Annotated in this window: 91 protein-coding genes, 3 tRNA genes, 2 pseudogenes and 1 riboswitch (1 of these 97 running past the window's edge); of the genes and pseudogenes, 19 read left to right on the top strand and 77 right to left on the bottom strand. The window is 30.9% G+C overall.

The features are described from left to right. A protein-coding gene (locus J2Z44_RS03685) for a ribonuclease J (RefSeq protein ID WP_021283425.1) crosses the window boundary here: on the bottom strand, positions 1–226 show its 5' end (the start). 1,439 nt of this gene lie to the left of the window's left edge; only the first 226 of its 1,665 coding nucleotides appear in the window; the start codon lies at positions 224–226; its stop codon lies off the left edge, out of view. Between the two features lie 298 nt (positions 227–524). Here J2Z44_RS03685 and J2Z44_RS03680 point away from each other — a divergent pair. Beyond that, positions 525–598: transfer RNA gene (locus J2Z44_RS03680), tRNA-Gly, on the top strand. Between the two features lie 148 nt (positions 599–746). Here the strand turns inward: J2Z44_RS03680 and J2Z44_RS03675 are convergent. From J2Z44_RS03675 to J2Z44_RS03645, 7 genes are all read right to left on the bottom strand, one after another. Further along, positions 747–2,549 (bottom strand): ABC transporter ATP-binding protein, encoded by a 1,803-nt coding sequence (locus J2Z44_RS03675; RefSeq protein ID WP_021283424.1) that lies wholly within the window; start codon positions 2,547–2,549, stop codon positions 747–749. Next, a complete protein-coding gene (locus J2Z44_RS03670) occupies positions 2,509–4,242 on the bottom strand; it encodes an ABC transporter ATP-binding protein (RefSeq protein WP_021283423.1) in 1,734 nt (577 codons plus the stop codon). Before J2Z44_RS03670 ends, J2Z44_RS03675 begins: the two co-directional genes overlap by 41 nt. Before the next feature lie 370 nt (positions 4,243–4,612). After that, positions 4,613–5,206 (bottom strand): hypothetical protein, encoded by a 594-nt coding sequence (locus J2Z44_RS03665; protein WP_021283422.1) that lies wholly within the window; start codon positions 5,204–5,206, stop codon positions 4,613–4,615. Positions 5,207–5,519: 313 nt separating this feature from the next. Further along, the gene (locus tag J2Z44_RS03660) at positions 5,520–6,053 is read right to left on the bottom strand and encodes a DUF5317 domain-containing protein (protein WP_021283421.1); all 534 of its coding nucleotides are present in this window, start codon (positions 6,051–6,053) and stop codon (positions 5,520–5,522) included. 60 nt (positions 6,054–6,113) lie between these two features. Continuing rightward, positions 6,114–6,539, bottom strand: coding sequence for an HD-GYP domain-containing protein (locus J2Z44_RS03655; RefSeq protein WP_278245294.1), 426 nt, complete (start codon positions 6,537–6,539; stop codon positions 6,114–6,116). Between the two features lie 17 nt (positions 6,540–6,556). Continuing rightward, complete coding sequence (locus J2Z44_RS03650; protein WP_209649350.1) at positions 6,557–7,381, bottom strand: hypothetical protein; 825 nt, start codon at positions 7,379–7,381, stop codon at positions 6,557–6,559. Positions 7,382–7,624: 243 nt separating this feature from the next. Continuing rightward, positions 7,625–8,242, bottom strand: coding sequence for a hypothetical protein (locus J2Z44_RS03645; RefSeq protein ID WP_021283416.1), 618 nt, complete (start codon positions 8,240–8,242; stop codon positions 7,625–7,627). A 331-nt stretch (positions 8,243–8,573) separates the two neighbouring features. Here J2Z44_RS03645 and pdaA point away from each other — a divergent pair, with 331 nt between their 5' ends. Then, positions 8,574–9,608 carry a delta-lactam-biosynthetic de-N-acetylase gene (gene pdaA, locus J2Z44_RS03640; RefSeq protein WP_021283415.1) on the top strand — a complete coding sequence of 345 codons (1,035 nt, stop codon included), beginning with the start codon at positions 8,574–8,576 and terminating at the stop codon, positions 9,606–9,608. A gap of 233 nt (positions 9,609–9,841) precedes the next feature. On the opposite strand, the gene hydA is transcribed toward pdaA, so the two are convergent. From hydA to J2Z44_RS03585, 11 genes are all read right to left on the bottom strand, one after another. Next, positions 9,842–11,200, bottom strand: a complete 1,359-nt coding sequence (gene hydA / locus J2Z44_RS03635) for a dihydropyrimidinase (protein ID WP_242833414.1) — start codon at positions 11,198–11,200, stop codon at positions 9,842–9,844. 899 nt (positions 11,201–12,099) lie between these two features. After that, positions 12,100–12,175 (bottom strand) — tRNA-His (locus tag J2Z44_RS03630). Between the two features lie 4 nt (positions 12,176–12,179). Then, positions 12,180–12,255 (bottom strand) — tRNA-Pro (locus J2Z44_RS03625). 167 nt (positions 12,256–12,422) lie between these two features. Further along, the gene (gene htpG, locus J2Z44_RS03620; protein ID WP_021283413.1) at positions 12,423–14,279 is read right to left on the bottom strand and encodes a molecular chaperone HtpG; all 1,857 of its coding nucleotides are present in this window, start codon (positions 14,277–14,279) and stop codon (positions 12,423–12,425) included. 101 nt (positions 14,280–14,380) lie between these two features. Continuing rightward, positions 14,381–14,770, bottom strand: coding sequence for a hypothetical protein (locus tag J2Z44_RS03615; protein ID WP_021283412.1), 390 nt, complete (start codon positions 14,768–14,770; stop codon positions 14,381–14,383). A 210-nt stretch (positions 14,771–14,980) separates the two neighbouring features. Continuing rightward, positions 14,981–15,694, bottom strand: a complete 714-nt coding sequence (locus J2Z44_RS03610; protein WP_021283411.1) for an MBL fold metallo-hydrolase — start codon at positions 15,692–15,694, stop codon at positions 14,981–14,983. Positions 15,695–15,981: 287 nt separating this feature from the next. Next, complete coding sequence (locus tag J2Z44_RS03605) at positions 15,982–16,131, bottom strand: hypothetical protein (RefSeq protein WP_021283410.1); 150 nt, start codon at positions 16,129–16,131, stop codon at positions 15,982–15,984. Positions 16,132–16,252: 121 nt separating this feature from the next. Next, positions 16,253–17,347 (bottom strand): FAD:protein FMN transferase, encoded by a 1,095-nt coding sequence (locus J2Z44_RS03600; protein WP_021283409.1) that lies wholly within the window; start codon positions 17,345–17,347, stop codon positions 16,253–16,255. Positions 17,348–17,735: 388 nt separating this feature from the next. Then, on the bottom strand, positions 17,736–18,806 hold the full coding sequence (locus J2Z44_RS03595) for a hypothetical protein (protein WP_021283408.1): 1,071 nt from the start codon (positions 18,804–18,806) through the stop codon (positions 17,736–17,738). Between the two features lie 479 nt (positions 18,807–19,285). Continuing rightward, a complete protein-coding gene (locus tag J2Z44_RS03590; protein WP_209649349.1) occupies positions 19,286–20,074 on the bottom strand; it encodes an EFR1 family ferrodoxin in 789 nt (262 codons plus the stop codon). A 30-nt stretch (positions 20,075–20,104) separates the two neighbouring features. Further along, positions 20,105–20,578 carry an ASCH domain-containing protein gene (locus J2Z44_RS03585; RefSeq protein WP_021283406.1) on the bottom strand — a complete coding sequence of 158 codons (474 nt, stop codon included), beginning with the start codon at positions 20,576–20,578 and terminating at the stop codon, positions 20,105–20,107. Between the two features lie 149 nt (positions 20,579–20,727). On the opposite strand from J2Z44_RS03585, the gene J2Z44_RS03580 reads away from it, so the two are divergent. After that, positions 20,728–20,940 carry a hypothetical protein gene (locus tag J2Z44_RS03580; RefSeq protein WP_021283405.1) on the top strand — a complete coding sequence of 71 codons (213 nt, stop codon included), beginning with the start codon at positions 20,728–20,730 and terminating at the stop codon, positions 20,938–20,940. A 267-nt stretch (positions 20,941–21,207) separates the two neighbouring features. Here J2Z44_RS03580 and J2Z44_RS03575 read toward each other — a convergent pair whose 3' ends face one another. Continuing rightward, complete coding sequence (locus J2Z44_RS03575; protein ID WP_031271429.1) at positions 21,208–22,071, bottom strand: undecaprenyl-diphosphate phosphatase; 864 nt, start codon at positions 22,069–22,071, stop codon at positions 21,208–21,210. 360 nt (positions 22,072–22,431) lie between these two features. On the opposite strand from J2Z44_RS03575, the gene J2Z44_RS03570 reads away from it, so the two are divergent. Next, a complete protein-coding gene (locus J2Z44_RS03570) occupies positions 22,432–23,184 on the top strand; it encodes an exodeoxyribonuclease III (protein ID WP_021283403.1) in 753 nt (250 codons plus the stop codon). A gap of 160 nt (positions 23,185–23,344) precedes the next feature. Here the strand turns inward: J2Z44_RS03570 and J2Z44_RS03565 are convergent, their stop codons facing one another. From J2Z44_RS03565 to J2Z44_RS03540, 6 genes are all read right to left on the bottom strand, one after another. After that, a complete protein-coding gene (locus tag J2Z44_RS03565) occupies positions 23,345–23,755 on the bottom strand; it encodes a hypothetical protein (RefSeq protein WP_021283402.1) in 411 nt (136 codons plus the stop codon). A 333-nt stretch (positions 23,756–24,088) separates the two neighbouring features. After that, complete coding sequence (rpsR, locus tag J2Z44_RS03560) at positions 24,089–24,334, bottom strand: 30S ribosomal protein S18 (protein WP_017416956.1); 246 nt, start codon at positions 24,332–24,334, stop codon at positions 24,089–24,091. A gap of 23 nt (positions 24,335–24,357) precedes the next feature. Beyond that, a complete protein-coding gene (locus J2Z44_RS03555) occupies positions 24,358–24,798 on the bottom strand; it encodes a single-stranded DNA-binding protein (protein WP_021283401.1) in 441 nt (146 codons plus the stop codon). A gap of 15 nt (positions 24,799–24,813) precedes the next feature. Further along, positions 24,814–25,101 (bottom strand): 30S ribosomal protein S6, encoded by a 288-nt coding sequence (gene rpsF, locus J2Z44_RS03550; protein WP_017416954.1) that lies wholly within the window; start codon positions 25,099–25,101, stop codon positions 24,814–24,816. A gap of 362 nt (positions 25,102–25,463) precedes the next feature. Continuing rightward, positions 25,464–27,749, bottom strand: coding sequence for an ATP-dependent Clp protease ATP-binding subunit ClpA (gene clpA / locus J2Z44_RS03545; RefSeq protein WP_021283400.1), 2,286 nt, complete (start codon positions 27,747–27,749; stop codon positions 25,464–25,466). Positions 27,750–27,752: 3 nt separating this feature from the next. Then, positions 27,753–28,052 (bottom strand): ATP-dependent Clp protease adaptor ClpS, encoded by a 300-nt coding sequence (locus J2Z44_RS03540; RefSeq protein WP_209649348.1) that lies wholly within the window; start codon positions 28,050–28,052, stop codon positions 27,753–27,755. Positions 28,053–28,313: 261 nt separating this feature from the next. On the opposite strand from J2Z44_RS03540, the gene J2Z44_RS03535 reads away from it, so the two are divergent. After that, the gene (locus tag J2Z44_RS03535) at positions 28,314–28,463 is read left to right on the top strand and encodes a hypothetical protein (protein ID WP_021283398.1); all 150 of its coding nucleotides are present in this window, start codon (positions 28,314–28,316) and stop codon (positions 28,461–28,463) included. Between the two features lie 109 nt (positions 28,464–28,572). Here the strand turns inward: J2Z44_RS03535 and J2Z44_RS03530 are convergent, their stop codons facing one another. Then, positions 28,573–30,195 carry a hypothetical protein gene (locus tag J2Z44_RS03530; RefSeq protein ID WP_209649347.1) on the bottom strand — a complete coding sequence of 541 codons (1,623 nt, stop codon included), beginning with the start codon at positions 30,193–30,195 and terminating at the stop codon, positions 28,573–28,575. A 274-nt stretch (positions 30,196–30,469) separates the two neighbouring features. Here J2Z44_RS03530 and J2Z44_RS03525 point away from each other — a divergent pair, with 274 nt between their 5' ends. Then, positions 30,470–32,113 carry a hypothetical protein gene (locus tag J2Z44_RS03525; protein WP_021283395.1) on the top strand — a complete coding sequence of 548 codons (1,644 nt, stop codon included), beginning with the start codon at positions 30,470–30,472 and terminating at the stop codon, positions 32,111–32,113. A 41-nt stretch (positions 32,114–32,154) separates the two neighbouring features. On the opposite strand, the gene J2Z44_RS03520 is transcribed toward J2Z44_RS03525, so the two are convergent. Then, entirely contained in the window at positions 32,155–33,300 is a 1,146-nt protein-coding gene (locus J2Z44_RS03520) for a double-cubane-cluster-containing anaerobic reductase (protein WP_209649346.1), read from the bottom strand. A 149-nt stretch (positions 33,301–33,449) separates the two neighbouring features. Beyond that, positions 33,450–34,208, bottom strand: a complete 759-nt coding sequence (locus J2Z44_RS03515) for an acyl-CoA dehydratase activase (RefSeq protein ID WP_209649345.1) — start codon at positions 34,206–34,208, stop codon at positions 33,450–33,452. Positions 34,209–34,676: 468 nt separating this feature from the next. Next, a riboswitch (cobalamin riboswitch) is annotated at positions 34,677–34,846 on the top strand. Between the two features lie 114 nt (positions 34,847–34,960). On the opposite strand from J2Z44_RS03515, the gene hemA reads away from it, so the two are divergent. Together hemA and hemL are read left to right on the top strand one after the other, a co-directional pair. Beyond that, the gene (gene hemA / locus J2Z44_RS03510; protein WP_021283390.1) at positions 34,961–36,196 is read left to right on the top strand and encodes a glutamyl-tRNA reductase; all 1,236 of its coding nucleotides are present in this window, start codon (positions 34,961–34,963) and stop codon (positions 36,194–36,196) included. 36 nt (positions 36,197–36,232) lie between these two features. After that, positions 36,233–37,516, top strand: a complete 1,284-nt coding sequence (gene hemL, locus J2Z44_RS03505; RefSeq protein WP_021283389.1) for a glutamate-1-semialdehyde 2,1-aminomutase — start codon at positions 36,233–36,235, stop codon at positions 37,514–37,516. Positions 37,517–37,637: 121 nt separating this feature from the next. On the opposite strand, the gene J2Z44_RS03500 is transcribed toward hemL, so the two are convergent. From J2Z44_RS03500 to J2Z44_RS03485, 4 genes are all read right to left on the bottom strand, one after another. Next, positions 37,638–38,072, bottom strand: coding sequence for a GNAT family N-acetyltransferase (locus J2Z44_RS03500; RefSeq protein WP_021283388.1), 435 nt, complete (start codon positions 38,070–38,072; stop codon positions 37,638–37,640). A 46-nt stretch (positions 38,073–38,118) separates the two neighbouring features. Then, a complete protein-coding gene (abc-f, locus tag J2Z44_RS03495) occupies positions 38,119–40,035 on the bottom strand; it encodes a ribosomal protection-like ABC-F family protein (RefSeq protein WP_209649344.1) in 1,917 nt (638 codons plus the stop codon). 589 nt (positions 40,036–40,624) lie between these two features. Then, entirely contained in the window at positions 40,625–42,553 is a 1,929-nt protein-coding gene (locus tag J2Z44_RS03490) for a HAMP domain-containing sensor histidine kinase (protein ID WP_209649343.1), read from the bottom strand. A 69-nt stretch (positions 42,554–42,622) separates the two neighbouring features. Next, a complete protein-coding gene (locus J2Z44_RS03485; protein ID WP_021283384.1) occupies positions 42,623–44,674 on the bottom strand; it encodes a YgiQ family radical SAM protein in 2,052 nt (683 codons plus the stop codon). Between the two features lie 436 nt (positions 44,675–45,110). Here J2Z44_RS03485 and J2Z44_RS03480 point away from each other — a divergent pair. Both J2Z44_RS03480 and J2Z44_RS03475 read left to right on the top strand, forming a co-directional pair. Beyond that, a pseudogene (locus J2Z44_RS03480) lies at positions 45,111–45,656 on the top strand (DsbA family oxidoreductase); the annotation flags it as partial. Further along, positions 45,656–46,489, top strand: a complete 834-nt coding sequence (locus tag J2Z44_RS03475; protein WP_021283382.1) for a PHP domain-containing protein — start codon at positions 45,656–45,658, stop codon at positions 46,487–46,489. The pseudogene J2Z44_RS03480 and the gene J2Z44_RS03475, both read left to right, overlap by 1 nt. Positions 46,490–46,717: 228 nt before the next feature. Here the strand turns inward: J2Z44_RS03475 and J2Z44_RS03470 are convergent, their stop codons facing one another. Both J2Z44_RS03470 and J2Z44_RS03465 read right to left on the bottom strand, forming a co-directional pair. After that, positions 46,718–48,643, bottom strand: a complete 1,926-nt coding sequence (locus J2Z44_RS03470) for a S8 family peptidase (RefSeq protein ID WP_021283381.1) — start codon at positions 48,641–48,643, stop codon at positions 46,718–46,720. 416 nt (positions 48,644–49,059) lie between these two features. After that, positions 49,060–52,083 (bottom strand): helicase C-terminal domain-containing protein, encoded by a 3,024-nt coding sequence (locus tag J2Z44_RS03465; RefSeq protein WP_021283380.1) that lies wholly within the window; start codon positions 52,081–52,083, stop codon positions 49,060–49,062. Between the two features lie 489 nt (positions 52,084–52,572). Between J2Z44_RS03465 and J2Z44_RS03460 the strand changes: the two genes are divergently transcribed. Together J2Z44_RS03460 and J2Z44_RS03455 are read left to right on the top strand one after the other, a co-directional pair. After that, positions 52,573–52,818 (top strand): hypothetical protein, encoded by a 246-nt coding sequence (locus tag J2Z44_RS03460; RefSeq protein ID WP_021283379.1) that lies wholly within the window; start codon positions 52,573–52,575, stop codon positions 52,816–52,818. A gap of 129 nt (positions 52,819–52,947) precedes the next feature. Then, positions 52,948–54,282 (top strand): CoA-disulfide reductase, encoded by a 1,335-nt coding sequence (locus J2Z44_RS03455; protein WP_209649342.1) that lies wholly within the window; start codon positions 52,948–52,950, stop codon positions 54,280–54,282. Between the two features lie 271 nt (positions 54,283–54,553). Here J2Z44_RS03455 and J2Z44_RS03450 read toward each other — a convergent pair whose 3' ends face one another. Continuing rightward, entirely contained in the window at positions 54,554–57,808 is a 3,255-nt protein-coding gene (locus J2Z44_RS03450) for a DEAD/DEAH box helicase (RefSeq protein ID WP_021285077.1), read from the bottom strand. Positions 57,809–58,236: 428 nt separating this feature from the next. Between J2Z44_RS03450 and J2Z44_RS03445 the strand changes: the two genes are divergently transcribed. Next, on the top strand, positions 58,237–58,815 hold the full coding sequence (locus J2Z44_RS03445) for a hypothetical protein (RefSeq protein WP_021285076.1): 579 nt from the start codon (positions 58,237–58,239) through the stop codon (positions 58,813–58,815). Positions 58,816–58,900: 85 nt separating this feature from the next. On the opposite strand, the gene J2Z44_RS03440 is transcribed toward J2Z44_RS03445, so the two are convergent. The 11 genes from J2Z44_RS03440 to J2Z44_RS03390 all read right to left on the bottom strand — a co-directional run bounded on the left by J2Z44_RS03440 (position 58,901) and on the right by J2Z44_RS03390 (position 73,113). Next, entirely contained in the window at positions 58,901–59,626 is a 726-nt protein-coding gene (locus tag J2Z44_RS03440) for a class I SAM-dependent methyltransferase (protein ID WP_021285075.1), read from the bottom strand. A gap of 69 nt (positions 59,627–59,695) precedes the next feature. Then, positions 59,696–60,433 carry a tRNA pseudouridine(38-40) synthase TruA gene (gene truA, locus J2Z44_RS03435; RefSeq protein WP_021285074.1) on the bottom strand — a complete coding sequence of 246 codons (738 nt, stop codon included), beginning with the start codon at positions 60,431–60,433 and terminating at the stop codon, positions 59,696–59,698. A gap of 171 nt (positions 60,434–60,604) precedes the next feature. Further along, positions 60,605–60,850 (bottom strand): (2Fe-2S) ferredoxin domain-containing protein, encoded by a 246-nt coding sequence (locus tag J2Z44_RS03430; RefSeq protein ID WP_021285073.1) that lies wholly within the window; start codon positions 60,848–60,850, stop codon positions 60,605–60,607. Between the two features lie 5 nt (positions 60,851–60,855). Next, on the bottom strand, positions 60,856–62,544 hold the full coding sequence (locus J2Z44_RS03425) for a [FeFe] hydrogenase, group A (protein WP_021285072.1): 1,689 nt from the start codon (positions 62,542–62,544) through the stop codon (positions 60,856–60,858). Positions 62,545–62,548: 4 nt separating this feature from the next. Further along, complete coding sequence (gene nuoF / locus J2Z44_RS03420) at positions 62,549–64,423, bottom strand: NADH-quinone oxidoreductase subunit NuoF (protein ID WP_021285071.1); 1,875 nt, start codon at positions 64,421–64,423, stop codon at positions 62,549–62,551. Between the two features lies 1 nt (position 64,424). Beyond that, positions 64,425–64,901 (bottom strand): complex I 24 kDa subunit family protein, encoded by a 477-nt coding sequence (locus J2Z44_RS03415; RefSeq protein ID WP_021285070.1) that lies wholly within the window; start codon positions 64,899–64,901, stop codon positions 64,425–64,427. Positions 64,902–65,702: 801 nt separating this feature from the next. Next, complete coding sequence (locus J2Z44_RS03410) at positions 65,703–69,164, bottom strand: ATP-binding protein (protein ID WP_209649341.1); 3,462 nt, start codon at positions 69,162–69,164, stop codon at positions 65,703–65,705. 548 nt (positions 69,165–69,712) lie between these two features. Continuing rightward, complete coding sequence (locus J2Z44_RS03405) at positions 69,713–70,918, bottom strand: FprA family A-type flavoprotein (protein ID WP_021284320.1); 1,206 nt, start codon at positions 70,916–70,918, stop codon at positions 69,713–69,715. A gap of 54 nt (positions 70,919–70,972) precedes the next feature. Further along, a complete protein-coding gene (gene uvsE / locus J2Z44_RS03400; RefSeq protein WP_021284321.1) occupies positions 70,973–71,935 on the bottom strand; it encodes a UV DNA damage repair endonuclease UvsE in 963 nt (320 codons plus the stop codon). Between the two features lie 255 nt (positions 71,936–72,190). Beyond that, a complete protein-coding gene (locus tag J2Z44_RS03395) occupies positions 72,191–72,463 on the bottom strand; it encodes a hypothetical protein (RefSeq protein ID WP_021284322.1) in 273 nt (90 codons plus the stop codon). Between the two features lie 86 nt (positions 72,464–72,549). Continuing rightward, on the bottom strand, positions 72,550–73,113 hold the full coding sequence (locus J2Z44_RS03390) for a flavodoxin family protein (protein ID WP_021284323.1): 564 nt from the start codon (positions 73,111–73,113) through the stop codon (positions 72,550–72,552). A gap of 430 nt (positions 73,114–73,543) precedes the next feature. On the opposite strand from J2Z44_RS03390, the gene J2Z44_RS03385 reads away from it, so the two are divergent. Then, positions 73,544–74,806: an MFS transporter gene (locus J2Z44_RS03385; RefSeq protein WP_209649340.1), complete on the top strand. Its 1,263-nt coding sequence runs from the start codon at positions 73,544–73,546 to the stop codon at positions 74,804–74,806. A 94-nt stretch (positions 74,807–74,900) separates the two neighbouring features. On the opposite strand, the gene J2Z44_RS03380 is transcribed toward J2Z44_RS03385, so the two are convergent. After that, the gene (locus J2Z44_RS03380) at positions 74,901–76,352 is read right to left on the bottom strand and encodes an amino acid permease (RefSeq protein WP_021284325.1); all 1,452 of its coding nucleotides are present in this window, start codon (positions 76,350–76,352) and stop codon (positions 74,901–74,903) included. Positions 76,353–76,956: 604 nt separating this feature from the next. On the opposite strand from J2Z44_RS03380, the gene nadA reads away from it, so the two are divergent. The 3 genes from nadA to nadC are packed head-to-tail and all read left to right on the top strand — an operon-like array spanning position 76,957 to position 79,986. Next, positions 76,957–77,862 carry a quinolinate synthase NadA gene (gene nadA, locus J2Z44_RS03375; protein ID WP_209649339.1) on the top strand — a complete coding sequence of 302 codons (906 nt, stop codon included), beginning with the start codon at positions 76,957–76,959 and terminating at the stop codon, positions 77,860–77,862. A 5-nt stretch (positions 77,863–77,867) separates the two neighbouring features. Beyond that, positions 77,868–79,214 (top strand): L-aspartate oxidase, encoded by a 1,347-nt coding sequence (locus J2Z44_RS03370; RefSeq protein ID WP_021284327.1) that lies wholly within the window; start codon positions 77,868–77,870, stop codon positions 79,212–79,214. After that, positions 79,150–79,986: a carboxylating nicotinate-nucleotide diphosphorylase gene (gene nadC / locus J2Z44_RS03365; RefSeq protein ID WP_031271710.1), complete on the top strand. Its 837-nt coding sequence runs from the start codon at positions 79,150–79,152 to the stop codon at positions 79,984–79,986. The genes J2Z44_RS03370 and nadC overlap by 65 nt, the downstream gene beginning before the upstream one ends. Positions 79,987–80,054: 68 nt before the next feature. On the opposite strand, the gene J2Z44_RS03360 is transcribed toward nadC, so the two are convergent. The 15 genes and pseudogenes from J2Z44_RS03360 to J2Z44_RS03290 all read right to left on the bottom strand — a co-directional run bounded on the left by J2Z44_RS03360 (position 80,055) and on the right by J2Z44_RS03290 (position 96,771). After that, on the bottom strand, positions 80,055–80,408 hold the full coding sequence (locus J2Z44_RS03360) for a DUF2512 family protein (protein WP_021284329.1): 354 nt from the start codon (positions 80,406–80,408) through the stop codon (positions 80,055–80,057). Between the two features lie 113 nt (positions 80,409–80,521). Beyond that, a complete protein-coding gene (locus J2Z44_RS03355; protein WP_021284330.1) occupies positions 80,522–81,931 on the bottom strand; it encodes an amidase family protein in 1,410 nt (469 codons plus the stop codon). Positions 81,932–82,393: 462 nt separating this feature from the next. Further along, positions 82,394–84,145: a methyl-accepting chemotaxis protein gene (locus J2Z44_RS03350; protein ID WP_021284331.1), complete on the bottom strand. Its 1,752-nt coding sequence runs from the start codon at positions 84,143–84,145 to the stop codon at positions 82,394–82,396. 293 nt (positions 84,146–84,438) lie between these two features. Then, positions 84,439–85,044, bottom strand: a complete 606-nt coding sequence (locus tag J2Z44_RS03345; RefSeq protein ID WP_021284332.1) for a DUF3793 family protein — start codon at positions 85,042–85,044, stop codon at positions 84,439–84,441. 141 nt (positions 85,045–85,185) lie between these two features. Beyond that, entirely contained in the window at positions 85,186–85,611 is a 426-nt protein-coding gene (locus J2Z44_RS03340; protein WP_209649338.1) for a flavodoxin, read from the bottom strand. 249 nt (positions 85,612–85,860) lie between these two features. Continuing rightward, positions 85,861–88,146 (bottom strand): RNA polymerase recycling motor HelD, encoded by a 2,286-nt coding sequence (helD, locus tag J2Z44_RS03335; protein ID WP_209649337.1) that lies wholly within the window; start codon positions 88,144–88,146, stop codon positions 85,861–85,863. Positions 88,147–88,683: 537 nt separating this feature from the next. Beyond that, positions 88,684–88,788: pseudogene (locus J2Z44_RS21755) on the bottom strand (DUF4438 family protein); the annotation flags it as partial. 211 nt (positions 88,789–88,999) lie between these two features. Continuing rightward, on the bottom strand, positions 89,000–89,206 hold the full coding sequence (locus J2Z44_RS03325) for a heavy-metal-associated domain-containing protein (RefSeq protein WP_021285600.1): 207 nt from the start codon (positions 89,204–89,206) through the stop codon (positions 89,000–89,002). Between the two features lie 282 nt (positions 89,207–89,488). Further along, positions 89,489–90,235, bottom strand: coding sequence for a nitroreductase family protein (locus J2Z44_RS03320; RefSeq protein WP_209649336.1), 747 nt, complete (start codon positions 90,233–90,235; stop codon positions 89,489–89,491). 244 nt (positions 90,236–90,479) lie between these two features. Next, entirely contained in the window at positions 90,480–91,055 is a 576-nt protein-coding gene (gene pduL, locus J2Z44_RS03315) for a phosphate propanoyltransferase (RefSeq protein ID WP_021285598.1), read from the bottom strand. A gap of 532 nt (positions 91,056–91,587) precedes the next feature. Continuing rightward, a complete protein-coding gene (locus tag J2Z44_RS03310) occupies positions 91,588–92,664 on the bottom strand; it encodes a zinc-binding dehydrogenase (RefSeq protein ID WP_021285597.1) in 1,077 nt (358 codons plus the stop codon). A 594-nt stretch (positions 92,665–93,258) separates the two neighbouring features. Beyond that, positions 93,259–94,452 (bottom strand): knotted carbamoyltransferase YgeW, encoded by a 1,194-nt coding sequence (gene ygeW / locus J2Z44_RS03305; protein ID WP_021285596.1) that lies wholly within the window; start codon positions 94,450–94,452, stop codon positions 93,259–93,261. A gap of 436 nt (positions 94,453–94,888) precedes the next feature. Next, the gene (locus tag J2Z44_RS03300; RefSeq protein WP_152513309.1) at positions 94,889–95,647 is read right to left on the bottom strand and encodes an ABC transporter permease; all 759 of its coding nucleotides are present in this window, start codon (positions 95,645–95,647) and stop codon (positions 94,889–94,891) included. After that, a complete protein-coding gene (locus tag J2Z44_RS03295; protein WP_031272056.1) occupies positions 95,631–96,557 on the bottom strand; it encodes an ABC transporter ATP-binding protein in 927 nt (308 codons plus the stop codon). The genes J2Z44_RS03300 and J2Z44_RS03295 overlap by 17 nt, the downstream gene beginning before the upstream one ends. 1 nt (position 96,558) lies before the next feature. Next, complete coding sequence (locus J2Z44_RS03290) at positions 96,559–96,771, bottom strand: PLD nuclease N-terminal domain-containing protein (protein ID WP_021285593.1); 213 nt, start codon at positions 96,769–96,771, stop codon at positions 96,559–96,561. 322 nt (positions 96,772–97,093) lie between these two features. Here J2Z44_RS03290 and J2Z44_RS03285 point away from each other — a divergent pair, with 322 nt between their 5' ends. Then, on the top strand, positions 97,094–98,272 hold the full coding sequence (locus J2Z44_RS03285; protein ID WP_021285592.1) for a DUF4397 domain-containing protein: 1,179 nt from the start codon (positions 97,094–97,096) through the stop codon (positions 98,270–98,272). A gap of 282 nt (positions 98,273–98,554) precedes the next feature. Here J2Z44_RS03285 and J2Z44_RS03280 read toward each other — a convergent pair whose 3' ends face one another. The 5 genes from J2Z44_RS03280 to J2Z44_RS03260 form a co-directional block, all read right to left on the bottom strand. After that, on the bottom strand, positions 98,555–98,722 hold the full coding sequence (locus J2Z44_RS03280) for a hypothetical protein (RefSeq protein ID WP_021285591.1): 168 nt from the start codon (positions 98,720–98,722) through the stop codon (positions 98,555–98,557). 325 nt (positions 98,723–99,047) lie between these two features. Continuing rightward, a complete protein-coding gene (locus tag J2Z44_RS03275; RefSeq protein WP_021285590.1) occupies positions 99,048–99,611 on the bottom strand; it encodes a hypothetical protein in 564 nt (187 codons plus the stop codon). Positions 99,612–99,744: 133 nt separating this feature from the next. After that, complete coding sequence (locus tag J2Z44_RS03270) at positions 99,745–100,179, bottom strand: N-acetyltransferase (RefSeq protein WP_021285589.1); 435 nt, start codon at positions 100,177–100,179, stop codon at positions 99,745–99,747. Between the two features lie 41 nt (positions 100,180–100,220). Next, positions 100,221–102,131 carry an endonuclease MutS2 gene (locus J2Z44_RS03265; protein ID WP_021285588.1) on the bottom strand — a complete coding sequence of 637 codons (1,911 nt, stop codon included), beginning with the start codon at positions 102,129–102,131 and terminating at the stop codon, positions 100,221–100,223. A 545-nt stretch (positions 102,132–102,676) separates the two neighbouring features. After that, positions 102,677–103,633: an SHOCT domain-containing protein gene (locus J2Z44_RS03260; protein ID WP_021285587.1), complete on the bottom strand. Its 957-nt coding sequence runs from the start codon at positions 103,631–103,633 to the stop codon at positions 102,677–102,679. A gap of 455 nt (positions 103,634–104,088) precedes the next feature. Between J2Z44_RS03260 and J2Z44_RS03255 the strand changes: the two genes are divergently transcribed. Beyond that, complete coding sequence (locus J2Z44_RS03255; protein ID WP_209649335.1) at positions 104,089–105,162, top strand: GIY-YIG nuclease family protein; 1,074 nt, start codon at positions 104,089–104,091, stop codon at positions 105,160–105,162. A 65-nt stretch (positions 105,163–105,227) separates the two neighbouring features. Here J2Z44_RS03255 and J2Z44_RS03250 read toward each other — a convergent pair whose 3' ends face one another. The 9 genes from J2Z44_RS03250 to J2Z44_RS03210 form a co-directional block, all read right to left on the bottom strand. Next, positions 105,228–105,659, bottom strand: coding sequence for a DMT family transporter (locus J2Z44_RS03250; protein WP_021285584.1), 432 nt, complete (start codon positions 105,657–105,659; stop codon positions 105,228–105,230). 345 nt (positions 105,660–106,004) lie between these two features. Then, the gene (gltX, locus tag J2Z44_RS03245) at positions 106,005–107,663 is read right to left on the bottom strand and encodes a glutamate--tRNA ligase (RefSeq protein ID WP_209649334.1); all 1,659 of its coding nucleotides are present in this window, start codon (positions 107,661–107,663) and stop codon (positions 106,005–106,007) included. A 478-nt stretch (positions 107,664–108,141) separates the two neighbouring features. Beyond that, positions 108,142–108,483, bottom strand: a complete 342-nt coding sequence (locus tag J2Z44_RS03240) for a hydrogenase maturation nickel metallochaperone HypA/HybF (RefSeq protein ID WP_021285581.1) — start codon at positions 108,481–108,483, stop codon at positions 108,142–108,144. Positions 108,484–108,510: 27 nt separating this feature from the next. Continuing rightward, on the bottom strand, positions 108,511–111,201 hold the full coding sequence (locus J2Z44_RS03235) for an FAD-dependent oxidoreductase (protein WP_021285580.1): 2,691 nt from the start codon (positions 111,199–111,201) through the stop codon (positions 108,511–108,513). A gap of 39 nt (positions 111,202–111,240) precedes the next feature. After that, positions 111,241–111,912: a hydrogenase nickel incorporation protein HypB gene (hypB, locus tag J2Z44_RS03230; protein WP_021285579.1), complete on the bottom strand. Its 672-nt coding sequence runs from the start codon at positions 111,910–111,912 to the stop codon at positions 111,241–111,243. A gap of 264 nt (positions 111,913–112,176) precedes the next feature. Further along, complete coding sequence (locus J2Z44_RS03225; protein ID WP_021285578.1) at positions 112,177–113,196, bottom strand: DUF5692 family protein; 1,020 nt, start codon at positions 113,194–113,196, stop codon at positions 112,177–112,179. Between the two features lie 119 nt (positions 113,197–113,315). Then, complete coding sequence (locus J2Z44_RS03220) at positions 113,316–113,891, bottom strand: TetR/AcrR family transcriptional regulator (protein WP_021285577.1); 576 nt, start codon at positions 113,889–113,891, stop codon at positions 113,316–113,318. A gap of 393 nt (positions 113,892–114,284) precedes the next feature. After that, the gene (locus J2Z44_RS03215) at positions 114,285–114,755 is read right to left on the bottom strand and encodes a GNAT family N-acetyltransferase (RefSeq protein ID WP_021285576.1); all 471 of its coding nucleotides are present in this window, start codon (positions 114,753–114,755) and stop codon (positions 114,285–114,287) included. A 58-nt stretch (positions 114,756–114,813) separates the two neighbouring features. After that, positions 114,814–115,239, bottom strand: coding sequence for a GNAT family N-acetyltransferase (locus tag J2Z44_RS03210; RefSeq protein WP_021285575.1), 426 nt, complete (start codon positions 115,237–115,239; stop codon positions 114,814–114,816). Between the last annotated feature and the right edge of the window lie 104 nt (positions 115,240–115,343).

Here is a 115,343-nt window from a genome sequence, read left to right as displayed (position 1 = left end):
CTTCATGACCATGAGTTATAAAAATTGCTTTAACCTTATCCTTATTATTTAATAGATAAGTAATATCAGGAATAACTAGGTCTACACCATACATTTCTTCTTCTGGAAAGGATATACCACAATCTATAACTATTATCTCATCCTTATACTCAAAAGCTGTTATATTCTTTCCTATCTCCCCAAGACCTCCTAGAGGAATAATTTTTATACTATTACTATTTTCCACTTAACTTCACCTCTTTAGTAGTATATTAATATTTTATTGATATTATAATTTATACCGATTAAAAACATAGACTTACTATTTAATATAATCTAGTATTTACTTCACTTATTTTATGTTATATTTTGCATTTTAATTCTACTATCGCAAGGTTCCTGCAGAATTTTTATAAATAAACTTCTATTTTATTTATAAATATATATTTTTCTCTATATAAACTAAAATCACTTTACATTTTATGGTTATGTGTTATAATTAAATTATTAGGACAACTTGCATTTTTTCTTAATTAAATACTCATGCAGGTGTAGTATAATGGTAGTACATTAGCTTCCCAAGCTAAGGGCGAGGGTTCGATTCCCTTCACCTGCTCCAAGTTTTAAAAAATTAAAAGCCTTCAATGTTGAAGGCTTTTAATTTTTACCATTTTAAATTTTAATGAAGCTTATATATGAATGTAAAACTTTAATAGAAATACGCCTAATTTCCCTCACTTATTTTAAACATTAGCCAAAGGAAACCCTTATATGACTTCCTTAAAATTATTTCCCTCAATCATTTTTTTATAATATCCCTTACCTTTTATAAGTTCATTATGATTTCCCATCTCCACAATTTCTCCTCCACTTAAAACTATAATTTTGTCTGCATTCCTAATAGTTGAAAGCCTATGAGCTATGATTAGGGTAGTTCTATGTCTAGAAACCTTTTCAATAACCTGTTGAATTAACTTTTCAGTATGGGTATCAATATTAGCCGTAGCTTCATCTAATATAAATATGGAGGGATCATGAGCTATAGCTCTAGCAAATGACAGTAATTGTTTTTCTCCAGCGGAGAAAGTGCTCCCCCTTTCCATTACAGGAGAATTAACCCCCTGTGGCAAGGTATTTACAAATTCAGAAGCACAAGTTATTCTTAAAGCTTCATCTATTTCATCAATACTTATATCATCATTTAAGGAAATGTTTTTTTGTATATCCCCTGAGAATAAAAATACATCTTGAAGTACTACGGAAATATTTCTTCTTAAATCCTTCTTTTTAATCTCATTAATATTTACACCATCGATTAATATTTCACCCTTTTGAATGGGATAAAAACCACTGATAAGGCTTATTATGGTAGTTTTTCCCGCTCCAGTTTCTCCTACAAAAGCAGCAGTTTCCCCACTTTTAATAGTAAAGCTCACATCTTTTAATATCCAGTCGCTATCATTATAAGAGAACCATACATTTTTGAATTCAATATCTCCCCTTATATTTTTCATCGAAATTCCTAAATCTAAATCCTCTAAGGAATCTTCTTCATCTAATAATTCAAAAATTCTATCTGCTGAAACTAAAGCTGATTGAATAGTAGTATAGTTGTCTGCTAAATCTGAAATTGGATTGAAAAACTGTTTTATATATGTTGTAAAGGCAAATAATACTCCAATCTCAAGGGTCTGATTATATATTTTACCCATGGCATACCAGATTAAGATTGCCACAGAAACACTCTGAAACACATCAGAAGCTGGTCTTAAAATACTATTTAACCTTACTTGGAACAAAGTACTTTTAAAATACTCTCCATTAAGATTTAAAAATTCTTCTTTCTTTTCTTTTTCCCCTCTAAATATTTGTATAATTTTCATTCCAGAAATATTTTCAGCCATAAAGCCATTTATTCTACCAATTAAACTTTTCATTTTAGAAAAATTATTTTTTATTTTATTTTTAAGCAAAAACACAAAGAAAAACATAATTGGTACTAAGGACACTGAAATCAATGCAAGTTTTGCATCCAGCATTACCATAGCATAGATAATACCAATTAGTAAAAATACATCCTTAAACAAATTGATAATAACATCTGTATACATTTCACTTAATGCAGCTACATCGTTGGTGGCTCTTGTGATAAGTCTACCTGAAGAGGTCTTATCAAGATAGGATAAAGGTAATAACTGAATTGTATTAAATACTCTTGTCCTTAAATCCTTCATAATATCTTGCGCTGCCCTATTTATAAAGTTAACTTGAGAGAAAGAAAATAATCCTCCTAAAGCTACAATTAGAAAGTACAATACTCCCATAGAGGTAATAGAATAAAACATAGTTTCAGGGGTTTTATTTATTAAGAAATCATCAATTACTATTTTTAATATATAAGGTTTTATTAGTTCTGCTGCATTTACAAGAACTACGCAAACCGCAGCTAAAAGTATTTTTTTCATGTGTGGAAGGGTTAATGATAACAGTCTCTTCAAGCTATGGATTTTATGAATTTTATTCTTAGATTTATGCTTTAGAGTCTTTATATTGTTCCATATATGTATCATAATATATCCCCCCCATTTTTATAAGTTCATTATGATTTCCCTGCTCATATATTTTACCATCTTTTAAAACTACTATAAAATCCGCATCTTTTATTGCAGATACTCTGTGAGCAATTATTAAGGTAGTTTTGTTTTTTCTAAACTTTTTAAGATTTTTTAGTATTCGAGACTCAGTTACAGTATCCACTGCAGAAAGAGAGTCATCAAAAATTAATATTGATGGCTTTTTAATTATTGCTCTAGCAATTGAAATTCTTTGCTTCTGCCCACCAGAGAGATTAACTCCACGCTCCCCTAATATGGTATCAAAGCCTTTAGGAAAGTTCATAATACTCTCATATATAGAGCTAATCTTTGCCGCTTCTTCTACTTCACTATCCTTATAGGTATCCTTAAAAAACTTTATATTTTCTTTAATTGAAGCAGAAAATAAGAAATTATCTTGTGGTACATACCCAATGGCTTCTCTTAAGGCTTTTAATGAGTAATCATTTATATCTATACCGTCGAAAAATATCTTTCCATCTTCCACATTGTAAAGCTTTAGCAATAGACTCACTAAGGTAGTTTTCCCTGAACCAGTCTTCCCTAAAATTCCAACAGTGCTTCCCTTAGGTATTTTAAGAGATATTTCTTCTATTGCCTTTTCCTGTGAATCTGGGTAAGAGAAGGTTAACTCCTTAAACTCAATATTTCCTTTAGGAGAGTCTTCTATAGCTTTAATCCCATCTTTTATTTCTGGATCTACATCGAAGACTTCATTAAGTCTTTTTAGGGAAGCTACTCCTCTTTGGAAAATAGTGATAACACGTCCAATAGAATTTATAGGCTTCATAATCATGGTTAAATAACCATTAAAAGCAATAAAGTCCCCAAGAGAAATCCCCCCTGAGAGTACCATATTTCCTCCAATAATTAAGTTCATAGCAAAGCTTATACTAAAAGCTATTTCAATAAAAGGAGAAAGCACTGCTGATACTTTAACCATTTTAAGGTTTGAGTCCATCATTTCTTCATTTAAATTCTCAAAGTTTTTACTTTCCTCTTCTTCTTGAACATAAGCTTTAATTACTCTAATTCCATTTATATTTTCCTGAACTCTATCTGAAATTGCAGCAAAGTTCTCTTGTACAATCTTAAATCTTTTTTGAACTAAAGTCCCTATTTTCATCATGAAAATAACTATAAAAGGAATAGGTAATAAGGTGATGAGAGTCAGTTTCCAATTTATTGTTATACACATTAAGTAAATTGATATACCACAGATAACAACGCCATTTATGGTCATAGCAGTAGCTGGTCCAAAAGTCATTCGCACTGCTGAGATATCATTAATAGCATAGGCAATTAAATCTCCTGTTTTCCTTTTACTATAAAATTCTGGAGATAACCTTTGAAGATGATCGTATAACTTCTCACGAAGATGACATTCAAGATTTCTTGCATTAGCTACAATAAAATTTCTCCAAGCATAAGTTGTAATAAAAGCTCCTATAGCTATTAATAGCATGTACATTATATTTAATTTTACATCCCTAAAGTTAAATCCACTTACCTTTAACACATCAATAGTATCTCCAAGCACTGTTGGAAATAAGGATTGAATATAAGCAGTTAAGAACATAAATCCTATACCAACAATGTAGGAAATTTTGTGATTTTTAAGAAAATCAATAATAATCTTTTTCCCCATGCTGTCCCCCCTACATTAATAATAGTTTTTATTATAAAGTGAAAATTACGAAAATAATCTTCACAATATTATATAAACCATAACATTCCTTATATAAAAACACACTCTAATATTAGTATAATAAATAATAACATAAAATATCAATGTTGATTACGAGATTTATACAAAATATTTCTAAATTCACTATTATCTTCTCACAAAAAATAATATTATCAAAATAAAAGAACCTATTACAATATACTCAACGTTGTAATAGGTTTTTTGCAGAACTTCCTGATGAAATTTTTATTCTCATCTTAAAAGCCTTAAAGGAACCGTAGAAAAATCAATGTACAAGCTAAATCTCAACTTCGGTTCCCATAATATATTTTTATTTTTTCACTTCAGTAACTCCAGTAACCATGCCATTATTCTCTAACTTAAAAGTGGATTTTAGTTCTTCACTAGCAAAATAAACATTTCCTTGCACTTTGGCATCTACTACTGAGAATCCTTTGCTTTCAACATAAACGTCACCTATAAAAGTTCCACCTTGAATTCTAGCATTTTCACTTCTAACAATCAACTTTGGCGCTGTTAATGAATAAGATGCTGTTTTATTTCTATTTTGGTCTTGATCATATAGTGCTATTTTGCGGCCTGCAGGTACTTGTTTTGTAGGATCTTGAGTATCCTTTTTAGTGAATTCCCCTTCTAGTACTATATCCTTCGTTGCCACATAGTCTCTTTTAATAATAATAATCCAACTTCCATCTTTACTAGCTGCTCTATGCAAAGAGTCTTCATCACTTACTACAGAAGGTGTTGCTACTACGTCTGGCTGGGCATTTTGCTGCTGAGAGTTTTGCTGTTGCTGGGTATTTTTTTCTTGTTGGGTCAATTTTTCCTCTCCAGGTTTGTTACCACAGCCTACTAACAATGTACTAACAAGAATTAATGATAAAACTACTGGCTTTAATCTCACACAAATACCTCCTTATACAACTAATTATTTTTATAATGGATGTTGCATATAGATTTACTCAACCTGTTTGCTACACTTTCCAAAGCTTTATGTAAAATCGCTATACAACTTATATATGCTATTTTCTGCAAAACTCCATCATAAAATACATCATAGTTTAAAATATTTTATTTGTTTTATAAAAGGTTTTTATTGTGCCTCTAAGTCTTTCCTGAAATCTTAAAATAATACTTTTTTATTTTTGTTAATAACTATAAAAAAATCCTTTTAAATATTAGAACAAATTCCATTATTTAAAAGGATTCAAATTATACTATTTTAAAACGGATTTTCTCATGCTTGTAACTATAAAAAGTATTAACCCAATGGCCGAAATTATATCACCAAGACTTACAACAAATCTGCCAATAAAATCTATTGGAATAGTGTCACCTAAAAAACTTAAATTTGTATTAGCATTGATAAGGGTATAAAGTCCTTCTGTATGGACATTGGTTGAGAACCCTATAGCTTTCAATGCGCTTGTACTAACAGGCATTGTTCCCCCGTTGGAGAATATGGCTAAAGCATTTAACATGAAACCTATTCCCATTATGACAATATACCTATTTTTTCTATTTAAAAATATAAAAGTGAAAATTAGTAGATACATTAATATATCTAAGAATAAGGTATTAATTCCAGCTGTAAAAATATTCTTTCGAATTAATAAGATAATTACAAACTCTATAGCAAAGCCAAAACCAATTAAGTATATTCCCTTTAACTCCATACTTTCTAGATTTGAAAGCCTTCCTTTTAATATATAGCCAATTATAACACCAAAAATTATTGCTAAAACAAACATTATACTTCCTACCCCTTTTACTATTCTCTATAAATTTAAAGAAAAAATATAAGTAGAGTTTTAGGCTCTACTTCTCAATATATTTAAGTAAACCTCAGCAACCTCAGGGTGAAACTGAGTTCCTGAATTATTTTCTAATTCACTGATAACTTCTTCTTTTGATAAACCTTTTCTATAGGGTCTATCCGTTTCCATAGCATCCACTGCATCTGCTAACTGAACTATATAGGTATCTAAACCTATCTCTTCTTCCTTCTTACCTTCTGGATAGCCCTTACCATCATATCGCTCATGGTGGTGTTTCACAACCGGGCCAACATATTGAAGATTTTTAACTTCCTTTAATATATTATATCCTATTTCTGGATGTTCCTTAATTTTATCAAATTCTTCATTAGTAAGTTTTCCTGGCTTATTTAAAATATTATCACTGACTCCAATTTTACCTACATCATGAAGCATAGCCGCAACAGTAAGTTTTTCAATCTTCCATTGATTATATTTTAACTTTTTGCTATCTCCATGGAAATTTCCGCCACTCTGCGAGAGTGCCCTTGTGTGTATTCATCTCTTGCTTCAATTGCATTCATTAAAGCTTCAACGGTTTGTATATACTGAGTTTTAGTGTTGATGTACATGGAAAAAACATATCTAGCAAGAACAATTGGGAAGAATGTTAGCGCAACTCCTATGTATTTATAATGACTAAAAACAATAACTAAAATAACACCAAAGGGTATCATAGTTATATAATTAACTCCACATAGCTTTATGTTCTCAAAATAACAATATAATATTGTTTTTTGAGTATGAAATGACATTAAAATTGAAATTATAAAAGTATTAAGTAAAAAGTAGACAAAACTAAATATAATTATCTGTGGTACATTTGTTGATATGTTATCTACACCATAATGACCTTGAAAAAAAACATAAAAATAATCTGCAATAAAAATTGGTAATACTAAAATACAGCAGTTAAATAAAGTGCCATATAATGGCGAATTAAATAAATGATTATACGAACCATCCTCTAACTTTAGTACTCTAGCTAAAAATCCGATTATAAACACTACAGTAGTTTCAAATGCTCCGAATAAAATATAAGTTGCAATAGTAATTGCAAAAGTTGTACTGAATGACATTTCATTATAATGTACAGTAAAAGTTTCTGTAAGCGCAGTTAATACAACAAAAAATATAACATTTCTATAACTTGAAATGTTAAAGCTTATATTGCCTATAAGTACTGAATAGATAAATGTTACTAAAGTAATTATATATACTGAAATGAAAAAAACTTTATACTTAACTGGTAACCCCTTCACTCAACTGTCCCCCTAATTTATATAAAACCGATTGCTTTTATATGTTACTTTCTAAATATCCAACTAACTTGAGAACCACCAGCTATTGCAAGTGCAAGTAATGTCATTAATGCTGGCACTATCTTTTTAATTAACTTTTTCATTTATAAATTCCCCCCTTCGTTTTATTAACAGGGCTTCGCTAAAACCTGCCATATTTAACTCCGCTAAGGGAAAAAAATGTAATTGGTGTTAATTAGTAAATTAATTTGTTCTTCCTTGTATCCTTCTATTTACTGCATCAAGGGTAGCCTTTGCGATGGCTTCATTTATATCATTTTTTATAATTGCTGATCCTACCATAGCTTCTTCACTATCATTTACAACCATATTAACAATCACAGATACAAAGGTTATATCTCGGCTTGTAGTAATAATTACATCTTGAACATCAAATATAAGAGGTTGTCCAATTATTTCCTCCACCGCTGTAACTGTAGCCTGTGCTACAACCTTTCGCCTATTTAGATTTGTTTTAATAGCAGTTTTACTAGCAATATAATCCTCTCCATCATAGCTTAATGTAACCTTGCACTCAATGCTATTGTCATTGGTCTCCATTATAAGGCCTTCATATTTGATTCTTTTTAGTCCTTTGTAATCTTCACTATCAATTTGAGCAATACTGATAACCTTTCTATCTATTCTATAATCAAACACTGCTAGTAAAGCAGTTTCTATATCTCTAACAATTTGTTTTGGTGACCTAGCTGTACTTGCTAGAATATGTAACTCTTGTAAATTCTCCTCATCATGTACTATCTTTACATGGTTAACACCACTAATTTTATTTATAATTTCACAAAAAGATGAAAAACCCATATTTATACTCCTCATAACCTTCTATTTCAGTTAAATTATACCTTAAATTCCACCTTTCAACAAGACTTTAGTTAGAATTGTGAGTAAATTTGTAATATTTATTTTATTTATGTAATATAGGTAAATTTATTTGAACTAATAAATTTGTTATTTTTAGTTATACTAACCTATGTAAACTTTATTATATTCTTATTCGTATATTTATTATATAAGTATAAACAAACCACTTTTTCACTTTCTATTATAGTAGCCTCTGCAGTCCCTAGAACTATTGCTTCAAATATGTCTATATATAGCTTTGTAATACATTAATTATAGGAGGAGGATTGTCATGAAAAAAAAATCTCTTAGATTTTTATGCTTAATTTCTGTAATAACTACATTCATATCTTTAACTGCATGCAATACAGCTAAAAATAGTGATATACTAAAGGAACCCTCTTCAAATGAAAGCGGTGAGCTAGTTTCTGCTCCAACTTATAATCCAGTTTACTCTGAAAGTAAAAATAATGAAGAGAAAAAAGAGCCTGTTGAAAAGATTAAGAAAGATACATCATCTACTACTGATAAACCAGTTGAAAAAACTCCTATTAAAACAGAATCAAGCAACGAAGGTGGTACAACTATTTCAAATGAAAATAACTCCACTGAAAAGTTAGATTATAGGAATTTAAATAATACTAAAATAAGCTGGTGGTTTAAACCAAATAAGCTTCATGTTACTCCTGAGGTAAATACTAAACTTGACTTTGACTTAAATAAATATGATGCTTGTTATGTAGGAGATACAGATAGAAAAGTTCTTTATATGACTTTTGATGAAGGTTACGAAAACGGCTATACCGGTAAGATATTGGATACTTTAAAGGAAAATGATGTTAAAGCCATTTTCTTTGTGACTTTACCCTACCTTAAAGGTAATCATGATTTAATTAAAAGAATGGTTGATGAAGGTCATATTGTTGCTAACCATACCAATCATCACCCTTCTATGCCTACAGTTACTGGCACTGAAGAAAAATTTAATAAAGAATTAAAGGATGTAGAAGATGAGTATTCTAAAATTGTTGGAAAAGAAATGCCTAAATTTTTTAGACCACCGATGGGTGAATATTCTGAGAAGAGCCTTGCCATGACTAAAAACCTTGGCTATAAAACTGTATTTTGGAGCTTTGCATATCATGATTGGGATATAAATAAGCAACCTGATCCTGTGAAAGCTAAGAAAACCATTTTAGATGGTCTTCATAATGGTTCAATAATGCTAATTCATGCTGTATCAAAAACTAATACAGAAATCTTAGGCGATGTAATTAAGGAAGCCAAAGCTCAAGGTTACGAATTTGAGTTATTAAAAGATAACTAATCAACCAGTAGCGTACCATTAAATAAAACTTTAAAGAGAAATTATCTATTTACCAATAAACCCCTTATATAAAGCTTACCTTGTTTGACTACAAAATTCCTAATGGAACTAAGTTAGATCCCTATAGGAGCTTATGTCTAGCTTGTTTTCCTTAAAGTCCTTAAGCAAGAAAATAGTAAAACCTAATCTTTGCTTAAGGACTTTTTAGTTTCTCGCCATAAAAGATTTATATTTTATATTAATTCTATTTTATTTCTTTTTATAAATTTACCATAACCCTTTTGCCCTATAAACTCATTATTTCTTGCAATAATTTCTCCCCTAGCCATAATAATTTCAGGATAACCTACAAGTTTAATACCTTCATAAGGGGTATAATCTACATTCTCATGGAGCATATCCTTAGTTATAGTAACTTTTTTATAGGGATCAAAAATAACCAAATCCCCATCACTACCTACTGCAATAGTTCCTTTTTTAGGATATAATCCAAATAGCTTTGCTGGATTGGTACTAGTTATTTCAACGAACTTATTCAAAGAAATTCTTTTCTTACTAACTCCCTCTGAAAATATTATTCCTATTCTAGTCTCTACCCCTGGAGCACCATTTGGACACTTTGTAAAATCGTCTTTTCCTAGTTGTTTTTCTTTATTAAAATTAAAAGGGCAATGATCTGTGGCAATTACCTGTATGTCACCGTCTTTTATACCCTTCCATAGTGCTTCCTTATTATTCTTTTCTCTAAGTGGAGGACTCATTATAAATTTCAGCCCGCCATTATTAGGTAATTTATATTGCTCTTCATCTAAAACTAAGTACTGAGGACAAGTTTCAGCAAATATGTTATCCTGACCTCTTTCTTTTGCACTTTTTATATATTGAAGCCCCAAAGCTGTTGAAAGATGAACTATATAAAGAGGAGCGTTTTCTGCCACAGCAGCTACATTTATCATTCTATTCACTGCCTCACCTTCAGCTTCTTCCGGTCTACTTTTGCTATGATAAATAGGCGCTACCAATCCTTTAGCTAAATAGTCCTCTCTTAAGTAATTAATTATTTCATGATTTTCACAGTGAACTGTAGTAATTCCACCTAGCTCCTTTAATTTTTTTAACACCGCTAGTGCTTCATCATTCTCTACTTTGTAGCCATAAGTAAGGTAAAATTTAAAACTTGGTATGCCATAATTGATTATTTCCTCAAGCTCATTTAGAATATCTTTGTTAACATGTTGAATAACTCCATGAAAACTATAATCAATTACGGCCTTCCCCTGTGCAAGATTATGGTAAACTTCTATTTGGTGCTTAAGACTACACCCCTTAGGTCCGAAGGCCATATGATCAACAATGGTTGTTGTCCCCCCACAAGCAGCAGCTACAGTGCCAGTGTAAAAATCATCTACCGCTCTGGTTATTCCTACATCTAAATCAAAATGGGTATGAACATCAATACCACCTGGAATAACATATTTTCCTTTAGCATTTATTATATTAACTTCATTTTTATTTATATCTACTCCTATTTCTTTTATAATTCCTTCTTCTATAAATAAATCCCCTTTAAAAGTATCACTTGCAGTGACAATAGTTCCTCACTTAATTATATAACTTTTCATTTTTACACCTACCTTTCCTAAAATATATGCAATAAACATTAAATATATTTAAATTCAACTTTGTACAAAATAAAATTTCTATCTACAAAGCAAAGTAACCCCCTTAAGTTATAACTCTATCTATAACTTAAGAGGGTTACTCTGTATAAGACATCTTCAAAATAAATAATCCAGTATGCTAGTCTATGTTGACCTATTATTTATTCTCTGAAGCCTAATTAATTATTTTATCCTTATAACCTTTGCTTATTTTTCAATAGCATCAGCTAAACATTCATCTATAATATCTTCTGTAATTATATCAATTACTATAATGCTTTGTTTTTTCATTTTCATACCTCCTATTTATCCCTTATAAAATTGTCACTACAAAACAGTATGCTTTTACCGCCAGCTTAAGCATATCGGAAGAACAAAATTATTAATTAGGTAGGGATTAGAAGGATATATTCATGTTGAAATGAATTTTTATTATAAATTATCTATTTTTATAATTCTAATATCTAATATAACTTTGGCTTTATAGTTTATATATTGTAACTATTCTATAAGATTTTTTTCTTTTCATAACTTACTAAGTATACCTCATTAATACTAAAATAACAAGCTAATATTTTTGGAGTTATTGGTATTTAATATGTTTTTTACAATAAAATACCTTTTCATAATTCTCTCATCATAAGATTTACTTTAATATTATAGAAATAACTTTTAAAAACAAATTAAACCTTGCGAAAATATTTAACGGTTTCCTTACAATATAATCTTATCTATAAAATAAAAAAACAGTAAGAAAACTTCTCTTACTACCTTATAAACTCTATAAATTATATTGCAATATGCAAATCATAAATATCTAAGTTTAAATATGGGGTGAACGATGGGATTCGAACCCACGACAACCAGAGCCACAATCTGGTGCTCTACCAACTGAACTACGTCCACCACATGGTCGGGGTGACAGGGATTGAACCTGCGACCTCATGGTCCCAAACCACGCGCGCTCCCATCTGCGCTACACCCCGATGAGAATTTTGTTCCTTCTCTCTGGAACAATTATTATTTTACAGTGTTTTATTGCTAAGGTCAACAGATTTAATAAATGTTCTACTAGAAAAAATATTTAAAATATTTAATCTTATAAAAAACCTAGGGCTTCTATAAACCCTAGGTTTTATACAGTTGTTCTTTTTTATTCAATAACTTTCAATAGAATTTCATTACTTCTTTTTATAAATTCAGACATGGCCTCTGCATCTAGCTGTTTATGACTTATCATTGCTAGGTCATAAACATGACGGCAAATTAAGTCTACCAATTCCTTTTTATCTTCACTTTTATTTAATTCTACAACCTTATTAATTAAGCTATTACTCTTGTTAATAACTAAGGTTTCTTCCTGTGGGAACATAGCACCCATATCCATACCACCAAACATTGCACTCATTTCTGCCATTCTTCTTGACTGTTCAGAAAGCAATACTATAGCTGGAACTTCCTTAGTTTTAAGACTTTCAACATCATACTTTAACTTATCTTTATTAATAGAAGTCTTAAAGATTTCTTCTATTTCTTTAGTTAACTCTTCATTTACTTCTTCAACATCAGCTTTTAATGTATCCCTTAAGTCTGCATCTATTCTATTAAACTGCACACCACTTTCGTGAGCCTCAAGAAAGCTAATGAAGTGATTGTCAATGTTAGAAGATAAAACTATTGCATCTAGATCTTGTTCTTTAAACAACTTAATGTATTGTGCTTGTTGCTTTTCATCACTTATATAAGTAACCTTATTTTCATGTTTCTCCTTATTTGCTTCTAAATACTGTTTTAAAGAAACATATTCATCATTTATAGTCTTAAATATTATTATATCTTTTACCTTGTCATAGAACTTTTCATCTCTTAAGCAGCCATATTTAATAAATATATTGATATCTTTCCAAAACTCATTATATTTTTCTCTTTCATTCTTGAAAAGCCCCGTTAACTTATCAGCAACCTTATTTACAATATGTCTTGAAATCTTTGACACATTACTGTCCTTTTGTAAGAAGCTTCTTGACACATTAAGTGGAATATCTTCACAATCGATAACTCCTTTTAAAAGTAATAAAAATTCCGGAATTACTTCTTTTATGTTATTAGCAACAAACACTTGATTGTTATATAATTTTACTTCCCCTTCTACAGCTTCAAACTCATGTTTAAGCTTAGGGAAATATAATATTCCTTTAAGGTTAAAAGGATAGTCTACATTTAAGTGTATCCAGAATAAAGGTTCATTAAAGTCCATAAACACTTTTCTATAAAAATCCTTATACTCCTCATCGGTACAATCTTTAGGTGCCTTTAGCCATAAAGGATTCACCTCATTAAGTGGAGTTTTTTCTATACTTTCTTCATCTTTTTCATTTTCATTAATTAGATATATTTCCACAGGTAAAAAAGCACAGTGTTTATTTATTACTTCTCTTAATTTATATTCTTCTAAAAACTCTTTACTATCTTCACTAATGAATAAGGTAATGGTAGTTCCTCTTTCTTTTCTTTCTGAAGAGGTGATTTCATATTCAGTACCCCCATCACAAATCCATTTCACTGATTCAGCATCTTCCTTATAGGATAAAGTATCAATTTCAACTTTGTCCGATACCATAAATGCAGAATAAAATCCTAATCCAAAATGACCGATGATATTATTAGCTTCGTCCATTTTATCTTTATATTTAGCAATAAACTCCTCTGCTCCAGAAAAAGCAACTTGATTTATATACTTTTTAATCTCTTCAGCAGTCATGCCTATTCCGTTATCACTAAACTTTATTGTATTATTTTCTTTATTTAAGGACACTATAATTTGGAACTTAGGCTCTGCTTCTATTTTTGCTTCCCCAATGGAACTTAATCTTTTAAGCTTGTTAATGGCATCTGAGCCATTGCTAATAAGTTCCCTTACGAATATATCCTTGTCAGAATATAACCACTTTTTAATAATTGGCATTATATTTTCCGTATGAATAGAAATATTTCCATTCTCTCTAAGCATATATACACACCTCCAAATATTTTCCTTAAATATTTTATACCATTTTTTATGACAAATAAAGTATATTTACAATTTTTTATCAATTTCATATTAGATTTAAATCAATTTTTCATACTTTCTGCAATTACAGTTCTAATTTTATTTTTAATGAGTTCATCATGATATACTTTATCTAAATTGAATTTGCATCTATTTACTATAGATAAGAACGTCACTGTTTTATTTGCTTTAACTAAGTTAGTAGCTGCCTTCTCAATTTTTTTATTCATCAGATAAACTTCTTTTTCATATTTCATCTTATCCAGTATATAACTTCTAAGCTCTGGATATTGATTTATAATATAAGGAGTTACCCCTGCTTTTTTCACCACATTTGCAAATACCAAGGTTTCAGATTTTTCAAGAATATCTAAAATAACCATATCAATTTGAGCTTTATATTCTTCTCCACTTTTAACTTGTAAATCAGTGTCCCTTAGACAATTATCCATGTTTTCACTCCTCATTCGACATTACTTATAATATAATCATATTATATTATAAGTATATTGTAAATTATTTCATTGAAAAGAAATTAGTATAACTGCCTCCATAATTTACATTAATTCAATGTATATAATTGCCTAGTTAACTCTTCTTAGTATTTTTTATATTTTTAATAATTTATTGATATACTCCATTGATTTCTACATAAAATGTTTTTATAATCCACCTATCAAAGGTGCTATGTTAAATCCTGCATTTAAGATAAGCTCTTTATCTAAATTTTCATCTAAATGCATGCAATAAACTCTATGCCTTAGAGAAACATCTATGGCATCACATAGGCTGTTAAATGACATATGACCAGTTTTCACAAAATCTACAGATGTTGTATCTTGATAAATAATGTGCACTTCTTCACTCTTTAATTTTTCCATAACCCCCTTTGGAATTTTATTACTATCCCCACTATAGTAAATAATCTTTTTATCTATAGTTAAATAAAAACCAAAAGCAGGTATAGATTTTGTATGACTGCTGGGAAAAAACTCAACAATATAGTCTCCTAAATTTTTATCCCAAACCTGATTTTTCATTGAAGTTTTCAAGTTATATTGATTTTCTTTTACTCCTATGACAGAAAACAGCTTCATGAGTACGGTATTTTCTGGGAAATATATTATAGGCTTTACTTTCAATTTATAATAACAATAAAAGATTAAATCTCCCAAACTTCCTACATGGTCAGGATGAGTATGAGTTATTATTATATGAAGAGTTGTAATGTCACTTAATAGTCCACTCTTTTTTAATCTATCAAACACAGTTCCGCCGCAATCTATAAGTATCATGGAAGTTTCTCTTTTGATAACCCCACTATTATTCCCAAGAGCTGTATTAAAAGCACTACCTATACCTACAAAGTCAATCATAAAATAACCTCTCTTCCAAATTATTATTTATAATATTCCATAGTGAATTTTATATTACATATTTCTAAAAGCCTTAGAGTTAATCAAATAGTTCTCCATATAAAATAAACATAAATCTTCACTACCTATACTAGCGATTATATGAACCTCCTTAAAAGTATGATAGTTGTTATTTTAATTATTCCATTCTTAAATATTTAACATTACAATTGGTTTTTAAACTTATTATTTATCAATATCTCTTGATATTTGATTGAAAAATAAAAATAACGGGAATAATCCCGTTATTAAAAGTGTGGTGTTATTTCTTCTCTTTGAATTCTTTTTAAATCTTTAAGTCTTAAATGAGTTTCATCCATTATTTTATCCCAATCTTCGCCAGCTATCATCATTTCTTTAGCCTTGTTATGCAACTCATTATCTCTATCTTTTTCCATAACAAATACTCCTCCTTAAACATGTAGTTAAGAGTATTTTGTCATTGTTTCAAATCTATTATTCATCTTTAATCCTAGCGTAAAGTTATAATTGTAAATTTTAGTGTTATAAGTTTTATCCCTACTCTGCTTTTGCTCCTGTAGCTCCATTACTCTTCATAATTTTCTTCATTCCTTCTGTTACTTCTATTTTTCCATCTGGCATAACCCACATAGCCTCAACACCTTCAAGGCTTTCCACTAATTTACGACTTTCTTCATAAGGTAGCAAAAAAGTAGTAGTAGATAAAAAGTCAGCAAGTCCAGAATCTTCGGTTACAATAGTTACAGATCTATAGTAATCCCCTGGCATAAAGGTTTTAGGATCAATAAGGTGATGCATTACTTTACCATCAACCACATAATATCTTTGATAGTCTCCACTTGTTACCACCGATGCATTATTTAAGAAAATTGTATCTAAGGTATCCTCACCATCTGAAGCAATAGCTTTATCTGGATCTTGTATTCCAATTCCCCAACGTTGTCTTACACCATCAAGAGGTTTTCCTAAAACTCTTACATTGCCACCTGCGCTTATAATTCCAGAGTTTAATCCTTCTTTTAAAATATTTTTTGATACTACCTCTGTGGCATAACCTTTAGCCACTGCTCCCACATCTAAACTCATATGCTTATCTTCTAAATATACTGTGCTATTTTCTTTATCTACAATTACTTTATCTAAATCCATATATTTTGCAGCTTCCTCAAGATCTGACCTTGGTGGAATCTTTGCATTATCTGGATCATTTTTCCCTGACTCGCGATAATCATGCCATATGGTAAGGACTGGCCCCATAGCAATATTTGTTTCTTTTCCAGTTTTGTTATACCATTCCTTTGAAAACAAAATTAAATCTAGTATATCCTTATCTACCTTTACTGGTTTTATTCCTGCATTGTCATTGATAGTTTTTATATTATTTATACCTTCATAATCATTATATATATCATATAATTTATGAAGTCTTGTAAATTCTGTATGTATTTTTTCCATGTAGTTTTTAAACTCTTCTTCTGTCTTTGTATATGCAACCACAGTAGTTATAGTGTTAAAAGTATCGAAAAAACTATCTGTATATTTAGTGTATTCAGTACTGACATTTTTCTTACATCCTGTAAAAATAAACATGAATAGAAGTACGACTATTAATCCTTTAGTTATTTTCTTCATGCAATATCCCTGCCTTCTTATTTATTGGAGTTAGACCATAATAAATAAATTATAAACAACTTTATTTCCTAAAGCTATAATTATATTAAAATTTAAATATTTGTATTCTTTATATCAATCACAATCAGATTATTATAATAATTTTATCCCATCAATTCTTTATCATAAATTCATGTATTTATTTTAATGGATATAAGTTTTATATATTTTATGTAGTTCATGTAAAATCTTAATAAGATCATTAACTAAATAAATTAAGTTGTTAAAGTAGTGCATATATTACTTAATTAAAGACCCCCCCACATATCGTGAGAGAGTCTTTAACTAAATATCTTTTATATATTATATCTTTAAGTAATTATTTTTCAATAAAATAACTAACTTTATGCTACTTAGCCTTTTGAGCGCCTTCTTCAACTGCAGCAATGTAATCTTGTACTGATACAGTTACAGAAGATTTAAGTTCAGCTACATCTGGAACTGCTGGATGAGCATCATCTTTCTTAACTACTTTCATTCCTTTTATTTCATCAACTTTTTTGCCAGCCATGTATTTTTGTAACTCAGCAATTTGTTGATACCATTCCTTCTTAATTGAAGAAGCTTTTATCATACCATAACCATCACCAAGTTCAACTTTAGTTTTTGGTGCTTCCTTCTTATCAGAAGTTACTTTACCATCTTTACCAAAATTAACTTTTGTTTGAGCATTGTCTATTACAGTTGCAACAACTTTGCCATCTTTGTCAAATGCAGTAGTAGCCATTACTGTGTCAACTTGTGCTGTTGGAAGAACTTCTTTTCCATCTTTATCTGTTCCTAATGCTTTAGAGCTAGCTGTAGATATTTTGTGTCCTAATCCTATTTTCTCAGCACCTTTTACTTCGATTGCATTTTTATATGCTTCTTCAAGTCCTGCAATGTATCCTTCTACAGATACAGTAACTGAAGACTTAAGTTCAGCTACATCTGGCACTGATGGATGAGCATCATCTTTTTTAACAACTTTCATACCTTTTATTTCTTCTACAGTTTTACCAACCATCCACTTTTCAAGTTCTGCTATTTGTTGGTACCACTCCTTTTTAATAGAAGAAGCTTTAATCATTCCGTAGTTATCACCAAGTTCAACCTTAGTTTTTCCTTCAGCTTTTATATCAGCCTTAAGAGAAAGATCTTTGTTGTAATCTACTTTAGTTTGAGCATTATCAATTGTTACCTTTACAACTTTTCCATCTTTATCGAAAGCAGCAGCAACGATAATAGTGTCTACTTGTCCAGTTGGAAGAACTTCTTTTCCATCTTTATCAACACCTAAATCTTTTGAACTTGCGATTGATGTGATATGTCCCATTCCCATTTTTGCAATTCCTGCTCCACTTGCTGCTTTTGAACCACATCCTGTGAACACAGAAAGAGACATAGTAAGTATTAATGCACTTAATGCTAGTTTTTTCATTTTTTTACCCTCCACCCCTAAAATAAATGAGTTAACATAATTTCCATTGTGCTTAAATTTTAACATATTGTTTATTTATTGACAATATGTTTATTAAAAATTATAGAGAATTATTTCTGAATTTCTTTGTAATAATGAAGAATTTTGATGAATATCATAGTAATTTGAACCTTAATTTACATATTAAAAGTTTACTTCATCTATATTATGTCTATGCATTTTTGAATTATTTGTAATTTATATGTTATATATGTAAATAATATTGTTAAATATATAGTAATATTATAAATTTAACTTTTTTATTCATATATATTCATTGTTTAAAATTGTAAATATTATTAACTATATGAATAAGTATGTTAACCATCGTATAAATTACAAATATACCTTCTACAAAATTATAGTGTTTAGTAATGTAAATAAAGTAATAAAAGAACCATATCAATGCCGCTACTTAAGACATTAATACGGTTCTCATATTATTTTATCATCATTTCATTCAATGAAATTTTTGGGTTTTTATATCTTCCTTTTTTCTCAGTACCTTTTCCATATTGAATAGCTCCAGTTGGGCACAAATGTATGCAGGCTAAACATTGAGTACAGTTACTACCCCATTGTGGCTTTCCTTGTACTTTTATATTGTTACAATTGCATACTTTTTCGCAAACACCACAACTATTGCAATTATCAGAAACACAGAATTTTTTTGGATCTGCTGCACCCTTATTAAATAAAGGATTAACTATTCCAGTAAGCAAACTTGGCATAAAACCCTTGTTAATCATGAAGATTCCCTTGGTCTTATTTCCTACTATTTTATTAATGTTGTCAATGATACTTTCTGCTTCCTGTAATTTCTCAGCTTCCACTTCCTTGTTATCTACATCCCCCATAATAATATAATTATTAGGCATTTTAATAGAGAATCCACTACTAAGCTCTAATTGTTTTTTGCTTAGTGCTTTATTTAAAACTTTTATTGTATTTCCAATATTCTCACCACAGGTAGCCACAGTAAATACATAAGTATTATTATAGTTATTAAACTTAAGCTTTTCTATAAATTCTAAAACCTGCTTTGGTGGTGCCCAGGCATATATAGGATATACAAATCCAATAACTTCATTTGGTTTTAAGTTATACTCATATAGGCTTTCTTCCTTCTTAAGCATAGAAGCAATTGAAATTAGTTCTTCATTGTTCTCCTCTGCAATTTTCTTAGCAACATATAGTGAATTTCCTGTTCCACTAAAATAAAAAATCATAATAATCCCCCGTTCAAATTATATAGCTTATTATTTATAAACTAACTCAAATTCTTCACATATTATTTCCATATTTTCCGAAAAGTCTTTGCCTATTTCTTTGAGCTCCCTTGTAAAAAATCTGCTATGACATTCCCTCCAATACTCTAGAGATTTATCACCTTCTCCTTCTAATATGGCAAACTCCTCCGTTATGTTCTTGAAGCTTTTAATTTCTACCTTTTTAGTCTTTACTATGCATTGAGGTTCTCCAAAGTAATCAGTGATAATGCTATATTCTCCAACCCTTGGAACAGGTTCCTTAGCAATTTGATACCAATAATGTAAGGACGATGTTCCTCTCTTTATTCCTGTTTTAACAAGGTCAGCGAGTTTTAAAGCAGATGTTTGATTATCACAAAAGTACCAAGCAGTAACAACCTTATCAGTTGAGTTTATTTCATCACCTATAGTTCTTAAGTATTTCTCCCACATTTCCTTAGCTTTTTGGTTTTTTATAGCCATTTGAATTCACCCTCTCTTATTTTAAAATAATTTCTACCTAAAGTATATAATACTCTAAATAAAGCAATAAAATAATTTTTTGTTTAATAACTTAATGTACCTTGGACATACTAACATTAGAAAATATGAATTATGAAAGGGTGAATTCTATGAACAACAAAAGTCATGTAGATAAAGATAAGTTAAATAAAGTTCCTTCTGGGTGTCCCTTCGAGTATAAAGATGTAGTGACTGAAGCTTTCCCTATTGAATCTCATACTGAAGATGGAAAAACATTTAAATCTGAAGTTGAAAGCGGAATTTATGAAGATATAAGAATAAAAAAAGATACTGGAAGCCATATCCTATATGAAAAATTATAATTGAAAGTTTTATAGAAATATAATTATTTTTACAAAAGAAGCATACTAACAATGTCATATGCTTCTTTTTACTTCTTTCTATGCTAAAAATTGTATTAAATCAAGTGTAAATTATTTTCTCCTTAAATTAAAGTAGTTATTTATCCTAACTATATTTAACTTTACAGACAAAGCAACTATTTATTATGAATTTTCTTTAGAGTAGATTTTATTATCAGTTTTACCATGTTTTAAAATTCAATACCAGCTTAATTTTTTATTATAAACCTAAAATATACCTAAGAACCCAGTTATTAAAACAACCACAGCAAATATAATTCTATATACTGCAAATATTTTCATAGGTTTTTTTTGTAGGTAAGAAATAAACTTCTCAATAACGATTAATGCTACTCCAAAGGATACAGCAAACCCAACTCCGAGAGAAATTAACTCTAAGTGTGTAAGGCTAAGTAATCCTCCAATCTTAAAAATTTTTAAGAAGCTCATTCCTACCATTACTGGTATCGCTAAAAAAAAGGAAAATTCAGCTGCTGCCACAGTAGAAAGTCCGGAAATCCAACCACCTATAATAGTTGAGGCTGAACGAGACATCCCAGGAATTATTGCTAAACATTGAAACAACCCTATAATTACAGCTTGTCTTGTTGTAATCTTTAAATCAGATCCAAGAGAGTTTCTAATATTTGCTGCGCTTTTATTCTTAAATGTATTTTCTGCATAAATCATCCACAGAGCGCCTAAGAACAAAGTTATAGCCACTGTAACAGGAGAAAACAAGTATTGCTCTGCCAAATCATCTAGCAAAATACCAAACACCCCTCCAGGAATGCAAGCTATGAATATGATAAACCAAAATCTAAAACCAGATTTTTCATAACTAACTTTTCCTGGAAAGAAGTTTATAAGAGTTTCCACTATTTTTCTCCAATACAATACTATAACTGCCAGTATTGCCCCAAGCTGTATTACATAGGTATACATCTCAACATATTTATCAGTTATCCCCTTAAAACCTATTAAGTTTTGGAATATAACTAAGTGTCCCGTGGAGGAAACTGGTAAAAATTCAGTTATTCCTTCAACAATCCCTAAAATTACAGACTTAATTACAAAAATTATATTTTCCAAAAAAACACCTTCCCTTTGTCTTATATTTTGTTTCATCTAATTTCTACATATAAAAATATATTCTTATATTTATGTTTCAATAACCATAATTGTCTATAAGTAATATTTGAATTAAAAATTATAAAATATATAATAAAGCCATTTTGTAGTCTAGAAAAGGTACCATATATTGAGTGTAAAATTTGATATTTTCATAATATCAATTATGAAATTTATATTAAGATATCCATAAATAACCTAACTACTCTTTACACTTATATTTCTAAGGGGGTATAATATAGAAATTTTTTCTATGATGAAGTATAATAAATTTCAAAGAAGTTAAACTATATATTTAAATATCTTAAAGGAGATTTAGTAATGAAATTAATATCATGGAATGTAAATGGTTTAAGAGCTTGTGTTCAAAAGGGCTTTTTAGACTATTTTAACAAAGTCGACGCAGATATATTTTGTATTCAAGAAAGCAAACTTCAAGAAGGCCAAATAAATTTGGAACTTGAGGGTTATCACCAATATTGGAACTATGCAGAAAAGAAAGGTTACTCAGGAACTGCTATATTTACTAAAGTTGAACCTCTAAGTGTAACCTATGGAATAAATATAGAGGATCATGATAAAGAAGGTAGAGTTATAACTTTAGAATTTAATGATTTTTATATGGTAACAGTTTATACTCCAAACTCTCAAGAAAAATTAGCTAGATTAGATTATAGGATGAGATGGGAAAATGACTTTGGACAATACTTAAAAAAATTAGATGAAATAAAACCAGTTATTATGTGCGGAGATCTAAATGTAGCCCATGAAGAAATCGACCTAAAAAACCCTAAAAGTAACAGAAAGAATGCAGGCTTTAGTGATGAGGAGAGAGAGAAATTTACTGAATTTCTAGCTAACGGCTTCATAGATACCTTTAGATTTTTTAACCCTAATAAAGAAGGAGCTTATAGCTGGTGGTCCTACAGATTTAATGCTAGAGCTAATAATGCAGGATGGCGTATAGATTATTTTTGTGTGTCAGAAAGACTTAAGGACAGATTAGCTAGTGCAGATATCCATTCAGAAGTATTAGGCTCTGACCACTGCCCTGTTGAGCTTGTACTTAATTAACTTTACAAAATCTACTGTGGCATAAATATACGTCTTAGAATAAAGCCATGGATAATGAACAGCCCCTGTCAAGTAGACAGGGGGCTGTTCATTATCCATGGCTATGTTAATATTAAAATTATCAACATTTTTGTTACAGTTCCTATTTCTTCTTCCTGGGCTACTCTACTTGAGTTAACAACCTCTTCATTATATCCTTAAGCTTTAATTCTCCCATTTCTTCATCAGCCATTGCTATAACTAACTTAATAGTATCATCTGCATCCCACTTATAAGCTTTAGATTGAAGTATGGCATTTTCCGGAATAAAGTCTTCTATATCAATGGTCATTTCTTCTGTAAGGCTTATGAATTCTTCAAACAATTCATCCTCCTCAACGTCCTCTAATTCATAATCCTCTTTTAATATTTCTTTTAAAGTTTCAATATCTACACTCAAGTTAAATGCTAAAATATCTTCTCTTTTAGTGCCTTTACTCATATCTTTAATAACTTTAAAATCTGTATTGTTTTCAATAGTTTCTTTCATTTCTTTACTATCAACAACGGTATTTCCTAATGCTATGTACATAAACTTCCTCCTAATATGTAACTTTATTATAGATTATAACACAAATTATAAAAATTTATTAATACTAACTACAATTTAGAATATTATGGAACCAGAAATAAATATAATACTATAAAAGTCACACTTTTTATTTTTTATCATTCATTCTTGTATATGAAATTAAAGTCAAATCCTAACTTGTATATTAAGCATAAAATGGTCCTATTAAGACTTTTTAAAGATAGATAAATTAAACATTAACTAATGACACCTATATAAGCATTTATTAACATGAAAGATTCTATACAAAAAAGCAATAAAAGCAGAGTATGTATACTCTGCTTTCTATATTACCTATTCTGTTGTGAATGGTAGTAATGCTATGTTTCTAGCTCTCTTAATAGCTACAGTAAGCATTCTTTGATGCTTAGCACAAGTTCCAGAAATTCTTCTTGGTAATATTTTACCCTTTTCTGTAACATATTTCTTTAATTTGAAAATGTCTTTGTAGTCTATTGCAGTAGCTTTATCGATACAGAATGAACAAACTTTTCTTTTTGGTCTTCTTCTGTTACCGCCTCTATTTCTATCAAAAGCCATAGTTTTCTCCTCCTTACCTATTTTTAGAATGGTATGTCTTCTCCATCATCCATTGGAGTTATATCAGAACTTCCTCCGAAATAATCATCTGGTATTGATGGTGATCCATAACCGTTAGAATTTGTATCATTTCCTGATGTTTTATTTCCACCCCATTCAAGGAAGTGTACTTCATCAGCAACTACTTCAGTAACATATCTTTTTGTACCGTCTTTAGCATCATAAGAACGAGTTTCTATTCTACCACTTACACTAAGCTGTTTACCCTTGCTCATGTAATTTGCAGTACTTTCAGCTTGTTTTCCCCATACTACTACAGGGATAAAGTCAGCTTCAGGTTGACCCTCTTTCTTAAATCTTCTATTAACAGCAAGTGTAAAAGTGGTTACAGCTGTTCCTGTACCTGGTGTAAATTTCAACTCAGGATCCTTGGTTAATCTTCCAATTAAAACAACTTTATTCATGTCTCCACCTACCTACTAGTTTTCTGGATTGATTATGATATGTCTTATAACACTGTCAGTAATTCTGAATACTCTATCTAACTCTTTAGGTAATTCAGCATTAGCTTTGAAGTTGATTAATGTGTAGAAACCTTCGTTAACTTTAGCAATTTCATAAGCTAACTTTCTTCTGCCCCATAGGTCAACGCTCTCGATTTCTCCGCCATTGTTCTCTATTACACCTTTAAATTTTTCGATGTTAGCTTTAACAGCCTCCTCGTCTAATGATGGGTGTAATATGAAAATAGTTTCATATGCTCTCATTAGTTTCACCTCCTCCCCTTGGACTAACGGCTGTGCATTACACAGCAGGGATTCCATTTATATACTCTACCACTTCTTCTCACAAAAATCAAGCACTTTTTTTATTTTTGTATAATTTATGATATTTTATAAATAAAAACAAATAATTCTATATCAGCATCTGTAGTTTTCGTAATATCAAGCTTTCAACTATACATTACCATCAAATCACACTCGATATTTAGTGCAGATTACCGTGCTGCATCTAATGGAAATACGTATGATAAAGACCTATGTATTGTTGCTCAAATTATAGATAATTAATAATAGCTTATTTTTATAATATAATCACATTTAAAATAAAATTTTTATATCTTTTAAACCTATGAATTATCACCTAATTGAAACTTTCCATCAATTAAATGTATTTTGCAATTTCCACCCTTACTCAGTCTACCAAATAGAATTTCATCAACTAAAATAGGCTTTAGTTCAGAATTTATTACTCTTATGATTTCTCTAGCACCAAATTCTTTTGAGGTTCCTTTTTCTGCTATATATTTAACCACTTCCTCATGAAATTCTATGGTTACATCTTTCTTCAATAATAGCTGTTTAAAGTTCTCTAATTCTTTTCTTGCTATATCCATTGCCATAGCTTCATTTATGTGATTAAATACAACTATTTTATCTAGTCTATTTCTAAATTCAGGAGAAAACACCTTCTTAACTTCTTCCAAAATAGCTTCCCCTTTAACTTCTCTATCTCCAAAACCTATAACACTTTTACCAATGTTTTTTGCTCCTGCATTAGAAGTCATTATTATAATGACATTTCTAAAGTCTGCCTTTCTTCCTTGGTTATCAGTAAGAGTTGCATAATCCATTACTTGTAAAAGTACATTTAGTATATCACTATGAGCTTTTTCAACCTCATCAAGGAGAAGTACACAGTTAGGCTTTTTCCTTATGGTATCCGTAAGAAGTCCGCCTTCTTCATACCCTACATATCCTGGTGGCGAACCTATTAACTTAGACGCAGCATGTTTTTCCATATACTCACTCATATCAAATCTTACTAAATCAATTCCAAGGTTTTTAGCTAGAGTTCTTGCTATTTCTGTTTTACCAACTCCAGTAGGGCCCACAAAGAGCATAGAAGCTACAGGCTTATTATCAACATTCAATCCAGCTCTAGACATTTTTATGCATCTTACCACCTGCTCAATTGCCTTATCTTGACCAAATATGCTTTTCTTAAGTTCATTTTCCATATTCTTAAGAGCTTCTATTTCATTTCCTTCCACTGTTTCTTGTGGAATATTACACATTTTAGCTATGGTTCTTTCAATTATATTTTCATCTATAAATGGAACTTCTTCCTTAGGCTCTATAGAAGCCAAAGCCCCTGCTTCATCAATAATGTCCAAAGCCTTATCTGGTAAAAATCTATCATTAATATACTTGTGACTCAGGTTTACTGCTGCGCTTATTGCTTCTTCTGTAAACTTAACTCTATGATAAGATTCATAATGTTCTTTAAGTCCTTTTAATATTTCAATGGTTTCCTCTACTGTAGGCTCCTTAACTTGTATTGTTTGAAATCTTCTTATCAGTGCCTTATCCTTTTCAAAGTACTTTTTATATTCTTCGAAAGTAGTAGCACCTATAAATTTAATCTTTCCTTCTAGTAAATAAGGTTTTAATAGATTTGAAGCATCCAAAGAACCATTACCAAGGGACCCCGCTCCAACTATATTATGTATCTCATCAATATACACTATTGGATTTTCGTGATTTTTAATTTCATTCAAAACTTTCTTTATTCGCTCTTCAAAATCACCTCTGTATTTTGTTCCTGCTAGCATGGAACCTATATCTAGTGAAAATATTTCTGCTCCCTGAAGCTTATTAGGCACTCGTTCCTCATTAATAAGCTTTGCTAAGCCTAAAATTATAGCGGTTTTACCAACTCCTGGCTCTCCAACATGAATAGGGTTGTTTTTGGTCTTCCTACAAAGGATTTGAACTGTACGTTCTATAACGTCTTCTCTTCCTATTAATGGCTCATCCTCCTTTTCTTTTGCAAGTTTTGTTAAATTTTGAGTATACTTTTCTAGGATAGATAAGCTTTTTAAATTTCTTCTATTTTTATGTTCATTACTTTCTTCATATTCTTCTGAATAAGTTTCCTCTTCCCACGTACTGTCATCAAAGCTTTCTTCTTCATTTAAATCTACCAGCTCTTCACTACTTCCATGGCATAGGTTAAATAATAAAGTACTTTTTTCAACACCTTGTTCCTTTAGATAATAAGCTGCATAGCTTTCCTCTAAATCATAAATTGCAGCCATGATATGTTCAATACTAATATATTCATGTCCACTTGCTAGAGCTTGGTTGGCAGCTCTTATTATCACCTGCTGCATTGCAAAACTTTGCTGAGTTTCCATTCCTTCAATTCTTGTTACATACTCATCAATATACCATTTAAGATTTTCTTTTAGTTCCTCTATATTGCAATCACAGCTCTTTAACACCTGTGCAAATTCTTCATAGTCTAAAGCTTTATATAAAACATGCTCTGGAGTTAAAAGTTCATCTCCCCTAGCTTTCGCCTCATCATAGGCATCTAAAATTATATCATTCACTAATTTTTTTAACTTCATATCTTACTCCTCTTCCACAGAAAGCTTAAAGGGAAATCCTTGTTCCTTTGCAATAGTCATAGCCGTAGATGCCTTAGACACTGCGATATCATGAGGAAAAATCCCAGCTATGCCACTTCCCTTTTTATGAACATCTATCATTATTTTACTGGCTTCTTCAATTTTTTTATTAAAAATGTTGACTAGTACATCTACAACAAATTCCATGGTAGTAAAGTCATCATTATGCATTATCACCTTATATAGTTTAGGTTTTTTTATTTTAATTTTATTTTTTTCTTTAATATCTATATTACTCTCCACAAAATTCCCTCCTAAAACCTATTTAGCATATTATATCAATTCTACCCTATTACTTACCAGTATGCTTTTATATTCTACAGTAAAAACTACTATTATGATTACACTGAATTTAACTATTATAAGCTTTTTACTACCATCCATAAAGGATTTTTTGTTTATTAGGTGAAATTTTATTCAAAGTTATGCGGTTATGCTTCACCACTTTTAAATTCTATAGGTAAATTTAAAGTAATCAGAATATCTATGAAAGGGGCAATTAATATGACAAAAGATGATTGCAATGAAAGAAAAAAGAAATTAGCAAAACCAGACCCAACTAGTGATGGTTATAGTCGAGCTATGCTAAATAAAGCTAATAACCATAGCCCATATGGCAAAGATGAACCATCAACACGCACAGAGTTCAAGTAAAAAATAGAGACTGACTAGTTGTCAGTCTCACTTTTATTACTTTTAATTTGATGCTTACAATAGTTTACCACAAATAAAATTTAGATAAACATAGGCTTTTAAAACTAAATTATCTTTTCTTTATTAGTACTTCCTGTATAAATTTCTTATAGTATTCATCTTTATTCGTATACTTTCTGTAGTTTTCATAAAAAAATGGTTGTACTTCTCCTCTTAGAACTGAAACATATAGTTCCTTATCCTCCTCTATCAAATAATCTGGCTTCATGCTTTGTTTTGTGGTAGCTTCTCCTTGTGAGTCCACAATCCAAGCATTTTGAACTATAAGGGCTAAATTTGAATTTGGAAGTATAATTTTAGGAATAAACTCAGAATAGTAATTTTCATCTACAACTATGTCATTATTAGCTATAAACATAACAGACTCATTGCTATTTAGTAATTTTAGAATTGATAAGTCTATAGAGTATGGAGAAAATATATTAGTAAAAATAATAACCTTTCCTTTATATTTACCTTTTCCTCCTACAGTCCCTTCATTTACTACAGATCTAAAATAATCTGAAGGTGGAAACTTCTCATCAATTATTTTATTTTTAATACTAAATTTGTCTTGAAAAACTGCTGCATACTGATTTTCTAGTTCTTTGATAACTCTATCATTATATTGATTTTTCTTCATAATGCTATATTTGCTAATATCAATTTCCTCAAAGGAAATATAGTCTATAATTTGTTTTAGGAAATCTCCAACAACAAAACCTCTTAAATCTAAAATCAAATACTCACTATTATCAATGGTTTTATAAATCTTCTCCCAATTTTCCTTATTACTTACTATGAATTCCCTATTAAAATTTAAAGCAACTACTTTTCCTCCCTCAAGGGTATTAAAACACTCCCTACCTTTGCTCTCATCATATACTGTGGCTTCTGAAGAAGTTTCTGTAAATAGCCAAGGTTTATCTTCTTCATAGGCTCCTACTTCTACTTCTTTTTCTTTTCCATCTTTATCAACAACAACAACTTTTACTTTAGAACTTTTGTCCTTTAAATATATTGAAACTCCATAATAGGCTTGCTTATTTCTTTTGCTATCCTTAATCCTAACTCCAACTCTATACAAATTATTACCAAAGTATTTCGCCATGTACTCTTCAACACTCATGCCTTCAATTTTTATGATTATATCTCCTGGATAAATATCTGGATTTTGCGTTCCGCTAATATAATAATCTCCTTCAAAATAATTTGCATAAATTTGTGGCATAATATATTCTTTATATCCATCCAAACCATTTATCATTTCTCTCCATTTCTTCTGTCCCTCATAGGATTTAGCTATGCAATCCATTTTGTCCGTAGCCTGTTTTTCATCAAATAAAATTATATCTCTTTCATTTAGTTGTGATGGATAAATTTGGGCCACTCCTTCTCTTAGTTTGCCTAAAAAATTAGAAATTGCTTCAAGAAACTCCTCATCTGTTTTTGTTTTGCTTATGCTATTAATAATTTTTCTCCTGCTTTCAATATTTCCTGTATCCTTTTCTAGTTTATAATAGGGATAGACTTCTTCCAATACATTGATAAGATACTCCGCATCTTTTTTCTTTTGTCCATAATTTAGCCCCTTATTATCTGAGTAGTTTAAGTCTGTAGTGAAAGAAATGCCCAGTAACAGCATAACTGCTAAAAATCCTAATAGAATATATAGCTTAAACTTTTTCTCCACTATACCCCTCCTAGTGAATTATATTATTATTCAGTTTATCACCTAATTTTGTAATAACTTTATATGTACTATTTAAGTTTTATATTACTAACCTTAACTTACTAAATACAGTTAGTAACTTTGGCCTTATAAATAATCTCGTAAAAATAATGTAAATATTGAACCTATAATTACTCTATTGGCGTATTATAGTAATTTATACACATTTTCTTTATAAATAGTTAAATATGTAATATAATGTAATTATATCATATTATGGGGGGCGCTAGTACATATGAATAATAATAAACTTAAACTAGGCATTTTAGGTGGTATGTTGGGGGTCATAGCACTTTTAGGAATTTTGTCCTTTGGAGATTTAAGATTTTCTCCTAAAGAAGGACTATCATATGAAGATAAAAAGAGAGATGCGAAGTATTTAGTAGAATTTTTAGAAGCTACCTATCCATACTTTGACGAAGTAAAAAAGGAAACAGGACAAGATATATTAGCTAATAAAAACAAAATTATTAATTCTATAAGTAAAACCTCTTCTGATGAGGCCTTTTATGCCAGTATATCGACTCTATTATCAAAGTTTTCTTATGGCCTTACTCAATTAACCTATGGATTAAGTAACTTCGGTGATAGTTTTACTTATACTGATAAAGACATTGACTATAAGGAATCAAATTCTAAAAGTTCTGCATTAACAACTGCAGAAAAGTGGAACTCTATTGCTGAAAACTATTGGAAAAAGCTTCTTTCTCCTACCAATATAAATTTTTTATACATAAACGGAGAATATTATGTAAGTTCAACTCAAAATCCTGAAGTTCATGTTGGCGATAAGTTAATTAAAGCTGAGGGGATGCCAATAGATAAGTATATAGAAAAAATGCCTTCTAATAAGCTTTTTAAGGTTTACGACCCAACTTATGAAAAATATGTTTCTCACTATAACTTAGCTTCTATGCAAGATGATGAACTAAGCATTCAAGTTACATTGTTAAACTCCTCTAACGAAGAAAAGGTGGTTGACATTGTTCCTTTTGATGAAAGTAAGCCTATTTTAGACGACGGCTTTAGTGCTATTAAAAACTCTAATAGTGAACCCATAGATGAAAAGGAATTAGAAAAAATTAAATTTGCTACTACCTTTGAAAATGGTAGTATTATCGCATTAAACTTTTCAGCATATACGGATATAAACAAAAACTATAGAAGCAGCTTGAAAAACAAAGAAGATCTACTCACCCTTATCAGTTCTAGTGACTCCTTAGTTTTGGATTTTCGTGGTGGCACTGATTCAGATGTTCTATTTGAAATTTTAGACTACATCTCTCCAAAGAATATAGAAAATTACAGTTATAAGGTTCTAAAAAAAGGAAAAGTAAATGATAAGTACATTGATTCCTTTAGAAACAAGTTAAACCCTTCAATCCAAGAGATTACTTCTCCTATTGACAGCTTAGAAAAAAACTATCCTTTATCTAAATATTATATTTTCAAAGAAAAAAATTTTGAAATTAACGGCAAAAACAAGTATACTGGGAAGGTTTTTGTGCTTTGCGATGAAGTATTATACTCAGTTAATGCTGCTGAAGTTCTAAGCACAATTGCTGAAAATAACTTAGGTACTGTTATCTCTAATACGAAGCTATACTCAAGAGACTTTAACTATGACTCTATAATATCCTTTAATCTTCCTAACTCTAACTTAACAATAAATACTAATAGTGGTAAAAGAATTGACATTGATGGTAATTTCATTGGTAATAAAGTGATTTCTCCCCAAGTTTTAATCACAAAAGATACAAATCGTATTTTAGATGATTTAAGAAGTGGAAAAGGAGTTAATGTAAACTCAGTAATGGAAGAAAGATATGGCAGTAATGATGAATATTTTAGTGAGGTTCTAAAACAATTAAAAAAATAAGACTCGCCTTCACGAGTCTTATTTTTATTTTAATTTTTACACTACATCATTTCAATGAAAGCTTCTATTCTTGTTTTAATTTGTCCTACATCAGATGGAGAATAATTTGTTTCTATATTTAAATAAGGTTTTCCCTTTTCTTTATTAACAAACTCTTTTACGCTAAAGCTTTCTACTGCATAAGTATGGCAAGCTTGTAAAGTTATATCAACTACTCCATCAACAGTATACTCATCAATTAACTGGTCTAGGAACTCTAATCTGCCAGTATTTGGTGACATAACTGAGCATGGTACACTTAAGTATTTTTCTGCAAGAGCATCTATTGGATCAATATCTTCTCTTACTAGCTTATATTTTTCTTTAATTCCTGTACAGTTTTCTAAACAAACAACAACTCCACCACATTCTTCAATAGTTTTAATTACCTTGTCTAAAACTCCACCACTTGGACATCCAGTAATTAATATTCTCTTTGCATCTTTATTTACTGGACTTTCTCCTCTTGCATATTTTTCTTTAAGGTCTTTAATCATTTCTGTAAATTGCTCAGCTTGAAGAGCTTTGTCCATGCTAAAGTTAGAACCATCTATAACCTTGTGTAAATCATAACCCCAAAGTGCAGGTGGATTTAACTTAGATAAAGAATAAAATTCTTTTAATAATTCTCTCTCATTATTTCTAATTCTTATTGCTTCTTTAATTTTTTCTTCTGTTATTTCCACACCAAAATCTTTTTCTAATCTTTCTTTAAGCTTTATAATTTCAGCTTTCCATAATTCTAAAGAAGTTTTATCTTGAGAATTTTGAGGAAGCTGCATAACATGCATATTCTTTTTTTGTCCTAAAAGTTCATACATTTTTTTCTTTCCATCGCAAGTAGTTTCTCCAACTAGCATATCTGAAAAATAAATATATGGACATTTATCTGTGATTGCAAAGCCATAAGAAGATTTAATTAATGGACATAGATTTTTAGGAAGATGTTGTTCTGCATCTTCAGTAGTTTCATCACTCATCCCGCATACAGATATTGGAATTGCTCCAGCTGCATAAATTACTTCCCAAGGTGTAAAAGTACAAAAGGTACCTACTATTTTCTTTCCTTCATCCTTAGCATTTTTCACTTTAATAAAACCATTTCTTCTTGCTTCTGCAAAGGTTTCAAAGTTTTTTGGCATATTCATTGTTAACCCACCCCATCTAATATAATTTAACATTTCATACACGCACATTGTTAATGTAATGTGCCAATAAAAATTTAAAGAAAGTTTATCGCTATACTATAAACTAAAAATAAAATTAACCTATTTAACTTAATACAAATCTAAAACTTTTATTTTATATTCCTTGCAATTAAAGCTGCACCTATAGCACCAGCATACCTTCCTAACGGTGAGGAGATAACCTCAGCATTAAGTTTTTCACTTAAAAACTCTAGGATAACTTCATTTTCACATAATCCACCAGTTAAAAAGTATTTCTTATCTTTACTGTGCCTTTGACATAAGGAAACCACTTTACTGCATACAGAATTTAATACAGCATAAGCAATATTTTCTCTTGGTACACCTTGTCCTATCAGGCTTATAACTTCCGATTCAGCAAATACTGTGCACATAGAGCTAATGGTTGCTTCTCCACCGTTTTTGGCCAAACTTGATAGATCCTCTATAGTTACTCCCATTCTATTAGCCATAACTTCAATAAATTTTCCAGTACCCGCAGAACACTTATCATTCATGATAAAATCCTTAACCATACCTTCTTCTATTGATATTACCTTTGTATCTTGTCCACCAACATCTATAACTGTTCCTCCAGTTTTAAAGATATAGGCAGCACCTTTGCCATGGCAAGTAATTTCCGTAACAGATTTATTAGCATAAGGTACTGAAACCCTTCCATAACCCGTGGCTACAATCTTGCTGTTACTTTCATGAATTCCAAGCTTTTTTAAGCTTTCTAAAATTCTCTTAGCGGTTTCCAAACTACTCCACCCTGTAGGACAAAGCATTTTTTCTATTAATTCCTCATTTTTAAAAACTGCTACCTTGCAGCTAGTTGATCCAATATCAATTCCCACAGAATACATTAGTTATCCTCCCAGTTAAGTAGTATAAGTTTGCTAGATTTTCATTGTAATGTAATTATGATTATGTATTCATTCAGCTGATGAAAAAATATATTCCTTTACTATTGTTTCAAATAAATGAGTTTTTTTCCATAAGTATCAGAAACTTATATAAATACTTGTAATACTATTCAAAATAACAATAATATTTTTATTTAAAGTATTCATATTCTCTGGTTAAAGCGAGTACGTCCTTAACAATTTTAAGTTTTCCATCTTCCTAAAAATACCCGATGCCTACACTAACATTTACCATGGCTATTCAATTTTATTGCAATTACAATAGTACATTTCTAACCAAGGTTATTACCTTTAATGAAAAACTTCATAGAATTTTGTTGAAGTATATATTGTTTTTAACTTTCTGAATTAACTATCATCATTGATTCCCTTGCAAAAGTAATATAAATGATGTTAGAATAATAACAATTGAATATTATTGTTTATGGTACATTTTTGTTTAATAGGGAAAGTGGTAAATTCCACTGCAGCCCCCGCTACTGTAACGATGACAAATCTTAAACCACTGAATTATTTTTGGGAAGGTAAGAGGAGGATGATTCGCAAGCCAGGAGACCTGCCATAAATACGCTAATTCTTCGGTGGGAAGACAAATTGCAAACATATATATTAGTTTTGAATATATTTGCGTTTTTGACTCACTTTTATAGTGAGTCTTTTTTATTTTAATTTAAATTTTAGGAGTTATATAAATGATTCATTTAATTGGAATTGGAAAGGATGTAGACTTAACCATTAGAGGCGCTCTTTCCATAAACTCAGATTTATTAAATACTAAGCTACTGCTACTAAGTAAGTTTTGTAAGGAAGTTGTTATTATAAGTACTTGCAATAGAACCGAAATATATTTAAATTCTCAACTTAATAAAGAGGATTTGATAAACCAGTTATTTTCTACCCTTCAGTGGCACAATGAATATAAACCTTATACATTTTATTGTAGTGAAGCTGAGGCTGCACTGCACCTTTTGGAGGTAGGTTGTGGGTTTCATTCTAAAATCCTTGGTGAAGATCAAATTTTAGGTCAGATTAAGACAGCCTTTGAGAATAGCTGTTCCTTAAATTTGGTTAGCGGTGAGCTTATGAAGCTTTTTCAACTGGCAATTTCCTGCGGAAAGGAATTTAAAACTACAACTAAGCTATATGAAATGCCAGTATCTTACTCTTCAATTGCAGTAAAAAAAGCCCTAGGTTTGAATAAAAAGAGTTTTTTAATTTTAGGTCTTGGTAACATGGCTTTGCTAGCATTAAACTACTTAATTCCCAAAATAGACTGTATAGATAATATTTTCATAGCAGTAAGAAATTTACCTAAAGCTTTAGAAAGTGACTTTATAAAAAATAACAGTAAGCATATTACAGATGAAAAAATTAAGTTAATCTCAATAGAATCTATAAAAAATTGTTATAAGGAAGTTGACTCAATTATATGCTGTACTTCATCTCCAACTCCACTAGTTTTAGCAAAGGATTTGCCTAGAAAGGATTTTCTTATATTTGATTTGTCTCTACCTATAAATGTAGAATCTCGGGTAAAAGATTTACAAGGCATATCTTTATATAACGTGGATGTATTACACACTATAGATTTGGGAAATAAGGCATTACGAAAAAAAGTCATGGAGAATAATAGAACTATTATTCATAATTATTTAGATAAGTTCTGTGAATATAAGCAATTAAGGGAACTAAATACTAAGATAATTGATTTTAAATTAAAAGGAAACCAAATTACTGAAAAAAGATTTAAGGTTTATCAAAATAAAAAGCATACAAAGGATAATAATACTTTAGTAAAAACTTTACTACAAAGTACAAGTAATTGCTATGTAAACAAGGCAATAGAAGTTCTAAAGGAAGAAACCTGTAATGGAAATGGTGAATTAGCACTATCAATTATTGAAAAGATTTTTGGAAGGTGTACTTAATTCTTTTTTATAAAAAACTATTTAAGGAGATTTAATATGGATAACTATTCAATTTTTCAAGAAAGCAAAAAATATATCCCTGGAGGAGTTAATAGCCCTGTAAGAGCCTATAAAGATATGGGAATCACACCTCCAGTAATATCAAAAGGATCTGGAGCCTTCATTTATGATGAGGAAGGTACTGAATACATAGATTTTGTTGGTGCTTGGGGCCCAATGATATTAGGTCACTGTGACGTAGATGTGGTTAACGCCATTTCACAAACTGCTTCCCATGCTATCGCTTTTGGAGCTCCTACTAAACTTGAACTAGATTTAGCAAAGCTTGTCTGTGAAACTACTGATATTGATCTTATCAGAATGGTTAACTCAGGAACAGAAGCTACTATGAGTGCTGTAAAATTAGCTAGGGGGTATACAGGCAAAAATAAAATTGTAAAATTTGCGGGTTGCTATCACGGCCATTACGAAGGTTTTCTTGTTAGTGCTGGCTCTGGGGTAATGACAGAAGGAATCCCTGGAAGTGCAGGAATACCACAAGATCATATAAAAAATACCGTAATTGCTAAATACAACGATATAGAAAACATAGAAGAAATCTTTAAGTTACACGGTAAAGATATTGCCTGCGTAATTATTGAGCCAGTGGCTGGAAACATGGGAGTTATAAAAGCAACAGAATCGTTTATGGAGAAACTAAGTTCTCTATGCAAAGAATATAATTCTCTTTTGATTTTTGATGAAGTTATGTGTGGGTTTAGAGTTGCTTACAAAGGCGCACAAAGCTTATTTAAATGTAAGCCTGATCTTGTAACCTATGGAAAAATTATTGGCGGAGGTCTTCCTTGTGGCGCTTATGGTGGAAGAAGAGAGATAATGGAGATGCTTTCACCTCTTGGCCCTGTCTATCAAGCAGGAACTATGTCAGGAAATCCACTTGTTATGGCTGCTGGAATAGCAACATTAAAAAAACTTCAAAGCAATCCTGACAACTATGAAAAATTAAATCATTTAGGAGAAGTTTTAGAAAATGGAGTTCTTACTATAGCTGAAAAAGCTAATATACCTGTTAAAGTTAATAGAATAGGTGCTATGCTCACTATCTTCTTTACAGATTTAGAGGAACTGAATAATTATGAAGATGTTCAAAAATGCAATACAGATATGTTTAAAAAATATTTTAAACATATGTTAGAATCCGGAATAAACCTTCCGCCTTCTCAATTCGAAGCTTTATTCCTATCTTTAGCTCATACTGAAGAGCATATTCATAAATTTTTAAGAGCTTTTCAAGATTTTTGCTCTAAATTCTCACTATAAAACTTAAATATTTAAAGTTGTAACTAAAAAGCTATAGGAATCCTAGCAATACAAAGTATTATTGCTTAGTTCCTATAGCTTCTATTTATATTTCAAATTTAATCAAAATAGTAAATTTACTCTACTGGCTACTAGAAGACTTAAGTGCTTTCCTAAAAAAGTATTGATTGTATCCATTAATGCACTTTTCTAAAGTTCCAAATAATTCATAGTTCATTTTTTTATAAAATTCTGGACCTTGAAATTCAAAAGTATTAAGCCAAATAACTACACATCCACTTCTTTCTGCAACCTCTTCTATATGATTTATTAGCATTCTTCCTAAACCTTTTCCTCTTTTATCTTCATCAACCCATAAAAAGTCTATAGTCATACACTCATTATCCTTCGATGCCATAATTCCACCAATAACTTTCCCTTCATGGTCTTTTAAGCAAAATTTAAATTCCTCAAAATGCGTGATAAACTTTATATTATGCTCTATCAACTTTTCATGTATATAATTTGCTTCATCTTCACTACAGTCTAAAACTAAATCTAATCTATCCCTATCCAATGATTTTTCCCCCTAAACTATACATATTTGATTAATGAAGTTAAGTTTAGTTATTGCTTTCTTTATTTTCATCATTATAAGCAATCCAAATTTCAATGACTTCATCTAATTTATTTTTTAATTCATTCTTTTTAATAAACAATTTATTTAACTCAGTATAATCTTGTGCTGCTAAATTCATTTTCTCATCTACTTCTTTAATTTCTGTCTCTAAATCCGCTATTGTGTTCTCTAATTTGCATATTTCTTTTTCTCGTTTTTTAGTTTCATCTACTACTCTTACCTTTTGAGGCTTTTCCTTAACTATTTTTTGCTGCTCAGTTGCCTGAACTCTTAATTTACTCTTTTCATTTTTATAATATTCATAGTTTCCAATGTAGGTTTTTAACTGTTTATTATCTATTTCAATTATTCTGTTAGCCATTTTATTTATAAAATACCTATCATGGGAGATAAATAATATAGTGCCTTTAAAATCTTCTAATGCTGCTTCCAAAGCTTCTATAGATTCAATATCAAGGTGATTTGTAGGCTCATCTAGAATCAGTAAGTTTATGTCTTCATACAAAAGTTTACTTAACTTTAGTCTAACTTTTTCACCTCCAGATATATGCTTCACCTTTTTGAACACACTGGAACCATAGAACATAAACTTTGATAAATATTCCCTAGCCTTCCCCTCAAGGATCATAACATCTTCTCTGAAGCATTCTAGAACTGTTAATTCCTCATTGTTAAACTGAATATTTTGTGGTAAGTATGCTAATTTTACACTTTCTCCAATTTTTACTGAGCCCTCATCGCTAATCTCCTCACCAAGAACTATCTTTAAAAATGTAGTTTTTCCACTGCCATTTGCCCCAATAAGTGCAGTTCTTTCTCCATAGCTAACTAGCAAGTCTAAATCACTGAAAAGTTGTTTATCTTTGTATCCTTTTGCCACGGCCTTAGCTACAATAACCTCATTTCCTGACCTACCTGTTTCTTTAAAATTCAGTTTCATTGTGTCATTTTCAAGTCTAGGCTTTTGAATTTTTTGCATTTTATCTAATCTAATTTGCATACTCGCAGCCCTTTTGAAGAATTTATTATTATCAGCTCTTATAGCCCAATCTCTTAATTCTTTTATGGCCTTTTCCATTGCTTTAATTTGTTTTTGCTGTTCTTTAAATTGTTGAAATTGTAAAAGCATATTTTCTTCCTTTTGTTTTACAAACTCAGAATAATTTCCTCTATAAGTTTCACACTCCATATCTTCTATCTCAATAATCTTTGTCACTACATTATCCAAAAAGTATCTATCATGAGAAACTATAATAACAATACCCTTATAGGTTTTCAAAAAACTCTCCAACCATTCTATAGATTCCATATCTAAGTGGTTTGTTGGCTCATCTAAAAGCAATATGTCTGGATTTTCAAGAAGTATCTTGCCTAGCATTACAATGGTCTTTTCTCCACCACTTAGTAAAGTAAAATTTTTCTCTAAAAAATCTTCATTAAAATTTAGTCCACCACATATTTTACTTAATTTCTCTATCCTATCATAGCCTCCCTGAACTTCATATTGGTGCTGCATTTCACCATACCTTTTTAGTGCTTTCTCAAGGAACTCACCTTCTAAACTTTTCATTTCTTGTTCCAACAGTTTCATTTGTGCTTCAAAAACGTCAAGCTCCTTAAAGGCCAAATTTAAAACTTCACTTACCTTAACATCTTCAGGAAATATAGGAACCTGCTGAAGATAACCAATAGTCTTTCCTCTAGGTATGGAAATCCACCCTTTATCATCCCTTGTCATGGTTTCAACCCCAGCAATTAATTTAAGAATTGTGGTTTTTCCACTTCCATTTACACCTACTATTCCCACTCTTTCATTATCGTAAATATTAAAAGATATATTTTTAAGAACTAGGTTAGCATCTAAATATTTCATTACATTATTAAGTGATAATTCTATCATACAAAATCCCCCATTTTTTTACTATTAAACTGCAAAAATAAAAACTGCAAGAAGATAACACCTCTTACAGTCCAAAATATTCTACCAATTTATAATATGCAAAATAAAATAGCGCTAATACACTCCGCTGAGGTTAAAGTGTATAATTATTGCAGTTTTATAGTCCAATTAATTTAAATATTTTAGAAATATAAGTTATCTTTCAAATTGCTAAATCTATAAAAGAGCACAAGAAACAAACCTTCTTATTTCTCAAAAATAAGGCCCTTTAATAAATAATTATTAATCCTGAATCAAAATTAATATAATTAGCAATTTACTGATTTCATAACTTATACCCCTCCCAAATATATTCTATTACAATTATACCATATTGTTACATAAGCACAATGGTTTATTTCTTTTTGGCCTTCTAGGCTTACTTTTTAATACTTTCATATATTTTAATAGCTTTGCTAATAATTCTATCTAATATTTAGCCACAACAATGAATATGAAAAGGACAAAAATAGATACTTTTGGTTACACTAATATTCGTTCATATACATTCGTATTTTAAACTAGTAACAATTAGCAAAATCTACATTCATTAATTGAACATATATATATCTGAGAATTCCATGTTAATTTTTTCAATATGATTTTCTCCTATAGTATTTAACAGTTCTATAGGACTAGAATCTTCTATAATTTTAATGGGAATTTCTATTATAAAAGTGGTTCCTAGGCCATATTTACTTTTTACCGAAATGCTTCCCCCATGCAATTTCACTAGTTCCTTCACTAAAGCTAAGCCAATTCCACTGCCTTCATGGTTTCTTGTATTAAAATCTGTAGCTTGTCTAAATCTGTCAAATATAACCTCCAATTTTTCTTCTGGAATTCCTTGCCCCGTATCACTAACAGTAATTAGTATTCTATCTTTTTTATCAAATAGGTTTACTTCAATCTTTCCTCCGGCTGGTGTAAACTTAACAGCATTTGATAGGAGATTTAGCATAATTCTCTCAAAAGCATAAGGATCACAGCCAGTAATTCTTTCCTCAATCTCAGTATCAAAAGTTAATTCTATGGATTTATTTTCAATATATTGAGCAACAGATAAGGTAATGTCTTCAACTACGGAAACAATATTATGATTTTGAAGATTTACCTCAAAAAAACCAGAATCAATTTTTGTGATATCAATAAGATTATTTACTAGTCTTATTAACCTATATATATTTTGCTTTATGGTATCTTTATACTTGATAAACATTGAGTTATTATGTTGTGTATTTTGCTGAATATCTATCTCCATAAGTTGCAATGCACTAAAAATAACATTAATAGGAGTTCTCAATTCATGAGATATATTTGCAAAAAACTCAGTTTTCAACTTATCATACTGTAGAACCTCTTCCATAAGTTTGTTATTTTCATTAATTTTACTTTCAATAGTATCCATCATACAATTAAAACTATAGGATAATACACCTACCTCATCCTGATTTTCATAAACAATTCTTTGATTTAAATCTCCATCACAAATTAATTTTGATATAGAAACTAAATCCTCTAATGGCCTAAAGACTTTTCTCAGTAGTAAAATTAAAATAGCACCACCTATAATAAAAAATATTACTGCAATTACAATAGCTTTAATAATAGTGTTTTTTAATGCTATATTAAGATTTTCTAGGGATAATCCTACATTTATAGCTCCTAAGTGTTCACCATTCTCGTAAAGAGGTATTAATACATCTTGTACCTTTACATTCTCTTTTTCGTAAAAGTATTTATCAGAATAAATTTTTCCATTTATAGCAGCTTCATAGCTACCCTTATCTGTTAAGTTTATTCCAATCCTTGTTATATCACTATGTGCAATGGCTTTTAAATTTTTATCTATAATAAGGGCATAAACTACATTTTCCTCTTTTCCCAGGGTTTCAACTACATCCTGCTTAGTTAAAGACACCTTTAATTTATTTATATCATCAACTTGGATACCTACCTGAATTATGCTTCCATCTTCCAATGAAATGGCTCCATATTTATAAAAGTTATTATCTGTTGTACTTTGTCTGATTTCTTCAATAATTTCCTTTTCATTTTTAGTAAAGGCTGAATTTATAGGGTGTTCTTTTGGGATTGAATATCCTACATTTCTCTCTAAATTTGAATTAGTTACTTTCTTTTCTTTACTAATTAAATTTATTTCTGACACATCTGCTATTTTAGCAACTTCTATTAGATATGCATCATCAATATTATGATTTTTACTAATTAAATAAGCTACAGCCTTAATTTTATCAGTTAGTAAATCATCAATTCGTTTTTCGTAGGAATTTGAATACTCTATATGTTTCCCAATTTGTTTTGCAAGGACAATTCCATCTTCTGTAATTTGTTTTTTCATTTGCTCTTTAGTAATATTTAATGCTAATAATGTTAATAGCACAAAGGATATAAAATATATACTGATAGAAATGGAAATAATTTTGAACTTTAAATCTGTACTTTTTAGATTAATCACCGCTATAATTCACCTCTTCTAACTATGATTTAAAATTTTTTTAAATCATAAATGTGAAAAAACCCTCTATTATCTTCTTGATGACTTTTTACCTTCATTATATTTACTTACTTTATTACTTTTTTTTCCTAACCCCTCATTCATTAGGTTTTTTCCTTTTTTATTAACTAATTTAGATTTATCAGCCATGTTTTTATCCTTGGACCCTCTCGGCTTTTCCCTGTCCTTATTATAATCGCCCTTTTGTGAAGTATGATTTTTAATCCATTTCCTTTCATTTTTTAGACTATCTTTTTTTCCATCCGTCCTAACTTCCATCTTATTTTTTCTTGGCTTTATTAAGCACTTCTCACCAAACCCAATTAAATCTTCCCTACCAGCCTCAACTAAAGCAGAGTAAACCAAATCATATTTCATAGGGTCTTTATACTGAAGAAGAGCTCTTTGCATTGCCTTCTCATGTCTAATTTTGGGCACATGAACTTCTTTCATTGTCAAAGGATCAAGTCCAGTATAAAACATAGTAGTAGATAAAGTTCCTGGTGTTGGATAAAAGTCCTGTACTTGCTCAGGTTGATATTTAATGTCTCTTAAGTACTCAGCCAATTCAACAGCCTCTTTTATGCTGCATCCTGGATGGCTAGACATTAGATATGGAATAACATATTGTTTTTTACCCATTTCACAGTTTATCTTGTAAAATTTATCCGTAAACTTGTCATAGGTTTTTCCAGCTGGTTTACCCATAAATTTTAAAACTATAGGAGAGACATGCTCTGGAGCAACCTTTAATTTTCCACTTACATGATGTTTAACAAGCTCTTTAAAAAATGTATCTTTAGTATCTGCCATCATGTAATCATATCTTAGCCCTGATCTAACAAAAACCTTTTTAATTTTAGGTAACTCTCTTACACTTTTAAGCACTTGAAGATATTCCATATGATCTACATCTAAATTTTTACAAGGATTTGGATATAAGCATTGCTTATCCTTGCACGCCCCAAGTTTCAGCTGTTTTTTACAAGCTGGATGCCTAAAGTTTGCTGTTGGTCCTCCTACATCGTGAATATATCCTTTAAAGTCCTTAAATTCTGTAATATCTTTTGCTTCTTCTACAATTGATGCTTCACTTCTACTTTGAACAATTCTTCCTTGATGAAAGGTTATTGCACAAAATGCACAACTACCAAAGCACCCTCTTGAACTAACTATACTAAACTTAACTTCTTCAATAGCAGGTATCCCACCAGCTTCTTCATATATTGGATGATAGTTTTTTTCATAAGGCAACGCATACACCTTGTCCAACTCTTCTCTTGTAAGAGGCATTTCAGGTTTGTTTTGAACTAAATATCCATTAGTATGTTTTTGAACAACAGTATTTCCTCTTATGGGGTCTTGCTCATCATACTGCATTTTAAAAGCTTCTGCATATTTTATTTTGTCCTTGCAAACCTCTTTATAAGAAGGAATTTCAATGTAATTCTCCATACCTTGTAGACTTTCTGTTACATAGCAGGTGCCTGGAACATCAGTAATACTCTTTATATCTTTTCCTTCATTTAACCTATCAGCAACCTCTACAATCTGTTTTTCGCTCATCCCATAAATTAAAAGATCTGCGGTGCTATCAATGAGCATTGACTTTCTTACCTTATCACTCCAATAATCGTAGTGAGCAAATCGTCTCAAACTAGCCTCAATTCCCCCAATTATAATAGGAATTCCTTTAAAAGCTTCTCTAATTTTATTACAGTAAACAATAGTTGCTCTATCTGGTCTTAACCCCATCTGCCCACCTGGTGAATACATGTCTTTATCTCTTAATTTTTTACTCACAGTATAGTGGTTAACCATTGAGTCCATATTTCCTGAATTTACTAAAAATCCTAATCTAGGTGTACCTAGCTTTTTAAAGTCCTCAGTATCCTTCCATGATGGTTGAGCAATTATTCCCACTTTATATCCTTTACTCACTAAAACTCTTGAAATTATTGCAGCTCCAAAGCTATGATGGTCCACATAGGCATCACCTGTAACTAATATAAAATCCAGCTGCTCCCACCCTCTTTTTAGCATATCTTCTTTATTAATCGGTAAAAATCCGTTATTATCCATAGTTCCCTCACTCTTCATGTACAAAATTGAAATATTTATCCTTAAAATAATTTTAATCTATTTAGGTTTACATTATATCATTTTTCGACATATATTTCTCTACAAATATTTTATATTTATATTGTAAAAATAAAGTTGTAAACCTCATAAATTTATTCAGTATACATTGTAATTTAGTTATTAGAAGAATATAAACTTTACTTAAACAATTTCTTCAACTTTGTAGCAATAAATAGGGGTTGTACTTTTTTAATGATTTATAGAATATTGCTTATGATTATAACAAATGCTTTAAGTGTTGTGATTTATTAATAACAATACTTATTTTATAGTATTTTGTTATAATAAGAGTATTACATTTAAATATTGAAAGGAATGACCTAAAATGAAATACAATATAAAAATATTCTCAGATTTTATTTGACCCTTCTGCTATGTCGCAACAGGTATAGTTGCTGAATTAAAAAAGAATTATGAAATAGAAGATAATTGGTATAGCTTTGAAATTCATCCTGAAGTTCCCCCCTTTGGTGAGGAACTAACTGAAATATTCCCTAATACAAAACTCAAACGAATGAAAGAAATGCTTAATATTAGTGGACACCCTTATGGAATTCAATTTGGTGATTTTACTAAACTTTCTAATTCAAATCTTGCTATACAAGCTAGTGAATATGCTAGGGATATGGAAAAATACCATGAATTTCATGAGTTAATGTTTAAAGCATATTTCACAGACTGTAAAGATATTGGCTCTATGGATGTTATCGATGAGGTAGCATTAAAATGTAACCTTAACTTACAGGAACTTCACAAGAGGATTGAAGAGAAATATTATAAAGAAAGATTAAAGTCAATAAAAATTGAAGCTGAAAATTACAAAATAAATAGTATACCCACCTTTATAATAAATGGTGAGAAAAAGATAGTAGGTGCTGTAAGTATGGATGAGTTCGAAAGAGTTTTAAAGGATGTGTTTTAATGAATATTCGTGCAGAGTTTCATTGCCATACAACAGCTTCTGATGGAAGACTATCTCCCTCACAAGTTGTAACCTTAGCAAAGGAAAAAACTGTAGAACTTTTAGCAATAACAGACCACGATACCACTGATGGTGTTGAAGAAGCCTTAATTAAAGGCAAGGAACTAGGTGTAAATGTAATTCCTGGTATTGAACTAAGTTGCATTCACAAGGGAGAAAGCATCCACATATTAGGTTATTTTAAGGGGGATGGCTATAAAAATCCTGAACTTTTATCTTATCTATCCTCATTGAAAGAGTCTCGGTTAAACAGAGCAACTTTAATGGTTGAAAATCTGGAAAAATATTTTAATATAAAAATTGATTTAAATAGGGTTTTAGAGCTTGGTGAAGGTGTAGTTGCTAGACCCCACCTTGCCCAAGCAATCATAGAAGCTGGTTATCCTTATGAGTGGAACTATATTTTTGATAAGTTTATTAGCAAGGATAGCCCTGCCTATATAGAAAATAAAAAAGTATCTATCCCTGAAGGTATAGCAATGCTAAAAAAATATAACTGTGTTGTTATTTTAGCCCATCCTAAGCTTATAAAAAAGACCCCCATTAAGGAGTTTTTAAGCTTCGATTTTGACGGATTAGAAGCTATTTATTTTCAAAACTTTAAAAGAGAAACTGATGAACTTATAAGTCTTTGTAGATATAAGGGCTTACTTATGACCTGTGGCTCGGATTTTCATGGAATTTTATCTGGTGATACAAAGCATGGAATGTTAGGAGATATGACTATAACTGATGAATACTTTAATAAGTTCCTACATAGATATAAATCATAAATAAGCAGCAATGTAACTAAACCTTTATGTCTAACACACCATAAAGTACTTGATTCTAAAAATTAATATACAAAAGCTTCTCATTTAAAGGTTAGAGAAGCTTTTGTATATATACTATAAATTTCTAATATAAACATATATTCTATTCATAACTAAACCCCTTAAAAGAATTAACATGTTAAATATACTAATTAAGTATTAACTTGGACTCATAATAGTTGGAATAATTTAAAGTATTTCTTTTATTCTTTTATAAATATCTCTTGGTATACAAATAAATAGTCCGCTTTCCTCTTTACAATCCAACTCAATAGCTCCATGCCTTTCAGTTCCATTCTGTAACTGAGATGCTTCATTTAAAGTTTGAAATAGCTTCTTTACATTAAGTACTCCAAAACCAGTTTCTATATTTGGATATTCTTGATTCTTCTCTTTAGTGGTAGAAGATATAAAATAGCTTTTTATTTTGGAATAATAAATATTTATATCATTACCCAGAACTACTCCCCACTGATACATTAAAGTTACTATTCCTGCAAGAACAGCTCCTGCCACTGCTGGACCACTCATAATAACAGATTTATTATTTGCAACTATAGTTCTAATATTTTGCCCTGGAATAGCTATAGTTGGTACAATTCTTCCATCTCTAGTGAATCCTTTTCCAGAGTCGATATAAAGCTTGCCTTCTACTTGATTATAAGTTGAACAAACCACTATATTAGTAGCTGTAGAAGGTGTCATTAAGGTTGTATTAGGTATAGCCTCTATAAAACCAGTGTTTCCTTTTAAAAACTGCTTTTGCTCTAGCCACAAATCATATTCCCCATTCAAAACATATTCGCCAAAAATAATTATGGTCCACACGCCCCCAGCAGTATTTCTTATAAAAAAGTCTAATCTTTGATCCAACCTATTAACTCCTGGGCCTTTTTTTTCTGTAAAGTATTGAATTGTAATTGAGCTACCCCCAAGGGTTAAAGTAACTTCCGCACCATTGATAGGCTCAATATTGACTCTTTCAATTCTATCACCATTTGGTGAAATAATCCCTATGGAAACTTGATCTGGAGCTATAACATATAAGAAAAAATTTAGATTCTTTTCTTCTTCACTGACTTGGATTTTAACTTGTTTTTCGATACTCCCCTGAGGAAATGTTTCTCTAAGATGTATTGGAGTATTTCCTTGATCCCCAGTGCTTGTAGCAAAAATTAGATTTCTATTAATAGTGATACTATCTATATATCTTTCAGCTATTGCCCCACCATCATGACCTCCTAGGTTAGTTCCGGTTGCTGAATACACAACTACTGGTCTTCTTAGTCTCTGCTGGAGTTCATCTATATATCTAAATGCAGCTACTACATCATTGCTATCATAAACTCCTTGTTCATAGTTCTCTATTCCCCATAATTCTGCATTGCTTCTCTTCATAGATTTAAGCTTTACAATAACAAATTCACAATTTGGTGCAAAGCTTGTTATAATATCCATATCTCTTAGGTTCCTTCCGCCTACTATACCTGCAATTGCAGTTCCATACCCAACTTCATCCCTATGACTTACAATATCATATGGGTTTCCACCACTTTCACTTACTTTTATTGCTTCATTTATGTTCTCTCTTGTAAATTGAGTACCAAATAAAAGACCTGGTGGAATGTTACCATCATTAATCGACTGATCCCATATTGTGAGTATCCTTGTAGTATTATCAGAGTTCATAAATCTTGGATTTAAGTAATCTATTCCTGTTGCAATTATGGCTGCTAAAACACCACTTCCATTTAATGAGGTATCCTCTCTATTAATTATTATGTCAGCTACATCGCCAGTCTCACTCATGCCTAATAAAGTAAAAGGTGCGCTCCTTTCCAAATTTATAATTTGGGGAAACATCCTAAGAACTTCGCTTATCATCCCTTTTTTAACAAACAAAAGAGCAAAAAATCTATTTGTCATATAAATATGAGCAAAGTCTACATTACTAATTTGATTTGGCAAATCCCCAATGTACTCAACAAAGTAAGTTTCATAATTTTCATCCAAGTAATATTTTCTTGCCTCTTCAGCAGTTAATCCAATTTGAACATTTCCTTCCCTATCTACTTTATTATATTTTAAAAGGGAGGTATGTCTTGTATAATCCATTACACTATCACCCGCCTATAATAAAAACTCAAAAATGACTTTTAAAGCAACTAAGCAAACTACGTAATTTATTCTAAAATTATGCTACTTGTAAAACAAGGATTTATATATTTTATGATAGGTAATGTTGTTTTGTTCTATAAAATTAGAAGTAGTACACTAAATTTTTACTATACACCTCTCGAAGCTCTTTTAAACTTGTATCTCTTACGAAGGCAAGGGTAACTTTATAAAATAATATTAACTATTAAACTAAAAGTAATTTCCTTATAAAATGAAAACTAGTAACCACATGATGTCATAACTAACTTTTGATTGTTGCCCTCTTTACATACTTTCTGAAATCCACAACATTCCAGCCTTAAGAATCTAAAAATTTGTTTTTTGCAAAAATAAAGCTTTAATAACATAAAGCTTTATTGTCTCATTATATCCTTAAAGTACTTACTTACTTTTTCCTTATTAGCTCCAAGGCCTATTTCTTCTTTGTTAATCTCCACTTTAAATGCATTATTTATTTTAATGTTTATATCCCAAAATAACTTTCTCTTTTCATACTCTTGTTTTAAATAATCATTTATAAATTTCTCAATACTTATTGCAGATTCAAATGTATTTCCCTTTTGTAGCTCTCTAACTTCTAACTTTAACTCCTCTTTAACTTCTCCTAAGATTTTAAATAAGTTCATAATCTTCCATCGAAGTGTTCTTATTCTTAAATCTTTTAATGTACTGGTTAAGTTACTTCTAATTATAGGAACTCCATATATAAGCCTTTCTACCTTTTTTACAGTGGTATTTTTACTCTCCTGATTATTAAACTTATCCAAAATAAATAAAGCTCCATAATCATATTCCGTCCTTATTAATCGCCCATATATTTGTTTTAAATCTATAGATACAATAGGAAAATTAATATTTTCATAGGCCTGCCAGTAACTTTTACCTTTGGATAGCTCATTCTCTATCAAGGCCTTAAAAAATGGTTCCCTGCTATTAATATTTGGCATTTTATCCAGAATCACAGTATTCATAGCATCTCCCGGAATGTCTACTCCTTCAAAAAATCCCTTTGATCCAATGAAAACATATCTATGATCCCTTGATTTTAGTTTTTGTATATCTCTTTTACTCTCAATTAATCTAACTCCTAAGGCATTTAATTCTCCTGCTGCTTCTTTTCTAAAAGAATTTAACCTTTTCTTACTAGTGAAAAGTATAAGAATATTTCCTTCAATTTCTTTTATTAATGCCAAAACAAATTCTTTCATCTTGTTCACAAAATTTTCACTAGCTTCTCCACATAAAATGTCCGGTGCATAAATAGCACTTCTTTTACTATAATTAAACACAGGTTTTATTGGCTGAACTTCTACTATTTTTTTATTCTGGGATTTTGCAATATCAATACCTAAAGTGTTTCTAAATCTACCGTATCCTCTGTCTGTAGCTAAAGTTGCTGAAATAAAAGCGCAACTTTTTATTTCGCTAAGAACCTTATCATAAAAAATGCTAGAAACATCTAAAGGAATGCTGGATATCTTCCACCACCTAAGATTTTTATCTACTTCAAAGTAATAGCAGTAATCCTTTTTCTTTTGCTCAACCATATCCTCAATTAAAGAAATATACCCATTAATTCCTTCTATTTTTTCTGCTAACATTTTTAATCTTTTGTCCCCTTCAAGGGAAGATATATCTTTAAGAACAGTGACTGCTTTTTCTAAATATAAATTTAAAGTATTGATGTTCTCCCTAAGTTCTTTTAAGGAAAAACATATTTCTCTATGTTGATAGTCATCTATAATTAATTGTTCTTTCACATTATATTCTGTAGATATATTAAATCTTCTTATATATCTTTCTAAGCTATCCCCTACTCTATTTATGGTTTTAAAGCAAATTTGAAGATTTCTCTCTATATCCTCTATGGGTAAAGTTTTAATATTACTCTTTTTTAATAAATATAACAGATATCCCTTTTTAGCTTCTTTATTATATATTTCATCTAAATATGTTATCAGGTTTTCTGACACTAGGTCATTTTCGAAGGCATCATAAGCTTCCTTTGAAAGATTATGTGCTTCATCTATTACTATATTTTTTATTGGTAGAATTGCTTTATAAGGCCATTTTAACAAAAGAGAATGATTTACCACCACTAACTGTGCTTCCTTTAACTCTCTTACTTTTCCCGCATAAAAGCATTCTTCTTTAAACCTGCAGGTATTTACATCACATAGATCTGAATCACAATTACTCTCTGGTATTAGGTCTTCTAGGTTAAAAACTTTCTTTATCCCATAATTAATGTGCTCAATATCACCTAAGCCCTTTTCTCTAATATATCTTCTAATATAGGTGTATCCCAGTAAAGCATCCATATCCTTGGGGTATTCTATTTCCATAAATCTATCTATACAAAAATAATTTACCTTACCCTTTATTAAAGTATAATTAACTTCATCACTTAAGTTCAGTGTGTCTAAAAGGTTAGGAATGTCTTTTTCAACTAACTGACTCTGAAGACCTTTAGTATTTGTTGAAATTATAACCTTGTCTTCCCCAGAGTCTCTATTTAAATAAGTGTATATGGATGCCGGCAATATGTATGCTAAACTTTTACCTAGCCCTGTAGGTGCTTCCATTATAGTGATATTTCCCTGCTGAAGTCCTTGCCTCATATACTTAGAGGCTTCTATTTGTTGTGGTCTTTCCGTATAAGAGCTTCCTCGTCTCTGCCATATATCCTGGCTTTTAAAAAGCTTTTCATAGTCCTTTAATGCAAAACTCAAGTTAAGTTGTGTTTTGGGTTTTGTGTTGTTCTTCCACTTGTCATTAATAAAATAGTTAACCTCTTCAGTTTTTAAACTAGTTAAATATTTATACCAATTCCACTTTTCAAGCTCTAAAATACTCATTGGAAGTGCATAGCCATTTTCTATGTAAAAACTACTAAGCATATAATTTAAAACCTCTAGGGTATCCTTTGAATCACTTAGGCCTCTATGACTTTCTTCTCTAGAATTGGGCAAGAACTTTTTTATTAAGTATTGAAGATTAAACTCTGAAAGTTCAGGATAAAGAATAGCTGCAAGCTCCATAGAATCTAAAAATTCATTGGAAATCTTTAAAAAGCTTCTTTCAAAACTAGCATTATGACAAATTAGGGGTAAATCCTCAATAAATATCAAAAATTCCTTCATTATTGCTTCAATGGGTCTTGCCTGTTTTATTTCCTCTAAGCTTAAGTCTTTACACAAGTCTAAGATATTTAATGGCACTTGTCTTTTGGGATTAACTAATGTACTAAATTCAGTAACTTTTCCTCCCTTAATTTTTATAGCTCCAATTTCAATTATTCTATCACTATACGGATCTATTCCCGTAGTTTCTATATCTAAAAATATTACATTATTAAGCAACGAATAGGGTTTCATAAGCATCTCTTCCTTAGTTTTTATAATTTATATTAATGCATTAAAGATAATGCATTAATATATCTAAGTCTATTTTGCATTCTCTATAATATATGTTGGATAAAATTATCTTATAATGCAGAAGTAATATTGCAACTTATATACTAAAATCCAATGTACTATAACATAAAATCTATTATCAGTAAACTTCATATATAGTTTAATAAATTTATTATCCTGGGTAAAGTTATATTTATAACCCCTGTTGTAAATGGTAATTTATGTAGTATAATTATGTACCATGAATAAATACACTTAGGCATTTGAAAATAAATAACAAGTCCAAGATGTGAAGGCTATTTTGTGTTCACAAGCAAGCTTGTGCAGACAAGAAAACAGGTTCCGCAGATAGTGGGGCTATCAAAGGGTTCTGTTGACGCAGTATAGCACAAAATAGACGAGCAGATTGACTTATTTATTTTTTGAAGATGCCTTATAAGGAGGACTTCTATGAAAGCTAATATAAAAGAAACTGAAGATAATATCTTAAACTATCTATATGAAAATAAGGAATCATCACCACAAAGTCTTACCAAAATTAGAGTAGCCCTTAATTTGTCCGATAACAAGGAGCACATCAGAACTCTTAAAACCTGTCTTGAAGAGTTAACTAAGAAAGGATTTATTAAAAAACAAGCTGACAGAGGCAACTACAAAATTGATACTAAAGGTATAGAAAATATTGAATTAAAATAGGTGCTCATACTGACCTATTTAATTTTTTCATGATGTATAATACTAAAACTATGGTTAAAAAGGTAATTTATAGGTAAAATTATACTTGTATTTAACTTTACTATTTACACATAAAAAGGAGGCTTTAATATGAGAATAATTATAATAGGTGGAGTTGCAGCTGGTATGAGTGCTGCTGCAAAAGCAAAACGAATTGATAAAAATGCAGATATAGTAGTCTATGAAAGAACTGAAGTGGTTTCTTGGGGAGCCTGTGGTCTTCCATACTTCATTGGAGATTTCTTCACAGATCCTAAGGTAATGATAGCTAGAACCAAAGAAGAGTTTGAAGAAAGTGGCATAGAAGTTAATATAAAGCACGAAGTTTTAAATGTTAATATAAATAATAAAACTTTGAAAGTTTTAGACTTAACTACAGGAAAAGAATTTGAGGACAATTACGATAAATTAATGATTGCTACTGGTGCTAGTCCTGTTATTCCTCCTATAGAAAATGTTAAGCTTGAAAATGTATTCACCTTAAAAGAATATGAGGATGGTATAGCTATAAAAGAACAGCTTAAAAAAGAAGAAATTAAAAACATTGTGATAATAGGGGCTGGATATATCGGAATTGAAGCTGCGGAGGCCATGAAAAAACTAGAAAAAAATTGCAGATTAATTCAGTTAGATGCTAGGGTGCTTCCTGATTCTTTTGATAAGGAAATTACAGATATTATGGAAGAAGCACTAATAAACCACGGTGTAGAATTACATCTTAAAGAAATGGTTAAACAATTGAAAGGTGAGAAAAAGGTAACAGAGGTTATCACTGATAAAGGAAGGTATCCAGCTGATTTAGTAATAATTTGTACTGGAGTAAGACCTAACACTGGATTCTTAAAAGATACCGGCATAGAAATGCTTAAAAATGGTGCTTTAATCATTGATCAATTTGGCGAAACCAGTGTAAAAGACATCTATGCTGCTGGAGATTGTGCTAGTGTTTATCATATAGTACGAAAGGATAATATATATATTCCTCTTGCAACAACTGCTAATAAAATTGGAAGAATTGTAGGAGAAAACCTAGCAGGCCAAAAAAACGCTTTTCAAGGTACTTTAGGCTCTGGGGCTATTAAAGTAATGGATTTAGAAGCGGCTCGAACAGGTATTTCTGAAAATGAAGCTATAAAAAATAATATTCCATATAAAACTATCTTCATTGAAGAAAAAAATCAAACTAGCTACTATCCTGGCCAATGTGATCTTTATATAAAACTAATTTATAATCCAGAAACTAAGATAATTTTAGGTGGTCAAATTATTGGAAAGGATGATGCTGTTCTAAGAGTAGATATTTTATCAACCGCTATATTTAACAATATGACTACTGAACAGCTCGGAATGCTAGATTTATGTTATGCTCCACCATTTGCTAGGACTTGGGATGCAGTAAATGTAGCTGGAAATGTGGCAAAATAGGTTTGAATTTGAGTTGTTAAGCTAATACTTTATAACATTACTTCTTCAAACCTTTAGTGAAATCAAAATAAAGATTTTTAATGGAATAACCCCACATCTTGTTTATGTCCCATACTTTATTTTCTATACTAGAGGATTCAGAGACAAAAACAATGCTTTTAAATTAATTATTATTAAAGCCATGAATAATAGTGGAACTAATTACTTCCCAATTTATTCATGGCTTTATAAGTGCTCAATATTTTTGCTTAATATGGAATAATAGCATACTTTAGATGCTTTGTACTTTAAACAACTCTAAAATTTCCTCTTCACTTAAGGAAGAGAAGCCTTCTCCAACTGATAATTCATCTCCCATAAGCTCAGAGATTAATTTTTTCTTTTCTTCCTGAAGTTGAAGAATTTTTTCCTCAATAGTTCCTTTGGCAATAATTTTAATCACTTCTACCACATTTTCTTGCCCTATTCTGTGGGCTCTATCCGTTGCTTGGTCCTCTACTGCCGGATTCCACCAAGGATCAAAATGAATTACTATATCTGCTGAGGTTAAGTTTAATCCTGTTCCTCCTGCTTTTAAGCTTATAAGGAATACAGAGTTTTCCCCCTGATTAAAGCTTTTTACCATATTCATTCTTTTCTCTAAGGGTACTGCTCCATCTAAATAACTATAAGTAATTCCTTCACTAGAAATTCTTGAACCAATATTTTTTAGCACAGAGGTGAATTGAGAAAACACAAGTATTCTATGTCCTTCATCGATGCCCTTGTGAAGTAATTCAACCAATGCTTCTACCTTGCCACTATCCCCTTCATAATCATTCATTAGCACCTTAGGATCAAGACAGATTTGTCTTAGTTTCGTAATATAAGCCAATATCTCAATTTTACTATTTTGAAATTCTTCATCTCTTACTTTCTTTTCCATTAGCTCTACAGCATACTTAGCATAGATATTATAGATTTTCTTCTGTTCTTCACTTAAATTAACTCTCAAGGTTTTCTCTATTTTTTCTGGTAACTCTTTAATAACATCACTTTTTCTTCTTCGTAGTATGAATGGATTAACTAAATTCCTTAACTCAGCTAATATCTCTGGTGCTTCTTTTAATTTCTTATGGTACCTTACACTAAATCTTTTTTCATCATATAAGTATCCAGGCATAATAAAATCAAATATGGACCATAGTTCCATAAGTGAATTTTCAATAGGCGTGCCTGTTAATGCAAATTTGTTTTTACCTTTGATTTCTTTTACTGCCATAGCATTTTGTGAATGAGGATTTTTTATATTTTGAGCCTCATCTATAACCACGTTATAAAACTCTATCTTATCATATAGGTTTAAATCCCGCTTTAAAAGATTATAACTAGTTATAATAACATCGAACTCTTTTAAGTTTCCTATTATTAGTTCTCTTTCCTCTGGTGATCCACTTACAGCAACAACCTTGCAACTAGGAGCGAATCTCTCGAATTCTTCAACCCAGTTATACACTAGTGATGTAGGGGTAACAATTAAAGTTTTAGTGTTTTTGCAAGAGGATACATATGCAATAGTTTGAATGGTTTTACCGAGTCCCATTTCATCTCCTAAAACCCCCCCAAAACCTAAGTATTCTAGAGTCTTAAACCAATTATATCCTACTTTTTGGTATTCTCTTAAAGCTCCCTGTAAATCTATAGCTTCCTTAAACTTTAACTTACTTATGTTTTTAATTTTTTCTGTTACTTCCTTTAATTTTGATTTTCCTTTTATATACCTAATAGAGTTTTCCTCTAAATAACTCTCCAAATAATGTGCTTTACTTTTAGCAATTTCTAGTTTGTTGTTTTCTATATTGTTCTCTGATAAATCATCTAATAACTTCAAAAACTTTTTAGTCTCTAACTCTTCTAAATCTAGGTATTCCCCAGTTTTGAGCTTATAATATTTAAGATTATCCCTAAAAGCTCTCAGAATTTTTACAGTCTCCCTTGGATCTACGTCTCCAAGCTTAAAGTCCATATCAAAATAATTATATTTTCCTGATGCTATGGTGGCCTTTATACCCTTCACTCCAAGGGCTTTAACACCTTTAAAGTTTTCTGAATAATAAACTCCACCAATTTCTTGAAGCTTATGTACCTCACTTTTAAAAAAGTTAAATATATAGTCTTCCCCTCTTCTAAAATAAAACTTTCCACGCTGCTCTTCAAAGCCTAGTCTTTTAATAGTACCAAGAACTTGTGCTTCTTTTTTATGATCTCTATATATTACTTTTTCTGTGAATTCTTCTAAAATATTAAATTCATAGGCTTCATACTTAACTTTTAAATTTAGAGTTATATGTTTTTGTTGCTGATCAAAATAAAAATTAAAGCTACAATTACCCATAACTATTTTTTCTTTTACAGACTTCCCTAAAGAAACTCTAGGAGATAAAACATTAAGGTCTGGAATTAACTTTCTTAATATGGTATCTTCCTCATCCATAGGAATAGATATAGCCTTATCTCCGCTGAACACATGTAGATATGGCTTAATTTTATAACAAAACTCATAATCAGGAAGATATACTGTTGTTCCATAAAGAAAAACATCCTCATTTACACCTAAAATCATAGGCATTCCTCCAGGAGATTTGAGAACGTAGTTATCCCTTATAGTTTTTATATCAAAATCTATCATTGGAGCTTCTAGTAAAATTTCTGTTTCTGTAGTTCTATAGAAAAAGCCTTCATTTAAGTAAGCTCTATGCATTTTAATTGTCTGAAAAAACTCCCTCACTAGGTAATTAGGAATATTAATGTACTTCCCATCAATAACAGATTTTCTTCCCTTGATGCCATATACACCCTTACCCTCTATAGTTTTAAGCATTTCTATAAAACCCAAAAGCCTTTTATCTTTTGAACTTAACTTATGACTATCCCTATAAAAGCTAAACTTCTTTCCATATGCTATTGGAAAGCTATTATCACATGCTAATAAAAACTGATTAATATCCTTCAAAACGTATAATTCATTAGCCATCATGGTTTTTAGTCCTATTCTAAACTCCGCTGTAAGCTCATCATCCCATGGACTTTTATTTATGTAAACTTCTATTTTAACTTCTTCTTTTTCCTGTTCATCGCCTAAAAGCATGGATAAAATATTTCCTTTATGCTTTATAATATGATTCTCATTTTGTTTTTCATTAGAAAGCAAAGGATGCTTCACTAAATCATCTAATGCTTTATAAAAAGTTGCAACTAAATGTTTACAACAATAATTATTGTTTTTAAGTTCATTTTTCTCAAAATCAATACATGTACAGGTAGTATTAATAAAAGTTCTCTTTGCCCCATCAATTTCTATTTTTGTCCTATACTCATTAAAAAGGTTTTCTGAAATCACATTGCCAGTTATACAAATTAAATTTTCTTCTGTAGTAATATCCACTAAGGAAACCAAGTCATTATTAATAATTCTTTGACCTTTCAAATGATTCTTACCACTAGTTTCCTCTGTAAATATTTGTAGTAACATATCTTCCGTTAGCATAGCTTCTCCTTAATTTAACAACTATATCTTTATATAATATTAAAAATTATTGAATTAAAAATTTATTATTGACTAGTAACCCTATATTATTAAAACTTTACATTCGAAGTTATAATAGTTTAAATATCTATTCCTAAGCTTCAACTTCACTTATAATTTATATCCTCATAATGCTTTTATTATATCACACTAAAACAAACTGTTAATCAACTCTAATAGTATATTCACATTACCCCTTCCTAAAGAGAATTATACTATAATAACAGAATTTACGACGAGTATTGTCAATTTTATACATAATAATAATTTACAATATTTACATATGTCTATCTTATGTAAAATTCTTTAATTTTGTTATTGTTTTTTGTTAAAAATATGATATACTTAGCTTGTGAAATAAAAAACATATTTTTAGGGGGACTTAAAACATGAAAGCAAAAGCTATATTACTATCTATAATAATGGCAACAACAGTACTTGCAGGATGTGGAGCTAAAGAAGAAGCTAAAGCACCAGCACCAGCTACTCAACAAACTCAACCAGCAGCTACAGAAAAAAAAGCTGACGTAGTAACTACAGCTTCAATAGTAAAAGAAACTGAAGCATTTGAAAAAGCTTTAGGAAAAGAAGGAACTTGGATTATCGCTTCATTAAACGATATCACTTCAACTAAAGATTTAGTATTAGATGGCGAGTTCAAAAATGGTAAGAAAGATAAAGACGGTAAAGATGTTATACAAAGAAAAATAGCTCTTTACACTCAAGATGCTGACAAAAAAGTAACAGATAGATTTACTTTAACAGCTCCAAAATTAACAATAAAGAGCCCAAATGCTAGAATTCAAAGCGGAACTTTCAAAGGCGATCTTTATGTTGAGACTAAAGACTTCCAATTAGTGGATGCTAAGGTTGAAGGAAACGTATATTTTTCAAGTGAAGAAGCAAAAGCTGGCTTCAAAATGGATGGTACTTCTTCTATAACTGGAAAACAAGAAGTTAAGAAATAGTATATTAAGACAAGCTATAAATATATAAAATCAGCTAACTTATTCAATGAATAGGTTAGCTGATTTTTGTTTATTAATTTTATTGCTATGATGCAACAACCACTAAAGCATAGGAATTATCTTTCTGGAATTCACTTTCCTTAAAATCTCCATAAAGTTTAACCTCCTCATATCCAGCCTCATGTAAAAGCCTTATTAGCTCATAGCTTAGTAGTGGATATAGCGGAATTTCATTTTCTAATTCCTTACCTTCTACTTCTAAAATGGTTTTAAAGAAAACTTTGTTTAAATCTTTGTTGTATCTATAGATACGCTTAAATTTAAGTCCAACTTCCGCATTTTCTATAGTAGGAAGTGAAGAAACATTTTGAGATAACACCCTATCATAATTAATTATTTGAACTATAAGCTTTCCTTGTTCTCTTAAAATAGCTTTCACAGCTTTCAGAAAGCTACTAATTTCTTTCTCCCCATCTAAATGCACCAAAGAATTTCCTATACAAAAGGCTAAATCATATTGGGAGTTTAGAATATCATTTAACTCTAACATATTCCCACATAATGCATTTACATTTAAATTTGATTCTAAAGCTTTAGTTTTTAATTCTTCTACCATCTTGGCGTCTAAATCTACTGCCGTTACTTTATTACCTTGTTTTGCTAACTCCAAGGAATAACCTCCAGTTCCACAAGCAATATCTAATATATCCTTCGGTATGTCTCCGATAAATTTATTTAAAAAATTAACTTGCGCCTTACCAGTAGGAAAAATATAATCGTAATACTTTGATATTTCTTCATAAAATTTCATTATACCTTCTCCTTTTTTGATTTTTTATAAACTTAAAAATCTAATTTATATTAAAACTTCATGAAAATTCTAATATGTAACACGTTTTAAACTTAAACCCTTTCCTTGTGCAATTGGACCATTTTCCGGTCTTTTCTTATTATTTAATACTCTTTCCACATCTTTTATTTTTAGTTCTCCCTTTCCAACTTGTAGAATGTATCCAATAATAATATTCGCCATATTCCATAGGAAATCATTTGCATCTATTTCTATCTCTAATATGCTCTGATTTTCACGTATATCTATGTAATTGATAGTTTTAACTGTGGACTTCGAGTTAGGTTTTAATGTAGTAAAGCTTTGAAAATCTCTTGTTCCCACTAAAAACTCTGCTACATTTCTCATTTCTTCTAAATTAAGTTTTTCATCAATGTGGTAACAATATTTTCTATCAAATACACTTCTAAATCTCTTATTATTTATTGTGTATGTATAAGTTAAAGATTTTCTATTATATCTAGCATGAAATCTTTCATCTACCTCTTCAATATCTTTTACCACAATATCCTCTGGCAAAAATTCATATAAGTAATCTAGCATGACATTTATACTATATTTACAATTTGTATGAAAATTAGCTATATAGTTTTCTGCATGAACACCTATTTCTGTTTTCCCACAACCTATCAATTCAATTTTCTCTTCTGCCATTTTTGACAAAACATTTTCTAATTTACTTTGTATGGTTAGGTCATTGTCCTTTAGTTTTTGCCACCCTTTATATTTGCTTCCATCAAATTCAATTATCATCTTTAAGTTTCTCATATTAACCACCTTTAATTTATTGTATTATTTACTATTTAATTTTACCATTTATACTTCAATCATACTTATGGTATTTAAAATAAGCAATACAAATTATTTTGACTTAAGTAAAATTAAAGACTGCTTACAATATCCTTGTAAGCAGTCTTCTATACTCAAGTAGAATTTTTACTATAACTTTGTCATTACTTCTGTTTCAAAAAACTTTCTAGCACTTAGTCCTGAAACACTGTGAACTTCACCGTCATCTATTTTTACAGATACACCATTGGTACAGTTTCCTAAGCAGAATACTGCCTCAACCTTAACTTTTTCTGAAAGCTTATGTTCCTCAATGGCTTGTTGAAAAGTATTTATAACATTGTAAGAGCCTTTAATATGGCAGGATGTTCCCACGCAAATACGTAGAGTTACCACAAAATCTACTCCCTTCCTTTATAGTGTACGTGTAATAAATCATGAACTCTTCCTTTTAATAATCCTGAGTATAAAGAAATCATTACTGGGTTTTCCTCAGAACGTTTTATACTACTCATTCTATCAGCTTCATATAATCCAGCACCACGTTTAGCTTTTCCTTCATTCATGGTAAATGGTTGTCCTGCACCAGAAACGCACCCACCTGGACATGCCATAACTTCTACGAAATCATAATGTGCTTCCCCAGCTTTAATTCTTTGTACTAAATCATCTGCATTTTTAAGTCCACTTACCACTGCAATTTTTAATTCACGGCCTTCAACAGTGATACTAGCTTCCTTAAGCCCTTCCATTCCTCTTACACCATTAAATGCAATGCTGCGTAAAGTAGGAGTAGATTTATCATCCATTACTCTACGGATAACAGCCTCTGTAACTCCTCCCGTTACTCCGAAGATAACTCCAGCTCCACTGCTAACTCCAAATGGCATATCAACTGCTTCTGGTTCTACTTCTGAGAATATTATTCCAGATTCTTTAATCATTTGAATAAGTTCTTGAGTAGTTATTACATAATCAACATAAGGAACTCCATCTTCCTTAAATTCATCTCTTTGAGCTTCAAACTTTTTAGCTGTACATGGCATAATTGCTACCACTACAACTTTCTTGCTTGAATGTTTGTAGTGCTCTTTTAACACAGAAGAGAACATTTGCATTGGCGAGCGGCAAGTTGAAATATTAGTTAATAAGTCTGGGTGAGTATTTTCTGCATAGCTTACCCAAGCTGGACAGCAAGATGTGAATAATGGTAACTTTTCATTTTTCTCAAGTCTTGCTAGGAATTCTCCTGTTTCTTCTAGTACTGTAAGGTCAGCTCCTGTTGATGTATCAAATACTGCGTTAAAGCCCATTTTTCTTAGTGCTCCAACAATCTTACCCATTACATTTTCTCCATCTTTGCAGCCAAGTTCTTTACTTATTCCAACTCTAACTGCAGGAGCAATTTGTACAACTACTTTTGTATCTTTATCACTTAATTCTTTCCATAACTTTGAAGTATCATTTTTGATTACAAGTGCACCTGTTGGACATACTGCAGCACATTGTCCACAGCCAACACAATTTGATTCTGCTAATGGCTCATCATATGCAGTACTTACTGTCATTTCTGAACCTCTTCCTACAAAATCAATAGCTCCAACATTTTGAACTTCATCACACATTCTTACACAGTCACCGCATAGTATACATTTGCTCTTGTCTCTAGCTATGCTTACTGAGGATTTATCTAATGCTGGTTCTTCAGAAGTATTGTTGAATCTTATCTCCTTTATCCCAAAACGTTGTGCTAGATCCTGAAGCTTACAGTAACCATTCTTTTCACAAGTTGTACAATCTCTACAATGATGTGAAAGTAAAAGCTCAAGAATCATCTTTCTATACTTCCTTAGTCTTGGAGTGTTTGTATACACTTCCATTCCAGCTTTAGGAGGTGTAGAACAAGCAGCTTCAATTTCTCCCCACTTATTTTCTACCATACACATACGGCATGCTCCATAAACTGAAAGCTCTGAGTAATAGCAGAAGGTAGGTAAATCTATCCCTGCTTTTCTTACTAGCTCAAGTACATTTTTTTCTCCATTTATTTCAACAGGCATATTATCTATAAGCATAAACTGTCCGTTCATTCTGTTAATCCTCCTTTATAGCTTTGAAGGCACAAGATTCAATACAAGCACCACACTTAATACACTTATCTTTATCTATCACAAATGGTTCTTTAACTTTGCCTGAAATTGCGCCTACAGGACAAAGTCTTGAACATTTAGTACATCCCTTACACTCATCTTTTTCAATGTAAATAGTTTTAAGCTTTTGACAAGTTTTTGATGGACATTTCTTATCCACAATATGAGTTATATACTCATCACGGAAGTTTTTAATAGTACTTACTACTGGGAATGCAGCTGTTTTTCCAAGGCCACATAAAGCTGTTGAAGAAATAGTGTCTGCAAGCTCTAATAACATATCAATATCTTCTAAAACCCCTTGTCCTGCTACAATTCTCTCCAGAATTTCAAGCATTCTCTTTGTACCTTCACGGCATGGAACACATTTTCCGCAAGATTCGTTTTGTGTAAAGTTCATAAAGAATCTCGCTACTTCCACCATACAAGTGTGTTCATCCATAACAACAAGACCACCTGAACCAATCATAGCTCCTGCTTTTTTAAGGGAATCAAAATCTAGTGGTAAATCTAAATGCTCTTTTGTAAGACATCCACCTGATGGTCCACCTATTTGTACAGCCTTAAATTCTGTACCTCCACGCATTCCTCCACCAATATCAAAAATTATCTCTCTTAAAGTTGTACCCATTGGAACTTCAATAAGTCCTGTATTTTCAATATTTCCTGTTAATGCAAAGGCCTTTGTTCCTGGACTCTTCTCTGGGCCTATTCCTCTATACCATTCTGCACCATTAATAATTACTGATGGTACATTTGCAAAGGTCTCTACGTTGTTAAGTACTGTTGGCTTTCCAAATAAACCTTGTTCAACAGTTCTTGGTGGTTTAACCCTTGGCATACCTCTTTTTCCTTCAATAGAAGCAGTAAGAGCACTTCCCTCACCACATACAAAGGCTCCAGCACCTTTATTGATTTTTAAATCAAAGCTAAAGTTTGTTCCAAGGATATTTTCTCCAAGGATTCCATACTCTCTTGCTTGTTTAATTGCATTGTTTAATCTGCTTACAGCAAGAGGATACTCTGCACGTACATAAATATAGCCTTCTTGAGCTCCGCATGCTATACCTGCAATCATCATTCCTTCAATTACTCTATGTGGGTCACCTTCCATGATACTTCTATCCATGAAGGCACCTGGGTCACCTTCATCCCCATTACAAACTACATACTTAATCTTTTCTTGTTGACGTTTAACCTGAGACCACTTACGACCTGCTAAGAAGCCACCGCCTCCACGTCCTCTTAAGTTTGATTCCTCTATTTGCTTAACAATATCCTCTGATTCCATTTCAAATAAAGCTTTTTCAAGCGCCTTGTATCCGCCTACTGCTAAATATTCTTCTATTGAAGTAGCATCAATATGTCCACAATGTTCTAGTGCAAGTCTAGTTTGTTTTTTATAGAAAGGAATTTCCTCTTGCTTCCTATGTATTTCTCCATCTTTTCTGTAGGCGAGTCTTTCAACACACTGATTATTCATTATAGTTTTTTCTATAATTTCTTCACAATCTTCTGGTTTTACTTTTATATATAAATATCCCCAAGGTTCAATTCTTACAAGAGGACCCATTTCACAGAATCCGTGACATCCACTTTTTTTCATTCCTACTGACTCGTCATGTGGCTCTTTCTCAAGACTTACGTCACAATTTATACCTTTTTCATTCATTATTCTTAAAAATTCATCATATATGTCTAAAGCACCACCAGCTACACAACCAGTACCTGCACATATAAGAATTTTCTTAGTTTGCATTTTTAAACTGTTACTATATAAATTTGAAAGATCAATTAAATCTTGTTTGTTGCGAAGCATTTTATTTTACCTCCTTTAGAGTTTTTAGAAGTTCTGCAACTTTTTCTGGAGTCATAGCAGGATGAACTTTTTCATTAACTGTTATAACTGGAGCAAGTCCACAGGCACCAAGACAAGAAACCGTTTCCACTGTAAACATTAGATCATCAGTGGTAACCTTTTCTTCTGAAAGATTTAACTCTTTTCTTAGTTTCTCTAATATTGGAATTGACTTTCTTACGTGACATGCTGTTCCATCACATACCTTTATTACATATTCACCTCTTGGTTCAAGTGAAAAATTTTCATAAAAAGTAGCTACACTATAAATCTTAGCTCTACTAATGTGAAGCTTTTCTGAAAGGTATGCAAATACTTCCTTTGGTAAATATCTATATGCTTCTTGAGTATCTTGTAATATTGCAATTATACTACTAGCTTTATATTCATGATTCTCTAATATTCTGTCTAAGGCACTATAATCAAATGTCTTATTCATAGTTTTCCCCCCTGGTATATTGTTAAATTATTATCATGTGATAATCTTATAACATCTCCTGGAATAATTCAATAGTGAAAATATTCACAAGTTTTCATAAACAAGTTTCACTTCCCTATTTCTTAACAATTTTGACTTAGTAACAATTTATTCCTTCAATAACCGAAATAAGATATTTTCATCTAAGCAATGAATTAATATTTTAATTTTATAGGTAGTTTTACTAAATAAATTTACTACTCCGCAAGGTATGTTATATTTCAATCTTTACAAGCTATATTAGAATATAAATTTATAAATATGTTTAGTTAAAAATATATCTATAAACTTTTCCACTGCTTGCGAATTTTTTAACAATTGCAAGTACACAAATCAAATTCCTACTTAAATTTTAACTATTTGTTCACTATTATAAATAAACAAACTCTTAAACCAACACATTAATGAATACCCAAGTCTCTAAGACTTGCTTCAAAGGTTTATTTTTATTTAATTCACATTTTAAAGATAAGTGGTTGTTAAATAACATTTTTTCTTACAGCTTTGATACAAATTTATAAAATAGAACAAAGTAGGCATTTTATTAAAAATACCTACTTTGCTGCATTTAAATTATATGTAAGTGTATTAAATAATAAACAAATTCATTTTGAACAAATCAATTTTGTTCAAAAACTTTAGGAGCATATTTTGATAAACAAAGGCACTTTATTATATCACTGCAAATACCTAAGCTAATCACCTGCCACTTAAAGAAACTCAAAGAGTTAAAGTTCCCTAATCGTTGTTAAATCTTATCACTTACTTCGTATATATATCAGAAAATTCAATGTATAATCTCTCTTCATACTTAGACTTAGCTACTTCTTTGCTTATTATATTATTTTTTTGTTCTTCTTCACTTAATACTTTCACTGGAAGAGTTATAATAAACTCACTTCCTTTATTTATTTCACTATTAGCAGAAATCCAACCTCCATGCATTTCCACTAAGGATTTTACAAGAGCAAGACCTATTCCACTTCCTTCATTTTGCCTTGTAATTGATTTATCTACTTGAGCAAAACGTTGAAAAATAAAATCTAGCTTATCCTTAGGGATCCCTATACCAGTATCTCTTATAGATATTTCAATAAAATCCTCCTTATCATAAATGTTCACAAAAATAGTTCCATTCTTAGGAGTAAACTTTATTGAGTTAGATAAAATATTCAGGATGATTCTTTCGATTTTTTCCTCATCAAAAGCCATTATTTTTTCTTCAACTTCAGTATCAAAGATAAGTGTTATTTCATGAGTTTTTATATATTCGGCTACAGATTGAGATATTTCTTCTATTGTATAGACAATATCATCATTACACAAATTTAGATTTAAATATCCACCTTCCACTTTTGTAGTATCTATCAGATTATTAATTAATCTAAGCAATCTAAGAGAGTTCTGGTTCATTATGGAGAAATAATACTGAATTTTTTCATCCGCTAAATTTCTTGACTTATCTAGTGATAATAATAGTTGTATTGTACTAGAAATAACATTTAGTGGTGTTCTAAGCTCGTGGGATATATTGGCAAAAAATTCTGTTCTTAGATTTTCATATTCAATGAGTTCCTCCACTCGCTTGGTATTTTTCTCATTATTAAGACTTAAGTTTTCCACTTGCTTGTTAGCGATTGTTATCTCATCTATCAAACTCAAGGCTTTCGTTACAGAATCTTTTAATGTTAGTAAAGTATTTACTCTTGAATTAAGCTCATACTTATTGAAAGGTTTCTTCAAATAATCATTTGCACCACTTTTAAAAGATAGAATTAAGTTGTCTAAACTACTATCTGCCGTCATTATTAAAATTGGCAATTCAAAAAGTGAATAGCTTTTTCTAATAATCTCACAAACCTCATAACCAAGGAGGTCTGGCATCATCATATCAAGGATTACCAAATCTATGTCCTTATGTTCTTCAATGATTCTTAGTGCTTCTTTTCCGTTGAAAGCATCTAATAACATATAATCGTCTGAAGAAAAATGATTTTTTAACACCTTCACATTTACATACTCATCATCAACTATCAATATTTTATGTTTTCTTGTAGCCTCACTGCTGAGTTCATGCTTTTCTTTATAATCACCAACATTAATACTCCTTTTATGTTCCTCCATGCTTTTCAACGAGTTAGGATATATTAGGTCATTGCTCTTATAATCATCTACCCTTGACACTCTGTAGTCATCTCTTTCAATTATCTTGTGTTCATTTATTCCTTCAGCTAAATACCCTATAGAGCTACAATCTACACAAGTCTCCATACTGTCTTGTGTACATAGAGGAAGAGTAAAAACAAATTTAGTTCCTTTACCAACTTTTGAAGTTGCAAAAATAGTCCCACCGTGTAGTTCTACTATTTTTCTTGTGATATATAGTCCGAGTCCAGTGCCTCCATACTTTTCAGAAATACCTTCTACCTGCTCATAAAGGTTAAAAATTTTACCAATTTTCCCTTCTTCTATTCCAATTCCAGTGTCCTCTACATATATTTGCAGGAAATTTCCTTGTTTGTTATATCCCACGGTTATTTGTCCTTCATGAGTAAATTTCACTGCATTACCTATTAGATTATGAAAAATTTGTTGTATCCTACTTTCATCACCAAAAACCATGGGTGTATTCATATCTAACAAGTTCCATATAGAAACATTTTTATTATTACTATAAGCTTCTGAAAATTTAATAACAATATCAACAACTTTTGTAATATTCACAGGCTTTTTATTTAACTTAATTTCATTATTTTTCAAGCTCGAAAATATTAACATATCATTAACCAAGTTGGATAGCCTTTTAGCACTTGAATTAATTAAATTTAAGTCATAAATTTCATTAGAACTTAGCTTGGTGTCATGACTACTTACTAGAGTTTCCGATAATCCTATAATTCCATTCAATGGAGTTTTTAACTCATGAGATGTTACTGCTAAGAATTCATCTTTAAGTTTATTTAAGGTTTTTAAACTTTCGCTTGTATCTTCAACCTTTGAAAATGCCATACCTTGTCTTTCTGCTAAGACAAAATAATTTGCTAATATAAAAGCTAGTATTCCCAAGGCAGCGAATGACCCCGTTATTATAATACTGTACTCGTATAAGATATCGTTTATTCTTGCTATAAACAAGGCAAAAACTCCTGCTACAGCTATGTATTCACTTTGTCCTTTTTGAAAATACAATTGGGAAATTTTTATCATTATATGAATAAGCATAAAAATTGCAAGTATTTCAAAAGGAATTATGTATTGCAAGTACAGTCCATAAGGAAGAAGTAGGACAATTGCTGTATATATACCAATTGACCAGTTTGATAACTTAACAAATCGCTCCTCCAGTATGTTGCCATAGCAATGGTTAATGAATAAAACTATAAAAGGTATATAAATGTAAAAAGTCCATACTTTTATTTTCCCCGAAATTACATATCCAAAGTTAGGAAATAAGGACATCAAAAACCCCTCTCCAACAAAAACAGTTCTAACGGCTACTATTATACAGACTAAGGCAAAGTAAAGAGAAGCTTTATCTTTTCTTCTTATATGAAATATTCCTAAACTATATATTGCGGCTATTACTGAACATCCAAAAAGAAATAAATCAAAGGCCAATTTTCTGTCTCCATATGCCTTCATTTGTTGGGAATTTCCCATCAGTATAGTATCTATAAATCCATACTGATTATAGAAATTACTTACCTGCAAAGTAAGATATACCTCTCTATTTTCTACATGGAAAAAACCTAGCTTTGGAGCTAGTTCTGGTACCATTTCTTCCTTGCTTTCTCCTACTTTGCCAGCTAACATTACTTCATGATTATTAGCTAAAAGCTTATATGCACTTTGGATAAAATCAATCTTAACTGAAAAGAGATCTACTTCATCATCGAAAAGAAGTTTTACTCTATATGTACCATACCCTTTATTAGGAAAAACTCCGGGAATACTGGCATATTTAAAATCGCTTTGTATATTGTTTTCAAAATCCTTTGGTGAAAGAATTTGATTTTCGTAAAATTCCCACTGACCATCTAATCTTACCATTCCATCTTCTTGAAAATCCCACTGCCGTAAATCTAGTACTCCATTTTCTGCTTTTGGTACAGGTTTACTTGTATTATCAATATTTATACTACCTTTGATTATGAAAACAAAGATAATAAGTGTTGTTACAAGCAATCCAACAAATTTTATTTTAATAACTTTTTTAGACATCATAATATAATCCTTAATCCCCCCTCTATTTGTTCCCATAATTTTAATAATATATAGTATGCAATAAAGACACTTCTTAAATATAGTTAATTCTTTCTTGCATTCTCTTTAATATAAGTTGCTTAAAACTTTCCTATAATGTATAAATAATACTTCAAATTATTTATTATACAATTATATATTCTGCCTAGGTTGAAGCCTTAAAGTTTAAAATTTAGCTTATTTAGTTCCTAGAAAACGTATTTTCACTACCAAATTGTATAGCTTGATATTTATAAAATTATTATAACATCTCAATAATTATAATAATATATATTATTATATATTAATTATTATAATGTATTTATTATTGGTTAATATTTGCATATATTTAACGAATTGTACAAAAATCTATTTTATTTACAACTTTTCACAAGAAACAAAACCCAAGGATTTGTCCTTGGGTAACAATATTTTTCAGCTATAAATTTACCATAGTTTTATATTTCATTAAGCCCTATTATTTGTTCTGTAGTATAATGTATTTATAAATCCTATATTCTACTTTAGCGTTATTCTCTTCCGCTAATAAGTTTTTCAGCCATTTCATTTGCTATTTCATCACATGCTTTAAAACTCTCTTCTTTTGGCGATGATTTAGCTTCAACTGAAGGTCCCACTTGTTGCCACTTCATCTTTTGGGCAAATAGGCTTAAATTTGAAACCCCGCCACCACTCCAGGTTGAAGTTCCAAATATACCTAGGTACCTATTCTTTAGCTGAGAGTTTTCAATTTTATGAACTACGGTCTCCATTGATGGAAATAGCCCAGTGTTATAAGCACAGCTACCTAATATTAACCCTTTAAATCTCCAAATATCACTAATTATATAAGATACATGAGTTTTAGAGGCATCATATATTCTAATATTTTTTATTCCCTTTGTTGATAATTGTCTAGCAATATGGTCTGCCATTTTTTGAGTGTTGCCATACATAGAACCATAAACAATAACAACACCTTCTTCTGCCTCACCCCTAGACCAAAGATCATAGTACTTTATAATAGTATCTGGATTACTTCTCCATACCGGTCCATGTGTTGGTGCTACCACTTTAATATCAACCGTCTCATCTTTTAACTTTTTTAAAGCCTTTTGCACCATGGCACCGTATTTGCCTACAATATTAGAGTAATAACGTCTTATTTCATCGGTATAAAACTCTAAGTTTACTTCATCATCAAAAATACCCCCATCTAAAGTTCCAAAACCTCCAAAAGCATCACCTGTGAAAATAACCTTATTTTTAATCTCATAGGTCATCATAGTCTCTGGCCAATGAACCATTGGTGTTAAATAAAACTTCAGCTGATGACTTCCTAAGTTTAAAATATCTCCATCATCGACTACATGATAATTTTCCATTTTCCCATAAAAACTTTCTAAAATGTCAAAGGTTTTTTTATTTCCTACGATAGTAATATTAGGATATTTTTCTGTTATTTCCTTTATTGCACCAGAATGATCTGGCTCCATATGGTTGATTATTAAATAATCAATAGTTTTGTCACCAATTTGACTTTGAATTTTCTCAATAAAATCACCAATTTTAGTATTCTTAACAGTATCTATTATTGCAATCTTTTCATCATTAATTAAGTAAGAATTATAAGAAACACCTTTATCTAAGGGCCACAAGTTTTCAAACAAGTAGGTTTCTCTATCATTTACTCCTATATAATATATATTATCGGTTATGTTCGCAGCATTTATCATACTTTACCCCCTATAAAATGCTTAGTATAATAGAAATTATATCATAATTTATTATTATTCCACAATAAAGGTAGAATTATCTTCCCATGTCCAGTTAGGCTTTAAGTACTTTATGTCTTCAACTAATTTATATAATGCCAAATCCTTCATTTTTGCTTCTATCATAACATCAAAATCCCTATTAAGATTTATAGCTTCTTCAATAAACTTCACAAAATCTTCTCCATGTATATAGTCCGAATGTTTTCTATCATTATGAAAATCTCGCGGTGTGGAATAATGAATCTTAGGATTAAGCTTTTCTTCATCCCAAGTATGAAAAGCACCTTTTAGCATATCAATTGTATTTTCCCCTTGGTTGTTACAGCTATGGTGATGCACATCCAATACCATAGGTCTTTGTATCCTATGACAAAGTTCTAAAGTATCCTTAGCAGTAAAAGTTTTATCATCATTTTCAATAATTAATCTGTTTTTAATGTCATTTGGCAGGGTTTTAAAGTTTTCAACAAACCTGTTTAGAGCTTTTTCCTTTCCACCTTCCCCACTGCCAACATGAATAACCATTTTTCCTTCCGGATAATCTATATCATTAAATAAATAAGAATGAAACATAAGATTTCTAATTGTATTTTGTACTACCTGTGGCTTTGAACTATTTATAACATTAAACTCATCTGGATGAGTATCAACTCTTAAGTTGTTATTTCTTATATAGTTTCCTAAAACTTGAAAGTATTTTTTAAAAACCTCTCTATAGTTCCAACCACTCACCTCTGGATGAGTAGCCAGGGGCACTAAGGCAGAAGTAATTCGATAAAAATGTATTTGTTTCTCCACATTGTACTCTAAAATTTTGTATAAATCATCCAAATTAGTTCTAGTAACAGTTTTTAGTTTAGCTAATTTCTTTTCTTCACTATTTAATTTACTATAATAAGAGTAAGTTACATTACTTGATGATGTAACCTTTGGTAGTTTAAGTGCTATTGCAACATATCCTAATCTTACTTTCATAGGGCACCTCTCAAAGTCTTAATAATACTATTTTAGGACAGTGAGTTATTTATTATTCATAGCCTAATTAAAAGCTGTTATGTAAATAAAACTTACAAATTTCATGAATTTAATTATTCAAAAGAAATCCTTTTCCAATCTGTAAAATTAACAAAACAAAACTCTATATAACCTTTTCCTAATGATTACATAGAGCTTTGCTACTTAGACTTTTATTATTTTCTTAACACTATTTACATGATTAGCTAAAGGGTATTATAGAACTATATTTCTAGCTTTAAGTCTAGCAATAGCCTCTTCAACCTTAAACATATCTTTAAGCAATACATTAGCAGGTGTTATAACATTCACTTTGCCATTATATTTCATAAAAACACATATAGCTTTTTGTTCATTTCCATCCCTTTTCCAATCTACATTGCCATAAAACACATGGTAAAATATATCCCCCTGATCATTATGGCTACTCTGAACTTCTTCAAAATCAATTTCCTTATAAACTTTCCCACTTATAAGTTTTCTTTCCACAATATCCTCCAGATAGAATTAATTCTCTGATATATATTATGCATTTAATTTTGAAAATAGTATTTATGCACACCTTTTAGTTATTATTACTTACTTTTATTACCATTTTCTAACACCATTGCTCTACAGCTATTTTTAATTGTTTCTAATTTAAATTCTCTAGTTTTACGAGTTATAGCTATAAAATCAAACTTTTCACCACTAACATGAGTTACAAATCTCTCCATAGAAGCAAGACAACTAACTAGACCATTACCACTGCCCCCAGCTGCTGCAACACAAATTATTGGTTTTCCATTGAAGATACTTCTTTCCTTCTTCCATGCTTCACATCTTCTTATTCTATCAGTAAAGTTTTTCATAGATTCGCTCATTTCTCCCCAATAAACTGGAGTAATAAAAATAAAGTTATCAACTTCTTCCATTTGTTTGTGAATAACCTGAAATTCATCTTCTATAATACACTTATGCATATTTAGACATTGCCCCCAACCATTACCACAGCTTTGACAATGATTAATATTTACCTTGTTCAAATCAACAATTATTGCATCTGAATTTCCTTCTAAACAACCAACTTTAGCATACTCCCCACAGGTTGCTGTTAACCCATTTTCATTTGGACTACTAGTAAATATCATGGTTTTCATTTTAAATCCCCCTAAGTTTTATAGCATTAAAGCTTTATAATTATAGTTTTTCGTTAATTAAGTATATCTATAAATAAAGTCTGCAAAATTAATACTTACCACCACTAATCCAGTTTATATCAATTTATCACTGATATTTTATCATATATGTTCACAGATCACTATGATAATTTGTGTATACCTTCATTTTTTAGCATTGTTTTCATAGTATTTAATTTGAACACAGAAAGTTTATCTATATATTTTAAATCACCCATTACTATGACAAAATAGGAAAAGAAATTAGAATTCTCATATGTTAATCTTAAAATATAAATTAGCGATTAGTCTGTAAAATTTATTGCAATAACTAAATCCCTAAATCTTAAAAATTATATATAACCCTTACCTGTTTACAACTATATCCGTAAAACACAAAGGAGGTAATTTAATGGCAAATAAACTTTCTCCATATAAAACATACTTAATTTTTTCTATTTTTTCTGCTTTATTCTTTTCAATGGTTTTTACCGTAAGCATGGTTTACCAAATTGAAATAGTGAAGCTCAGTCCATTACAATTAATACTTGTAGGTACAACCTTAGAAACGACTTGTTTCCTCTTTGAAATCCCAACAGGAATTGTAGCAGATATCTATAGTCGCAAACTATCAGTTATTATTGGTGTTATTCTAATTGGTCTAGGATTTATGTTAGAAGGCTTTATTTCAACTCTGACTTCAGTACTTATAGCCCAAGTACTATGGGGTATTGGATATACCTTTATAAGTGGAGCCTTAGATGCTTGGATTGCTGAGGAAGATAAAAGTATACCCTTGGATGAAATTTATATAAAAGGAAGTCAAGTATCTCAAATAGGTTCTGTAATAGGTATTATCCTTGCCACTATAGTAGGAAATTTCTCTCTTAGACTACCAATAGTAATAGGTGGAACATTATTTTTAGTATTATCAGCTTTTTTATTTCTTTATATGCCTGAACATAACTTTAATCCCTCTGCTCCAGAGAATTTAAATACCTTTAAGAAAATGAGTCATACCTTATTTTCTAGTATGAAAGTTATTAAAAGCAATAAAATAATAATTCTAATTCTTTCAATAACGTTATTTTATGGCTTATCTAGCGAAGGATATGATAGACTTTATACGGCTCACTTTTTAAAGGATACAACGCTCCCCACTCTAGGTAACCTTCAACCTGTAACTTGGTTTGGCATATTCGGAATAATAGGAATGTTATTAAGTGCTATAGTAATTCAATTAGTTATAAAGAAATTTCATAGTTCAGAGAATACAAGTAAATTTAAAAATATTGGTTTGCTTTTAGCTATAAACATATTTTTCATACTTTCTATGATAATATTTGCAATTACTAGAGATTTTAAATTGATGCTTATTGGTTATTTGTCAACAAACACTTTTAGAACTGTCAATGAGCCAATATTTAATGGATGGCTAAATAACAATATAGAGGCTAATAGTAGAGCTACGGTGCTATCTACTAATGGTCAAATAAACGCCCTAGGGCAAATACTAGGCGGTCCTCTTATTGGTATAATAGCAACAAATTTTTCAATTAGTGTAGGGATATTATCAACTGCGCTTTTATTAGTACCAGTTTTAATCTTATACTCTCTATGTCTTTTTAGAAATACTGCTTCATCCATTGTAATTGAAGAAAAACCAAAACTTTAAAAGATTCTAAAAGAAAAAGTTCCTTAGATTTAGTACTATTTACTAAAACTAAGGAACTTTTCTTTAATGTTATTTAAGCTTGTACATAATTCTATTATGCAGCTTCAGTCTTATTTTCTTCTTTGTTTGATTTTCTAGCTATTAATGGAAGTATTAATCCTAATCCTAGTAGTACTACTGGAGTTAACACATTAAGTGTCATCTGGAACTTCCACTGGCTAGAGAACATTTCTACCCCTTTAGGGAACATTCCCATGATACAAGCAAAAGCAGTAAATCCAAAGCACCATAATCCCATTATGAAACCAACTGTTTTATTTTTAGTAAACTTGTAAGTTGATTCGAATCTTCCTTCTGCAGCCTTCTTTAATGCCATGTAAGCAAAGAATACCCATAAATATCTTAATGGCATAACTACTGCATTAAGTCTTAATAACCAGTTAAATAATGATGTCATATCGCCTATTCCAAAAGCTGGAACTATTATAAGAATTCCAACAAGAACAGCTGTCATTTTATAACCATTTATAGGTGTTCCATTTTCATTAACTTTTGTTAATGCTTTTGGTATAAATCTACTATCAACGTCAGCTAATAAAACTTTTATTGGCGCATCAATTGAGAAAGCTAATGCTGAAATTTGTGCCATCATATTAGCAAGAGCATATATTACTAAGAATAGATTTCCTACTCCATAGTATTGTCCCAATTTTTGGAATGAGTAATAAGCACCATTCATCATTAAGTCTTTTGGAATGTTATTTGGATCAAACATCATTCCCATTGCAAAAGTTCCAAGTAAAGCTGTAACAGCTACCATCACTGCAAGTGCTATCATTCCTTTTGGGAAATCTTTTGATGGATTTTTCATATTGTTAACATATGGTGATATCTTCTCGCATCCACCAACTGCAAATACCAATATAGCTAAACTTGTTAAATACTCAAAATTAAAATCTGGCATTAAATTTTTCATACTAAAATCAATGCTATAAGTTTGAGCACCAGTTATTGCAGGAGCTGCTATAGCTAAAACAACATAAAGAAGTGACATAACAAACATTGATGTTCCTGCTATAGTACCGATTCTTTTTATTGAGCTTACACCTTTTGATGATATCCAAAGGAATGCTAAGAAGATAACTAAGCATATTAATTGAAGTATCATTGGATTCATACTCTTTACTAAGCTACCATCTTGTTTTACAGCCCATCCTAAAGCTATTAAAACTCCTTGTGGTTTCTGAGCTAGATAAGGAACGTGAACTACCCAGTATGTCCATCCCGCTAAGAAAGCTAACTTAGCTCCAGAAGTTGTTCTAATCCAAGAACTAACTCCACCTTTACCTTCTTTAAAAGTTGAACCCATTTCTCCTACCATCAGAGCATATGGTACAAAGTATAATGCAAACATTAATATCCATGAAATAACTACTTTCATGCCTTGAGTTGCGAAACCGTTTACTACGTTTCCAAAGCCCCAAACACTTACGAAAGCCATTAATGCAAGGTTATTCCAACTTAATTTTTTAGTGTTGTCTGACATGGAACCTTCCTCCTTGAAAAATAATTTTTAAAATACCGAATAATTATACAAATCATTTCGTTGTTCATTATATTAGCATGGTTCAAATTCATTTGCAACGACATTTTAAAACACGTTTCCTCCTTTTTCGTAACCTTAGTTACACTTTTGACAGATGAAAATTTCTTAGCTTCAATTGACATTTATTGCAGTTAATTTATTACATTCTATAAAGTAAAATAAATTTTTCTTGTTATCTATTAATATTCTTAATAGGAAGTGTACCAGCCCACCACTTTACCCAAGTAAAGCATCATACCCAATGAAGATAGTTATTGTCTTATGATTTTAATATGTTTTTATAACATTTTAATTCTATTAAAATGTTATAAAATAAATAATTTCATCTTTTATTATTTATTTTTTAGAATATTGCGTATTTTAAAATTATACAGATTTGCTTTATATTTTCTCATAATTCTCACATAACTTTTCTTTAACTTGTAACTAAAAAATTTCACTTATGATTTTCATTTAGTTCCCTTAGTTGCTAAAGTGTTTTTTCAGTGTTATAATATTTACAGGTGTATATACACCTGTAAATTAAATTATGGAAGTGATATTTATGTCATTAATAGAAAATATAATAAAACTAAAAAAAGAAAAAAATGCTCTAATATTAGCACATTATTATCAAAGACCAGAAATACAAAATATTGCAGATTATGTTGGAGACTCCTATTATTTAAGTAAAATTGCGAAAGAATCTCCAGAGCAATTAATAGTATTTTGTGGCGTAAGATTTATGGCAGAAAGTGCTAAAATACTTTCTCCAGAAAAAACTATTCTTTTACCTGCCCTGGATGCTGGTTGTCCTATGGCAGATATGGCTGAGGTCGAAGCTCTGGTAGAGTTAAAAAAACAGCACCCTAACGCTGCTGTGGTTTGTTATATAAACTCTACTGCTGAAGTAAAGGCCCACTGTGATGTGTCTGTTACTTCTTCAAATGCTGTGAAAATTCTAAATAAAATGGACAAGAAAGAAATTATATTTTTACCTGACAAAAATCTTGGCTCTTATTTGTCAGAACAAATGCCTGACAAAAAATTTATACTTTGGCCTGGTTTTTGTATAACTCACAGGAAAGTAAATCCTTCTAACATAGCAGATATAAAAAGAATTAAACCTGATGCACTTGTGCTTTCACATCCTGAATGTGAAAAAGAAGTCAGAGCTCTTTCTGATTTTATAGGAAGCACTTCAGAAATAATTGAGTATGCAACCAAGAGCAATTTAAAGGATTTTGTTATAGTAACAGAGCAAGGGGTACTGCACGAACTTAAAAAGAGAAATCCTGATAAAAACTTTTATACTCCTGGTAATACTATGACCTGTGTCAACATGAAAAAAACAACTCTTGAGGATGTATATGATTGCCTTCTCAATTTAAATAACTCTATTGAAATAGATGAGGAAATCAGAATAAAAGCTTTAAATTCCTTAGTTAATATGCACAACTATGCGAGGTAGTAAAAATGGACATTTGTACAGATGTTTTAATTATTGGCACTGGTGCTGCCGGACTTTACTCTGCTTTAAATTTAGATGAAAATCTAAATACCATTCTAATTACTAAAGGAAGCTTTACTCAGTGTAATTCTTATTTAGCTCAAGGTGGAATCTCTGTAGCTGTAAATGAGGAAGACATTCCTCCTTTTATTGAAGATACCATGAGAGCAGGTAATTATAAAAACCAACTTGACACTGTTGAGATACTTTGCAGAGAATCCATAGAGAATATAGATAACTTAGCTAGATTTGGTACTCCTTTCAATAGGAAGGACACTAGTCTATGTTACACAAGAGAAGGTGCTCATAGTAAACCTAGAATAGTTTACTGCAAAGATAATACCGGAAAGTACTTAGTTGATACTCTTTTAAACAAAGTTAAGAAGAAAAAAAATATCTCACTAATGGATAATTCCCAGGTAATTGATTTAATCACTGAAGGTAATTTATGTATAGGTGCAGTAATTATGCAAGGGACAAAACAAGTAAACATTTTTTGCAAATCAATTATTTTAGCTACAGGTGGTATTGGTGGATTATTTAAAAATTCTACAAATGAAAGATCTATAACTGGTGATGGATTATTTTTATCCCTAAAGCACCATATCGATTTAAAAGATCTTTCATATATTCAATTTCATCCTACAGCTTTATATAATCCATCTAACACTGGAAAAAGATTTCTAATTTCTGAGTCTTTAAGAGGTGAGGGCGGCAAGCTATATAACTATAATAAGGAACCTTTTGTTAATGAACTTCTTCCAAGAGATGTGGTAAGTAAAGCTATAAACAAAGAAATTAATATCCTAGGTATTCCCTACGTGTATTTAGATATAACTCATTTATCAGCAGAATACATCAAAAATAGATTTCCATCTATATATAAGGAATGTATGATTCAAGGTATTGATATAACTAAGAGTCCAATTCCTGTTTCTCCAGCTCAGCACTACTTCATGGGAGGAATCAAAGTAAATAAGTTTGGTGAAACGTCTATGAAAAACCTTTATGCAGTTGGAGAAACCGCTTGTACAGGCGTACATGGTAGCAATAGATTAGCTAGTAATTCTTTACTGGAAGCTTTAGTATTTTCAAAAAGAGCGGCATCTCAAATCAATACCTTTGCGCCTACTATAGATATCAGATTAAAAAAAGTACCCAAACTGGTATCACCACTTGAAGCCATTGAAGCTTATTCAAGAAAAGTCGTTATCGAAGAATTAAAAAGGAGGTCACCAGATTTAAATGATGAATTATTCAGTTATAGACAAGATAATATTAAATGCTCTAGAGGAGGATATGCCTTGGTGTGATATATCCACATCACCCATTTTAGAAGAAAACTCCAAAGGTAGTGTTAATTTAATTTGTAAGAATACAGGTATTATTGCTGGACTCTTTGTATTTAAAAGAGTGTTTGAGCTAATAGGGGAAGTTGAGGTAACCCTCTCTAAAAATGAAGGAGATAAAGTTTGCACCGGTGAAGTTATTGCTAAGCTTTCAGGCAATGCTTCAAGTCTTTTATCTGGCGAAAGAACCGCCCTCAATTTCCTTCAAAGAATGAGTGGCATTGCTACCCTAACTTCAAAATTCGTTACACAGTTAGAAGGTACTAACTCTAAGCTTTTGGATACTAGAAAGACTACTCCTGGCCTTAGAATATTAGAGAAATATGCAGTTAGTGTTGGTGGTGGTTATAATCACAGATTTAATTTATCAGATGGAATTATGCTAAAAGATAATCATATTGCAGCTGCAGGAGGAATAAAAAAAGCTATAGACTTAGTTCGAAGTAAAGGGTGCTACGGAAAGCAAATCGAAGTGGAAGTAGAAAACTTAGATATGGTAGAAGAAGCAATAGCCTCAAAGGCTGATATTATTATGCTTGACAACATGGATATAGAAACAATGAAAGAAGCAATAAAAATAATAGATAGTAGAGCAATTACAGAGTGTTCAGGTAATGTGAACTTAAATACTATCAGAGATATAGCTCTTACAGGTGTAGATTATATATCTGTAGGAGAGTTGACACATTCTGCAAAAATCTTAGATCTCTCCATGAAAAATTTCATTATAGAATAACAACCTTAAAGTATTTGGTATGTATTAAAACGAGCACTAAGATAGTGCTCGTTTTTTTAAAGTGTTATTTAATGCCTTTCAAGGAAAACGTTATTAGCTACATATTTATGAAAAAAACATTCTCCAAAACCTATTACCACTGCTGAAATTGAAGCATCTGAAAAATCTATTCTATCAATATTCCATATATAATTAAAAGCATAAATTATTAATAAAGCTAAACCTGCATCAGCAATAGTAGCTACAGTATTATTTGTTGCACGTAATATAAAAAGGTCTCCAATTATATATGCAAGAATAGTCACTGAGGCAGCTATATATAAAATATCGGTGAAATATAGGGTAGTTAACATACCAAGAACAACTTCTAAAGCAATTGCAATCATAGCAAACTTTATAAGCAAAGCGGTAATGTGTCTCATTATTTCACCTCCCTCCAACGCTTCCAAGTAAAACTATTATTCCACTGCCGAGAAAAAATATCCATTAGCTTATTTTTTAATATACCCATATTAAAAAATCTTTTATTTATAATCTACTTCAAAGGATTTTTTCTTTTATTATATACACATTCATAAGCATATGCATAAGATAGCAACTTATCTTCTGTAAATGCTGTAGCTGTAAAGGTTAATCCTACCGGTTTATTATCTTTTGTGTATCCCGCTGGTACTGTAACTGATGGATAACCAACTTTTGCTGCAATACTTACTCCACTTGTATTTAAAAAAGCTAAAGCATCTAACTCGTACTTTTTTATTATAGAATCTATTTCTCTTCCATAACTTATGCTACTTCTAAGAGCATCCTGGTACTTTTCTTCAAAATCCTTTTCCATTTCCAAACATCTTTCAAATCTCCTTTGGTCATAAGGAACTCTCTCCTTTAGATTTTCCTCATTAAATCTAACTACTTCTCGTAAGGTTTTTACCGGAGCACAGTGTCCTAAAGTTTTAAAGTATTCTTCTAAAGCCTTGGGAAATTCATATGATAGAACATCTCCATTTATTAAGTGATTCTCCTCTAGAATACTTACCTCAACTACCTTTGCTCCAAGTTTTTCCAATTCCTTTATGGTCTCTTTAAAAAACTGCTTTGTTTCCTCATCTTCATAATCATCAAAATTGCAATCCGGCACCCCAATAACTACTCCATTAAGTGAATTCACATCCAATGCCTCTAAATAGTTGGGGATACTTTTTTCCTCCAAGTTATAGGTAGTCTTATCATTACTATCTTTACCACTAATGATATTCAAGGTAATCGCTGCATCAACCACATTTCTTGTTATAGGTCCTGCAATATCCTGAGTCCAAGATATTGGGATTATACCATATCTGCTCACAAGGCCTACCGTTGGCTTTACTCCTATCACAGAATTACTAGAGGCTGGGCTTATAATTGAACCAGCAGTTTCTGTCCCTATAGCAACCTGACACAAGCATACTGCAGCAGCTACCGCTGACCCAGAACTAGAACCACCTACATCAAAATTACCATATGGATTCTTAACTTGTCCCCCTAGTGCACTGAATCCATTTGGTGATTCCTCAGAAATGAAGTTTGCAAATTCAGAAAGATTAACCTTTCCAATAATTACAGCGCCTGCTTCTATTAACTTTCCCACAATAAACGCATCATAATTTGCGTATAGATCCTTTAAAACAATAGAGCCCGCTGTAGTATGAAGGTTATAACTTTTTGTATTTATATTGTCCTTTAATAGTACAGGAATTCCATGAAGTAAGCTTCTTTTTCCTTTTATCTTTCTATAATCATCTAACTCTTCAGCTATAGCCAATGCCTCCCGATTAATCTCTAAAACTGCATTATAATCTTTATTGTACCTTTCAATTCTTTCTAAGTAATATTTTGTAAGTTCTACTGATGTTAACTTTCCTTCATCCATTAACCTTTGAATCTCAATAATATTTAAGTTTTCCATTTTACGCCCCCATAATAAACATTTTTTCTTATTCTTAAAAAACTTATCCTTAAGAAACCACTAACTCATAACAATATACTTTTTATTTACGAATCAATTCCTCTGGCTTTACCTTATTAAGGATGACTTCCTTTTCATGAACCCTATCTTAAATTCCCTATATATATTATATAAGAAAATAACAGTATATTACACGGTTATATTCATACTTAAAAGAAAGATGCCATCTACATTCAGATAGCATCTTTTAAATTTCTGTGCATAGCATTATATTAAATTTTAGCTTGTTTTTAAATTTACTATAGTTCAGTAAAAACCTTTGCTATATTGTAGGAGCCATAACTAAAACTTAACAAACACTTGAGTCATCCCTTGGTTCCCTTAAAGCTTTATAAAAATCAATAAGATAAATTTACATCATGGAAACCTATAGCTAAAACATTTAAATAGCTACTTAATATTTTATACTCTAAATCCTTGTATTAGTTCACTTAACTTTTCAGCTAATTGCGCCTGACTTTGAGCAGCTTTAGCTATTTCCTCAATAGCCACAGTGCTTTCACTTACTCCACCCATTATTCCCTCTGAGCTTGAAGCCGCTTCCTCCGTAGTCCCAGTTACGTTTTGAATTGCTAAGTTTATCTGATCAATAGTATTAGACATTTCATCAGTGGATACTGCTATTTCTTGTGCCATATTATAAAGGAATTTTGCATCCTCTTCATATTGCTCTCCAGTTTGAACAAGAGTTTCATAATCCTTCATGACATTTTTATCAATGTATTCTAAAGTTTCTTCCGCACTGCTAGAAAGCTTTTGGAATGCTGTCCTAACTTGACTTACTACCTTTTGGATGTTAGCTACAGTTTCGGAAGATTGCTCTGCTAATCTACGCACTTCTTCCGCAACTACAGCAAAACCTCTTCCATGTTCACCTGCTCTAGCAGCTTCAATAGCAGCATTTAGTGCAAGTAAATTTGTTTGTTCTGCAATAGCCCCTATTGATTCAGTCATCACAGTTATTTCTTCAACTACTTTTCCATCCTGAATTGCTTCTTTTACCTTATGAAATTTATCTTTATAAATAATTTTAGAATTTTCCCTTGAACCTACACCATTATTTTTTACATTTATTGCACGGTTTTGTATTTCCTTAGAAGATTTATATCCTTCTTGAGCCTTATTTGCAAGTTCTTGTGTAGTTGCACCAATCTCCTGCATAGATGCACTTATTTCCTCAGTTGATGAACTTACCTCTTCAGTGCCTCTTACAATTTCTGATGTCGCTTCATTTACAAATTCCATTTTTGCTGAAACCTCTTCTAAGGTTGCTGATAATTCTTCACTAGTTGAACTAACTTCTTGTGCACCAGAGTTAATCTCTTTAATTAAGTTTCTCATATTTTCCATAGCTTTGTTGATTGACGACTCCAACATACCTATTTCGTCATTGGTTGTAATTTGAAAACTTTGGGTTAAGTCTCCATCTCCAAATTCTTTAACAAATTTAATTACCTTTTTTAACCTTCTATCAATATGTGTTGCTAAATAAGTACCAACACCTACTGCAACAACTACCCCTAAAGCTATAATTATTAACATGAAATAAAGAGAGCTTGAGTAAATAGAGTTGTTTTCTGATTTTAACCTTTCACTTTCATTTAAGTTTGCTTGAATCATCTTGGTTAGGGCATTTTCCAAAAGCGTGCTTTGACCCAACAATTCAAAATCATATAGCCTTCTTGCTTCTGCATAATTATTAGCTTTAACAGCTTCAATTACCTTCTCTCTAGTTGCCCTATATTTTGTTAGCTCCGGTAAAATTTTTTCCTTGTACAGTTCCTCTTCTTCCTTTGTTTTGTTAGGTATAGCTTCTAATTCTTTTAAAAGCTTATCATTTAGGGCCACAAGGCCACCCATATCTCCTAAGTAGTCTTGTATTCTAGTTTTCTGACTTTCATCGAGAATACTAACCACATTAACTCTTACAGTCAAAATATTGTGCCTTATATATGTAACCTTTTCAACTGAAGCTAATTTACTATCTGATATTTTCTTTCCATTATTATTAACTTGCCTCATGGCTAAAGTTCCTAAAGTTCCCACTGCCCCAATAAGTAAAGTTATAATAAGAAATCCCAAAATTAACTTCATTTTAATAGATACTTTACTTAACAGCCCTTTTCCCTGTTTTTTTTCTTTAACCTTTTTCATATTTTCATTCCTTTCTAACACTGCTTAATAAACGACAAATCTACAGAGATTTACTAATCTTTAAAATTATTCACTTAATTATTCGTCGTAATTTGTCAAATCTTTATATATTTCGGATGTTTTTTTATTAAGTAAGTTTAATTGTTCTTTGTTTTGTATTCAAAAATTAATTATATAATAAAATATTGCAAACCAAACTTATATTAATTTAAAAATACAAAAAACATACTAGAAAAATTCCAGTATGTTACTTTAGAAAATAATTTATCTTATTCTTTAAGATATCTTCTTCCTTATGAAGCTATATTTTTTAACGAATCCACATTTATACAAAGCAGATTTATAATTTCAGCCTTAGCTTCATCATAATATTTAAAGGTTTTTAATGCATTTTCTTTATCATGATACACTTTCCAATATCCACATATTAGACATTCCTTATGAGGATTTGTAATAAATTCCTTAACATCTTCAAGAGGGAACCCTAAAAATATCCCAAGTTCATGTGGACACACGAATTTACTGTATCTCACTTTTAAGGTGTCCAAATTTTTTTCTAAGCTTGAATAAGGATTATATCCTAAATCAATCAAAAAATTTGCATTGTAGGGCTCCTGAATTTTTTCCAATAGAAGTTCTTCATTGTAAAATAGAATTACAGTTGCTTTATCTGTTTTCTTTAACTCAAAAGCACAAACATCTAGTTTTTTTATAACTGTCTGCCCATATTCCTCCCATAAACTTGACATATTTCTATGATTGTCACATAAGGTTACAGTGGTTGCAGCCTTCAGTTTTTTTAAGGTTGGTGCTATATTATATGCAATAATGCTTATCATATAATCTATATCACTTAAAAGATTTAAACTTTCTCTAAAACTTTTTGCTGCCAATTTCACTATAAACACTCCCTATAAATTAATATATACCTTATGCTTTAAAGTTAAAGTTGAACATAACCATTTATAAATTATCATAACTATTGAAAGTAAAATCTATTTAGAGATTTAGATTTAACAGCTACATTTATATTTCACATTTTATCGAGAAATTTTTTTCCCTAATTCTATACACTCTTCTTTTTTATCTTCATCTGGCTCATAGTTTGCTATTACACAATCCGAATAGATTTGTGATCCATAACTAAACATTCTTTCTTCCCAGTCTCTCATCCATTGTCCATCTCCCCATCCATAAGATCCAAATAAGACAACTTTCTTATTTTTTATACTCTGTTTTATATCCTCTATGAATGGTTCCATTTCCGATTCTTCTAAAATCTCATCTCCCATGGATGGGCATCCTAGCGCAACAACCGCTGATTGTTCTATATCTAGAACAGTTGCTTCCCCAACCTCTTTTAATGTTACCTCTGCACCTTCACTTCTTGCTCCTTCTGCAATAAGTTCTGCCATAATTTTTGTATTTCCTGTACCACTCCAATAGATTATAGCTACTTTGCTCATATTTAACACTCCTTCGTAATTGATATTGATTATCATTGTCATTAATTAAATTATATTCATATCTTTGCTAATTGTCAACAAAATTTCCCACTTGCTTTGAGATTTTTTTATCAACATAGCCAAACTACCAACACAGACAGAATATAAAAATAACTCTTTATGTGAAGCTCCACATAAAGAGTTATTTTTTATTTTCATTTAATTTTTATTAGAATAATATTCATAAAAACCTATTACTAATAATCTTGTTTATAACTTAAGCATCTCCGCCTTTTCTCCTATTGAGTAAATATAAAGTTTGTGCAATGGTCTTGTCATAGCTACATATAGTAGCTTTACATCCAAAGGTTCTGTTGTGTAATTGGTACTACTTCCGTTAGCAATAATTACAACATCAAATTCAAGTCCTTTAACTAAATAGCTTGGTATTAATACCACCCCACCTAAATACTGACTTTCACTACCTTTGATTATTCCTGGACTCATTCCAACTTTTTTTAATTGAAATCTTAGTTCTTTGCATTCATCTATGGTTTTGCAAATTATAGCTACAGATTTATACCCCTCACTTAACACTGAACGAATCCTATCCGCAGCGTCTCTTGCTACTTCTGCAAAGGTACCCTTTTCCATAATTAAGACAGGTTCTCCATGCCTAATTACGGGCTTAGGGTTAGGAAAATTAGGGTCCTTCAAGAAATTTATAACCTTACTTGCAGCATCCATAATTTCAATAGTGGTTCTGTAACTTTGCTCTAAAGTAAGCATTTGAAAATTATTTTCTCCAAAAACCTTTCTTGAAACCTGATTCCAATCAGTTATTCCTCTATAGGAGTAAATTCCTTGGCATAAATCTCCTAAAATCGTAAAAGAATTTCCTCCAATCAATTTTTTAAGCACAAATAGTTGAAATTCACTAAAATCTTGTGCCTCATCTATTACCACATGTCTTACTGAAAACTTTTCATCAAGGCCCTGTATTTGTTCTTTAATATACATTAAAGGAGCCAAGTCTTCTACTTCTATAATATTATCAACTATATTCTTAAGAATTTCACTTCTTAACTCTTTAGCCAAACTTTCATCAATGTATTGTAAAACAAAACCATTAAATAACTCTTTATCTTCAAAAAAGTTTCTATAATAATCTATTGGACTTAAGATTTTAAATTTATTTAAGTATTCTCTTACTATAGTTTTAGACTTTCTTCTTATTTTCTCAACAAGGGCATCTCTAGTATCCGCAATTTCTATAATAATTTTTCTTCTTTTATCGCAGTCTTTCATACGGTCTTTAACATCTTCAATTTTTTCATCATATAGTTTAATTACTTCCTCAATAATAGGCTCTCTGTTTTTTCTTAAGGTATTAACTAAAGTTTTTTTCATCTCATTTATACGTTTTGCCATAGGTAAATGTCTATACTCTTTCAAAAACATTTCCCTTAATCTTTCATATTTTATTAAAGTAAAATTTTCTATACTGAAATCTCCCATTGGTACAAGGTTATCTTCTATGCCTTTAATATAGTTATCTATGGCTTCTTTAAAATCTAAAGAAGACTTAAAGGTTGAACTTGATTTTATTAAATAATTTTTCTGATTGTATTCTCTATTACTGTTATTATTTATTAAAAAAGAAAGCTTTTCATTGGGATTTTTTAACTTGAGTTTTTTTCCTAGGATGCTCATTGCAAAATCTTCAAAAGTGGTCTGTAAAACATTTTCTACTCCTAAATCAGGGAGTACTTCTGAAATGTAGCTTAGAAAGAATCTGTTAGGTGCAATTATCATGAAGTTTTTGGGGTGTAAAGTATTTTCATAATTATAAAGAAGGTATGCAATTCTATGAAGAGCTATGGTAGTTTTTCCACCTCCTGCAGCCCCCTGAACCACCAATGGTTTCCACATATCGGCTCGTATGACTTTATTTTGTTCTGCTTGGATAGTTGAAACTATGTCTTTCAACCTATTATCCTTACTTGATCCTAAAGCAGCTTGAAGGAAATCGTCATTAGTGGTTATATCTATATCATAAATTTCTTGCAGTTCAGCTTTTTCTATGGTGTATTGTCTTTTCAGTTTTATCTCGCCCTTTATCTCACCGTCAGCACTTTCATAACATGCCTCACCTAGCCTTCCCTCATAATAAAGGGTTGCAACAGGCGCTCGCCAATCAATTATAATGAGTTCTTGATCACTATCTCTCATCAAGGATACTTTTCCAATATATAAATCTTGCTTATTTTGTGTTCCTTCTTCTACAAAATCTACTCTTGCAAAGTAAGGTTTTGAAAGACTTTTATCAAGGTTTTTTAGTTTCTGAGATAAGGACTCATTAATATTTTTATTTATTACAAGTTCATTGAACTGCTCAGCATTATCTGAATTATAGTGACTTAAACCATATTCAACTTCCTTATCTATTCTTAGTTTTTCTCTGAACACATTGTCATTATAATTTTTTAAATATTCAAGGGTATAATCCAACCTTTCTAATTCACTATGGTATTCTGGATGACTATTTGCAGACATTTTAACACCTCAATTCTTCTAAGGAAGTTAATATTATTTTATTTTTTAACTTCCATATTCTTCTGCCAACTACTTAATTTTACAATAAGTAGTAAGAAATATAAAACTTCTAATAGTTCCATATCATGTCTGCTCATACTAAGTCATAAGGAAATTTTAAGAAAGGTTTGCTTTTCATTTATTTTCTAACTTTTACTTGACAACATGATAATTTTCCTTTATGATATTAATATAAGGTATTAGTAAAGTTAAGATAATGAACTATACCCAAAAACGACTAGTTATAGTTGTTTTATTTTTTTGCCTTTAAAACAACATATATTTATCTCGCAACAAACTTAAAAGAGTACTGTTTTTATATAAAATCTAAAAACCTCACAGTTAAGTCTTTATATCACTGTTATTAAATTTAAAAATTATAAATAATAAAAAGTCATATAAAATAGTTTAAAACTACTTTATATGACTTTTCTTAAGATTATTTTTAAAATATAAATTCAGCTTATTAACTATAAGAAGGTACAAGCTTCACTATTTTTATTTACTCATATACTGTTCTATATTTGCATTTTCATCTAATCGTCCTTCAATCACCGGCTTCTTAGCTGTCCTAATAGTTGTTATGCCTGGTCCATGTCCATCTTTTAGGCAAGAATAGACTGTTCAACTACTAAATATCTATAATTTGTATCAGTAGTTATAGAATAAAAAAGATAACTCACAATAATTTAAGCACTCTGCTTGTACTGTTTTTTGAAATGAATCAGAGTGTAATACTTAACCCATAAGTACCAAAATAAAAAGTAGGCATTCTTATTAATCCTACTTTTTACCTAAACTACCTATATTAATACTAAATATTTTCTATGCTTACTACTTCGTAGCCTACCTCTTCAATAGCAGCTTTTATAGCCTCATCTGATATGTCACCCTCAACAGTTGCTGTTTTTGAAGCTAAGTCAACATTAACATTAGTTAATCCTAACTCTTGTAAAGCCTCTGTTGCGTGTTTAACACAGTGTCCACAGCTCATTCCTTCAATTACTAATTTTTTTGACATTTAAATCGCCTCCATATAAAATAAGTTTATTTGATTTTAGGATACCCCTCAAATCCGTGCTAATATACTATTAAATTATGAAGTATATCCAACTACACCTACACCCTCAGGGGGTGTCTATATAATTATAATACTCTTTCTATTTAAATAAGTCAATGAAAGATGCTTTTATTTTCAAAGTTCTACTTTTTCCTACTCTAATCACAATCATGCAATATGAAATAAAAGCACTGTATCATAACAAATTCTTATGGATTATGACACAGTGCTTTACACTTACATTTATTCTCTTTTAAACTTTTTAAGGTATTCCCCTGCAGATCTATTCATTTCTAGTGAAAAATCAGACATATATTTACGATTGCATAATGCTTTTGTATCTTCACTAACATTTCGCTCTATGGATCCAGCTTTTCTGTTTCTTTCTTGATGCATTTCTGTGTGCTCTTCTTTTGTCAGCCTAAGATATTTATTTTCATAAACTATATACTTTTCATCAAAACGTACAGGTTTTTTCCTATTCTTCTGAGCCTCAGTTGGGTATCCATAAACCACCATAGCTGCAGGTAAAACATAATCTGGTAAGTCTAATAATTCTCTAATAGTTTCACAGTTCTCAATAATATCTCCAATGTAACATGAGCCAATCCCTAATGATTCCGCAGCTACCACCGTATTTTGAGCAGCTATAATGGCATCAGCACAGGCAAGAAGAATATCCCCCTCCCCTGGTGTCCTTGGATTACATTCCTCTCCAACAAAGCCATCATACCATCTTTGATAGTCAGCAAGAAATATCAGTACTAATGGAGCTTTAGCAATAAAAGGTTGGTTGTCACACTCTACTGCAAGCCTCTCTTTTAACTCATGATCCGTTACGTCAATTATGCTATAAAGCATCATATTTCCAGCAGTTGGGGCCTCAATAGCCGCTTTTATTATTTCACCTTTTACTTCTGCTGTAATTTCCCTATCTTCATATACTCTCACAGATTTTCTTTCCTTTATTTGCATTAAAACCTCATTCATAATACAACCCCCTAATTTTAATTTTACATATGTTAACATTCCAATCTAAAGCTCATATACCTATGTATTTCTAATTATATCAGCTTTGTTTTCAAAATTCACTAAATAAGCTATGAAAGATACCCAAATTTTCCCCTTAATATATCTGCTGTTATTTATATAACCCCACGGAACAAACTTAGAAATAAAAAAGGTTGAAGCCTATGAACTAGGAATCTTCAACCTTTTACATTAATATTATGTTCTATTTAAGTAATTCTACCATTGTTCCATTTTTTAAACCAGCAGCATTACCTTCTTCTATGTCTACGTGCATTTCAAGAGCATAATCTTTATGAACTCTAACTAAAACGTTCTCAAATATTAAACCTCTCTTGCCTTCTACTCTAACACTAACTTCTTCTTTATCTGCAACACCAAATTTCTCTGCATCTGAAGTGTGCATATGAATGTGTCTAGCAGCTGCAATAATGCCTTTTTCTATTACAACTTCACCCTTTGGTCCAACGATTTTTGATCCTGGACTATCTATTAAGTCTCCTGAATCCCTAACTGGTGGGTTTACTCCTAATACAAAGCCATCAGCTAAAGAAACTTCAATTTGAGTTTCTTTTCTAACTGGTCCAAGAATTCTTACTCCTTTTAAAGTTCCTTTTACACCTACAACATCAACTTTTTCTTCAGCAGCATATTGACCTGGTTGAGATAAGTCTTTAAATTTCTTTAATTCATAACCTTCTCCAAATAATATGTCTAAGTGCTCTTGACTTAAGTGAATGTGCTTGTTTGATAGTCCTACAGGTACCATTTTCTTTTCCATTACTTTTTCCTCCCTTGGTTAAAATACACATATATTATAATCCCTTTATCAAAGTAAATCAAATTTTCAAGGCAAAATTCTTTAACATTAGGATATATTTTATTTTAACCTAGAAATCATGTGTTTTATTCTTTAATAAAATTTATAAAATCGTAGTATATAAGTTGCAATATTACTTTTGATTACAAATAATTTTAAGCAAATTATATTAAAAATATACAAACTAGCATTAGAAATGCTTGTGCAATATATTTATTACATTCTATATATTTAATTAATAATATATATCTTAGTTAAGCTTGTACATTTATCAATAGGATTTACTTATGTTAACTTACATTAAGATAAATAGCTATAACTTCTAATTGCATAAATATGTGATTCTTTATATTTCTCACAAGATTCAAATGTTCACTTATATTCAGCACTTACATCTATTATAGTTTAAAATTAAAAGCTCTCAATAATGAAAGCTTTTAATCATGAAAAATGTTTATTTAAGAAACTACTTTTAATACTATAAACAAACGTGTTATTTTTCTTTACTCCAATCAATATAAACCACTGGTTTTATTAAATCTTTTGGTTTATCCCTCATAACATAGAAAGCTTCTTCAATTTTATTAAAACCATAGAATCTATGGGTAACCATTTTTCCTGGTTGAATACGTCCATAACGAATCATATCTAAAAGACGTTCAATACGAACCCGACCGCCATCGCAAAGGTCTCCACGAATGGTTTTTCCTGACATTCCTAAGCCATAGGCTGCAGCCGGTATTGGTAAGTATTCTGTTCCTGTAAAATAGTTTATATTTGCTATATTTCCACCACCAAAACGTGTCATTGCAATTGCTAAAGCAAAAGTCTCTGCATTTCCGCCTGCAATAATAGTAGCGTCTGTTCCTCTACCATTTGTTAATTCTAAAACTTGCTTAGCAATATTTCCTTCTTTATAACTTATAATATCTGTAGCTCCATATTGTTTTGCTAGAGCTACACAATCTGGGCGAGTCCCAACAGCAAAAATACGAGCTGCACCACGTAGCTTAGCTCCTGCTATTGCCATAAGTCCAACTGGTCCTATACCAATAACACAAACAATGTCTCCAAATTTAATATCTGCCAACTCTGCTCCTGTAAAGCCTGTAGTAACCATATCTACAGTCATTAACGCATCATCAATCGATACATCCTCTGGTAATATTGCTAAGTTATTGTCAGCATCATTTACCATAAAGAATTCTGCAAAAACCCCATCCCTTGAACCCGATAACATAAAGCTAGAAAACGGACCTTCTGGATGTTTAAAGTTATGCTCCTGTATTCCACGAGCTCTCCAATCAGGAGTCCCAGCTGGCACAACAACTTTATCTCCTATTTTAAAATCCCTTACTAATTCACCAACTTCAACTATTTCACCAATTGCCTCATGACCTAAAACAAATCCTGCTGGTTTTGCAGCTCCACCTTCAAATGCAGTATGTACATCTGATGAACAAGGAGCAATAGCTATAGGACGAAGAATTGCATCATAAGGTCCTGCTGTAGGCTTCTCCTTTTCAATCCACTGAACTTTATTTGGTTCCATTAAAGCTAATACTTTCATGTTGTAACCTTCTTTCAAAATTTTTCTTATATAACCATATTATAGTGGATTGATAATTTTTTATCAATATGTACTGTTATGAATTTTGTGAATTTTTTAAATAATTTTTGCTTTTTTGAACTTTTTTAATGCTTTTTATAATTATATTGAAAATATCATATGTTTTAAAACATGAATAATTTGATGAATTTCAACTTCTATTTATTTGTGGAAGTTTCATATTTTCTTTTTTATAAAAAATATATACTAAATATTATGGTTAATTATAAATAATACTATAGTATATGGCTAGCTTAAAATTTTAAATATAATTAGCAGTTATCTCATTTATCTTCAAAATCATAATTATGTTATTTGCATTACTAGTCAATGTTCTTTTGACAAAAGCTACTGAGAAATTATGGGAGCTTTAATAAAATCATTATCTATTACTATTCTATAAAAGCATAAATTTACTTTGCCCAAAAGATAATACGCAATCATTGTATTAATTAATGATTACGTATTATGATTTATAATCTTAACTTTTCATAAGCTTTTATTTTGAACAAAGGATGTATAAATAATCTAATTTATAAGTTTTCTCTTTAACTGTTAACTTCTAAATCTTTTTGGCTCTTCTTTAATTAGTTCTTCAAATACTTCAGCAGGATCTTTAACTTTACTTAGTAAAATCATTGCAGCAATTATATACGGCTTATAGCTAGCTTCTTTGTATAGTGGATCTCTATAACGATTAAATACAGTGGATTCTACTTCACCATTCTCGCAGCTTATCCCTGAAATATCTGCTGGTAAACAGTGTAGATAAAGAGCTTTTCCTTCCTTTGTTGTTGCCATTAACTCCTCTGTGCACTCCCAATCCTTAAAGTTTGCATTTTGAGCTAATAATTCCTTTTCAAGAGCCTTAATGCCTTCAAAATCTCCATTTCCATAAAGCTCCGTTCTCTTTTCCATAGCTGCAAATGGTGCCCAACTCTTTGGATAAACTATATCTGCCTCCTTAAAAGCTTCTGCCATAGAGTTTGTTTTCTTAAAGCTACCACCAGTTTTTTCTGCATTTTTTATAGCAATTTCTTCTACCTCTGGCATAACTTCATACCCCTCTGGATGAGCAAGAACTACTTCCATCCCAAAACGTGTCATTAATCCAATTACTCCCTGGGGTACAGAAAGTGGTTTCCCATAACTTGGAGAATAAGCCCAAGTCATAGCAATTTTTTTGCCCTTTAAATTTTCTACACCACCAAAGTAATTAATTATATGAAGCATATCAGCCATGCTTTGAGTTGGATGATCAATATCACACTGCAAGTTCACCAAGGTTGGTCTTTGTTCTAAAACCCCTGCCTCATTACCTTCTCTCACTGCTTTACTTACTTCTCTCATATAAGTATTTCCTTTGCCGATGTACATATCATCACGAATTCCTATAACATCTGCCATAAAAGAAATCATATTAGCAGTTTCCCTAACAGTTTCACCATGGGCTATTTGAGACTTTCCTTCATCTAAATCCTGAACCTCTAATCCTAAAAGATTAGCTGCACTTGCAAAACTGAAACGTGTTCTTGTAGAATTGTCTCTGAAAAGAGATATAGCTAGTCCACTATCAAACAGCTTAGTAGACACATTGCTTTCTCTTAAATCTCTTAATATATCTGCAACTTTAAACACCGCAGCAATTTCGTCATCAGACTTCTCCCAAGTTAATAAAAAATCCTCATTATACATTTTTGAAAATTCTAGTCCCTTTAACTCTTCTAATAATTTTTTTGCTTTTTCCATTAACTCTTAAACCCCCACACTATATTTGTTAATGTCTTGTTAAAAACTTTTCCCCATAAAGTTATTAATTTTTATTTTGCAATCCATTATATTGCAGCTGATTATGTCAAAACACGTTTCTTCTTAGTGAAATGTTTACACGTTAAATTCTATGCTTGGACATTTAAAATTATTTCTATATTTATAGTGTTTTACAGATTTATTCAAGGCTTTTATAATAAATTATAAAACAAAATCTCTATAAATTACTTAATCCACCTTAGGAGAAGAGTTATAATTTATAATATAATCTATAAATTAGTGTAGAAGATATTTTTACAAATTTTTATAGTTCAATTGAAAACAACTGGTTACTATTCAAAAATAGTTCAATTGAATTCAAACAAAATTTTATTTATCATGCTTAATTACAACTACTTTTTTTAATGAATAAGAATTAAATTACTTCAACCTTATTCATTCTAGCTATGGTCAAAATTACAAATAGTATACTTACAAAAATAAGAACAATCACAGCGCTACCTACATCCTCGAAGGTCATAAGATTTGCTTTTTCTACCAGCTTATACGGTATAAACTGTCCAATTCCCTTTAATTTAGCAGCACCCATACATATAAAGTTTAATATAAGTGCTATAAACCCAGCAGCAATGCCTTTCTTCACAAAACTGCTTAATAGTATAACTAAAGAAATATTAAACAAATAATACAACGATATCAGTGTTGCTGACTTCATAACTCCTAAAAACCTAAGCATATCTCCCGTGAATAAAACTCCAATATAATAGTATACAATAATAAATCCTATAAAAGTAACCGTACTTACTGCTAAAGAGTAATGAACCACCTTTGCGAGTACTATTCCAACTGGTCTGCTTCCTCTTGAATATGGAAATACTAGTTTTTGCTCCTTTATTTCCTCACTAAGTGTACCTCCTAGCGTAAATAAGACAAATAGATTCCCTATATTGATAAGATCTTTTATATAATTAGCTAAAGCAGAAGCTGGAGTTATATTAAATAATTGACTTATATCTCCTGGAATTTGATTTTTTAAAATACTAGGTAGTAGTTTTAGCATAAGGGGGTCCACAATAGCAAATATTATTATTCCAATCCCTAGGGTTAAATACTTATATTGCCTTATGGATTCCATTATCTCTTTCTTAAAGTAAGATTTAAAGGTCATCATCATTATTCACCAACCTTATAAATATATCTTCTAAATCACTTTTTCTCAGATTATAAGAAACTACTGGATTATTTTCCTTTGCAATTATTCCAAGAAGTTCCTGTTTAGCCTTAATAATATCATGCACATATATATTAGCTTTATTATCTTTTACTACTGTCTTCTCAATCCATGGGATTGACTTTAGATTACTCTCCAATTCCCTAATATTTTCTTCAAATTCTATATCAAAAATGGGTTGAATATATTTATTCTTTAAGTTATCTAGCTTATCTGATACTAAAATTTTACCCTGATTTAATATACTAACTTCATCGCATACTCTTTCTATATCACTTAATATATGAGTTGAAAAGAACACTGTAGTTTCTGACTTTTTTAATCCTTCTATGAAGTCTAATACCTCCATTCTACCCTCTGGATCTAAAGCAGATGTAGGTTCATCTAAAAATACAAGTTCCGGATTATTAAAAAGTGCTGCAGCAAGTCCAAGTCTTTGTTTCATCCCACCTGAGTAACCACCTATTCTTCTTTTTGCTGAATCAGTGAGTTTCACAATATGAAGTATCTCCTCTATTCTAGCTTTTATTTTCCTATTTTCTAGTCCTCCTAATTTTCCTATAAAAGTTAAATACTCTACAGCAGTCATATACCCATAAAATACAGGACTTTGTGGTAAATATCCAACTTTCTTTAAAAGTTGTCTTTTATTTTTTTCAAAACTTTGCCCATTTAAATATATATCTCCACCATTAAAACCTATTAATCCAGAAAGAATATTCATTGTTGTTGTCTTTCCCGCCCCATTGGGTCCAAGAAAGCCGTATATACTCCCTCTTTTAACTTCGAAGGATATTCCATCTAAAACTTGAAAGTTTCCATATTTCTTTGTTAGATTTTCCACTCTAAGCATACTAATCACGCTCTCTTCCAATTATCAAATACATAATTGGTCCAATTAAATTTATAAATAATATAACAAGAGCCCAACCCCATTTAGGAAGATACCTTACCTTATCCTTAACCAATCTAAACAAAGTAAACACCACAAGGCCAAGTTGTATTATTATCAATGGAGCCAACAACTTAATTATTTCTAGGTTTGACATGCCTTCAAAAATACTCATAACTTCTTCCTCCTATAATTCATTACACTAATTAAACTTCTGAAAACAATAAAAAGTTCAATTTTTTAAGGCATTTTTTAAAATTTAATACAACCATCCTAGATTATATTTTATTGTTGCAATTCATAACTCTAATAACAATATAAGGGAATTTATTATAGTAACATAAAAATCTCTTAGTTAATCATAAGGAGGACTACATATGTGTTACTTTATATGTATTTCTATTATAAAAAAAGACAAAATTGTAACCTGATTTTTGTAACTATTTTATTAGAAATTTAATATTATAAACTGTGAATATTATGAAAGGATACTAATTATGTATTATAACAACATTAATAAATCTGAAAAACAGTATAGTCGCTCTGATAACATGAATAGCAACACTAATAATAGTAACACTAATAATAGTAACACTGAAGTTACAAATCCCATGAATAACTCCAATAATACAACTATAGATAATGAGTCTTCCTCAAACGGTAACACAGGGCAAGCTCAAGAAAATATGTCTTTTGTAAAGATATTGCATGCATCACCTGGCGCACCAGCTGTTGATATATACATTGACGATAAAATTTCAGTAGAGGATTTAGCTTTCTCTGAAGCAACAGAATACTTACCTCTTTTAGCTGGGACTTATAATATTAAAGTGTATGCCGCTGGCACAACAGATAATCCAGTTATTAACACAAATGTAGAGTTACCTGGCGGAACAAGGTTTACAGTAGCTGCTATTGGCAATCTTGATGATATTAGACTACTCCCAATCCCTGAAGATATTAAGCCTTCTAAAATGCAAGGTGCTTTTATAAGAGTAGCTCACTTGTCTCCAGATGCTCCAGCAGTGGACGTAACTCTTCCAAATGGAACAGTAGTTTTTCAAGATGTTGAATTTGGCGAAGTAACAGATTATGTAAATATTCCAAGGGGGGTTTATACCCTCCAAATAAGACCAACTGGAAGCAATGCAGTTGTAATGACCATATCTAATGTAGAGATTATGCCTAATTTCTACTATACTTTCTATGTGTTAGGTCAGTTAGAAGGCGACCCTTCCTTACAAGTACTTGCTACAGTAAACAGAACCCCTGGAATATTAACCACTAACTTTAATGAGGAACTGTATCCACTGAACTATGAAATTACAACACCAACTACCACTGCTATGAATAGATCACCTAAAAATATGAGTAAAGCTATGGATGATTTTTGTGATAAGTACGATGAGATTTATGCTGATTTAGAAAAACATGGACTAGATAGAAGGATAGCTAAATACCTAGTTAGTTTAATTCTTGATTATGTAAACAATAACCATAATAGGTATAAAGGTACTATAAGAAGAAAAGCTAATATGGCTGGCAGAGATCTTACTCTTTTATATCCATGGATTTTTGATATTATGTCGGCACTAGAAATTCCAAATAAAAAAATTGTTGATATAACTATTATTATAATTTCCTTTGGATTTGATAAGGCATCTGAAAATAAATAACAAGTCCAAGATGTGAAGGATATTTTGTGATAGACAAGGAAGCAGAACCCGCAGATAGTGTGGCTATCTAAGGGTTCTGTTGACGCAGCATAGCACAAAATAGACGAGCAGATTGACTTATTTATTTTTTGAAGATGCCTAATATTTAATTAGAAAAAGATGCATCCATGATATCATAGATGCATCCTTTTATTATTTCATAAGTAATTTTCATTTTTATTATTATCTTTTTATTATTTACTTACCAAGATATATTAAGTTTATCCTTTAAGAAACTTTCTTTTAATAACTGATAATATAATTTGAAATATCTATATGATAATCCTCTGCTAAACTAAGAAGTTGATCTTCATTAGCATTCTCTACAACTATAGCTAAAAGTGTAATCCCCGATGCTTTCACCTTATTTAACAAGTCTCTTCTAAGTTCCTTATAATCTACCTTTCTCACCGTACCCCTCCTATTAATTCTCTCTTTAAAATTCTAATGCACCGAACTTTCCCTCCACTATTAAGCTATCTATTGAAATATTGTAAGAGAAAGTAACATTAAAGTCATATAAAGATTAGTTATAGAAATATTATCTATTTATACTTAAGACAAATAAGTATTATATAAATATGAGAAGAAGGTTAGAATTATACTAAACTTTTCACCATATAATAGCAATTATAATTTTAGTTCATTGCCAATTAATCAAAGCTTCTAATTAATTATCAGAATAACATTTGAAAATCCTTCTTTAATATAGTTAATAAGAGATTTTAAGCAATAATCAAGGCCTCATAAAGAAACTAAAAGCTTCTTTAGTAAAACCATTTGCTTCACCCACATTTTTGATATTACTAATATGATAAATCTTGTTATCGTAATCCTTTGCTTGGTTATCAACTATATAGGCATAATCATAATTTCCTTTTTCTACCCAGCCCATAAAAATGTACGTATGCGTAGGAATGCCATCTTTATTTCCAGTAGCATCTGTAGTAAAACCAATATCACCTGGTTGTAGATTCTTATAATCAGTATCCTTCTTCCAACCCATTTGATTTAGTTTTTTTAGAATTTGAGTTGTATTAGCCGTTTCCTTTGAAATTGGCACATCATTTCTTCTTAAGACCTCTGATAAAAAATAAACACAGGTATTTGCTGATTTGCCCCCATTTAGGGCAATAGCCGCTTCATATACTTGTATTCGGTTTTGTTTATCAATCATATAGGAATAAATTCTTTTCCTCACTTCTCCTTGCTGCGGCTTATTAAGCATTGTTTCATAAATGGCTACTATTGCAATTACCATAATCAACACTGTACTTATTGTGAGCTTTATCTTCTTCATAAAAACCACCCTTGTTAAATTGTATTATATATCCAATTATAAAAGAGTAGTTTTAAGAATTAGCTATCATATTTCTTAAATATTTCTTAAGAAATCACAATAAAGATCTAATAATTTCCTCAATATACACCTACTACTTATGAAACCTCATAGTATATTCAGTTCCCGTTGTTTCTTCATTTATTTTTTCATTTTCAACTATGAACCCAACCTTTTTATAAAACTCAACAGACTTATAATTCTCCTTATAAACAGCCAAGGTCAGCATTGGATATATGTCCTTTACATAATCCATTAGCTTAGTTCCTATGCCATTTCCTTGGCACTCTACATCTACAAACAATGCTCCAATATACTCTCCCCCTATGACACTTATGAACCCCTGTATTTCTCCCTGTTCTAAATATACATAGGTTTCAGCCATAGGAATATATTTTTCCTTTACATCCTTATAGTTATTTAACCAATACTCCTCAGGAATAAAGTTATGAGCTTTAATGGTAGCATTCTTCCAAATTTCCATTACCTTATTTATTTCTTCTTCATTCATGGTTAGTTTTTTAAACATAAAAATATTCCTCCACATAAAGCTTTTGAACTCAATTATTTCTAATTAGATTTTCTATTATTTCTTATTTCTTTTTGAATAAGCTTAAGAGCCTTCTTAGACCCTCTTTCTATATCTCTCTCAAGCTTTCTCTCTTTGTAACTTACGAACAAAGTACTTAAGTCATATCCTTCCGGATATAAATCCTCAGCTTTTAAATCTAACTTAATTCTCTTTATATTAATCTCAATAAAGTTATTTTTATATAATACTTTAATATTATTAAATCTATCTTCAGCTTCATAAACAATACCATAATCATTATGGTCTATTAGAAAAACCTTATCTCCTGTTTTAAACTCATATTCTTCCTTACTACTTAATACTTCCTCTTCTTTTTTCTTTTTAATTTTACTATCCTTTATTAAATCTAAATTGTAATTTTTACTTTCAATATACTGCCTTGCTCTTTCAAGAATGGACTCTTTTATCCCCATTTTTTTAGATATCCAAAGAGCATTACTCTCCCCAGATTTGCCTATAATTAGTTTATATAAAGGCTCTAAGGTATCACTTTTAAACTGCATAGCAGCATTCTCAAAATCATTATGACTTTCCGAGAAATTTTTAATCTCTCCATAATGGGTAGTTGCCATGATTATACAACCTTTATGATAAAGTTCTTCTAGGATTGCAATAGCAAGTCCTGCACCCTCATTAGGCTCAGTTCCACTACCTATTTCATCACAAAGAATTAAAGTAGATCTGTTACTGCTATTAATAATTTCCGCCAAATTTTTAATATGAGAAGAAAAGGTACTTAGGGAATTCTCAATACTTTGATCATCTCCAATATCCACGAAAACCTTCTCAAAAATAGACATTTCTGTGCCTTCTTTCGCTGAAATATGAAACCCTGACTGCACAGCTAAAGTTAAAAGTCCAATAGTTTTCAAGGTAACAGTCTTGCCCCCTGCATTAGGTCCTGTTATTATCAATGCTCTATAATCTACTCCAATTCTAAAATCTAAAGGCACTAGGTCTCCTTTTAGCAGTGGATGTTTTCCTTTAATAAGATTTATATATCCGTAATCATTAATCTTTGGCTTTATTCCCTCTATCTCTCTACTATATTTAGCTTTAGCAAAAATCATATCATATTCTGCCATTACCTCAATATTAATTTTTATAGCTCTTAAATTATCATAAATCAAACCAGTTAGATAAGATAATATCTTATACTCTTCTACCGCTTCTTCGGATTTTAATTCTACTAATTCTACAGTATTTTTTGCTATAATACTTGGTTCAATAAATACTGTAGATCCCTTAGAAGAAGTTTCTACAATGGTTCCTGATACATAATTTTTATAAGCTGCTTTTATAGGTATTGTATACCTATCTTTTCTCTTGCTTATAAAAAAGTCTTGAATATAGTTTTTATTGCTAGAACTTTTTAGAAAATTATCTAACTTTTCTTGTATCTTACCCTCAGTAATTTCTATATGCCTACGAATTTTTTTTAGTTCTTTACTAGCATTAGAATCTACTACACTACCTCTTATTGCAAACTCAATTTCTTCTTCTACAGACTTAAATTCTGTAATAGAATCTCCGTATAAACTTAGGGTGGGAGCATAAAATTCTTTTCCCTTCATAAATTCCTTAATTTTTCTACAGCCTCTTAAGAAATTACATAGAGTTGTCAAAGCCTCAGGTTCTAAAATTGCTCCTTTTTCCATACTATCGATAATATTTGTTATATTAAATACTCCCTCTAAAGGAATATGACTAACAGTGTCCAGAAGTACCCTTCCTTCAGTGGTTTCATCAAGTCTTTGGTCTACTACCTTTAAACTTGTACTTGGTTCTAGCTTATCTATTAAGTCTTTCCCTAAACCACTTACACAATAGGATTTTACTATCTCTTTTAACTCCATATATTGCAATTTATTCAATGTATTTGTATTCATTTTCTCTCTCCTCATGTAGAATTTTCTTATATTTTTACTTCATGAAGATACTATCCCTATAGACAGATTTCATCTATTAATATTTACAAAAACAAAAAAGCTGTGGATACCACCACAGCTAAAAATACGTAACTTCATAAAAGGTAGAATAAACTACCCTTTCTTAATATACAGCACTTTTCGGATTGTATCTTCATAGATTTCACCAAATAAACCCATAACAAATAAAGGTACAAAATACCTCTTTAAAATGGTTTATTTAGTTATAAAATTTTATCTATTTAGATACTAACACGCTCATAAAGCACCTCATTTATTTTTAATGAAACCTATCATTTTTATTTTATTATACATTACTATAAACTGTCAACTACTTCATAATATTAAACTACTTTTTAGAACCTTCAATCTGCCAACTGTTTAAGTAGCATTTGCTTTAACCTCATAAGATTGTTTCTAAGTATCGAAGATACTTTATTCAGTCCAACACGGATTCTAATGTTGCTAAATTAGAGCAGTTCTCTATAACATTAATAATTAAAGTCCTACATAGAAAGCAATTCAGCTTTTTTCTTATCAAACTCTTCTTGGGTTATTGCTCCCATGTCTAGAAGCTGTTTAAACTTTAATATTTCATCAGCCACACTAAATGTAGTCTTAGATTCCTCCTTGCTATTTTCCATGCCTTCTTGTACTTCCTCATATTCTGCTTCTACGAAATCTTCATTCAAATCTACTGACACTTCTGCCAAATCTCTTTCATAATCAGCTTGTGTGTAATTAGCCACTGATTCATATAAAGCTTTCCTTAAACGATCACCCATTGGTTTCATAGAAGCATAAGTCATTCCTCCTGATATAAAGCCTCCTAATATTGGAATTGCTTTGGATACTCCTTTTGCAAAAGTATCTTTTGTAAGCTTTACTCCAAGGATTGATGCTATCTTTTTTATGATTGGGTAATAAACAGTCTTTGTTAATGCCTTTTGAGGAATCTTTTTTAGCGCTTGCTTAGACATATTTGCCGAAATCACTCTAAGAGCTGTAGCAGAACCACTTACTCCAAACATTACTCCAATAAACACCATAAGCTCTTCTTTGACTTTTTTATCATCCATAGTACCATTTTTCCATAAATCTTCAAAGCCATATATGTATGCTAATTCTTGTGCTAAACGTAAAGCTACACTAAAAAACTGCAAAGTATCTGCTGGAATTGTAGCCGCCATTGCCAGCCCACCTGGAAGCCCTGCTAAAAAGGATGCCCCAGAGCTTTGTAGCGTTCTACTATTTATAGCACTTCTTGCTTCACTATCTATAGTACTTAAACTTACTCCTGCTAGAATAGGTCCTTTTTCTACTAACTCTTGAATTTTTGAACCTGATATATGTTTTTTAAAAGTTTTCACTAGAAATTCATCTCTATCAACTTTTACTCCTGGTAGTTTTAAAGCACTTGTTATTGCCACCTCAAGGGTATTGTTAGTTGCTTGTTCACTCATTTAATTCATCTCCTGTTTTTAATAATATTTACTAATTTTAAAATTCAACTTATATTAATCCAATATTCGTATTAATTAGCAAATACTTTAAGTAAATAACATCCCTAGTTATAATATTATTTAAATGTATTATAATTTATCTCAGTAAAACTTCTATAATTCTTCTCCACTGCTCCTACCATAGTCTACCATTACTCCTGAGAAACTGTGTTCTCTCTTATTTGTATGAAATAATACATAATAAGTTAAAGTTTCTTCATCACAACAATAGTTTTCTCTTTTCGTCTATTATTAATTGTTAGTGTAAATTTTGGTAAATGCTATAGCCCATTGAAGTTAAATTCATGTAATGCTACTATAATTACAGATATAGATGATACCTCTAATCTAGTTTAAAGTTTATAAATAAGCATGTTGTTTTAATAAACGTCTAGGTCTATAGAAAGGATATTTTTATGATGCTAAAGGAAAAGGTTAAAAATCTCCCTAATTGCCCTGGAGTATATCTAATGAAGGATTCTTTGGATAATATTATTTATGTAGGGAAATCTAAAAATTTAAAAAACAGAGTTAGATCATACTTTTATAGCTCAAAGCATTCCTCTTCAAAGATAGAAAAGCTTGTTCAAAACCTAAAGGATTTTGATTATATAGTTACCGATACAGAATTTGAAGCCTTTATGCTGGAATGCCAACTAATTAAAAAGCTAAAACCAACCTATAATAGGCTGATGAAAAGCCCTTTAGCTTATACATATATTAAAATAACCATGGATGAAAGCTATCCAAACATAGAGGTGACTAATAGTTATGAAGAAAACACTAGAAATCTTTACTATGGACCCTATGCAGCAAAAGGCATTGTAGAAAATGCTATAGAAGGTTTAAAGAAGTTTTACAAAATAAATTGTAGTAATCCAACTAAAAAAAATTCTACCTGCCTTAATTACTCCCTAGGACTTTGCCTTGGTATGTGTATAGGTGGTAGTGCTCAAAATGAATATATCAGTATAATAAATAAAATCATAGGAATTTTAAGCGGACTTGATAATACTTTACTTTTAGAACTCGAAGAAGCAATGAACAATGCATCAGAGGAGTTCAACTTCGAAACTGCTGCAAAATACAGGGATTGTATAGAAGCACTAAAATCTCTTATAAACAAAGAAAAGATTTTAGATTTTACAAAAGCAAATAATAATATTCTGATGCTTGAGTCACTTAAAGAAAATCAAATTAAGTCTTTCCTTATTAAAGGAAATAGAGTTATCTTCAGTAAGCAATATACTTTTAATAATCCTACTAAAGAATTAATTCAAGAAATAAAAGATGATATTCTTGCTAATTTCACTACGGATGTTCTTAATTCTTCAATTAAGGTTACTAGAGATGATATAGATGAGGCTCAAATTATTTATAGCTACTTAAAAACTAATAATTGCAAGCATATAATAATTCCTGATGAATATCTTAAATTCATCAATAACACAAAAATAGATGAAGCTATTAATAGTTTGCTTTCTAATTAAAAGCTTCTTTAGTTACATAACAGCTTTTTCATATGACTAAAGACTTTTAAATCGCTATGAATTTCTTACTTTTTTAAAATTAAATAGGTTCCTGCTACAAGCAGAAGCACTCCAATAATATTTCCAAAGCGAACTTCTCGGTGATGAAGTAAAAAAACATCTACTAAAAGTGCGCTAATTAATTGTGCAACTACTATTATACTAAGTGTTATGGTTGCCCCTAATTCAGGCATTGATTTTATTCCAAGGTACACAATAATTGTGCCAAAAGCTCCTCCAATAAGTAGTTGAGGACTAACAGTAATAATCTTTGAATATTGATTTAGTGTACCCTTGAGTATATTTGCAACTAATATAACTAATACTCCTGTCAATAGATTATGAAGAGTAGCTATTTTGGGAGTAACAATATTTGCAAGCTTTGAATTTATTGTTGCCTCTAGGGTGGTAAAAATCCCTGCACATATAGCAAAAAAAATAGCCATAAATCTATCCATAATATACAACTCCTAACAAACCAGTTAATTAGAGTATATGATGGTGAAGGAATTAATATTATAAGAACTATAGACATCTAAAATTAATTCTAGGTTAACTTCCCAAGTATGGTATAAAATTCAAAACTGACCTACTATATAAGATTAATTTTAGTAATAACATGTTTATAAAGGTACAGGGTACAGAAGTATACTAAGTATAGTTCAATTGTCGTAAGTTTATTTTTACAACAATTGAACTAGTACTATGATAAGAAGATAAGAAGACAAACACATATGAAGATAACACGATATAAAGATAAGAAGATATAGTGTTTATGCGGGTTTCAGCCCTTGTTTCTGCTATTATTCTTCTAAAAACTTATTAAATCTACCTCTAACTTTAGCTTCACCCATTATTTGCATCACCGTGTAAAGATCTGGAGCATTAACTCTGTGAGTTAATGCTGTTCTTATAGTTGCTGCCACATCTGCTATCATTCCATTAAAGTTTTCAGGGTTAGCTTTAAATTCTTTTCTATTAGCAGTATAGCCAAGGGTCAAACCTATGGCCTTCAATTCCTCAAACCATAACTCTTTATTTGAATTGAAATTATACTCCTTTGAGTAAGTCTCTACTATTCTCTTAGCTTCTTCAAGATTCATCTTGCTTGGAAGTTCTATAGCTTCTTTCTCTTCTCTATTAAACAATTCATCAAAGAAATAAAATATCTTTTCCCTAACCTCACACCACTTTGCAAAGTCCTTCCTTGGATTTAAGCCCTCCTTGTCAATATTGAATATAGCTTTGCTTAGAGCCTCATGGGAAGTAACAAGACTATACATCTCATTATCATACTCTTTAGCCCAAGCAATATAATTATTATATACGACCTCTGCCTTCATTCTAGCTATAACCTCTTTAGAAACATCATTAAGCTTAACTAAATCAAATAAAGCTCCACTTTTACTCATTTTCTCTAGTTCCACCTTAAAGTTAGTGCTATTCTCATGAGGATTATCAACTCTCCATTGTTCAAAATCTGAATTAATTATATTTAACAAGTATTCGGTAACTGACTCCACTGGATAACCCATTTCGTGATAATATGAAACAGCAGCCTCTAAATCCTTCCTCTTAGACAGTTTCCTTTTAGAATCTCCATCTATTTTCATAATAGTTGGAGTGTGAGCATACTTTGGAACCTGAAATCCTAAAACCTGAAAAAGTTGAACATGAATTGGGGCAGAGGATAGCCATTCTTCTCCTCTAATAACATGAGTAGTGCCCATTAAATGATCATCCACAGCATGGGCTAAATGATAAGTTGGTAGTCCATCTCCTTTTATTAGGACTATATCTTGAATATTTTCTGGAAAGGCAACAATCCCTTTTATCAAATCATGAATTTCAACTTTTCCTTCTGGATGTCCTGGTGATTTTAATCTAATTATATACTCTTCACCACTTTCAATTCTTTTAATTGCTTCTTCAGTTGAAGTGTTTCTACACTTTGCATACTGCCCATAGTATCCTGGAGTTATTTTTTCTTTTATCTGTTTTTCTCTAAGTTCTCCTAACTCCTGAGCAGTACAAAAACAAGGGTATGCTAAGCCCTTCTTGATTAAATCATAGACAAAAGTCTTATATATTTCTTCTCGCTCACTTTGTCTATAAGGACCATAGTCTCCTTTTGATTCATACCTTGATACCATTCCTTCATGAAAATTTAGTCCAAATTTATGCATGGTTTCTATAGTATCCTCAACAGCCCCTTTAATTTCTCTTTTTTGATCAGTATCCTCAACTCTAATGTAAAAAACCCCACCACTTTGATTCGCTAACCTTTCATCAATTATGGCAGAAAACACACTACCAATGTGCTGAAAACCAGTTGGACTTGGTGCATATCTTGTAACCTTAGCCCCTTCCGGCAAATTCCTCTTAGGATACTTCTCAAAATAATATTTCGGATTCTTATCCATGTTTGGGTATATTAACTTTGCTAATTTTTCAAAACTCATAACTTTCCTTCCCTTCTTTTTTATGACTTAAAACAAAAGTTCTAGCTTACACTACTTTTTATCTTCATTGTCTTAAGGTAATGAAGATAAAAAACTTAAAAACTAATCCAAATTTACCAGCAAATAAAATAGCCCTTCATCCAAATATCTTAGGACGAAAGGCTATTTTCCGCGTTACCACCTAAATTGGTTAAGTTTCCTTAACCCAACTTAATTATTTTTAAGGGAATTACCCCATAAATATACTACATCAAATTTGACTTTCTATTTATTGCTCCAAAGCTTCCTTCCACAGAGTTAAATTCTAAGTTTTCACCCTCCTTAGATCTCTATACGGCATCTTTTACTTGTTATTTATTTCAGATGCCTAAATTAACTTTCCATGTACTCTTCTTCTTCAACACATATACAGTATTATCGCAGTTTTAGAAATATGTGTAATATTATATATCTAATGCTTTTAATTGTAAAGTAATTTTTAACAAGCTACGATTTCTTTTATCATAAATTCTTTGCCGCCTAACAGTTCCCAGCTTGTACTTTGGCACCTTGGGCATTTACTGTTGTTTTCAATGAGATTAAAAACTTTATTACACGCCTTGCAAATCCCATTACCTGGCAGTATTTCAATCTTTAGTTTTGTATCTTGCAGTAAAGTCCCATCCACTGCCGCTGGATAGCAGGATTCAACATATCTAGGAATCATGGATGATAGCTCTCCAATTTGAAGAACTATGGTATCTACTTTACTTAATCCATTATTTCTTGCAAAGTTTTCAACGGTTTTGATAACTTCAATAACCACTCCTAATTCATGCACGAAAAACATCCTCTCTCACTAGTTATTCTAATCCTGATTAAACATAGATTTCAAAAGTTTCACTGGTTTTTTCACTACTATTCTCACCTTACGTTTTAAGGCATGCTTTACTATATTAGCCTTCATATCACTAAACTCAGGATTTTCTTTGTCATATCTTCTCACAAGGCTGATTGCATCATATTTACACTTTGTGGTACATGCACCGCAACCTACACAAAGAAATTCATCTACAACAGTTGCACCACATCCAAGGCATCGTTCTGTTTCTTTCTTTACTTGTTCCTCTGTGAAGGTTTCTCTTAAATCATTGAAGGTTTCCTTAGATTTCTTTCCATCTACGTGACTTACTTTTTCTCTTGAGGCTCTATCATATCCTTCCAGGTTCAGATTTTCCTTATCAAAAGCTTTATACTCTCTTCTAATACGTCCAATTGTTAAGCTCTGTCCTGGGTGAACATATCGATGAATTGAAATAGCCCCTTCTTTTCCTAGCGCAATAGCATCAATTGCAAATTTAGGACCTGTTAAAGCATCTCCTCCAGCAAATACATCTGGTTCATCTGTTTGTAAGGTAATTGGATCTGCTTTAATTGTTTTATTAGGATTTAGCTGGATTTTTGAGCTTTCAAATAGTCCACCCCATTCAATCCCTTGTCCAACAGAGATAAGTACATGATTTGCTCTAACTATCTTAGTAACCTTTTCATCATATTTAGGATTAAACCTTCTATTTTCATCAAATACAGAAATGCATTTTTTAAATTCAACTCCAACTACATGTCCATTTTCTGTGATAATAGCCTTTGGTCCCCAGGAATTATTTATTGTAATATCTTCTGCTAAAGCTTCTTCAATTTCTTCTCCAAGAGCCGGCATTTCCTCTCTGTTTTCTAAACAATACATATCCACCTTAGAAGACCCAACTCTTACGGCTGTTCTAGCAACATCAATAGCAACATTGCCCCCTCCGATTACTATAGTTTTCCCTTCTAGTCTTGCTTCTTCTCCTAAACTTACCCTGCGTAAAAACTCCACACCAGTTGTTACTCCTTCTGCATCCTCATTAGCGATGCCAAGGGTTCTACCGCCTTGAGCACCTATTGCTACATAGAAAGCTTCATAGCCTTCTTTTCTTAAATCATTAAGACTTATATCCTTTCCAACTTCTACTCCAGTTTTAAATTCAACTCCTAGTTCCTTAAGTATTTGAATTTCAGCATTAACTACGTCCTTTTCTAGTCTAAAGGCTGGAATTCCTAAGGTAAGCATACCACCAAGGGCTTTTTGTTTTTCAAAAACAGTTACCTTATACCCATCAATTGCTAGGTAAAAAGCACAGGAAAGTCCAGAAGGACCTGCTCCAATAACCGCGATTTTATTTCCATATTCATGTCTTAACATTGGTATATATCTAGTATCCTTATTTAAATCCTGCTGTGCAATAAACTTCTTGATCTCATCAATAGCAATTGGCTCATCAATATCTCCCCTAGTACAAGCTGCTTCACATTTCCTTGGACATATTCTTCCGCAAACAGCTGGGAAAGGATTTTCATGCTTAATTAATTCTAAGGCTTCAGTATATCTGCCTTGGGCAGCTAGCTTAATATAGCCTTGAATTCCAATGTGTGCAGGGCATTCTGCTTTACAAGGACTTGAACCTGTATCCGTAACTACTTTTCTATTTGTACGGTAATCTGGGTTCCATTTATCTAAACCCCACTCAGTATCATGCGGGAGTTCTCTTTGCTTCTCAACAATAGGTGTTTTGCTACAAACCTTTTGACCAAGCTTTAAGGCACCAGTAGGACAGTTTTCTACGCACTCTCCACAGGCAACGCACTTATCTTTATCTACTTTAGAAATATAATTAGAGCGCACCATATCAGGATTAACAAACATATTTGCAATTCTTAAAGCAAAGCAAGAACAGCCACAGCAGTTACAAATAGCATGAGTTTTTCCTGGTCCATCGGTGTTAGGTATGCTATGCATTAGCCCATTTTCTTCTGCTCTTTTAATAATTTCAAAAGCTTCTTCGCGAGTAATTTCTCTTCCTCTTCCAGTACGTATATAATATTCGGCAGCATGGCCCAACTGAATACACATATCTTCCTTTAAGTGACCACAGCCTTCCCCCATAACTTCTCTTGAGGTACGACAAGAACAATCAGAAACAGAGAAAATAGTGTTTTCATTTAGATATTTGGAAACTTCCTCATAAGAAGCTCTTCTAGTTTCTCCTGAAATAGACTTTTCTATAGGAATAACACGCATAGGTCCCCCACCTACTGGAACATTTCCACAAGCCTTTGGTCCTCTTAATTTTCCATAGTCATCAAACGCCTTACCTATTTGAGGATATTTCTTAACATTTTCCCTGTTATTAACCATCATTTCCATGTGACCTGGTACCCAGATCTCATGCCAGTATTTATCTACTCCATCAATTTTATTAACAAAAGCGGCTCCCGCCATAGCTAGTTCCCATAATAGCTTTTCAGTTTTTTCTAAAGACTTACCACAAAGCCCCGAAATTTCTTGAGCACTTAGTGGCTTACGTAACTCAAGGTGAAGTGCTACCTCTGCCATCTCCTCAGTTACAACAGGTTCTAGAATTTTGTATTCCGGATCCTCTGGTTTAATTTCAGACTTTGTCCCTATTTTTGTTCTGCTAATCTTATTAGCAAGTTCCAATACCTTTTGATTTACCATCTATGATTTCCCTCCCCAAAATAAATAATCATTATAGTCTTAGTTTTCATTCCAGTTCTTAACTTCTGATTTTATCCAATCCACCCATTCTTCAAGGCCTTCACCTTTTTTTGCTGAAATTGGAATTACTTTAATATTAGGATTTAATTTTTTTACTCTCTCCTTTACAGCTTCTAAATCGAAATCAAAAACACTCATTGTATCCATCTTATTAATTAATAAAACATCAACAATGGAAAACATTAAAGGATACTTTAAAGGCTTATCATCACCTTCTGGCACACTTAAAATCATGGCATTTTTCGAAGCTCCAGTATCAAACTCTGCTGGACATACTAAGTTTCCTACGTTTTCTAAAATAACAAAATCTATCCCGTCTGTGCCTAGCCCCTTTAATCCTTGTTTAGTCATATCTGCGTCTAGGTGACACATTCCTCCTGTATGCAACTGAATTACTTTGGCACCTGTTTTAGATACGGTCTTAGCATCTACTTCAGAATCGATATCTGCTTCTAAAACCCCAATATTCATCTCACCCTTCAGTGCTTCTATTGTTCTTAAAACTGTAGTGGTTTTTCCAGATCCCGGTGATGACATTAAGTTTAATAAAAATGTTTTCTCTTTCTTAAGTTCTTCCCTAAGCAAATCTGCTTGTTTGTTGTTATCTTCAAATACACTTTGTTTAATTTCTAAAACCTTGTAATTATCCATATAGTTTTACCCCATTTCATTTAATTTTTTAAGTCTAACCTTAGTTTAAAGTCTCAATACTTCTTAAAGTACAAGCAAGAAAACATTACTGACTTTTCTAAAAAATTATAGTTAAATAAACTTTCCCTCTAGGTGCATGAAATAAAATTAAACCCAATCACTTTATAGGATTGTTATTTTTTTATCATTCCTGTTTGCAATTAAGGGAACTAAAATTAATACCTAACTCTTATAAGCCAGCTTTAGTTCCCTTAAAGTCTATTATTATAATGAATTACTTATTTGTGTGCCTACTTGGCTGCAGTTCTCTGCAAGTGCTTTAACTTCTTTATATTTTTCTAAATCTGTATATAACTCACCCATATATGGATTTCTCTTTGTCTTAATTACCTTGTAAATCATATAAGCAATTACTGCAATATTTGATAATAAGGATAAAAGGCTAAATATAAAAAGTGGTGTAGGGTTATAAGTTGATGCTACTGCGAAAGCTCCCTTATCAATAAATGCTGGGAAGGTTTGAGCAAACATACACCAAATAGCTAGGGTTTGTGCACGATGCTGTAACCATGCTCCTTTTCCCACTGTGAAAGCACAAAGAGTCGGTGCTAAAAGTAGTGCAAAACCACAATACCAAGCATGTCCTGGAAGACAGTTGTAGGTATAAGCAAAATTCCAAAGATCATAAGCTATAATCCAGAACCATAGCATATCAGGCCAAATCATGTCTCTACTGCCGTCTTTATCTGTTTTCTTACGTATACATATTCCAAGCCATCCAGTAATGGCAATTATATTTAAAATTCCAGCAATACCATTCATGAAGTTCCATGAGCCACCAAGCACATACATAGCGTCGTCAGCTAATATTCCTCCACCAGCATATTGCAAACCAACCTGAAAATCACGTGCAACAGCTTCTAATATGTTAATAGCAAGAATCAAAGGTGGGAAGCATAATGCCCACTTCACTTCAGACATTCTCCATTCCTTACCTGTTAGTTTATTTCTTCCTTTAACATGTCTAATACACCAGAATCCTATACATCCTGCTGTAGAAGAATAAACTTTTGCTAGGTGGAACCAGTCAGTGTAAGTAGTATCTTTTAATGCTGTAAACCATACTATGGAAAGTACTATTGGTAAAATAACAAAACAAATAAATCCAGCTTCCTTAGACCTTCTAGTTATTTCATTTAATCCAAAAAGTAGAGCAAAAACCAGTATCCAGACACCCCAAACACTTAATACCGTTGCTCCCTCTGCATAATTAAAAACAAACATTTCTTAACCTCCTCCATTTTTTGAAAATTAAATTTGTTTTCAATTTAATTATACAGTTATTGTAAAAACCCCTTCAATAGACACATACCCTAAAGTGTCTGATTTGAAGGGGTTTAAATTTAAACTTTTAATTCATATTTTATAAAAGCATCTACAGAACGGGAAATGCTTCCAGTTATCATTAAAAGAAGCTTGTCTAAAATAACTTTTGGCTCTTCTTTCATACCATCACATACCCAATCCATCATAAGTCCATTAAATACATGTCTATAGAAATTAACAATGAAATCTCTATCCTTCTCTTGTAATTTTACCCCCATATTACCCTCGCATTCTTTGACTACGTAATGAAGTAAATTATTTGAGAAGTCTATAAAATAGCCCCTTACTTCTGGCCAGTAGGAAGACTTGCATATATGAAAAATCATTGTTGAGTTTTTCTTCAAATAATTCATTGTTGCTAAAAAGCCGCCTTCCCAAGTTTCAAAGGTTCTATTTTGCGCAATCTCTGCATATAACTCTTCCACTATTGTGAAATTAAGTATGTCTATAATATCCTTAAAATAATAATAAAAAGTCTGCCTATTTACTCCGCAATGAATACAAACATCTTTTACGGTAACCTTATCTATGGATTTTTTATTTAATAAATCCTTAAATGAATTAATCATTGCAGGTTTAGCACACTGTTTCATGAACATCTCCCCCAAAATGTGATTACTCTAGAATTTCCAGTGCTTTACTTTATTGAAAATTTTATATTTATACAGCTATTATACCATTTATCAAACATATTATCATGCTATATTCTTCTAGATTTTAGTAATATTTAGTAATGTAACAAATGCATGTTTTCACACGCTCCCTTAAAAGCTAGCGATTACTTTCATTTTTTTACATTCATTCTGAACCCCTGCAATTACAAGGCATTCCAGTGATTTTTTTTAGACAAAAAAAGTTGAAATTCCTATATAATAAAAAAAGCTATAAACTCTAATTCAAAGTTATAGCTCATTCAAAATCCCCCTAATTAACTTGTTTGTCTTATAGATCAATTCTAGTATAGTTATTATCTATTATTATGAATTCTACAAAGTAAGTTTTGCAACTAATTCTCCATCTTCAATATCACCTGTTTCTGCAAAGCCTATTGATTTATATAAGGCTTTTGCTACTAAGTTATCTGGTTCATAGGACAGTAAAACCATAGTTGCTTCTCCTTTTGGGAAGGTTCTAATTAATTCAATGGCTTTTTTTATTGCTTCCTTTCCATATCCTCTCCCTTGATAATTTCTATCAATCATAAATCTCCATACCCAATAAACACTTTCAGCATTGTCTTCATTTGCATAATTATAAGATAACATTATAAAACCTACCATAATATCATCATGGTAAATAGCATATGGCATAGGAATACACTCATTATTAGTTAAAGCAACATAAGCTTCAGCAAGACTTGACAAATTTGTAGCAACAAAGCTTCTCTGCTCCTCCTTAGGTTGCAACTTAACACATTCACCAAAGTTTTCCCATGTAATTTGTCTAAATTCTATCATAATTCTCCCCCTATATATTTAAATTTTAAACACCCTTAATAATACTTCATAAATCCGTTTAAATAATCTTTTTTAGGTAGTATCTCATATGGTTAGCTGGACAGTTCTCTAATTCCCCAAAAACTTCATATCCATGCTTAAGATAAAAATCCTTTGCTTGAAAATCAAAAGTGTCTAAGTGGATTAATGAACATCCCTTTTCCTGTGCGATTTTTTCCACTTCCCTTAAAAGTATTGATCCGTACCCCTTTCCCCTAAAATCTTCCTTTACCCATAGTACGTCTATGTACATACAATTCCAACAATATAATAGAGCATTTACTCCAGCAACAATCTCGTCATTATCTTCTTTAACAACTCTGCTAATTGGTATAAAGGTTGGTTCTTGAGTATATGGTACTTTTGAATTATTATATTCAACTATCCCATAGTCAACTATCCTAATGCTTTCCCTAGTTCCTTCTTCAATTACATAAGTTTTCATACTAAAAAATTCCCCCTACCTCAATAATTTTAATTTATCTTTTATTTACTTCTATTTTCATAGAATTTTATTATTTATAAACAAGTAGTTTAAGATGAATATGT

Origin of the sequence: Clostridium punense (genome assembly GCF_017874425.1) — a bacterium.
GTDB classification, from domain to species: domain Bacteria; phylum Bacillota; class Clostridia; order Clostridiales; family Clostridiaceae; genus Clostridium_J; species Clostridium_J punense.
This window is presented reverse-complemented; position numbering and strand designations above follow the sequence as displayed.

Excerpts from the sequence above, each read along its gene's own strand:
- J2Z44_RS03675 (WP_021283424.1), bottom strand. The coding sequence starts at position 2,549 with ATGATACATATATGGAACAATATAAAGACTCTAAAGCATAAATCTAAG.
- J2Z44_RS03670 (WP_021283423.1), bottom strand. The coding sequence starts at position 4,242 with ATGGGGAAAAAGATTATTATTGATTTTCTTAAAAATCACAAAATTTCC.
- J2Z44_RS03660 (WP_021283421.1), bottom strand. The coding sequence starts at position 6,053 with ATGTTTGTTTTAGCAATAATTTTTGGTGTTATAATTGGCTATATATTA.
- J2Z44_RS03645 (WP_021283416.1), bottom strand. The coding sequence starts at position 8,242 with ATGGGTTTTTCATCTTTTTGTGAAATTATAAATAAAATTAGTGGTGTT.
- pdaA (WP_021283415.1), top strand. The coding sequence starts at position 8,574 with ATGAAAAAAAAATCTCTTAGATTTTTATGCTTAATTTCTGTAATAACT.
- htpG (WP_021283413.1), bottom strand. The coding sequence starts at position 14,279 with ATGCTTAGAGAGAATGGAAATATTTCTATTCATACGGAAAATATAATG.
- J2Z44_RS03615 (WP_021283412.1), bottom strand. The coding sequence starts at position 14,770 with ATGGATAATTGTCTAAGGGACACTGATTTACAAGTTAAAAGTGGAGAA.
- J2Z44_RS03610 (WP_021283411.1), bottom strand. The coding sequence starts at position 15,694 with ATGATTGACTTTGTAGGTATAGGTAGTGCTTTTAATACAGCTCTTGGG.
- J2Z44_RS03605 (WP_021283410.1), bottom strand. The coding sequence starts at position 16,131 with ATGGAAAAAGATAGAGATAATGAGTTGCATAACAAGGCTAAAGAAATG.
- J2Z44_RS03600 (WP_021283409.1), bottom strand. The coding sequence starts at position 17,347 with ATGAAGAAAATAACTAAAGGATTAATAGTCGTACTTCTATTCATGTTT.
- J2Z44_RS03595 (WP_021283408.1), bottom strand. The coding sequence starts at position 18,806 with ATGAAAAAACTAGCATTAAGTGCATTAATACTTACTATGTCTCTTTCT.
- J2Z44_RS03590 (WP_209649349.1), bottom strand. The coding sequence starts at position 20,074 with ATGATTTTTTATTTTAGTGGAACAGGAAATTCACTATATGTTGCTAAG.
- J2Z44_RS03585 (WP_021283406.1), bottom strand. The coding sequence starts at position 20,578 with ATGGCTATAAAAAACCAAAAAGCTAAGGAAATGTGGGAGAAATACTTA.
- J2Z44_RS03580 (WP_021283405.1), top strand. The coding sequence starts at position 20,728 with ATGAACAACAAAAGTCATGTAGATAAAGATAAGTTAAATAAAGTTCCT.
- J2Z44_RS03570 (WP_021283403.1), top strand. The coding sequence starts at position 22,432 with ATGAAATTAATATCATGGAATGTAAATGGTTTAAGAGCTTGTGTTCAA.
- J2Z44_RS03565 (WP_021283402.1), bottom strand. The coding sequence starts at position 23,755 with ATGTACATAGCATTAGGAAATACCGTTGTTGATAGTAAAGAAATGAAA.
- rpsR (WP_017416956.1), bottom strand. The coding sequence starts at position 24,334 with ATGGCTTTTGATAGAAATAGAGGCGGTAACAGAAGAAGACCAAAAAGA.
- J2Z44_RS03555 (WP_021283401.1), bottom strand. The coding sequence starts at position 24,798 with ATGAATAAAGTTGTTTTAATTGGAAGATTAACCAAGGATCCTGAGTTG.
- rpsF (WP_017416954.1), bottom strand. The coding sequence starts at position 25,101 with ATGAGAGCATATGAAACTATTTTCATATTACACCCATCATTAGACGAG.
- clpA (WP_021283400.1), bottom strand. The coding sequence starts at position 27,749 with ATGAAGTTAAAAAAATTAGTGAATGATATAATTTTAGATGCCTATGAT.
- J2Z44_RS03535 (WP_021283398.1), top strand. The coding sequence starts at position 28,314 with ATGACAAAAGATGATTGCAATGAAAGAAAAAAGAAATTAGCAAAACCA.
- J2Z44_RS03525 (WP_021283395.1), top strand. The coding sequence starts at position 30,470 with ATGAATAATAATAAACTTAAACTAGGCATTTTAGGTGGTATGTTGGGG.
- J2Z44_RS03520 (WP_209649346.1), bottom strand. The coding sequence starts at position 33,300 with ATGAATATGCCAAAAAACTTTGAAACCTTTGCAGAAGCAAGAAGAAAT.
- J2Z44_RS03515 (WP_209649345.1), bottom strand. The coding sequence starts at position 34,208 with ATGTATTCTGTGGGAATTGATATTGGATCAACTAGCTGCAAGGTAGCA.
- hemA (WP_021283390.1), top strand. The coding sequence starts at position 34,961 with ATGATTCATTTAATTGGAATTGGAAAGGATGTAGACTTAACCATTAGA.
- hemL (WP_021283389.1), top strand. The coding sequence starts at position 36,233 with ATGGATAACTATTCAATTTTTCAAGAAAGCAAAAAATATATCCCTGGA.
- abc-f (WP_209649344.1), bottom strand. The coding sequence starts at position 40,035 with ATGATAGAATTATCACTTAATAATGTAATGAAATATTTAGATGCTAAC.
- J2Z44_RS03485 (WP_021283384.1), bottom strand. The coding sequence starts at position 44,674 with ATGGATAATAACGGATTTTTACCGATTAATAAAGAAGATATGCTAAAA.
- J2Z44_RS03475 (WP_021283382.1), top strand. The coding sequence starts at position 45,656 with ATGAATATTCGTGCAGAGTTTCATTGCCATACAACAGCTTCTGATGGA.
- J2Z44_RS03470 (WP_021283381.1), bottom strand. The coding sequence starts at position 48,643 with ATGGATTATACAAGACATACCTCCCTTTTAAAATATAATAAAGTAGAT.
- J2Z44_RS03465 (WP_021283380.1), bottom strand. The coding sequence starts at position 52,083 with ATGAAACCCTATTCGTTGCTTAATAATGTAATATTTTTAGATATAGAA.
- J2Z44_RS03460 (WP_021283379.1), top strand. The coding sequence starts at position 52,573 with ATGAAAGCTAATATAAAAGAAACTGAAGATAATATCTTAAACTATCTA.
- J2Z44_RS03455 (WP_209649342.1), top strand. The coding sequence starts at position 52,948 with ATGAGAATAATTATAATAGGTGGAGTTGCAGCTGGTATGAGTGCTGCT.
- J2Z44_RS03450 (WP_021285077.1), bottom strand. The coding sequence starts at position 57,808 with ATGCTAACGGAAGATATGTTACTACAAATATTTACAGAGGAAACTAGT.
- J2Z44_RS03445 (WP_021285076.1), top strand. The coding sequence starts at position 58,237 with ATGAAAGCAAAAGCTATATTACTATCTATAATAATGGCAACAACAGTA.
- J2Z44_RS03440 (WP_021285075.1), bottom strand. The coding sequence starts at position 59,626 with ATGAAATTTTATGAAGAAATATCAAAGTATTACGATTATATTTTTCCT.
- truA (WP_021285074.1), bottom strand. The coding sequence starts at position 60,433 with ATGAGAAACTTAAAGATGATAATTGAATTTGATGGAAGCAAATATAAA.
- J2Z44_RS03425 (WP_021285072.1), bottom strand. The coding sequence starts at position 62,544 with ATGAACGGACAGTTTATGCTTATAGATAATATGCCTGTTGAAATAAAT.
- nuoF (WP_021285071.1), bottom strand. The coding sequence starts at position 64,423 with ATGCTTCGCAACAAACAAGATTTAATTGATCTTTCAAATTTATATAGT.
- J2Z44_RS03415 (WP_021285070.1), bottom strand. The coding sequence starts at position 64,901 with ATGAATAAGACATTTGATTATAGTGCCTTAGACAGAATATTAGAGAAT.
- J2Z44_RS03410 (WP_209649341.1), bottom strand. The coding sequence starts at position 69,164 with ATGATGTCTAAAAAAGTTATTAAAATAAAATTTGTTGGATTGCTTGTA.
- J2Z44_RS03405 (WP_021284320.1), bottom strand. The coding sequence starts at position 70,918 with ATGATAAATGCTGCGAACATAACCGATAATATATATTATATAGGAGTA.
- uvsE (WP_021284321.1), bottom strand. The coding sequence starts at position 71,935 with ATGAAAGTAAGATTAGGATATGTTGCAATAGCACTTAAACTACCAAAG.
- J2Z44_RS03390 (WP_021284323.1), bottom strand. The coding sequence starts at position 73,113 with ATGAAAACCATGATATTTACTAGTAGTCCAAATGAAAATGGGTTAACA.
- J2Z44_RS03385 (WP_209649340.1), top strand. The coding sequence starts at position 73,544 with ATGGCAAATAAACTTTCTCCATATAAAACATACTTAATTTTTTCTATT.
- J2Z44_RS03380 (WP_021284325.1), bottom strand. The coding sequence starts at position 76,352 with ATGTCAGACAACACTAAAAAATTAAGTTGGAATAACCTTGCATTAATG.
- nadA (WP_209649339.1), top strand. The coding sequence starts at position 76,957 with ATGTCATTAATAGAAAATATAATAAAACTAAAAAAAGAAAAAAATGCT.
- J2Z44_RS03370 (WP_021284327.1), top strand. The coding sequence starts at position 77,868 with ATGGACATTTGTACAGATGTTTTAATTATTGGCACTGGTGCTGCCGGA.
- nadC (WP_031271710.1), top strand. The coding sequence starts at position 79,150 with ATGAATTATTCAGTTATAGACAAGATAATATTAAATGCTCTAGAGGAG.
- J2Z44_RS03360 (WP_021284329.1), bottom strand. The coding sequence starts at position 80,408 with ATGAGACACATTACCGCTTTGCTTATAAAGTTTGCTATGATTGCAATT.
- J2Z44_RS03355 (WP_021284330.1), bottom strand. The coding sequence starts at position 81,931 with ATGGAAAACTTAAATATTATTGAGATTCAAAGGTTAATGGATGAAGGA.
- J2Z44_RS03350 (WP_021284331.1), bottom strand. The coding sequence starts at position 84,145 with ATGAAAAAGGTTAAAGAAAAAAAACAGGGAAAAGGGCTGTTAAGTAAA.
- J2Z44_RS03340 (WP_209649338.1), bottom strand. The coding sequence starts at position 85,611 with ATGAGCAAAGTAGCTATAATCTATTGGAGTGGTACAGGAAATACAAAA.
- helD (WP_209649337.1), bottom strand. The coding sequence starts at position 88,146 with ATGTCTGCAAATAGTCATCCAGAATACCATAGTGAATTAGAAAGGTTG.
- J2Z44_RS03325 (WP_021285600.1), bottom strand. The coding sequence starts at position 89,206 with ATGTCAAAAAAATTAGTAATTGAAGGAATGAGCTGTGGACACTGTGTT.
- J2Z44_RS03320 (WP_209649336.1), bottom strand. The coding sequence starts at position 90,235 with ATGAATGAGGTTTTAATGCAAATAAAGGAAAGAAAATCTGTGAGAGTA.
- pduL (WP_021285598.1), bottom strand. The coding sequence starts at position 91,055 with ATGGAAAAGAAAATGGTACCTGTAGGACTATCAAACAAGCACATTCAC.
- J2Z44_RS03310 (WP_021285597.1), bottom strand. The coding sequence starts at position 92,664 with ATGAAAGTATTAGCTTTAATGGAACCAAATAAAGTTCAGTGGATTGAA.
- ygeW (WP_021285596.1), bottom strand. The coding sequence starts at position 94,452 with ATGGAAAAAGCAAAAAAATTATTAGAAGAGTTAAAGGGACTAGAATTT.
- J2Z44_RS03300 (WP_152513309.1), bottom strand. The coding sequence starts at position 95,647 with ATGATGATGACCTTTAAATCTTACTTTAAGAAAGAGATAATGGAATCC.
- J2Z44_RS03295 (WP_031272056.1), bottom strand. The coding sequence starts at position 96,557 with ATGCTTAGAGTGGAAAATCTAACAAAGAAATATGGAAACTTTCAAGTT.
- J2Z44_RS03290 (WP_021285593.1), bottom strand. The coding sequence starts at position 96,771 with ATGAGTATTTTTGAAGGCATGTCAAACCTAGAAATAATTAAGTTGTTG.
- J2Z44_RS03285 (WP_021285592.1), top strand. The coding sequence starts at position 97,094 with ATGTATTATAACAACATTAATAAATCTGAAAAACAGTATAGTCGCTCT.
- J2Z44_RS03275 (WP_021285590.1), bottom strand. The coding sequence starts at position 99,611 with ATGAAGAAGATAAAGCTCACAATAAGTACAGTGTTGATTATGGTAATT.
- J2Z44_RS03270 (WP_021285589.1), bottom strand. The coding sequence starts at position 100,179 with ATGTTTAAAAAACTAACCATGAATGAAGAAGAAATAAATAAGGTAATG.
- J2Z44_RS03265 (WP_021285588.1), bottom strand. The coding sequence starts at position 102,131 with ATGAATACAAATACATTGAATAAATTGCAATATATGGAGTTAAAAGAG.
- J2Z44_RS03260 (WP_021285587.1), bottom strand. The coding sequence starts at position 103,633 with ATGAGTGAACAAGCAACTAACAATACCCTTGAGGTGGCAATAACAAGT.
- J2Z44_RS03255 (WP_209649335.1), top strand. The coding sequence starts at position 104,089 with ATGATGCTAAAGGAAAAGGTTAAAAATCTCCCTAATTGCCCTGGAGTA.
- J2Z44_RS03250 (WP_021285584.1), bottom strand. The coding sequence starts at position 105,659 with ATGGATAGATTTATGGCTATTTTTTTTGCTATATGTGCAGGGATTTTT.
- gltX (WP_209649334.1), bottom strand. The coding sequence starts at position 107,663 with ATGAGTTTTGAAAAATTAGCAAAGTTAATATACCCAAACATGGATAAG.
- J2Z44_RS03235 (WP_021285580.1), bottom strand. The coding sequence starts at position 111,201 with ATGGTAAATCAAAAGGTATTGGAACTTGCTAATAAGATTAGCAGAACA.
- hypB (WP_021285579.1), bottom strand. The coding sequence starts at position 111,912 with ATGGATAATTACAAGGTTTTAGAAATTAAACAAAGTGTATTTGAAGAT.
- J2Z44_RS03225 (WP_021285578.1), bottom strand. The coding sequence starts at position 113,196 with ATGTTTGTTTTTAATTATGCAGAGGGAGCAACGGTATTAAGTGTTTGG.
- J2Z44_RS03220 (WP_021285577.1), bottom strand. The coding sequence starts at position 113,891 with ATGAAACAGTGTGCTAAACCTGCAATGATTAATTCATTTAAGGATTTA.
- J2Z44_RS03215 (WP_021285576.1), bottom strand. The coding sequence starts at position 114,755 with ATGATAGAATTTAGACAAATTACATGGGAAAACTTTGGTGAATGTGTT.
- J2Z44_RS03210 (WP_021285575.1), bottom strand. The coding sequence starts at position 115,239 with ATGAAAACTTATGTAATTGAAGAAGGAACTAGGGAAAGCATTAGGATA.